This window comes from Pseudomonas sp. Leaf59 (genome assembly GCF_920984685.1).
Taxonomy (GTDB): domain Bacteria; phylum Pseudomonadota; class Gammaproteobacteria; order Pseudomonadales; family Pseudomonadaceae; genus Aquipseudomonas.
Genome location: NZ_CAKLBR010000001.1, coordinates 230,687 through 346,029 on the forward strand (window position 1 = coordinate 230,687; position 115,343 = coordinate 346,029).

Annotated in this window: 96 protein-coding genes, 1 tRNA gene and 5 pseudogenes (2 of these 102 running past the window's edge); 51 read left to right on the forward strand and 51 right to left on the reverse strand. The window is 61.3% G+C overall.

Features of this window, described 5'->3' with window-relative positions; genetic code table 11:
- Nucleotides 1-86, reverse strand: partial view of an alkyl hydroperoxide reductase subunit C gene (gene ahpC, locus LUB09_RS00845; protein WP_003191303.1) — the 5' portion only. 478 nt of this gene lie to the left of the window's left edge; 86 of the gene's 564 nt are visible here — the first part of the coding sequence; its start codon is at nucleotides 84-86; its stop codon lies beyond the left edge, outside the window.
- 133 nt (nucleotides 87-219) lie between these two features.
- Nucleotides 220-1,152 (reverse strand): site-specific integrase, encoded by a 933-nt coding sequence (locus LUB09_RS00850; RefSeq protein WP_231421301.1) that lies wholly within the window; start codon nucleotides 1,150-1,152, stop codon nucleotides 220-222.
- 170 nt (nucleotides 1,153-1,322) lie between these two features.
- On the opposite strand from LUB09_RS00850, the gene LUB09_RS00855 reads away from it, so the two are divergent.
- The gene (locus tag LUB09_RS00855; protein ID WP_231421302.1) at nucleotides 1,323-2,330 is read left to right on the forward strand and encodes a DNA-binding protein; all 1,008 of its coding nucleotides are present in this window, start codon (nucleotides 1,323-1,325) and stop codon (nucleotides 2,328-2,330) included.
- On the opposite strand, the gene gorA is transcribed toward LUB09_RS00855, so the two are convergent.
- The gene (gene gorA / locus LUB09_RS00860) at nucleotides 2,331-3,689 is read right to left on the reverse strand and encodes a glutathione-disulfide reductase (RefSeq protein WP_231421303.1); all 1,359 of its coding nucleotides are present in this window, start codon (nucleotides 3,687-3,689) and stop codon (nucleotides 2,331-2,333) included.
- Nucleotides 3,690-3,796: 107 nt separating this feature from the next.
- Nucleotides 3,797-4,636 (reverse strand): UTP--glucose-1-phosphate uridylyltransferase GalU, encoded by an 840-nt coding sequence (gene galU / locus LUB09_RS00865; protein WP_003230743.1) that lies wholly within the window; start codon nucleotides 4,634-4,636, stop codon nucleotides 3,797-3,799.
- Nucleotides 4,637-4,877: 241 nt separating this feature from the next.
- On the opposite strand from galU, the gene LUB09_RS00870 reads away from it, so the two are divergent.
- Both LUB09_RS00870 and LUB09_RS00875 read left to right on the forward strand, forming a co-directional pair.
- Entirely contained in the window at nucleotides 4,878-5,063 is a 186-nt protein-coding gene (locus tag LUB09_RS00870) for a hypothetical protein (protein WP_209982057.1), read from the forward strand.
- A gap of 146 nt (nucleotides 5,064-5,209) precedes the next feature.
- On the forward strand, nucleotides 5,210-5,491 hold the full coding sequence (locus LUB09_RS00875; protein ID WP_209982059.1) for a hypothetical protein: 282 nt from the start codon (nucleotides 5,210-5,212) through the stop codon (nucleotides 5,489-5,491).
- Between the two features lie 22 nt (nucleotides 5,492-5,513).
- On the opposite strand, the gene LUB09_RS00880 is transcribed toward LUB09_RS00875, so the two are convergent.
- Nucleotides 5,514-5,744, reverse strand: a complete 231-nt coding sequence (locus tag LUB09_RS00880) for a hypothetical protein (protein WP_209982060.1) — start codon at nucleotides 5,742-5,744, stop codon at nucleotides 5,514-5,516.
- A 91-nt stretch (nucleotides 5,745-5,835) separates the two neighbouring features.
- Entirely contained in the window at nucleotides 5,836-6,186 is a 351-nt protein-coding gene (locus LUB09_RS00885; RefSeq protein ID WP_209982062.1) for a hypothetical protein, read from the reverse strand.
- A gap of 212 nt (nucleotides 6,187-6,398) precedes the next feature.
- Here LUB09_RS00885 and LUB09_RS00890 point away from each other — a divergent pair, with 212 nt between their 5' ends.
- From LUB09_RS00890 to LUB09_RS00940, 11 genes are all read left to right on the forward strand, one after another.
- Nucleotides 6,399-6,701, forward strand: coding sequence for a DUF1883 domain-containing protein (locus tag LUB09_RS00890; RefSeq protein ID WP_003230751.1), 303 nt, complete (start codon nucleotides 6,399-6,401; stop codon nucleotides 6,699-6,701).
- Between the two features lie 25 nt (nucleotides 6,702-6,726).
- On the forward strand, nucleotides 6,727-6,894 hold the full coding sequence (locus LUB09_RS00895; RefSeq protein WP_209982064.1) for a hypothetical protein: 168 nt from the start codon (nucleotides 6,727-6,729) through the stop codon (nucleotides 6,892-6,894).
- Nucleotides 6,895-6,898: 4 nt separating this feature from the next.
- Entirely contained in the window at nucleotides 6,899-7,564 is a 666-nt protein-coding gene (gene alkB, locus LUB09_RS00900) for a DNA oxidative demethylase AlkB (protein WP_231421304.1), read from the forward strand.
- A 75-nt stretch (nucleotides 7,565-7,639) separates the two neighbouring features.
- Nucleotides 7,640-8,671 carry a bifunctional DNA-binding transcriptional regulator/O6-methylguanine-DNA methyltransferase Ada gene (ada, locus tag LUB09_RS00905; protein WP_231421305.1) on the forward strand — a complete coding sequence of 344 codons (1,032 nt, stop codon included), beginning with the start codon at nucleotides 7,640-7,642 and terminating at the stop codon, nucleotides 8,669-8,671.
- A gap of 70 nt (nucleotides 8,672-8,741) precedes the next feature.
- Nucleotides 8,742-9,800 (forward strand): NAD(P)H-dependent flavin oxidoreductase, encoded by a 1,059-nt coding sequence (locus LUB09_RS00910; RefSeq protein WP_231421306.1) that lies wholly within the window; start codon nucleotides 8,742-8,744, stop codon nucleotides 9,798-9,800.
- Between the two features lie 96 nt (nucleotides 9,801-9,896).
- Nucleotides 9,897-10,649, forward strand: a complete 753-nt coding sequence (gene modA / locus LUB09_RS00915; RefSeq protein ID WP_231421307.1) for a molybdate ABC transporter substrate-binding protein — start codon at nucleotides 9,897-9,899, stop codon at nucleotides 10,647-10,649.
- Nucleotides 10,650-11,330, forward strand: a complete 681-nt coding sequence (gene modB / locus LUB09_RS00920; RefSeq protein WP_209982075.1) for a molybdate ABC transporter permease subunit — start codon at nucleotides 10,650-10,652, stop codon at nucleotides 11,328-11,330.
- A gap of 5 nt (nucleotides 11,331-11,335) precedes the next feature.
- Nucleotides 11,336-12,415 carry a molybdenum ABC transporter ATP-binding protein gene (gene modC / locus LUB09_RS00925; RefSeq protein ID WP_231421308.1) on the forward strand — a complete coding sequence of 360 codons (1,080 nt, stop codon included), beginning with the start codon at nucleotides 11,336-11,338 and terminating at the stop codon, nucleotides 12,413-12,415.
- Nucleotides 12,416-12,488: 73 nt separating this feature from the next.
- The gene (locus LUB09_RS00930; protein ID WP_231421309.1) at nucleotides 12,489-13,505 is read left to right on the forward strand and encodes a DNA topoisomerase IB; all 1,017 of its coding nucleotides are present in this window, start codon (nucleotides 12,489-12,491) and stop codon (nucleotides 13,503-13,505) included.
- A 124-nt stretch (nucleotides 13,506-13,629) separates the two neighbouring features.
- A complete protein-coding gene (locus tag LUB09_RS00935; RefSeq protein ID WP_231421310.1) occupies nucleotides 13,630-15,264 on the forward strand; it encodes an ABC-F family ATP-binding cassette domain-containing protein in 1,635 nt (544 codons plus the stop codon).
- Nucleotides 15,265-15,518: 254 nt separating this feature from the next.
- Complete coding sequence (locus LUB09_RS00940; RefSeq protein ID WP_231421311.1) at nucleotides 15,519-16,223, forward strand: YoaK family protein; 705 nt, start codon at nucleotides 15,519-15,521, stop codon at nucleotides 16,221-16,223.
- Nucleotides 16,224-16,371: 148 nt separating this feature from the next.
- Here LUB09_RS00940 and LUB09_RS00945 read toward each other — a convergent pair whose 3' ends face one another.
- Together LUB09_RS00945 and LUB09_RS00950 are read right to left on the reverse strand one after the other, a co-directional pair.
- Nucleotides 16,372-16,725, reverse strand: coding sequence for a hypothetical protein (locus LUB09_RS00945; protein WP_209982084.1), 354 nt, complete (start codon nucleotides 16,723-16,725; stop codon nucleotides 16,372-16,374).
- Between the two features lie 86 nt (nucleotides 16,726-16,811).
- Complete coding sequence (locus LUB09_RS00950) at nucleotides 16,812-17,027, reverse strand: hypothetical protein (protein WP_209982087.1); 216 nt, start codon at nucleotides 17,025-17,027, stop codon at nucleotides 16,812-16,814.
- Between the two features lie 252 nt (nucleotides 17,028-17,279).
- On the opposite strand from LUB09_RS00950, the gene LUB09_RS00955 reads away from it, so the two are divergent.
- The 5 genes from LUB09_RS00955 (at nucleotide 17,280) to LUB09_RS00975 (ending at nucleotide 20,559) form a co-directional block, all read left to right on the forward strand.
- Entirely contained in the window at nucleotides 17,280-18,563 is a 1,284-nt protein-coding gene (locus tag LUB09_RS00955; RefSeq protein ID WP_209982090.1) for an arsenic transporter, read from the forward strand.
- A gap of 39 nt (nucleotides 18,564-18,602) precedes the next feature.
- A complete protein-coding gene (locus LUB09_RS00960; RefSeq protein ID WP_231421312.1) occupies nucleotides 18,603-19,214 on the forward strand; it encodes a LysE family transporter in 612 nt (203 codons plus the stop codon).
- A gap of 40 nt (nucleotides 19,215-19,254) precedes the next feature.
- Nucleotides 19,255-19,782, forward strand: coding sequence for a DinB family protein (locus LUB09_RS00965; protein WP_231421313.1), 528 nt, complete (start codon nucleotides 19,255-19,257; stop codon nucleotides 19,780-19,782).
- Between the two features lie 134 nt (nucleotides 19,783-19,916).
- Nucleotides 19,917-20,003 (forward strand) — tRNA-Leu (locus tag LUB09_RS00970).
- Nucleotides 20,004-20,112: 109 nt separating this feature from the next.
- Nucleotides 20,113-20,559 carry an NUDIX hydrolase gene (locus LUB09_RS00975; protein WP_231421314.1) on the forward strand — a complete coding sequence of 149 codons (447 nt, stop codon included), beginning with the start codon at nucleotides 20,113-20,115 and terminating at the stop codon, nucleotides 20,557-20,559.
- Nucleotides 20,560-20,757: 198 nt separating this feature from the next.
- On the opposite strand, the gene LUB09_RS00980 is transcribed toward LUB09_RS00975, so the two are convergent.
- On the reverse strand, nucleotides 20,758-20,916 hold the full coding sequence (locus LUB09_RS00980; protein ID WP_169793821.1) for a hypothetical protein: 159 nt from the start codon (nucleotides 20,914-20,916) through the stop codon (nucleotides 20,758-20,760).
- Nucleotides 20,917-21,357: 441 nt separating this feature from the next.
- Nucleotides 21,358-21,723 carry a histone-like nucleoid-structuring protein, MvaT/MvaU family gene (locus LUB09_RS00985; RefSeq protein ID WP_231421315.1) on the reverse strand — a complete coding sequence of 122 codons (366 nt, stop codon included), beginning with the start codon at nucleotides 21,721-21,723 and terminating at the stop codon, nucleotides 21,358-21,360.
- Between the two features lie 756 nt (nucleotides 21,724-22,479).
- On the opposite strand from LUB09_RS00985, the gene LUB09_RS00990 reads away from it, so the two are divergent.
- The 9 genes and pseudogenes from LUB09_RS00990 (at nucleotide 22,480) to LUB09_RS01030 (ending at nucleotide 30,813) form a co-directional block, all read left to right on the forward strand.
- Nucleotides 22,480-23,391, forward strand: a complete 912-nt coding sequence (locus LUB09_RS00990; protein ID WP_442964086.1) for a methyl-accepting chemotaxis protein — start codon at nucleotides 22,480-22,482, stop codon at nucleotides 23,389-23,391.
- Nucleotides 23,392-23,401: 10 nt separating this feature from the next.
- Nucleotides 23,402-23,770, forward strand: a complete 369-nt coding sequence (locus LUB09_RS00995; protein ID WP_024076566.1) for a response regulator — start codon at nucleotides 23,402-23,404, stop codon at nucleotides 23,768-23,770.
- A 25-nt stretch (nucleotides 23,771-23,795) separates the two neighbouring features.
- A complete protein-coding gene (locus LUB09_RS01000; RefSeq protein WP_231421317.1) occupies nucleotides 23,796-24,083 on the forward strand; it encodes an STAS domain-containing protein in 288 nt (95 codons plus the stop codon).
- A gap of 41 nt (nucleotides 24,084-24,124) precedes the next feature.
- Nucleotides 24,125-26,158, forward strand: coding sequence for a chemotaxis protein CheA (locus LUB09_RS01005; protein WP_231421318.1), 2,034 nt, complete (start codon nucleotides 24,125-24,127; stop codon nucleotides 26,156-26,158).
- Nucleotides 26,159-26,188: 30 nt separating this feature from the next.
- Nucleotides 26,189-27,844, forward strand: coding sequence for a methyl-accepting chemotaxis protein (locus LUB09_RS01010; protein WP_231421319.1), 1,656 nt, complete (start codon nucleotides 26,189-26,191; stop codon nucleotides 27,842-27,844).
- A gap of 36 nt (nucleotides 27,845-27,880) precedes the next feature.
- Nucleotides 27,881-28,420 carry a chemotaxis protein CheW gene (locus LUB09_RS01015; RefSeq protein ID WP_209982108.1) on the forward strand — a complete coding sequence of 180 codons (540 nt, stop codon included), beginning with the start codon at nucleotides 27,881-27,883 and terminating at the stop codon, nucleotides 28,418-28,420.
- Between the two features lie 9 nt (nucleotides 28,421-28,429).
- Nucleotides 28,430-29,239 carry a CheR family methyltransferase gene (locus tag LUB09_RS01020; RefSeq protein WP_209982110.1) on the forward strand — a complete coding sequence of 270 codons (810 nt, stop codon included), beginning with the start codon at nucleotides 28,430-28,432 and terminating at the stop codon, nucleotides 29,237-29,239.
- Nucleotides 29,236-29,768: pseudogene (cheD, locus tag LUB09_RS01025) on the forward strand (chemoreceptor glutamine deamidase CheD). Before LUB09_RS01020 ends, cheD begins: the two are co-directional and overlap by 4 nt.
- Nucleotides 29,731-30,813, forward strand: coding sequence for a protein-glutamate methylesterase/protein-glutamine glutaminase (locus LUB09_RS01030; RefSeq protein ID WP_209982114.1), 1,083 nt, complete (start codon nucleotides 29,731-29,733; stop codon nucleotides 30,811-30,813). The pseudogene cheD and the gene LUB09_RS01030 overlap by 38 nt, the downstream one beginning before the upstream one ends.
- On the opposite strand, the gene LUB09_RS01035 is transcribed toward LUB09_RS01030, so the two are convergent.
- From LUB09_RS01035 to pstS, 6 genes are all read right to left on the reverse strand, one after another.
- The gene (locus tag LUB09_RS01035) at nucleotides 30,802-31,350 is read right to left on the reverse strand and encodes a hypothetical protein (RefSeq protein WP_231421320.1); all 549 of its coding nucleotides are present in this window, start codon (nucleotides 31,348-31,350) and stop codon (nucleotides 30,802-30,804) included. The genes LUB09_RS01030 and LUB09_RS01035 overlap by 12 nt on opposite strands.
- Nucleotides 31,350-32,048 carry a hypothetical protein gene (locus tag LUB09_RS01040; RefSeq protein WP_209982118.1) on the reverse strand — a complete coding sequence of 233 codons (699 nt, stop codon included), beginning with the start codon at nucleotides 32,046-32,048 and terminating at the stop codon, nucleotides 31,350-31,352. Before LUB09_RS01040 ends, LUB09_RS01035 begins: the two co-directional genes overlap by 1 nt.
- A gap of 97 nt (nucleotides 32,049-32,145) precedes the next feature.
- Nucleotides 32,146-32,907 carry a phosphate ABC transporter ATP-binding protein PstB gene (gene pstB, locus LUB09_RS01045; RefSeq protein WP_057010279.1) on the reverse strand — a complete coding sequence of 254 codons (762 nt, stop codon included), beginning with the start codon at nucleotides 32,905-32,907 and terminating at the stop codon, nucleotides 32,146-32,148.
- 76 nt (nucleotides 32,908-32,983) lie between these two features.
- Entirely contained in the window at nucleotides 32,984-33,877 is an 894-nt protein-coding gene (gene pstA / locus LUB09_RS01050; RefSeq protein ID WP_057010278.1) for a phosphate ABC transporter permease PstA, read from the reverse strand.
- A complete protein-coding gene (gene pstC / locus LUB09_RS01055) occupies nucleotides 33,874-34,842 on the reverse strand; it encodes a phosphate ABC transporter permease subunit PstC (protein ID WP_209982120.1) in 969 nt (322 codons plus the stop codon). Before pstC ends, pstA begins: the two co-directional genes overlap by 4 nt.
- 74 nt (nucleotides 34,843-34,916) lie before the next feature.
- On the reverse strand, nucleotides 34,917-35,945 hold the full coding sequence (gene pstS, locus LUB09_RS01060) for a phosphate ABC transporter substrate-binding protein PstS (protein ID WP_209982122.1): 1,029 nt from the start codon (nucleotides 35,943-35,945) through the stop codon (nucleotides 34,917-34,919).
- 187 nt (nucleotides 35,946-36,132) lie between these two features.
- Here pstS and ppk2 point away from each other — a divergent pair, with 187 nt between their 5' ends.
- On the forward strand, nucleotides 36,133-37,050 hold the full coding sequence (gene ppk2, locus LUB09_RS01065) for a polyphosphate kinase 2 (RefSeq protein WP_209982124.1): 918 nt from the start codon (nucleotides 36,133-36,135) through the stop codon (nucleotides 37,048-37,050).
- A 69-nt stretch (nucleotides 37,051-37,119) separates the two neighbouring features.
- Here the strand turns inward: ppk2 and LUB09_RS01070 are convergent, their stop codons facing one another.
- Both LUB09_RS01070 and LUB09_RS01075 read right to left on the reverse strand, forming a co-directional pair.
- Nucleotides 37,120-38,973, reverse strand: a complete 1,854-nt coding sequence (locus LUB09_RS01070) for an ABC transporter ATP-binding protein (protein ID WP_231421321.1) — start codon at nucleotides 38,971-38,973, stop codon at nucleotides 37,120-37,122.
- Between the two features lie 84 nt (nucleotides 38,974-39,057).
- Entirely contained in the window at nucleotides 39,058-39,786 is a 729-nt protein-coding gene (locus LUB09_RS01075; protein ID WP_231421322.1) for a hypothetical protein, read from the reverse strand.
- 401 nt (nucleotides 39,787-40,187) lie between these two features.
- On the opposite strand from LUB09_RS01075, the gene LUB09_RS01080 reads away from it, so the two are divergent.
- The gene (locus LUB09_RS01080; RefSeq protein WP_231421323.1) at nucleotides 40,188-40,598 is read left to right on the forward strand and encodes a hypothetical protein; all 411 of its coding nucleotides are present in this window, start codon (nucleotides 40,188-40,190) and stop codon (nucleotides 40,596-40,598) included.
- 22 nt (nucleotides 40,599-40,620) lie between these two features.
- Here the strand turns inward: LUB09_RS01080 and LUB09_RS23845 are convergent, their stop codons facing one another.
- Entirely contained in the window at nucleotides 40,621-40,743 is a 123-nt protein-coding gene (locus tag LUB09_RS23845) for a hypothetical protein (RefSeq protein WP_003230191.1), read from the reverse strand.
- Between the two features lie 153 nt (nucleotides 40,744-40,896).
- Between LUB09_RS23845 and ligD the strand changes: the two genes are divergently transcribed.
- Nucleotides 40,897-44,265, forward strand: a complete 3,369-nt coding sequence (ligD, locus tag LUB09_RS01090; RefSeq protein WP_331282140.1) for a DNA ligase D — start codon at nucleotides 40,897-40,899, stop codon at nucleotides 44,263-44,265.
- A gap of 8 nt (nucleotides 44,266-44,273) precedes the next feature.
- The gene (locus tag LUB09_RS01095) at nucleotides 44,274-44,588 is read left to right on the forward strand and encodes a hypothetical protein (RefSeq protein ID WP_231421324.1); all 315 of its coding nucleotides are present in this window, start codon (nucleotides 44,274-44,276) and stop codon (nucleotides 44,586-44,588) included.
- A gap of 28 nt (nucleotides 44,589-44,616) precedes the next feature.
- Here the strand turns inward: LUB09_RS01095 and treS are convergent, their stop codons facing one another.
- The 3 genes from treS to LUB09_RS01110 all read right to left on the reverse strand — a co-directional run bounded on the left by treS (nucleotide 44,617) and on the right by LUB09_RS01110 (nucleotide 49,510).
- A complete protein-coding gene (gene treS / locus LUB09_RS01100) occupies nucleotides 44,617-46,683 on the reverse strand; it encodes a maltose alpha-D-glucosyltransferase (RefSeq protein WP_231421325.1) in 2,067 nt (688 codons plus the stop codon).
- Nucleotides 46,684-46,847: 164 nt separating this feature from the next.
- Nucleotides 46,848-48,122, reverse strand: coding sequence for a glucarate dehydratase family protein (locus LUB09_RS01105; protein WP_231421326.1), 1,275 nt, complete (start codon nucleotides 48,120-48,122; stop codon nucleotides 46,848-46,850).
- Nucleotides 48,119-49,510: an MFS transporter gene (locus LUB09_RS01110; protein ID WP_231421327.1), complete on the reverse strand. Its 1,392-nt coding sequence runs from the start codon at nucleotides 49,508-49,510 to the stop codon at nucleotides 48,119-48,121. The genes LUB09_RS01105 and LUB09_RS01110 overlap by 4 nt, the downstream gene beginning before the upstream one ends.
- Nucleotides 49,511-49,617: 107 nt before the next feature.
- Here LUB09_RS01110 and LUB09_RS01115 point away from each other — a divergent pair, with 107 nt between their 5' ends.
- A complete protein-coding gene (locus LUB09_RS01115; protein WP_003230182.1) occupies nucleotides 49,618-50,526 on the forward strand; it encodes a LysR family transcriptional regulator in 909 nt (302 codons plus the stop codon).
- A gap of 6 nt (nucleotides 50,527-50,532) precedes the next feature.
- Here LUB09_RS01115 and LUB09_RS01120 read toward each other — a convergent pair whose 3' ends face one another.
- The 3 genes from LUB09_RS01120 to LUB09_RS01130 form a co-directional block, all read right to left on the reverse strand.
- Nucleotides 50,533-50,976 (reverse strand): hypothetical protein, encoded by a 444-nt coding sequence (locus LUB09_RS01120; RefSeq protein ID WP_231421328.1) that lies wholly within the window; start codon nucleotides 50,974-50,976, stop codon nucleotides 50,533-50,535.
- A gap of 67 nt (nucleotides 50,977-51,043) precedes the next feature.
- Nucleotides 51,044-52,327 carry an ATP-binding protein gene (locus LUB09_RS01125; protein ID WP_231421329.1) on the reverse strand — a complete coding sequence of 428 codons (1,284 nt, stop codon included), beginning with the start codon at nucleotides 52,325-52,327 and terminating at the stop codon, nucleotides 51,044-51,046.
- Nucleotides 52,324-53,007, reverse strand: coding sequence for a response regulator transcription factor (locus LUB09_RS01130; protein ID WP_231421330.1), 684 nt, complete (start codon nucleotides 53,005-53,007; stop codon nucleotides 52,324-52,326). The genes LUB09_RS01125 and LUB09_RS01130 overlap by 4 nt, the downstream gene beginning before the upstream one ends.
- Nucleotides 53,008-53,161: 154 nt before the next feature.
- Here LUB09_RS01130 and bamA point away from each other — a divergent pair.
- Nucleotides 53,162-55,528 (forward strand): annotated as a pseudogene (bamA, locus tag LUB09_RS01135) (outer membrane protein assembly factor BamA).
- Nucleotides 55,529-55,548: 20 nt separating this feature from the next.
- On the opposite strand, the gene LUB09_RS01140 reads toward bamA, so the two are convergent.
- Nucleotides 55,549-56,313, reverse strand: coding sequence for an AraC family transcriptional regulator (locus LUB09_RS01140; protein WP_209982147.1), 765 nt, complete (start codon nucleotides 56,311-56,313; stop codon nucleotides 55,549-55,551).
- Nucleotides 56,314-56,516: 203 nt separating this feature from the next.
- On the opposite strand from LUB09_RS01140, the gene LUB09_RS01145 reads away from it, so the two are divergent.
- The 3 genes from LUB09_RS01145 to LUB09_RS01155 are packed head-to-tail and all read left to right on the forward strand — an operon-like array spanning nucleotide 56,517 to nucleotide 59,687.
- Nucleotides 56,517-57,464, forward strand: a complete 948-nt coding sequence (locus LUB09_RS01145) for a 4-hydroxyproline epimerase (protein WP_231421331.1) — start codon at nucleotides 56,517-56,519, stop codon at nucleotides 57,462-57,464.
- Nucleotides 57,465-57,481: 17 nt separating this feature from the next.
- Nucleotides 57,482-58,426 (forward strand): dihydrodipicolinate synthase family protein, encoded by a 945-nt coding sequence (locus LUB09_RS01150; protein WP_231421332.1) that lies wholly within the window; start codon nucleotides 57,482-57,484, stop codon nucleotides 58,424-58,426.
- 13 nt (nucleotides 58,427-58,439) lie between these two features.
- Nucleotides 58,440-59,687, forward strand: coding sequence for an NAD(P)/FAD-dependent oxidoreductase (locus tag LUB09_RS01155; protein ID WP_231421333.1), 1,248 nt, complete (start codon nucleotides 58,440-58,442; stop codon nucleotides 59,685-59,687).
- A gap of 598 nt (nucleotides 59,688-60,285) precedes the next feature.
- Here LUB09_RS01155 and LUB09_RS01160 read toward each other — a convergent pair.
- Nucleotides 60,286-61,269, reverse strand: a complete 984-nt coding sequence (locus tag LUB09_RS01160; protein WP_231421403.1) for a GlxA family transcriptional regulator — start codon at nucleotides 61,267-61,269, stop codon at nucleotides 60,286-60,288.
- A 602-nt stretch (nucleotides 61,270-61,871) separates the two neighbouring features.
- Between LUB09_RS01160 and LUB09_RS01165 the strand changes: the two genes are divergently transcribed.
- The 5 genes from LUB09_RS01165 (at nucleotide 61,872) to LUB09_RS01185 (ending at nucleotide 70,196) form a co-directional block, all read left to right on the forward strand.
- On the forward strand, nucleotides 61,872-63,212 hold the full coding sequence (locus LUB09_RS01165) for a sensor histidine kinase (RefSeq protein WP_231421334.1): 1,341 nt from the start codon (nucleotides 61,872-61,874) through the stop codon (nucleotides 63,210-63,212).
- Nucleotides 63,197-63,580, forward strand: coding sequence for a response regulator (locus tag LUB09_RS01170; protein ID WP_231421335.1), 384 nt, complete (start codon nucleotides 63,197-63,199; stop codon nucleotides 63,578-63,580). Before LUB09_RS01165 ends, LUB09_RS01170 begins: the two co-directional genes overlap by 16 nt.
- A 9-nt stretch (nucleotides 63,581-63,589) precedes the next feature.
- Complete coding sequence (locus tag LUB09_RS01175) at nucleotides 63,590-64,837, forward strand: two-component system response regulator (RefSeq protein WP_209982161.1); 1,248 nt, start codon at nucleotides 63,590-63,592, stop codon at nucleotides 64,835-64,837.
- A gap of 173 nt (nucleotides 64,838-65,010) precedes the next feature.
- Complete coding sequence (locus LUB09_RS01180; protein WP_231421336.1) at nucleotides 65,011-68,748, forward strand: hypothetical protein; 3,738 nt, start codon at nucleotides 65,011-65,013, stop codon at nucleotides 68,746-68,748.
- A 95-nt stretch (nucleotides 68,749-68,843) separates the two neighbouring features.
- On the forward strand, nucleotides 68,844-70,196 hold the full coding sequence (locus LUB09_RS01185) for a cation:proton antiporter (RefSeq protein WP_209982165.1): 1,353 nt from the start codon (nucleotides 68,844-68,846) through the stop codon (nucleotides 70,194-70,196).
- Here LUB09_RS01185 and LUB09_RS01190 read toward each other — a convergent pair.
- The 3 genes from LUB09_RS01190 to LUB09_RS01200 all read right to left on the reverse strand — a co-directional run bounded on the left by LUB09_RS01190 (nucleotide 70,187) and on the right by LUB09_RS01200 (nucleotide 71,206).
- Complete coding sequence (locus tag LUB09_RS01190; RefSeq protein ID WP_209982167.1) at nucleotides 70,187-70,351, reverse strand: hypothetical protein; 165 nt, start codon at nucleotides 70,349-70,351, stop codon at nucleotides 70,187-70,189. The genes LUB09_RS01185 and LUB09_RS01190 overlap by 10 nt on opposite strands.
- Nucleotides 70,352-70,362: 11 nt before the next feature.
- Entirely contained in the window at nucleotides 70,363-70,575 is a 213-nt protein-coding gene (locus tag LUB09_RS01195) for a hypothetical protein (protein WP_231421337.1), read from the reverse strand.
- An 85-nt stretch (nucleotides 70,576-70,660) separates the two neighbouring features.
- Nucleotides 70,661-71,206, reverse strand: a complete 546-nt coding sequence (locus LUB09_RS01200) for a hypothetical protein (protein ID WP_209982171.1) — start codon at nucleotides 71,204-71,206, stop codon at nucleotides 70,661-70,663.
- Between the two features lie 535 nt (nucleotides 71,207-71,741).
- Here LUB09_RS01200 and LUB09_RS01205 point away from each other — a divergent pair.
- Both LUB09_RS01205 and LUB09_RS01210 read left to right on the forward strand, forming a co-directional pair.
- Nucleotides 71,742-73,151 carry a circularly permuted type 2 ATP-grasp protein gene (locus LUB09_RS01205; protein WP_209982173.1) on the forward strand — a complete coding sequence of 470 codons (1,410 nt, stop codon included), beginning with the start codon at nucleotides 71,742-71,744 and terminating at the stop codon, nucleotides 73,149-73,151.
- A 2-nt stretch (nucleotides 73,152-73,153) separates the two neighbouring features.
- Entirely contained in the window at nucleotides 73,154-74,104 is a 951-nt protein-coding gene (locus LUB09_RS01210; RefSeq protein WP_209982174.1) for an alpha-E domain-containing protein, read from the forward strand.
- Between the two features lie 286 nt (nucleotides 74,105-74,390).
- Here LUB09_RS01210 and LUB09_RS01215 read toward each other — a convergent pair whose 3' ends face one another.
- Both LUB09_RS01215 and LUB09_RS01220 read right to left on the reverse strand, forming a co-directional pair.
- Nucleotides 74,391-76,658 carry an ATP-dependent DNA helicase gene (locus LUB09_RS01215; protein WP_231421338.1) on the reverse strand — a complete coding sequence of 756 codons (2,268 nt, stop codon included), beginning with the start codon at nucleotides 76,656-76,658 and terminating at the stop codon, nucleotides 74,391-74,393.
- Complete coding sequence (locus LUB09_RS01220; protein WP_269325474.1) at nucleotides 76,655-78,304, reverse strand: VRR-NUC domain-containing protein; 1,650 nt, start codon at nucleotides 78,302-78,304, stop codon at nucleotides 76,655-76,657. Before LUB09_RS01220 ends, LUB09_RS01215 begins: the two co-directional genes overlap by 4 nt.
- Nucleotides 78,305-78,490: 186 nt before the next feature.
- Between LUB09_RS01220 and LUB09_RS01225 the strand changes: the two genes are divergently transcribed.
- Complete coding sequence (locus LUB09_RS01225) at nucleotides 78,491-78,715, forward strand: YgdI/YgdR family lipoprotein (RefSeq protein WP_057008775.1); 225 nt, start codon at nucleotides 78,491-78,493, stop codon at nucleotides 78,713-78,715.
- Nucleotides 78,716-78,884: 169 nt separating this feature from the next.
- On the opposite strand, the gene LUB09_RS01230 is transcribed toward LUB09_RS01225, so the two are convergent.
- The 8 genes from LUB09_RS01230 to LUB09_RS01265 form a co-directional block, all read right to left on the reverse strand.
- Nucleotides 78,885-80,309, reverse strand: a complete 1,425-nt coding sequence (locus LUB09_RS01230; protein WP_231421340.1) for a polyurethane esterase — start codon at nucleotides 80,307-80,309, stop codon at nucleotides 78,885-78,887.
- Nucleotides 80,310-80,389: 80 nt separating this feature from the next.
- Entirely contained in the window at nucleotides 80,390-83,488 is a 3,099-nt protein-coding gene (locus LUB09_RS01235; RefSeq protein WP_231421341.1) for an autotransporter serine protease, read from the reverse strand.
- A 69-nt stretch (nucleotides 83,489-83,557) separates the two neighbouring features.
- The gene (eprS, locus tag LUB09_RS01240; RefSeq protein WP_231421342.1) at nucleotides 83,558-86,515 is read right to left on the reverse strand and encodes an autotransporter serine peptidase EprS; all 2,958 of its coding nucleotides are present in this window, start codon (nucleotides 86,513-86,515) and stop codon (nucleotides 83,558-83,560) included.
- 22 nt (nucleotides 86,516-86,537) lie between these two features.
- Nucleotides 86,538-87,881 (reverse strand): TolC family outer membrane protein, encoded by a 1,344-nt coding sequence (locus LUB09_RS01245; RefSeq protein WP_209982185.1) that lies wholly within the window; start codon nucleotides 87,879-87,881, stop codon nucleotides 86,538-86,540.
- Between the two features lie 2 nt (nucleotides 87,882-87,883).
- On the reverse strand, nucleotides 87,884-89,185 hold the full coding sequence (locus LUB09_RS01250) for an HlyD family type I secretion periplasmic adaptor subunit (RefSeq protein ID WP_209982187.1): 1,302 nt from the start codon (nucleotides 89,183-89,185) through the stop codon (nucleotides 87,884-87,886).
- A complete protein-coding gene (locus LUB09_RS01255) occupies nucleotides 89,182-90,933 on the reverse strand; it encodes a type I secretion system permease/ATPase (RefSeq protein ID WP_231421343.1) in 1,752 nt (583 codons plus the stop codon). Before LUB09_RS01255 ends, LUB09_RS01250 begins: the two co-directional genes overlap by 4 nt.
- A 101-nt stretch (nucleotides 90,934-91,034) precedes the next feature.
- The gene (locus tag LUB09_RS01260) at nucleotides 91,035-91,403 is read right to left on the reverse strand and encodes a protease inhibitor Inh/omp19 family protein (RefSeq protein WP_231421344.1); all 369 of its coding nucleotides are present in this window, start codon (nucleotides 91,401-91,403) and stop codon (nucleotides 91,035-91,037) included.
- Between the two features lie 49 nt (nucleotides 91,404-91,452).
- Nucleotides 91,453-92,886 carry a serralysin family metalloprotease gene (locus LUB09_RS01265; RefSeq protein ID WP_209982194.1) on the reverse strand — a complete coding sequence of 478 codons (1,434 nt, stop codon included), beginning with the start codon at nucleotides 92,884-92,886 and terminating at the stop codon, nucleotides 91,453-91,455.
- 596 nt (nucleotides 92,887-93,482) lie between these two features.
- Here LUB09_RS01265 and LUB09_RS01270 point away from each other — a divergent pair.
- Complete coding sequence (locus LUB09_RS01270; RefSeq protein ID WP_057008783.1) at nucleotides 93,483-93,755, forward strand: DUF1652 domain-containing protein; 273 nt, start codon at nucleotides 93,483-93,485, stop codon at nucleotides 93,753-93,755.
- Between the two features lie 47 nt (nucleotides 93,756-93,802).
- On the opposite strand, the gene LUB09_RS01275 is transcribed toward LUB09_RS01270, so the two are convergent.
- Nucleotides 93,803-96,250: a UvrD-helicase domain-containing protein gene (locus tag LUB09_RS01275; protein WP_231421345.1), complete on the reverse strand. Its 2,448-nt coding sequence runs from the start codon at nucleotides 96,248-96,250 to the stop codon at nucleotides 93,803-93,805.
- 219 nt (nucleotides 96,251-96,469) lie between these two features.
- On the opposite strand from LUB09_RS01275, the gene LUB09_RS01280 reads away from it, so the two are divergent.
- Nucleotides 96,470-97,165, forward strand: a complete 696-nt coding sequence (locus LUB09_RS01280; RefSeq protein WP_209982200.1) for a pirin family protein — start codon at nucleotides 96,470-96,472, stop codon at nucleotides 97,163-97,165.
- A 259-nt stretch (nucleotides 97,166-97,424) separates the two neighbouring features.
- Here the strand turns inward: LUB09_RS01280 and pgm are convergent, their stop codons facing one another.
- From pgm to LUB09_RS01300, 4 genes are all read right to left on the reverse strand, one after another.
- Nucleotides 97,425-99,068: a phosphoglucomutase (alpha-D-glucose-1,6-bisphosphate-dependent) gene (gene pgm, locus LUB09_RS01285; protein ID WP_209982202.1), complete on the reverse strand. Its 1,644-nt coding sequence runs from the start codon at nucleotides 99,066-99,068 to the stop codon at nucleotides 97,425-97,427.
- Between the two features lie 104 nt (nucleotides 99,069-99,172).
- Nucleotides 99,173-100,579, reverse strand: a complete 1,407-nt coding sequence (locus LUB09_RS01290) for an aminotransferase-like domain-containing protein (protein WP_231421346.1) — start codon at nucleotides 100,577-100,579, stop codon at nucleotides 99,173-99,175.
- A complete protein-coding gene (locus LUB09_RS01295) occupies nucleotides 100,576-102,009 on the reverse strand; it encodes a hypothetical protein (protein WP_231421347.1) in 1,434 nt (477 codons plus the stop codon). The genes LUB09_RS01290 and LUB09_RS01295 overlap by 4 nt, the downstream gene beginning before the upstream one ends.
- A 727-nt stretch (nucleotides 102,010-102,736) precedes the next feature.
- Entirely contained in the window at nucleotides 102,737-103,750 is a 1,014-nt protein-coding gene (locus tag LUB09_RS01300; protein WP_231421348.1) for a zinc-dependent alcohol dehydrogenase family protein, read from the reverse strand.
- Nucleotides 103,751-103,997: 247 nt separating this feature from the next.
- Here LUB09_RS01300 and LUB09_RS01305 point away from each other — a divergent pair, with 247 nt between their 5' ends.
- The 3 genes and pseudogenes from LUB09_RS01305 (at nucleotide 103,998) to LUB09_RS23985 (ending at nucleotide 107,282) form a co-directional block, all read left to right on the forward strand.
- Entirely contained in the window at nucleotides 103,998-104,912 is a 915-nt protein-coding gene (locus tag LUB09_RS01305) for a LysR family transcriptional regulator (protein WP_231421349.1), read from the forward strand.
- A 441-nt stretch (nucleotides 104,913-105,353) separates the two neighbouring features.
- Nucleotides 105,354-106,376, forward strand: a pseudogene (locus LUB09_RS23980) (methyl-accepting chemotaxis protein); the annotation flags it as partial.
- 201 nt (nucleotides 106,377-106,577) lie between these two features.
- Nucleotides 106,578-107,282 carry a methyl-accepting chemotaxis protein gene (locus LUB09_RS23985; RefSeq protein ID WP_416195178.1) on the forward strand — a complete coding sequence of 235 codons (705 nt, stop codon included), beginning with the start codon at nucleotides 106,578-106,580 and terminating at the stop codon, nucleotides 107,280-107,282.
- Nucleotides 107,283-108,804: 1,522 nt separating this feature from the next.
- Here the strand turns inward: LUB09_RS23985 and LUB09_RS01315 are convergent.
- Together LUB09_RS01315 and LUB09_RS01320 are read right to left on the reverse strand one after the other, a co-directional pair.
- Nucleotides 108,805-109,020: pseudogene (locus tag LUB09_RS01315) on the reverse strand (manganese efflux pump); the annotation flags it as partial.
- Between the two features lie 2 nt (nucleotides 109,021-109,022).
- Nucleotides 109,023-109,184 (reverse strand): annotated as a pseudogene (locus LUB09_RS01320) (NAD(P)/FAD-dependent oxidoreductase); the annotation flags it as partial.
- 364 nt (nucleotides 109,185-109,548) lie between these two features.
- On the opposite strand from LUB09_RS01320, the gene LUB09_RS01325 reads away from it, so the two are divergent.
- Nucleotides 109,549-111,834, forward strand: coding sequence for a TonB-dependent receptor domain-containing protein (locus LUB09_RS01325; RefSeq protein ID WP_442964084.1), 2,286 nt, complete (start codon nucleotides 109,549-109,551; stop codon nucleotides 111,832-111,834).
- A gap of 166 nt (nucleotides 111,835-112,000) precedes the next feature.
- Here the strand turns inward: LUB09_RS01325 and LUB09_RS01330 are convergent, their stop codons facing one another.
- From LUB09_RS01330 to LUB09_RS01345, 4 genes are all read right to left on the reverse strand, one after another.
- Nucleotides 112,001-113,125, reverse strand: a complete 1,125-nt coding sequence (locus LUB09_RS01330) for an ROK family transcriptional regulator (RefSeq protein WP_209982212.1) — start codon at nucleotides 113,123-113,125, stop codon at nucleotides 112,001-112,003.
- Nucleotides 113,126-113,215: 90 nt separating this feature from the next.
- Complete coding sequence (locus LUB09_RS01335) at nucleotides 113,216-114,040, reverse strand: hypothetical protein (RefSeq protein ID WP_231421351.1); 825 nt, start codon at nucleotides 114,038-114,040, stop codon at nucleotides 113,216-113,218.
- Between the two features lie 19 nt (nucleotides 114,041-114,059).
- A complete protein-coding gene (locus LUB09_RS01340; RefSeq protein WP_231421352.1) occupies nucleotides 114,060-114,812 on the reverse strand; it encodes an inositol monophosphatase family protein in 753 nt (250 codons plus the stop codon).
- Between the two features lie 17 nt (nucleotides 114,813-114,829).
- Nucleotides 114,830-115,343: the 3' portion of a glycerophosphodiester phosphodiesterase family protein gene (locus tag LUB09_RS01345; RefSeq protein WP_231421353.1), read on the reverse strand. The gene runs 248 nt beyond the window's last position; 514 of the gene's 762 nt are visible here — the last part of the coding sequence; its start codon lies off the right edge, out of view; it ends in the stop codon at nucleotides 114,830-114,832.

Genomic DNA, 115,343 nt, shown 5'->3' on the forward strand with positions numbered 1-115,343 from the left:
AGGTCAGCGTCGGTCACATCTACGAAGCTGCCGTTTTTGAATGCGGTGGCTTTGAACGGTTTTACTTGGCTGTTGATGATAGGCATCGTTGACTCTCCGTCAGGGGTTATGAAGTTGATGGGGTGAATCCTAACCACTCTTTGCGTCGATGGCTCATTGGCAAACCTGATGCTGGTGATTGGTTTTCCCTATCAGGTAGCTGTATTAATAGAAGAAATCTCACAGCAGCGGTTGGCTGGCCAGGGTCATGCCGGTAAAGGGGGTTGCCTCAACATAGCGCATGGCCGATTTCATGTCGCGCCAGCCGACGTAACTCATCAACGACTTCAAGTCCCAGCCGCTGCGGTGAGCCCAGGTCGCAAAGCCCCGGCGCAATGAGTGGCTGGTGTATTGCTCGGCGGCAATCCCCGCACGCTCCAGCGCCTGGCGCAGCAATGGAATCACGCTGTTGGGATGCAAGCCCGCCTCGCCCAGGTTGCCCCAACGGTCAATGCCGCGAAACACCGGGCCGCGCACCAGCGCCGAAGCGCTGAGCCATTCGCTGTAGGCCTGTACCGGGCACAGCCTCAAGAGTGCAGGCGTTTGGTAAGTCTTGCCGAGATTGTGCCGATCGCTTTTGCTGCGCGGCAGGTACAGGCTGATACCGGCGCCGGGCGTGGCCTGCACATGTTCGATCTGCAGGCGACACAGCTCATCACTGCGAAACCCGCGCCAGAACCCCAGCAGGATCAACGCAGTGTCGCGCCGGGCGCGCAGCAGTCGCGGCTGATCCTGTTGATCGCTCGCCTCCTGGGCCTCTGCCTGCAGAGAAGCCACCACCTGCTCCAAATGAATGAGTTGCAACGGCTCGGCCTGCTTCTCCTGAACCGGGTGCACGGCCCGAATGCCCTTGAGCACCTTGCGCACCACCGGCGTCCTGGTCGGATCGGGAAAACCCTGGCTGGTGTGCCACTGCGCCAACGCCGACAGGCGCAGCTTCAGCGTATTGACCGCCAGCACGCCTGCATGCGCCACCAGATAGCGCGCCACACTGTCGCTCGTCGCCGGCAGGAATCCGCCCCAATTCACTTCGAAATGCTCGATGGCCGCGCGATAGCTGCGGCGCGTGTTGTCGCGGGTGGCGGCGTTGAGATACCGCTCCAGATCGCTCATGGCAGGCCTATTCGTACTGATGGCAGGGGTTTTCGCGCTCACAACGCACATGACACGGGATAATACGCCAATATCCCATCTGTTAAATCATGATTTTAAAGACCTTTTTATTTATGATACGGTATGTAAATACATACTCTGTACCACAGTACGAAATCGACGGAGACCCCATGGCTCGTGGCGGCATTAATAAGGCAGTAGTGCAGACGGCGCGCACGGCGATCATCGCCCGCGGCGAAAACCCCAGCATCGACGCGGTACGCATCGAGATGGGCAATACCGGTTCGAAAACCACTATTCATCGGTATTTGAAGGAGCTGGACGAGAGCGAAACCCGGGCGACTATCACCCAGGCGCCCATCGACGACGAGCTGAGCGAGCTGGTGTCACGGCTGGCCCAGCGCCTCAAGGAGAAAGCCCAGGAGCCAATTGACCTGGCCCAGGCGCGGTTCGAACAGGACAAAGCCGCCCTGCTCGGCCAACTCGAAGAACTCGAGCTTGCCCACGGCCGGCTCAAGCAGCAGTTCGATATCCAGGCCGCAGCGCTTGCCGAAGAAAGTGCTGCACTGCAGACCGCCAACACCAGCCTGCAAACCGAGCAGACACGCAACGCCGGGCTCAGCCAGGCGTGCAGCGATTACGAATTGAGGATTAACGATAAAGACGAACAGATCCGCTCGCTGGAAGAAAAACACCTGCACGCCCGCGATGCACTGGAGCACTACCGCAACGCCATCAAGGAACAGCGCGAGCAGGAGCAGCGTCGTCACGAGGGCCAGGTGCAGCAGGTCCAGGCCGAGCTGCGCCAGGCGCAGCAAAGCGCGATGGTGCGTCAGGACGAGATCACCCAGTTGCACCGTGACAACGAGCGCCTGCTGATCGAGCACCGCGTCACGGCCAGGGAACTGAATGCACTGCAGGAACAGACCCGCGAAGACCAGGCCCGGCAACTCGCGCTGAGCGAACAGGTAAACCGGATTGAAAGCGAACGCGCCCTGCTGCAGGAGCGTCTGCGCGTGGCCATGTTGGACAGCCAGTCACGCCAGGACGCGTTGGCCGAGCATCAACAAAAGAACAAGACGCTGGAGCTGGACCTGATCAAGGCCCAGGCCAGCATCGAGGCGCTACGCCTGGCGGCCGTCGTTGCGACGACGCCAGAGGCAACGCCTGACGCCTGATCAGTCGGCTACAGGCGTGCGCATGGTGACGAACTCTTCAGCGGCCGTGGGGTGCACGCCGATGGTTTCGTCGAAATGCTGCTTGGTCGCGCCCGCCTTGAGCGCGATCGCCAGGCCCTGCACGATTTCGCCGGCATCGGGGCCGACTATGTGGCAACCCAGCACCTTGTCGGTGTCGGCGTCGACCACCAGTTTCATCAGGGTCTTTTCCTGACAATCGGTAAGCGTGAGCTTCATTGGCCGGAAGCGGCTTTCAAACACCTTCACCCTGTGGCCCTGCTCTTTCGCATCTTCTTCAGTCAGGCCAACGGTGCCGATGTTCGGCAAACTAAAGACTGCCGTCGGAATCATCGCGTAATCCACCGGGCGATATTGCTCGGGCTTGAACAGACGACGTGCCACCGCCATGCCTTCAGCCAGGGCCACCGGGGTCAGCTGCACACGACCGATCACATCGCCAATCGCCAGGATCGACGCTTCAGCGGTCTGGTACAGGTCATCCACTTCGACGAAGCCGCGCTTGTCCAGTTTGACGTCGGTATTTTCCAGGCCAAGGTTATCCAGCATCGGCCGGCGGCCCGTGGCGTAGAACACGCAATCGGCTTCCAGCACGCGACCATCCTTGAGCGTGGCCTTGAGGCTGCCATCGGCCTGCTTGTCGATACGCGCGATATCGGCATTGAACTGCAGGTCCAGGCCGCGCTTGGTCAGCTCTTCTTTCAGGTGGGTTCGCACCGAACCGTCGAAGCCGCGCAGAAACAGATCGCCGCGATACAGCAGCGATGTATTGGCGCCAAGGCCGTGGAAGATCCCGGCAAACTCGACCGCGATGTAGCCACCGCCCACCACCAATACGCGCTTGGGCAGCTCTTTGAGGAAGAAGGCTTCGTTGGAGCCAATTGCGTGTTCGCGCCCCGGAATCTCCGGAATCTGCGGCCAGCCACCGGTAGCGATCAGGATGTGTTTGGCGGTGAACCGCTCGCCATTGATTTCCACCTGATGGGGGTCAACCAGTCGCGCATGCCCTTCGTGCAGGGTCACGCCACTGTCGACCAGTAGCTTGCGGTAGATGCCATTGAGGCGGTTGATCTCGCGATCCTTGTTGGCGATCAACGTCGCCCAATCGAAGTTCGCTTCACCCAGGGACCAGCCAAAACCACTGGCCTGCTCGAAATCTTCGGCAAAATGTGCGCCGTACACCAACAGCTTTTTCGGCACGCAACCGACGTTGACGCAGGTACCGCCCAGGTAGCGGCTTTCGGCCACGGCCACTTTGGCACCAAAGCCTGCGGCAAAACGGGCCGCACGAACACCGCCGGAACCGGCGCCAATTACATACAGGTCAAAATCGTAGGCCATTTCATTCTCCTCGGCAGCACATCAGCATACCGACTTAGATGGGGCTGAAAAACGAAAAAGCCACCCGGGGGTGGCTTTCTCTTTAAACACAACGACGCAGGCGTGAATCAGTAAGCCTTGCCCGTCTTGTAGAAGTGCTCGTAGCAGAAGTTGGTGGCTTCGATGTAGCCTTCGGCGCCGCCGCAGTCAAAACGCTGGCCCTTGAATTTGTAGGCAATCACGCAACCGTCTTTGGCTTGCTTGAGCAGGGCGTCGGTGATCTGGATTTCACCGCCCTTGCCTGGCTCGGTTTCTTCGATCAACTTGAAGATGTCCGGGGTCAGGATGTAACGACCGATGATCGCCAGGTTCGATGGCGCGTCTTCCGGCGCTGGCTTCTCGACCATGTCGCGGACGCGGATCAGGCCATCACCAATGTCGTCGCCGGCGATAACGCCGTACTTGTTGGTCTCGGCCGGGTTGACCTCCATCACAGCCACGATGGTGCAACGGTATTTCTGGTAAAGCTTGACCATCTGGGTCAGCACGCCGTCGCCTTCCAGGTTGACGCACAGGTCATCAGCCAGGACCACGGCGAACGGTTCGTCACCGATCAGTGGGCGGCCGGTGAGGATGGCATGGCCAAGGCCTTTCATCTGGGTTTGACGGGTGTAGGAGAACGAGCACTCGTCGAGCAGCTTGCGAATACCGACCAGGTATTTTTCCTTGTCGGTGCCCTTGATCTGGTTTTCCAGCTCGTAGCTGATGTCGAAGTGATCTTCCAGCGCGCGCTTGCCGCGACCGGTGACGATGGAAATTTCATTCAGACCGGCATCCAGTGCCTCTTCGACGCCGTACTGGATCAGTGGCTTGTTTACCACCGGCAGCATCTCTTTGGGCATGGCCTTGGTCGCTGGCAAGAAGCGAGTGCCGTAACCGGCTGCTGGGAACAAGCATTTCTTGATCATATGAGTCCTTACAAAGGGCTGTGCGTACGGAATTCGGCGCAGTCTAATGACGCCGCAGTCACCTTACAATGGGTCCTGCTGGCGTTGCGATAGCAACATAGAGAAAAAATTTCTGCGTAAGTTCCGCATATCTTGTGACAAGTGCCCTCACCCACGCTATAGATATGCAATAACTTGGGCCGCAATACAACGTTTGGCGCTATCATTGCGGCCTTGAATCACATCATGAGACGGTTAATAGATGTCAGAACCCAAAGGCGTAAATGGCTACCTGATCACCCAGCGAGCGGACGGCTGGCACCTGATCAACTTCCACGGTGACAGCGTCGCAGGCGTATTCGCCAGCGAGAGCATGGCCATTGCCGTTGCCGAAGTGTTCGTGGATGAGGCAGGCCATGCGTCCAGCAAGCGGCCCAAGGGCAAATAAGCCTTAAAGCCCTGCACAAAAAGCCCCGATAATCGGGGCTTTTTTGTGTTTGTCTGTACCAAGATGGCAGATCGCTATAATCTTGCGCAAACGCCCCACGACAGTGTCAGCGCCCCCTCTATAACACCTTCGACGACGACCCCACCATGAACAAGATCCTGACACTGATTGCAGTACTGGCGCTGGCCGGTTGCACCACCACCTCTGACGTGGTCCTCAAAAATGGCGAACAAGGCCTGACCATCGATTGCTCAGGCGAAGTCAACTCCTGGGCCAGCTGTTACGAGAAGGCCGATGCCTCCTGCGCCGGCACCGGTTACCGCATCATCGGCACCGAAGGCACGCCTGCACTGAGCGAAGAAGACAAGACGCTCGGCAAGGATGTTGGCAATTTCAAGGGCCGCAGTGTAGTGGTCGTGTGCAAATAGGCGCTGCGCCCCTGCTGTACCCCTATAGTTGAATCTCGGCAAAGCGGATGCCCAGCCCTCGCAGCGTCTCGGTCAAATCATCCAGGCGCGCGAAGGACTCCACTTCATCCTGATCATCCACCAGGAAAAAACTGCGACCGCCGCTTTTTTTGAAGAAGACGATCCATTCACCCAGATCGGCAGGGTTCTGGATAATGTGAGTGGCAGAAATCAGGCCCTCGGCCTGACAGCTTGTGACGTGTTCACGTTTCATGACGGCGTTCCAAAAACACACAAATGCCGCTTGGCCTCAAGGGTCGAGCGGCATTTTTATCGGATTCAAAAGGTTGGACCTGTTACAGCACTCAGCCGGAGATGCAATCTTCCCCGGCTTTCTTCACGTCACCCGGGCGGATCGGCACATTGGACATGCTCTCGTACAGCTTGATGCTGCTGCCGCTGGAACGGTCTTCAATCTCGAAAATCGCCGAAGGGTCAGACGAGAATTTCTGTGGCACGATCACCTGTACCCCGTTCTTGTGCGGCTCTATCTGCGATGGCCGACGCGTGCTGGACAACTTCTGCACAATGCACGCCGCATAATCCTGCGGTTTCTTTCCGGAAATCACCGCCAGCGTGGGCGGGGTCTGCTTGATGTCTGCAACCGAAGCACACCCGCCGATCGCCAACGCCAGAACCAACACACTCCACTTCATACAAAAACCTCCGATAAAGATCCTACGACAGCGGGCATGGGAATTTTCTCCCGCAAAAGTAGGACTTTTCTCTGATAGCGGGTAGATAAACTGTTTTAAATTGTCGAAGTCGTCGACGACGGCCCGATAATAAACGCGCTGGGGCTGATAAACTCCATCTTAACCTACGTATCGTTCTGATTTTTCAGAAAAAGCCCTTCTGGAGACACCTCATGAAATTCATCCACCAGCGTGAGCACCTCAATGAGGGAGACATTGTCGTCATCGAATGCTCGCAAACTTGTAATATCCGTCTGATGAGCGATGCGAACTTTCGCAGCTTCAAGAACGGCGGCCGCCACACTTACCACGGTGGCGCCTTCGATCAGTTCCCAGCCAAAATCACCGCGCCGAGCACCGGTTTCTGGAACATCACCCTGGACGTGGTCACCCGTCGCGCCATCAGCGTTACCCGCAAACCGGCGCTGTCCCACAAGATTCGCATCGTCCGCCGTACCAGCAGCAAGCTGAGCTGACCCGCGCACTGACAGGAATAAAGCTGTGACCACTACCACCAAATACGTCATCAAGTACAAGCTCAACGGCCAACGCCGCTTTGAGTTCGCCCAGCTTGAGTCCAAAAGCATTGAAGAAGCCAGGCAAGCGCTGGCGAAAATTCACCATGCCGACGACGAAATCAGCGAAATCACCGTGAGCAAGGCGCTGTAAGCCCATGGCCGGCCCCACTGCCGATCTGTTTGCCGACGAGGCCTTGCAGCAACCGGCAAGCCGCGAGCAGATCGGCGAACAATCCTGGGTGCTCAGAGGCTTTGCCTTGCCATGGATTGATCGCCTGCTGCCCGAGCTGAGACGCGTACTGGCCCGCTCGCCCTTTCGCAGAATGGTCACACCCGGCGGCTTTACCATGTCGGCGGCGCTGAGCAGCTGTGGCGCATTGGGCTGGACCACCGACAGCAGCGGTTACCGCTACAGCCCGATTGATCCCCACAACCAACGGCCCTGGCCTGCCCTGCCCGATGCCTTGCGCCAACTGGCCGAGCAGGCGGCGGCGAGCGCAGGCTTCAGCGACTTCGCACCGGATGCCTGCCTGATCAACCGTTACGTGCCCGGCGCCAAAATGTCCTTGCACCAGGACAAGAACGAACGCCACTACCGTGCGCCGGTGGTGTCGGTGTCCCTCGGGCTCCCGGCGATCTTTCTGTTCGGCGGCCACGCGCGCAGTGACAAGCCGCAAAAAGTTTCCTTGTTCCATGGCGATGTGGTGGTCTGGGGCGGTGTCGATCGCTTGCGCTTTCATGGGGTGATGCCGATCAAGGACGGCGAGCACCCGGTCATGGGTGCGCAACGCATCAACCTCACCTTTCGTACTGCCGGCTGATTTGACCGCAAGCTTCAGAGTGCCACGGGCCATCCGTGCAGCTAATCTGCCGGTGAACCGTCAAGAGTCCAGGCCATGAACATTGAACAAGACCCACGCTGGGCCGCTGTCCTCGCCCGAGACCCCAAGGCCGACAACCTGTTTGTCTACGGCGTCAGAACCACCGGCGTCTATTGCCGGCCCAGCAGCAGCGCACGCCGGCCGCGCCCGGAGAACGTCGAGTTTTTTGACACCCCTCAACAAGCCGAGGCGGCCGGTTATCGGCCGAATAAACGCACCGAAGGCGCCACCCAGCATGCCCGACTGGTAGCCGACGCGTGTCGCCAGATCGAACAGGCCGACACCGAACCCAGCCTTGAAACCCTGGCCCTGCAGGCCGGGTTGAGCCCCTTCCATTTTCACCGGGTGTTCAAATCGGTCACCGGCCTCACGCCCAAGGGCTATGCGCGCGCCGAACGCTCACGCAGAGTGCGCGCCAGCCTCACGCAGCAAGGCAGCGTCACGGACGCGCTGTACGATGCAGGCTTCAACTCCAACAGCCGCTTTTATGAGTCGGCCGGGCAAATGCTGGGCATGAAACCCAGTGACTACAAGGCCGGCGGCACCAACAGCGAAATCCGTTTTGCCGTGGGTGAATGCTCGCTGGGCGCGATTCTGGTAGCGCAAAGCCTGCGAGGCGTGTGCGCGATTCTGCTGGGCGACGATCCGAATGCGCTGGTGCAAGACCTTCAGGACAAGTTCCCCAAGGCCGAACTGGTCGGCGCGGATCACGACTTCGAACAGCTGATCGCTCAGGTCGTGGGCTTTATCGAAGCGCCTGGCCTGGGCCTGAACCTGCCGCTGGACCTGCGCGGCACGGCGTTTCAGGAACGGGTGTGGCAGGCCTTGCGCGATATTCCGCCGGGCAGCACCGCCAGTTATGCGCAGATCGCCCAACGCATCGGCGCGCCCACGTCATTCCGTGCGGTGGCGCAAGCCTGCGGGGCCAACAGCCTGGCGGTGGCGATTCCCTGTCACCGCGTGGTGCGCAGCAACGGCGATTTGAGTGGTTATCGCTGGGGCGTGGAGCGCAAGCGGCAGCTATTGGAACGAGAACGCGAGGGTTGAACGGACTGGCCGGATGAGCATGGCCCTGTTAAAACAGCGAACCGTCTTACTTACGCTGGAGACCCATCCCATGAGCACCTGGCCAGACACCCGCATTCTCGACCTGCTGGGCATCGAAGTGCCCATTATCCAGGCGCCCATGGCCGGCGCCACCACCACCGCCATGGTCATCGCCGCCAACGAAGCCGGTGCGCTGGGCTCAATGCCTGCGGCGGCGCTGAGCATCGAGCAACTTCGTGAAGCGCTGACCACGATTCGTCAGGCAGGCAACCGGCCAATCAACGTCAATTTTTTCTGCCATCAACCGCCCGCGCCAGACGAAGCGCGGGATAACCACTGGAAAGCGTTGCTCGAACCCTACTACCGCGAACTCGGTGCCGACTTTGATGCGCCAACGCCCGTGTCCAACCGCGCACCGTTTAACGACGAAGCGTGTCGGGTGGTCGAAGCGTTTCGGCCCGAGGTGGTGAGCTTTCACTTTGGCTTGCCGGAAAAATCTCTGCTCGATCGGGTGAAAGATACCGGTGCCAAGGTGCTGTCGTCGGCCACCACCGTTGAGGAAGCCCTCTGGCTGGAGCAACATGGCTGCGACGCCATCATCGCCATGGGCATTGAGGCCGGCGGGCACCGTGGGATGTTTCTGAGTGACGACCTCGATAGCCAGATCGGCCTGTTTGCCTTGTTGCCGCAAGTTGTCGACGCCGTCAGCGTGCCGGTGATCGCCGCCGGTGGCATCGCTGACGCGCGCGGCATTGTCGCGGCCTTTGCCCTGGGCGCGTCAGCGGTGCAGATCGGCACGGCGTATCTGTTTACGCCGCAGGCCACCGTGACGGACTCCCACCACCATGCGCTGCGCCATGCCCAGGCCAGCGAGACTGCCCTCACCAACCTGTTCACGGGCCGCCCGGCGCGAGGCATCGTCAACCGGGTCATGCGTGAACTCGGCGCGATGAACCCCGCAGCACCTGCGTTTCCCAAGGCCGGCGGTGCCTTGATGCCGCTCAAGGCCAGGGACGAAGCGGGCTTCAGCAACTTGTGGGCCGGTCAGGCAGTGCGCCTGGGCAAAGACATTTCAACCTGCGCGCTGACCCGCGAACTGGCCGAACAAGCCCTGGCAAAACTGCAGTAGGTACTTCGCGCTGTACCGACAATGGCCAGGCGCTATATATTTGCCTACACAGCGATTGCGCCATGACGCGCCGCCCACCCTCTAAGGAGCTGCAGCATGAAGATTCACGCCCCTCGCCTGGCCGTCCTGGTCGCGGCCCTCGCCTTCGGGTCAGCCCAGGCCGATGAAGTCCAGGTGGCCGTGGCCGCCAACTTCACCGCGCCGATCCAGGCGATTGCCGCCGACTTCGAAAAAGACACCGGCCACAAGCTAGTTGCGTCCTACGGGGCAACGGGGCAGTTCTACACCCAGATCAAGAACGGCGCGCCGTTCGACGTGTTCCTGAGCGCCGACGACACCACCGCACAAAAACTCGAAAACGAAGGCGACACGGTCAAGGGCTCGCGCTTCACCTACGCCGTGGGCACCCTCGCGCTGTGGTCGGCCAAGGACGGTTATGTGGACGCCAAGGGCGAGGTACTCAAGGAAAATCAGTTCAGACACCTGTCCATCGCCAATCCGAAAGCTGCGCCTTACGGCCTGGCCGCCACCCAGGTGCTGGCCAAACAGGGCCTGACCGAGCAGGTCAAGGACAAGCTGGTTGAGGGCCAGAACATCACCCAGGCCTACCAGTTCGTGTCCACCGGCAACGCCGAACTGGGGTTTGTCGCCTTGTCGCAGATCTATAAGGACGGCAAGGTCACGCACGGTTCGGCTTGGATTGTTCCTGCTTCACTGCATGACCCGATCAAACAGGACGCCGTGATCCTCACCAGGGGCAAAGACAACGCCGCAGCCAAGGCCCTCGTTGACTACCTCAAGGGACCCAAAGCCGCAGCCGTCATCAAGTCCTACGGTTACGAGCTGTAAATGCCGCTGTCGAGCGCCGATTTTTCCGCGATCTGGTTGACCGTCAAACTGGCGTCACTCACCACCGTGATCCTGCTGTTGATCGGCACCCCGATTGCGCTGTGGCTGTCGCGCACCCGCTCGTGGTGGCGCGGGCCCATCGGTGCGGTTGTCGCCCTGCCGTTGGTGCTGCCGCCCACGGTAATCGGCTTTTACCTGCTGTTGACCATGGGGCCCCACGGCTACGTCGGCCAGTTCACCCAATGGCTGGGCCTGGGCACCCTCACCTTCAGTTTCGCCGGGCTGGTGATCGGCTCGGTCATCTATTCCATGCCCTTCGTGGTGCAGCCGTTGCAAAACGCGTTTTCTGCCATTGGCACGCGCCCACTGGAGGTCGCTGCCACCTTGCGCGCCAATCCCTGGGACACGTTTTTCACGGTGATCCTGCCCCTCGCACGCCCTGGATTCATCACCGCCTCTATCCTCGGTTTTGCCCATACCGTCGGGGAGTTCGGCGTGGTGCTGATGATCGGCGGCAATATCCCGGACAAGACCCGGGTGGTGTCGGTGCAGATCTACGATCATGTCGAAGCCATGGAATATGCCCAGGCTCATTGGCTGGCGGGCGCCATGGTGGTGTTTGCATTCGTCGTGCTGCTGGCGCTTTATTCCAGCCGTAAAACCCGCATGGGCTGGAGCTGATGTCGATGATCGAAGTACGTCTGCACAGGAAGTACCCAGGTTTTGCGCTGGATGTGGATTTGCACCTGCCCGGGCGCGGTGTGACGGCGCTGTACGGGCACTCCGGCTCCGGCAAGACCACTTGCCTGCGCTGCATCGCCGGGCTGGAGCGCGCCGAACACGGGTTTATCCAAGTCAACGACGAGGTCTGGCAGGACAGCCGCAACGGGCTGTTTGTGCCGCCGCATAAACGCGCGTTGGGCTACGTGTTTCAGGAAGCCAGCCTGTTTCCTCACCTGTCGGTGCGGGCCAATCTCGAATTCGGCCTCAAGCGCATCCCGCGCCAGGCGCGCCGTGTCGATATGGCCCAGGCCACCCAATTACTGGGCATCGGCCATCTGCTCGAGCGCAATCCAGAGCACCTGTCCGGCGGTGAACGTCAGCGCATCGGCATCGCCCGCGCCCTGCTCACCAGTCCCAGGCTGTTGCTGATGGACGAACCGCTGGCCGCCCTCGACAGCCAGCGCAAGGGCGAAATCCTGCCGTACCTGGAACGGTTGCACGACGAACTGGATATTCCGCTGCTCTACGTCAGCCACGCCCAGGATGAGGTCGCGCGCCTGGCCGATCACATCGTGTTGCTCAGCGACGGCAAGGCGCTGGCCAGCGGCCCGATCGGCGAAACCCTGGCGCGCCTGGACCTGCCTCTGGCGCGGGGCGACGATGCCGGCGTGGTGATCCACGGCACCGTCAGCGCCTATGACGCAGCCTACCAGTTGCTCACCCTGCAACTGCCCGACAGCGCCTTGCACATGCGCGTCGCCCACGCGCCGCTGGCACTGGGTCGGGCGCTGCGGGTGAAAGTGCAGGCGCGGGATGTGAGCCTGAGCCTGCAGGCCCAGGAGCACAGCAGCATCCTCAACCGCCTGCCGGTGACGGTCACCGAGGAAATCGCCGCGGACAACAGCGCCCACGTGCTGGTGCGCCTGGACGCCGGCGGCACACCGCTGCTGGCACGGATCACGCGGTACTCCCGCGACCAGTTGCAACTGCATCCCGGGCAGGCGCTGTGGGCACAGATCAAGGCAGTCGCGGTGCTGGCGTAACCATTTGGCACGACCGCACATCGCCGCGGTCAATCAGACATACCGGCCTGATCTGTTGCCAAGGAAGTTGCCCATGCCCGATTCCGACCTGCCCCGCGACCTGCACTACGTCGATGACACCCAACCTGGCATCACCCGCAAGCAGTTGCGCGGCAAATTCCAGTATTTCGATATCAACGGCAAGCGCATCATCGCTGCCGACGAAATCAAACGCCTGAACGCCCTGGCCGTGCCGCCGGCGTACACCGATGTATGGATCTGCGCCGACCCGCGCGGCCACTTGCAAGCCACCGGCCGCGACGCGCGCGGGCGCAAGCAGTACCGCTATCACGCGCGCTGGCGCGAAGTGCGCGACACCGACAAGTACTCACGCCTGCAGGCCTTCGGCAAGGCCCTGCCCAAGCTGCGCAAACAACTGGAAGCGCAATTGGCCGAGCCCGGTTTCACCCGTGAAAAGGTGCTCGCGACCGTGGTGATGTTGCTCGATGCCACCTTGATTCGCGTCGGCAATACCCAGTATGCGCGCGACAACAAATCCTACGGGCTGACGACGTTGCGCAACCGCCATGTCGACGTCAAGGGCAGCGAAATCCAGTTCCAGTTCCGTGGCAAAAGTGGCGTTGAGCACCAGATCAGCGTGAAGGACCGGCGCCTGGCTACCGTGGTCAAGCGCTGCATGGAATTACCGGGGCAAAACCTGTTCCAGTACCTGGACGAAGACGGTGAGCGCCATACCGTCAGCTCCCACGATGTGAACGCCTACCTGCACAGCCTCACTGGCGCGGACTTCACCGCCAAGGATTACCGCACCTGGGCCGGCACCGCCATGGCGCTGGCGGTGCTGCGCGAGCTGGAGTGGCAGCCCGAATCGGATGCCAAACGCCATGTGGTAACCATGGTCAAGGACGTGGCCAGGCAGTTGGGCAACACCCCGGCGGTGTGCCGCAAGTGCTACATCCACCCGGCCGTGCTCGAACATTTCAGCCTGGGCGAGCTGTCCAAACTGCCCCCGCCACGACTGCGCAAAGGGCTCAAGGCCGAGGAAGTGGCGCTGGCCATGTTCCTTGAACAACTGGCTGAGGCAAGCTAGGCTTCAGCTCCTTTATCGCTGACCGGACGACTGCCGACGTGAACAACTGAGCCTTTCAAAAATGTATCTGCAACAGGCCGCCTTACGTGCCTGTTGGCCTGTTCGACATTTTCTGGAGGTACCTGTGACTCACGTCAAGCGGCTACCCGTGTTGGTTTCCCTGCAACACCTGTGTTTCCAGTTCGCCAACGGCGAAACCCTGCTGGAAGACCTTAACCTGACCATCGATCACACCCCGACCGGCATCGTCGGCCGTAATGGCTGCGGCAAAAGCCTGCTGGCTCGGCTGCTCGCCGGTGTGCTGACGCCGTCTTCCGGCAGCGTGAAAGGCTCTGCCAGCGTGAAGTACGTGCCGCAGACGGTGGAGATTCAAACAGGCGACACCGTCGCCCATCTCAGCGCAACGGCCTCTGTCCTGGCTGCGCTTGAGCGCATGGCTGCAGGCACCGCCGAGGGCGCCGATGTGGCGTTGATCGATGATCGCTGGGACCTGGCCGAGCGCTTGCGCGCTGCACTCGATGCCGCCGGTCTGCCTGACGTTGACGCGCAGACGCCGGCTGAACATCTGAGCGGCGGTCAGTTGGCGCGGGTGGCGATTATCGGCGCGCTGTTGGCGGCGCCACAATTGCTGATTCTCGATGAGCCGAGCAACCACCTCGACAGCGCCGGACGCGCCTGGCTGCTGCAGGTACTGCACCTCTGGCGCGGGGGGCTGGTGGTGGTCAGTCATGATCGGCAGTTGCTCAATGCCATGGGCCGCATCATTGAGCTGTCACCCCTCGGGGCCCGGCTGTACGGCGGCAACTACGAGGACTATCGCCAACAGCGCGAGGCGCAGCAGCATGCGGCAGTCGCCGAACTGGCGCGCGCACGCCTTGAGCGCAGCCGCGAACGGCAGCGCCTGCAACACCAGAACGATGACCTGCAACGCCACGCCGCGCGCTCGCGCCAGCATGCGCAGAATGCCAACGTCGACCGGCTTACCCGGGCGCGCTGGAAAGGTGCCGCCACCGAAGTGGTCAGCAAGGTGCGCAGTGGGCAGCAGTCCCGCAAGGGCCAACTCGATGCCCAGGTGCGCCAGGCCTGCCAACATGTGGCACACGAGACACCCACCCTGCTCGCCTTGCCGGCCTCGACAGTGCCCAACGGTCGTCAGGTGATGAGCCTTGAGCGCGCGCAACTGCCTTGGCTTGATCCATTGGCAACCTCAACGTGGCTCACATTCAACCTGGCCGGGCCCGTGCGCATTGCCGTAAAGGGACCCAACGGCTGCGGCAAATCCACGTTGCTCAAGCTGCTGGCCGGTCACGTGCAGGCCGCCAGCGGGGTCTGTTCGGTGCATCTGCCGACGGCGTATATCGATCAGCATCTGGCGCTGCTGGATAACGGCCGTTCCGTGGTCGAACAGCTCAACCTGCTCGCCACGCCGCTGGCCGAAGCCGAACTGCGCACCCGCCTCGCGTTGCTGCAACTGGATGCGCTGCGTGTGACCCAACCGGCGGGGCAACTCAGCGGCGGCGAACGCCTGAAAGCCGCGATGGCGATCGCCCTGTGGCGCGGGACGCCGGCGCAATTGCTGCTGTTGGACGAGCCGACCAATCACCTGGACCTGGAGTCGGTCGTGGCGTTTGAGCAAGCCTTGAAGCACTTCACCGGGGCAATGGTGGTGATTTCCCATGACGACGCCTTCCTGCAGGCGATCCAGCCGACTCATCTGTTGATCTGGCAGGAAGAAGGTTGGCAACTGGTGCGCATCTGAGCCCCACACCGCCCTGTGGCGAGCAGGCTTGCCCTGCGTTGGGCTGCGCAGCAGCCCCATACCAGGCGCTGAGCGGTATCAGGTACACCGTGTTTTCCTTAATTGGGGGCGCTTCGCACACCAGCGCAGGGCAAGCCTGCTCGCCACAAGGGTGTGGTCGGCTGGGAGGGATCATGCCGGCCATCCATGCATTGCGCCGCCGTTCAAAGCGTTCTACGGTAATGGCCGATTAATCTCACCGAGGATCCGCGCGCATGCTGCCTTCATCCCGCAAACCGTACGCCAGCGCTGCGCTCGCCCATCGGCGACTCTGGCGCGGACGCGTGGGCCTGATGCTAGTGGCCGGGCTGTCGGTGCTGGCGGGGATGACCGATGCCATTGGTTTTATGGCCAGCGGCGATTTTGTGTCGTTCATGAGCGGTAATACCACGCGCCTGGCAGTGGCGATCAGCGCGGGTGACTTGGGTTTGACTGCGCGCCTGTTGCTGCTGGTCGCCACCTTTATTCTGGGTAACGCCCTGGGCGTGGTCGTCAGCCGACTGGGCAAACGCCGGGCACTGCCGTTGCTGCTGTGCATCGCCGCCCTGCTCTGCGCCGCCGCGCTCTGGCCGTTGGCCGATACGCTGCCCGCGCTGCTGGCAGCAATTGTGGCCATGGGCATGCTCAACGCGGCCGTCGAAGAAGTGAACGGACTGCCGGTGGGGCTCACCTATGTGACGGGGGCGCTCTCGCGATTTGGTCGTGGGCTGGGTCGCTGGGTGCTGGGGGAACGACGCAATGGCTGGCGCGTGCAATTGATCCCGTGGACGGGCATGTTTGTCGGTGCGGTGATCGGTGCGGTGCTGGAACAGCAGATGGGCATGCGCGCATTGTGGGTCAGCGGTGCGCTGGCGGGGGTGTTGGGGCTGGTGTCGCTGACGATTCCACGGCGCTGGCAGTTGAGTTTCATGCCCCGTTGAACAGACGTGAGCGCGAGGCCCGCTCGACGTTCAGGCCTCGACATCCCTGTACTGGTAAAGAGCCGTTACGCCGAGCGGGCGGCTGAATCATAGGCCAATGCCTCAGGGCTGTCCCGCAAGGCATTTCCGAAAATCGCTGAGGCACGGCTTACAGGCAGGTCGCCAATGCGGCCAGGCGACGCTTGGCAGGCATGCTGTCAGCAGCGGCGTAGTATTTCACGCTGGACCCTGCGCCCGCGCTCTGCACGTCCACAAAGTAATCGCCACCGGTGGTGTAGACCGTGAAACCGCCCGCCCCGACCGGCTCCTTGAAGCCGCCGGCGTCCACGCCGAACACGCTTTCATCCTGCCAGCCGTACTGGATGCATTCGGCAACCACCAGCGTGGCCTTGTCCGACGCCAGTGTCTTGTAAGGGCTGCCCGCGCGCGCCTCTTTCATCTTCGAACCGGCGCACCCCGTCAGGGCTGCCACTACCAATGCACCTAATACCACGTTGCGCATGCCATCGCTTCCTTGGAAAAAAGGCGACTCTATCACTGCAGCACTCTTTTTTCGCCTGATCGGGCCGTTGCCTGTGACGATCCTGCTCAAGCGAGCCTGACCGACGCCAGCTCCACCGAATCGCGCGCCACGCGCAAGTCGCAGGCGTCCTGATTAAGCCGGTGAATGGTGTTGAGCAGACGCTGACGCAGCACCTCATCGCCAAGCTGTTCGACGGCGCGCATCAGCTCGTACGCCGCCGTTTCGTTGTTATCGGCGACGGCATCGAGGGTCTTGCGCAGGTTGCGAGTGGCACGGGTCACGCGGATTTTTCCTTCTTCAGCAATGGGCAGGCACTGTAGGACATGGATGTTTCATTTTAATTTCAAACAGTTGTGGCCCATTCGCCGGTATTTGATCCAGATCAATCGCAACAAGTTTTTCCCGAAATATCTGGCAATATGCTGGCGGTTGACGGCGCTGGCGAACTTTATGTCGGTGAACTGATCCATGCTCTGCACGTCAGGCCGCCGCAGGCCTGCGCATTGGCTGTTGGTCCCCTGGAGCGTTCATACATGCTTGTCGCAATTGGCATTTTTATCTTCACCATCGTGCTGGTCATCTGGCAGCCCAAGGGCCTCGGGGTCGGCTGGAGCGCAACGATGGGCGCAATCCTCGCCCTGGCCTTTGGCGTGATCAGCCTGGCGGACATTCCGGTGGTGTGGCACATCATCTGGAATGCCACCGGCACCTTTGTTGCGTTGATCGTGATCAGCCTGCTGCTGGACGAGGCCGGGTTCTTCGCCTGGGCCGCGCTGCACGTGGCACGCTGGGGCCGTGGGCGCGGCCGGCGGTTGTTTGCCTACATGGTGCTGCTGGGTGCGCTGGTGTCGGCGCTGTTTGCCAACGATGGCGCGGCGTTGATCCTCACCCCCATCGTGATGTCGATGCTGCTGGCCCTGCGCTTCTCGCCGGCGGCGACCCTGGCGTTCGTGATGGGCGCCGGCTTTATCGCCGACACGGCGAGCCTGCCGCTGGTGGTGTCGAACCTGGTCAACATCGTCTCCGCCGACTACTTCAAGATCGGCTTCAATGAATATGCCGCCGTGATGGTGCCGGTGAACCTTGTCAGCGTGGCCGCAACCCTCGCGGTGCTGCTGTGGTTTTTCCGCCGCGACATCCCGCAGACCTACGACCCCGCCGACCTGGATGACCCGGCCAGCGCGATCCGTGACCGTGGCACGTTCCGCGCCGGCTGGTGGGTGCTGGGTATTCTGCTGGTCGGCTGTTTTGCCCTGGAACCGCTGGGCATCCCCATCAGTGCGATTTCCGCCGTGTGTGCTGTGCTCCTGCTGGTGATTGCCGCCAAGGGCCACACGATTTCCACGCGCAAGGTATTGAAGGACGCGCCGTGGCAGATCGTGATCTTTTCCCTGGGCATGTACCTGGTGGTCTACGGCCTGCGTAACGCCGGGTTGACCGACTACCTGGCGACCTGGCTCGACACCTTCGCCACCCACGGCGTGTGGGGCGCGGCCATGGGCACCGGCGTGCTCACGGCACTGCTGTCGTCGGTGATGAACAACCTGCCGACCGTGCTGATCGGTGCGTTGTCCATCGAGTCCAGCCATGCCGTGGGCGTGGTCAAGGACGCGATGATCTACGCCAACGTCATCGGCAGCGACCTCGGCCCGAAGATCACCCCCATCGGCAGCCTCGCCACCCTGCTGTGGCTGCATATCCTTGCGCGCAAAGGCATCACCATCAGTTGGGGCTACTACTTCAAGGTCGGCATCGTGCTGACCCTGCCGGTGCTGTTGATCACCCTCGCCGCCCTCGCCTTGCGCCTGAGTCTCTGACGGCTCTATGCTCTCGGCTTTTGTCAAAAGGACGTGGGCATGCTGTCGATCTTTGTATACGCACTGGTGTTCGGCTTCGTGTTTTGCCTCTCGCCCGGCGCCGTTCTGGCAGAAACCCTGCGCCGTGGCCTGCTCCACGGCTTCACCCCGGCGCTGCTGGTGCAGGTCGGCTCGCTGGTGGGCGACGCGGTATGGGCCGTTATCGGCCTGACCGGTATCGCGCTGTTGATCCAGCACGATGCCGTCCGCGTACCCCTGACCGTGGTTTGCGCGTTGTACCTGGCCTGGCTCGGCGTGCGCAGCTTAATCGATGCCTGGCACCTGCCGGCAGCCGATAACGTCCCTGCCAGCTCCCGGCAAAATGCGCTGGCGGTGGGCGCGGCGATTTCCCTCGCCAACCCAAAGAACATCGTTTACTGGGGCGCCCTGGGCAGCGCGTTGTCCGGCATCGTCGGCGCCACACCCAGCCACGGGCAAACCCTGATGTTTTTTGCAGGCTTCATGGTCGCGTCGGTGCTGTCGTGCTTTCTCGTTGCGGGACTGGTAAACCTGCTGCGCCAGAACGCTTCGCCCACCTGGCAGCGCGTCAGCTACGCAGTGTGCGGGCTGGTACTGATTTATCTGGCCGTGCTCGCGGCGCAGGGTATATGACGCGATGTATACCGATCGTTATCTGAATGGACGCTGACCCATGAACCGTATCGAACAGATTGCACTGATGGCGAACTACAACCAGTGGATGAACCGCAAGGTCTACCACGCGGCCGCCCAACTCACCGATGAAGCCCTGCGCAGGGACCGCCAGGCGTTCTTTGCCTCGATCTTCGGCACCTTGAACCACCTGGCCCTGGGCGACATAGTCTGGCTCAAACGCTTTGCCACGCATCCGGCCGGGTTCTCGGCGCTGACCCCCTTGAATACCCTCGCCACCCCCGCCAATCTTAAACAACTGGCATTCACCGACCTGCAGGAACTGACCGCCCAACGCGCGTGGATGGACCAGATGATCATCGACTGGGCTGTGACCTTGCACGACGACAACCTCGACCAGCAATTGAGCTACCACACCATGGCAGGTGACGCCGCCAGCAAGCCGTTCTTCAGCCTGCTGGTGCACTTCTTCAATCACCAGACTCACCACCGCGGCCAGGTCACAACGTTATTGAGCCAGGCCGGACAGGATGTGGGAGATACAGATCTGCTGGCGCTGATAGATTGAGTCGTCGGATTTTTCTGTAGATAACTGATCTACCAAGGTTTTTAGCCCGCGCGGAGGATCGATAAAAGCCCCCTTCGACCTTGCATCGAAACGCCCGGGACTATATATTCCCAACCCTGCTGCACCGCGCTACCGCCCGAATGGCGAAACTGGTAGACGCATGGGACTTAAAATCCCCCGCTCGTAAGGGCGTCCCGGTTCGATTCCGGGTTCGGGCACCATAGATATCAAAGGGCTTGCCAGGGAAACCTGAGCAGGCCCTTGTCTTTTTCGTTGCGCAATATCTCTCCAACCGCGTTCTGCCGAACGAACACTAAGGTAGTTGCTCTCATGTCAGAACCGCGTATTCGAGCGCTTGCTCTATGTGTCTTTCACCATCACGGAAAAATACTGGTCAATCAGTTCCACGACGCTGTTGAAGCACGAACTCTCTTTCGCCCCATTGGCGGAGGGATTGAGTTCGGCGAAAGAAGTATTGATGCCATCGCCCGTGAAGTAAAAGAAGAGCTGGGACTTTCGATCAGCGACATCCGATTGATTGGCACGCTGGAAAGTATTTTCACCTACGCAGGCAAGCCAGGACACGAAATAGTCTTCGTCTACGATGCGAGGTTCGACGACGCAGATGTCTATGAGAAACCCTGGCTGGAGGGCCATGAAAGCGATGGGGCAGCGTTTCAAGCCACATGGTGTTTTGGCTCAAGCTTCAATGCTGGATCTCAGTTAGTACCTGAGGGGCTCTCCGAGTTGCTCAAGAGAGCCTCGCTGTTAGGATGAATGCAGAATTAGAGCGCAGGCACACTGCTTCGATAACGATGCACGGCGTCGCGGATATTGATCCTGCAATACGCTTCAATATCAGCGATCTCAAAGGCCGCGTGGTGGCCCTCGCGACAATCTACAACTACAAATAGCTTATAAAAACGCGAAAGCCAGTCGCATGCGACTGGCTCGGATGCAAGGGCTGCCAGGCACTTACGTTGAGCGGCCCTCGCTGCGGTTTTGTTGTTTTTTAACGCCTTTCCCGTTCTTTCGCTCGTATTGATGGTGGATAAACCATACGACCAGCACCACACCGGCCAGACCAAAAATAAACAGCAACAGCTCTATCGCGGGACCTTCATGTGAAAACATCTTTCGTTCCTCGTCCTGAAGTATCGCGCCGCAAAAACGGGCGCCTCCGAAATTATTTGTAACAATTCATACATTTCCAGAGTAGACGCCAAAACTGTGCGTGACAACCCCGATGGCGCCAGAACCCTTGATCCAGACGTGTCAGTCGTCGAAAACCCTTGCTGCACCCGCATTGAAAAAAGTGCTGCGGTGCTCGTCTCAAGATGTTGCAAGCTCAGATGGGCAGCGACTCTATCGTCCACCTGCTGACGCTTCCGATGTTCAGGGAATACGCGCTGGTTTTCGGGATTTGGGTTTATAGCCTGCAGTTGCGCACTGCTGGCTACTTTTCGAACACGTGATGGACAGACGTGTGTTATTGCGCGGAGCCCTGCCGACGCAATAATAAAAATTGAAGCCGAAAAAAAGGGGCCGTTGCGGGCCCCTTTGCACATTCGAGTATTACTTGCTCAGCCATGACTCGACAGTGTCGGCGCCATGTTCGGCTTTCCACTCTTTCAAGCCTTTGTGATTGCCACCCTTGGTTTCAATCGTCTCCCCCGTGTGCGGATTCTTGTAGACCTTTACCTGGCGGGCTTTGCGCGTGCCCGCCTTGGGCGCAGCCACCGGAGCACGTCGGCCGCTTTGCGGATCCAGCAGGTTGATCACATCCTTGAGGCTGTAGCTGTACTTGGCGAGCAAATCGCGAAGCTTGGTTTCGAATTCAATTTCTTTCTTAAGGCCGGCATCGCCTTTTAAGTTCTCCAGCGCTTGAAGTTGTTCAGCGAGATGTTTTTCGAGTTGGCGGAATTCGGCGAGCTTGGACATGGGCATTTCCTGGAGAGTGGATAATTGTGCGGCACATTCAAATGGACACTTGAATAAGGCAGAAGTATCAATCGAATGTAGCGCGCAACAACAGCGTTTATTTGCGGCGAGCTGACTTATTGTGGCGAGCAGGTTTGTTGTGGCGAGCGGGCTTATGGTGGCGAGCGGGCTTGCCCCGCGTTGGGGTGCGAAGCGCCCCCAATCGGCAAAACGGGGTGTACCTGATACGGCTCAGCGCCTGGCTTTGGGGCTGCTGCGCAGCCCAACGCAGGACAAGCCTGCTCGCCACAGGGAATCTGCGCTTAACTGAACGGCATTAGGCTGCGATTTCGACACTGGCCGGTCACACGAGGTTCATAAACCAGACGGAAGGCACACGCCGACGTCTAAAGTTGTGACGCACCGCGCAGATAACCCCTATGTCGTTTACATCCGCAACACTGTTCAAGGATCGAACTCATGCCCCCGAGTCAACCCAGCCGTACTGCCCTTGCCGGTCATCCGCGTTTTCGTTGGTTCGCTTTCATCCCGGTCATCCCCGCTGTCATCTGGATACTGTCGCAGTCCACTGCCCCGGCCAACCTTGCGGCCTGCGCCGTGCTGGTGTTGATCGGCCTCGGCGCCTGCGCCTGGAGTGCCGGTGCCCAGCGCGACGCCGTGCAGCGCGCGGTCGCGCTGGCTGAGGATTCAGCGGCGCAGGCCGGCCTGCAGGGTGTGGATTCACGCACCCAGCTCGACGAGATCCTGCTCGGTGCCATGCCGATCTGGGCCAAACAGGTGGAAAGCTCGCGGCAACAGACCGAAGACGCGATCGTGAGCCTGGCCAATCGGTTCACCGGGATTTCCGCGCGTTTGCAGGACACCGTGCAAGCCTCGCAGCAGGCCGCCGGCGAGCTGGATGGGCAGGCCGCCGAGGGCGCGCTCAAAGAGCTGGCCAGCAGCGACAGCGAGCTGAGCCAGGTGATCGACTCGCTCAAGGCCACCCAAACCAGCCGTGACCAGACCCTGACCCAGGTGCGCAGCCTCACGGCCTATACCGGCGAGCTGCGCACCATGGCCGCCGACGTTGCGGCCATTGCCGCGCAGACCAACCTGCTGGCGCTCAACGCCGCCATCGAGGCCGCACGTGCCGGAGAAGCCGGTCGCGGCTTTGCGGTGGTGGCCGATGCGGTGCGCAGTCTGTCGAGCAAATCCAGCGAAACCGGCCAGCAGATGTCGGCCAAGGTCGACATCATCAACAACGCCATCACCCAACTGGTGCAGGCGGCATCCAGCAGCGCCGACCAGGACAGCCACTCCGTTGCAGCGTCCGAGCAGAGCATCCAGCAGGTGCTCGAGCGCTTCCAGAACATCACCGGGCGCCTGGCCGACTCCGCCGACCTGCTCAAGCAGGAAAGCTACGGCATTCGCGACGAGATGACCGAGGTGCTGGTCAACCTGCAGTTCCAGGACCGGGTCAGCCAGATCCTCAGCCACGTGCGCGACAACATGCACGCCCTGCACGAACACCTGTTGCAGGCCAGTCAGTCGCCGGACCAGGCGCTGGTCGTCGACGCGCGCCAATGGCTGGCGAGCATGGAGGCCACCTACGCCACCGACGAACAACGCCGCACCCACCATGGCGAAGCAGCCGCGTCACAGAATTCTCAAGACATCACCTTCTTTTAAGGAGCACACCATGGCGAAGAATGTATTAGTGGTCGACGACTCCAGCAGCGTGCGGCAAGTGGTCGGCATTGCCTTGAAAAGCGCCGGTTACGACGTGATCGAAGCCTGCGACGGCCGGGATGCGCTGGGCAAGCTCACCGGGCAGAAGGTCCACTTGATCATCAGTGACGTGAACATGCCAAACATGGACGGCATCACCTTCGTCAAGGAGGTCAAGAAGCTGGCCAACTACAAGTTCACGCCGATCATCATGCTGACCACCGAGTCCCAGGAGTCGAAAAAGGCCGAAGGCCAGGCGGCGGGTGCCAAGGCCTGGGTGGTCAAGCCGTTCCAGCCGGCGCAGATGCTGGCGGCGGTGTCCAAACTGATCCTGCCCTGACCACTGGCGCCATGGAGGGCCTCCCATGCCGATTACCTGCGAAACCGTTGACGGCACCACCTGCGTGGGCATCGACGGTGAACTGACGATCTACACCGTGGCCGAGCTGGCCGCCGCGCTGCTGCCGCAACTGGGCACGGCGCCGCGCCTGGCGCTTGACCTGTCCCAGGTCACCGAGATGGACGGCGCCGGCCTGCAATTGCTCGCGGTGATCCACCGCGAAGCCGAGCACCGCGGCGCGGTCCTGAGCCTGGCCGGCCAGAGCCCGGCGGTCGAGCAAACCTTCACCTTGTGTGGCGGCGTCGCCTTCTAGCGCCCACCGCCCCGTTCAAAGCACGACAAAGGAGTGTCCAGGTGAGTATCAACCTCGATCAGGCACAACAGACGTTCATCGTCGAGGCACGCGAACTGTTGCAGGCCATGGAGCAATCCCTGCTGCAACTGGAAAGCGAGCCCGGCGATCAGGATGCCATCGGCGCGGTATTCCGCGCCGCACACACCATCAAGGGCTCCGCCGGCCTGTTCGGCCTGGAGCCGATCGTGAGCTTTACGCATATCGTCGAAGACGTGCTCGACCGCCTGCGCGATGCCAGTGTGGCGGTGGACGCCGCGCTGATCGCAGTGCTGCTCAAGTCCGGCGATCACATGCTCGAGCTGATCGACGTGGTGGCCAGCCGAGGTGAAGCGCTGCAGGCACCTGCGCTGGAGCGCGAAGCGGTGCTGCGCCAGGCGCTGAGTGCCTATCAGGGCGCGGACCACGCGGTGGCCGGCGTGCCGATGACTGCCGTGGTCAACGACACCCAAGGCGACGTGCTGTGGCACATTTCCCTGCGTTTTGGCGTGGACGTGTTCCGCAACGGCATGGACCCGCTGTCCTTTCTGCGCTACCTCGACACCCTGGGCCAGATACTGCAGGTCACCACCCTGACCGACCGCCTTCCGCCGCTGGACGGTTGGGACGCGGAAAGCTGCTACCTGGGCTTTGAGATCGAGCTGCGCTCGGCGGCCAGCCACGCCACGCTCAATGAAGTCTTCGACTTCGTGCGCGACGACTGTGAAGTGCACATCAGCGCCATCGACGACACGCCGTTTGAGGAACCACCCAGCGGCATCGAACTGCTCGCGCAACCGGAACACTTGACGCCGGCGCCCCAGCGTGTGGCGACGAGCAGCGAAGCAAAACCCCGCGACGGCAACTATGTAAGGGTCAACGCCGACAAACTCGACGAACTGATCAACCTGGTCGGCGAACTGGTGATCGCCAGCGCCGGCGCCAGCCTGCTGGCGCGCTCGTGCAACAACGACCCGTTGCAGGAGGCCACGTCCACCGTGTCCGGGCTGGTGGAAGAGATCCTCGATGGCGCCCTGCACCTGCGCATGATCCCCATTGGCGACACCTTCAACCGCTTTCGCCGCGTGGTGCGCGACGTCAGCCAGGAACTGGGCAAGGACATCGACCTGCTCATCAGCGGCGCGGAAACCGAACTGGACAAAACGGTGGTGGAAAAGATCGGCGACCCGCTGATGCACCTGCTGCGCAATGCCATGGACCACGGCATCGAAAATGCCGCAGCGCGGCACGCGGCGGGCAAACCGAGCAAGGGCCACCTGAGCCTGAATGCCTACCACGACTCCGGCAGCATCGTCATCGAAATCGCCGACGACGGCGCCGGGCTCAACCGCGAGCGCATCCTCGAAAAAGCCCAGGAGCGCGGGCTGGTCGCCAGCGGCGCGCAACTCACCGATCAGGAGATTTACAACCTGATCTTCGAGGCCGGGTTCTCCACCGCCGAGGCGGTCACCAACCTGTCCGGGCGCGGCGTGGGCATGGACGTGGTCAAGCGCAACATCACTTTGCTGCGCGGCACCGTCGATCTCGACAGTCGCCCCGGCCAGGGCACGGTGGTGCGTATTCGCCTGCCGCTGACCCTGGCGATCATCAACGGTTTTCTGGTCGGCATCGATCAGTCCACCTACGTGATTCCGCTGGACATGGTGCAGGAATGCATCGAGCTGGACGAACACCAGCGCCAGTCGAGCCGCGACCAGGGTTATCTGGACCTGCGCGGCGAGGTGTTGCCGCTGGTGGACCTGCGTGAGCACTTCAGCCACGAAGGCCCGCCGGCGCGGCGCCAGAATGTGGTGGTGGTGCGTTACGCCGAGCACAAGGCCGGGCTCGTGGTGGATGACCTGCTCGGCGAGTTCCAGACCGTGATCAAACCCCTGGGCAAGCTGTTTGGCGCACTGCGCGGCATCAGCGGCTCAACCATCCTGGGCAGCGGTGCGGTGGCGTTGATTCTGGACGTGCCCGCCCTGCTCAGCCAAATCGTACAACTGGAAGCCCGTACGGCCCAGGCGCCTCAGTCGCCCTTGGTCGTCGTCCGCTGATGTATTTGCAACTCCATGGAGGTTCCCCCGATGAAATGGTTCTACGATCTTAAAATTTCCACCAAGCTGATCAGCTCGTTCCTGGTGGTGCTGGCGCTGACGGCGGTGATGGGCGGGTTCGCCATCCTCCAGCTGGGCTCTGTCAACCAGGCGGCCCAGGACATTCGGGGTAACTGGATGCCGTCGATGCGCGCGGCGGCCGGCATGCGATTTTTCGCCGCCAACTATCGCTTGAAGGAAAACCGCAACATCAGCACCGAAGTGCTCGAGGAAAAAGCCCAGGCCGAACGCGAAGCCGTCGAGGCGCGCCAGCAATTCGAAACCCGGCTGGGTACCTACGAGCAATTGCTGTCCAACGAAGAAGATCGTCAACTGCTGGCCGGTGTGAAGAGTGCCTGGGCCGCCTACCTTGCGGCCAGCCAGCAGCTGCTCGAGCTGTCCCGGCAGAATCAGGAAGTCCAGGCCCGTGCCCTGCTGCGTGGCGAATCCAAGACGCACTTCGATGAACTGACCACCCGCCTGCAGAAAATGATCGAACTCAACGACGCCGGCGCCACGGTCGCCGGGGACCACGGCACTGCGCTGTACGAGAATGCACGTCTGTCGATCATCGTCGTGCTGGTCGTGGCCCTGCTGATCGGCCTGGGCCTGGCGCTGTTCATCGCGCGAATCATCTCGCGTCCGTTGCGCCAGGCAGCGGCCGCCGCCGAGCAACTGGCCGAGGGCAACCTCAACGCGCATATCGACAGCGGCGCCAAGGACGAAACCGGCATGGTGCTCAATGCCATGCGCAACATGGTCGGCAAACTGGCGCACATCATCGGCGAAGTGCGCAATGCCGCCGACAACCTCGCCAGTGCCTCGGAACAGGTCAGCGCCACCGCGCAATCGATGAGCCAGGCCACCAGCGAGCAGGCTGCCAGCGTCGAGGAAACCAGCGCGTCGGTGGAGCAGATGAGCGCCAGCATCAACCAGAACACCGAGAACGCCAAGGTCACCGACGGCATGGCCAGCAAGGCTGCCAAGGAAGCCACCGAAGGCGGTGAATCGGTGCAGCAGACCGTGGTGGCGATGAAGAAGATCGCCCAGCGCATCAGCATCATCGATGACATCGCCTACCAGACCAACCTGTTGGCCCTTAACGCGGCCATCGAAGCGGCCCGGGCCGGCGAGCATGGCAAGGGCTTCGCAGTGGTGGCCGCCGAGGTGCGCAAGCTGGCGGAACGCAGCCAGGTGGCCGCGCAGGAAATCGGCGAGTTGTCGTCCAGCAGCGTGGAGATGGCCGAAACCGCCGGCAAGCTGCTCGGCGAAATGGTGCCGTCGATCAACAAGACTTCCGACCTGGTGCAGGAAATCAGCGCCGCCTCCGAGGAGCAGGCCGCCGGTGTCGCGCAGATCAACACGGCGATGACCCAGCTCAACCAGGTGACGCAGCAGAACGCCTCGAGCAGCGAGGAACTGGCCGCCACCGCCGAAGAAATGAGCAGCCAGGCCGAACAGCTGCAGCAGGCCATGAGCTTCTTCGTGCTCGATGCGTCGCCCAGGGCCACGGTGCACAGCAGCGCGGTGGACACCGGCAACAAGCCCAACCGCCAGCCGCCGCGTCCGGCTGCGCCGGCACCGCGCAAGGCATTTGCCTACAGCATGGCCAGCGCCCCCGACGAATCGGAATTCACCCGTTTCTGATCGCACGCGACGCTACGGGCTCACAGGGAGAATCACATGGGCGCAGTAACCCCTTCCCGTCATACCGCGGTTGCGGTCGACGAGGATGCGCAATACCTGACCTTCATGCTCGGCGGCGAGATGTTCGCCATCGGCATTCTGGGCATCAAGGAAATTATCGAATACGGCAGCTTGACGGTGGTGCCAATGATGCCCGCGTTCGTGCGTGGCGTGATCAACCTGCGCGGCGCCGTGGTGCCGGTGGTGGACCTGTCGGCGCGCTTTGGCCGGCAGAATTCGGCCATCACCCGGCGCTCCTGCGTGGTCATCATCGAAGCCCGTACCGAAGACGGTCAGCCCCAGGACATCGGGCTGCTGGTGGACACCGTGTCGGCGGTGCAGGAAATCCCGGCGGCGCAAATCGAGCCACCGCCCAGCTTCGGCGCGCGCATTCGCGCCGATTTCATCAGCGGCATGGCCAAGGTCGAAGGCAAGTTCGTGATCGTGCTGGAGGTGGACAAGGTGCTGTCCATCGACGAGATGTCCAGCCTCGCCGAGGCTGGCCAGGCGCCAGCACTCGATACCGACGCGCGTTGAGGCCCGGTCATGCCAGATACCTCGTCGCTTGATGACCGCGAGTTCGGTCAGTTCCAGTCCTGGCTGTACCGCGCGGCAGGCATCAATCTGTCGCCGGCAAAAAAGGCACTGGTGGCCGGACGCCTGTTCAAACGCCTCAAGCATTATGAGTTGGAGAGCTATGGGGAGTATTTCAAGCTGATCATGAGCGACCAGCGCAAGGGCGAACTGCAGGTCGCGCTGGATTTGCTCACCACCAACGAAACCTATTTTTTCCGCGAGCCCAAGCATTTCGATTTCCTGCGCCAGCAGGTGCTGCCCAAAGCGGCGCCGGGCAAGCTGTTTCGCGTGTGGAGCGCGGCCAGTTCCTCCGGTGAAGAGCCTTACAGCCTGGCGATGACCCTGGCCGAAGGCCTGGGCACCACGCCGTGGGAGGTGATCGGCTCGGACATCAGCACCCAGGTGCTGGCCAAGGCACGCAGCGGGCATTACGCCATGGAGCGCGCCGGCACCCTGCCCCAGCCGCTGTTGAGCAAATACTGCCTCAAGGGCATCGGACGCCAGGAGGGCACCTTCCTGATCGACAAGCGTTTGCGCAGCCGGGTCAATTTCGTGCAGGTCAACCTCAACGAGCCGCTGCCCGGCCTGGGCGAGTTCGACGTGATCTTCCTGCGCAACGTGATGATCTACTTCGATCAGCAGACCAAGAGCCAGGTGGTTGCGCGCCTGTTGCCGCTGCTCAGGCCCGGCGGGCATTTCATCATCAGCCACTCGGAAAGCCTCAACGGCGTCAACGACACGTTGAAGCTGGTGGCGCCGTCGATTTACTGCAAGCCATGAAAAAGCCCGCCGATGCGCCCGAAGTGGTGTTGGCGCCAGGCCAGGTGAGCTTTGCGACGCGGCCAATGCGCCTGCGCACCCTGCTCGGCTCCTGCGTGGCGTTCACCTTCTGGCACCCGCAACGGCGCATCGGCGGCATGTGCCATTTCATGCTGCCAGCGCGCTTGCGCAAGGGCCAGCCCCTGGACGGCAAGTACGGCGACGAGGCGCTTGAGCTGCTGCTGCGCCACGCCCACGTCAACGGCACGCGGGCGCAGGACTATCAGGTCAAGCTGTTCGGCGGCGGCGAAATGTTCCCCGAACAGCAGCGCCGCCTGCCGGACCAGGACGTGGCCAGCCTGAATATCCGCGCGGCGCTGGCCCTGACCGAGCGCCATCACCTGCACCTGGCCGCACAGGACATGGGCAGCACCGGCTATCGCACGATTGTGTTCGACCTGTGGAACGGCAACGTCTGGGTCCGGCACCAACCAATGGGAACACTCCAATAAATGCCTACCAAAAAAATCAGCGTGCTGCTGGTCGATGACTCGGCCGTGGTGCGCCAGGTGCTGTTGGCGATCCTCAACGACACGCCGGACATCCATGTGATGGGCGCGGCGTCCGACCCGATTTTCGCCATGGACAAGCTCGCCCGCGAATGGCCGGACGTGATCGTGCTGGACGTGGAAATGCCGCGCATGGACGGCATCACGTTTCTGCGCAAAATCATGAGCGAGCGCCCGACGCCCGTGGTGATCTGCTCCTCGCTGACCCAGAAAGGCGCGGAAACCTCGTTGCAGGCGCTGTCGGCCGGCGCCGTGGAAATCATCACCAAACCCACCACCGGGCTGAAGAACTTCCTGATCGACTCGGCCGCCGAACTGGTGGCGGCGATCCGCGCGGCGGCCAACTCCAACGTCAAGAACCTCGGCAAACGCGCCGTCAGGCCTGCCGCCGCGCCCGCCCCGGCCAGCAAGCTCAGCGCCGACGCGATCCTGCCCGCCGCCAACGGCCACGCCATGGCCCAGACCACCGAACGCATCGTCGCCATCGGCACCTCCACCGGCGGCACCCAGGCGCTGGAGGCCGTGCTGACAGCATTGCCGAGGGTGTGCCCGGGGATGGTGATCGTGCAGCACATGCCGGAAAAATTCACCGCGTCCTTTGCCGAACGCCTCAACAGCGTGTGCCAGATCGAAGTGCGCGAGGCGCGCAACAACGACCGCATCCTGCCGGGCCTGGCGCTGATCGCCCCCGGTGGCAAGCACCTGATGGTCACTCGCAGCGGCGCCTACTACCACGCGCAGGTGATCGACGGCCCGCTGGTCAACCGCCATCGTCCGTCAGTGGATGTGCTGTTTCGCTCGGTGGCGCGTTTTGCCGGCAAGAACGCCACCGGCATCATCATGACCGGCATGGGCGACGACGGCGCACGGGGCTTGAAGGAAATGCTCGACGCCGGCGCCGCCACGGTGGCTCAGGACGAGGCCAGTTGCGTGGTGTTCGGCATGCCGAAGGAGGCGATCAAGCTCAATGCCGCGCAGCGCATCATGGCGCTGCAGGACATTCATCAGGCGATTTTATACAAGTGAGCGAGTGCGCTGGCGGGCGGGCCGCGGGCGTCTGATCAGTTGCTGCCAGACAAGCTGCCCCTGCACCAGGGCAGCGGCGTGCAGAACCTTGTGCGTCCAGCGGGCATCCTGCGGGTCAACCACGACCACGCGAAACCCGTGATCCTCCCCTTCGATGCGCACGCCCTCGGAATCATCGACGTGCAGGTCGATGTCGAACGCCGGCGGGTACTTCGACGGCGCGTTGGACAGGCCGTGTACCGTCAGGGCGCGATTATGCAGCACGCTGTTGACCACACCGTCGACGCGGATGCCGTAGAGCAACAGCCAGCGGCGGATGTAGGACGGCGTGCGGCCGGACGAGGTATAAACCCAGACACTGCAGCCCTGGCGGCGCAACTCGTGGATCAGCGCGCGGGTACCCACCCGCAGCGGCTCGCCCAGCCATCGATGCACGCAGGCCGGCAGCCGGCTGGTTTCCGCCGCGCAGTGATGCTGCTGGCAGGCCAGGGTGTCGTCGATATCGAAGGAAATACGCATGCGTGGAAAGGCGCGCATCAATGGCCTCCCTGATGCAGCGGCCGCGGGCCGTCGCCCAGGAAAAACTTGCCTGGGGCGGGTGCCTGATGTTCCAGAAAGGCCGCGTATTTCTTCTTGATCTTGGGCAATTCGTACAACGCCTTGACTCCATGTTTTGCAGAGTTGCGGATCACCGAGGACGGATTGAAATAGCCCTCGGCGTTCTCCAGCGTCAGCACGAAGGGTGGTAAACCTGCGCGCATGAGCAAATAGCTGACAATCAGCGAACCGCTGCGGTTGTTGCCTTCAATGAACAGCTGCGGCTTGCTGAGAATGCGTACATAGACGCCGGCCGCACGCTTCCAGACCGACTCGCTGCGATACGCACAGTACCAATTGAACAGGTCCTTGATCCCGCCTTCAACGTTGTTGAAGAAGTGTTCCTCAGTCGCTGCCAGGTGCTGCGCGTATTCCAGCCGGCGCGCCGGGTCTGTACCGCACAGTACCACGGCGTTGATCTCCAGCATCAGGTTCAGTTGGTGTAGATCGAACAGGTCGACGCCGCGTGCGACATAGTCGTCAATCAACGCGTAGCCTTCAAGCACATTGTGCAGCACTTCGTCAGTCAGGGGGTCGCGCGGCTCGGTGAAGTGCCGGCTTAGCTCGGCGAAGCGATCCTGCACTTCACGCAGTGCGCGCTCAATGGCCGGCAAATCCAGGCGATGCGTTACAGACATTGAAACTCCTTGGAAAACCGAGGCAGGAAAATCTACCGGATGCCCGCCAATTCCATTTGGCGTTTGCAGGTAGGCGGGGCCGATGAGGCGGTGATGCTCAGCTAAACTTGCCGCTGATGTAGTCTTCGGTCATTTGCTCACGGGGTGTGCCGAAGATCTGCGCAGTGGCGCCCATCTCCACCAGATAGCCGGTGCGCGTGCCCTGGGAAATGTCCACCGAGAAAAACGCGGTGGTGTCCGCAACACGGATTGCCTGCTGCATGTTGTGAGTCACCAGCGCGATGGTGTAGTCCTTCTTCAACTCGACCATCAGCTCTTCGACCCGGCGGGTGGCAATCGGGTCGAGGGCCGAGCACGGTTCGTCCAGCAACAGCACTTCAGGCTCGGTGGCGATGGCGCGCGCGATGCACAGCCGTTGCTGCTGGCCGCCGGAGAGCGACAGGCCGCTGACCTTGAGCTTGTCCTTGACCTCGTCCCACAGCGCTGCGCCCTGCAGCGCGTGCTTCACGCGGTCGCCCAGGTCGCCCTTGTAGCGGTTCAGGCGCAGGCCGAAGGCGACGTTGTCGAAGATGCTCATCGAGAACGGGTTCGGCTGCTGGAACACCATGCCGATGTAACGACGCACCACCACCGGGTCGACGCCCTTGCCGTACACGTCCTGGCCGAGAAAATGCACATGGCCCTCGAAGCGGAAGCCCTTGACCAGGTCGTTCATGCGGTTGAGGCTGCGCAGCACAGTGCTCTTGCCGCAGCCGGACGGCCCGATGAAGCCGGTGATCTTGTTTTTTTCGATCGGCACGTGGCTGTCACGCACCGCCATGAAGTTGCCGTAGAAAATCTTGTCCAGCTTGCAGTCCATGACCACAGGCGAGTCGGTCACAAACGGAGCAGCAATTTGCGCAGTTGATACGTTCAAAATTCAGGTGCTCCCGCTCTTAATACTTGGGTTTGCCGAAAATACGGCTCACGATATTCACCACCAGCACGATCATCACCAGCACCAGCGAGGCCGCCCAGGCGAGTTCGAGCTGGTTGTCGAACGGCATGCCGGAGAAGTTGTAGATCAGCACGGCCAACGAGGCTGTCGGGTTCATGACGGCGAGGTTGCCGTCGTGGTAGATCCAGTAATTGCTGAACAGCGCGGTAAACAACAGGGGCGCGGTTTCGCCTGCGGCGCGCGCCACGGCCAGCATCACACCGGTGAGGATCGCCGGCATGCCGGTGGGCAGAACGATTTTCCAGATCACCTGGGAACGGGTGCAGCCCATGCCGTACGCGGCGTCCTTCATGATCTTGGGCACCATTCTCATCGACTCTTCGGCCGTCAGCACCACGATCGGCAACATCAGCACGGCCAGCGCCACGCCCCCTGCAGGAGCCGAATAAGTGCCGGTGGTCATCACCACCAGGGCGTAGGCAAACACGCCGGCCAGGATCGACGGCAGGCCGGTGAGCATTTTCGCGGCAAAGCGCGCCGCGCTCGCCAGCTTGCTGTCGGGGCCCAGCTCGGCGAGGAACACCGCCGCGAGGATGCCGACCGGCACGGCGATGGCCGCCGCGATACCGACCATCACCAGGGTGCCGGCCATGGCGTTGCCGAAACCGCCGCCGGTCTCGAAACCGGTGGGCGGCAGCTCGGTGAACAGTTCAAGACTCAGGCGCGCCCCGCCCCGGGTAATCAGCATATACAGCACGGAGATCAGCGGTACGCTGGCCAGCAGCGCCCCCAGCCAGACCAGCGTGGTCAACACCAGGCTGCGCAGGGCGCGGCCTTCGAAGCGGCGCTGCAGGCTGGGCAGCGCGATGTCGGGCGTGGTGAGGTTGGTCATTGCTTGGTCCCCCGCTGGGCGTAAAGCATGAGCATCGAGCCCGCCACGTTGACCAGCAGCGTGATGAACATCAGCACCAGCGCTGCATACATCAACACCTCGATCTCGTTCGGCCCGGCTTCGGGAAAGTTCAGCGCCAGCAAGGCCGCCAGGGTATTGGCCGGGGCGAACAGCGACAGCGAAATATTGTTCGCGTTGCCGACCAGCATCGCCAGGGCCATGGTTTCACCCAGGGCGCGGCCCAGGCCCAGCACCAGGGAGCCGAAGATACCGGTGGCCGCCGACGGCACCATCACCTTGAGAATCGCTTCCCAGTGGGTGGTGCCCATGCCGTAAGCCGCCTGTTTGGTTTTCATCGGCACGCCGGTGAGCGCGTCCTGGGACACGGCGGCAATGGTCGGCAGGATCATGATGGCCAGCACCAGCGCGGCCGGGAGCAATCCGGGGCCGCTCAAGGACGTGCCGAAAAACGGGATCCAGCCAAGCTCCGTGTTCAACCACGCGGTCAGCGGCCGGATGGCCGGGATGACCACGTAGATGCCCCACAGGCCGTACACCACGCTGGGGATGGCCGCGAGCAGTTCGACGATGGTACGAAACACCGCAGCCAGCTTGGCCGGGAGGAAATCCTGGGTGAGAAAAATGGCCATGCTGACGCCGAACACACCGGCGATCAGCAATGCGATAAAGGCGCTGTACAGCGTGCCCCAGATCGCCGGCAGAATGCCGTATTTGCCTTGATTGACATCCCAGACGCTGCCCAGCAGCACGTCAAAGCCGTGCTTTTCCATGCCGGGAAGCGCCTTGCGCCCTACTTCGAACACCAGCGCGAAAACCAGCGCCAGCACCAGCACCACGCCGATGCGTGCAAGCGCGCGGAAGGTGCGGTCAACCACAAAATCCTTGGTGGACGGTGGCTGACACGCAGAGTCCGGGTTAACCGGTACGACAAAAGGTGAGTTCATGGGTTGCTTCCGAAACAGGGAGGACGCGCTCCCGGCGAGGCGGAGTGCCTGCGCCGGGAGTGAGCTGGCAAGCCTTACTGGATGTTGGCTGAAGCTTTGCGAACCTGTTCAACCACCGAAGCCGGCAGCGGGATGTAGCCCATCGAATCAGCGATTTTCTGACCTTCGGTGAGGCTGTATTCAACCATTTCGCGCATGGCCTTGGCCTTGGCCGGGTTGCCGTTGTCCTTGCGGAAGATCATCCAGGTGTAGGACGTGATCGGGTAGGACTTGGCGCCATCCGGGTCCGGCAGCCAGGCCACCAGGCTTTCAGGCATTTTTACCGCTGCCAGTGCTTCTGCACCGCTTTCGGCGTTCGGCACCACGTAGTGGCCGGCCTTGTTCTGCAACTGGGCGAAGTCGACCTTGGCCAGTTTGGCGAAGCCGTATTCGATATAACCAATCGCGCCCGGGGTCTGGCGTACGGTGGCGGTCACGCCATCGTTCTTGGGCGACTTGATGAACTTGTCGGTGGCCGGCCAGTTGACGGTGTTGCCTTCACCCATCGCGTCCTTGAACGCAGGGTTGATGGCCGCCAGGTGCTTGGTGAATACGGCGGTGGTGCCGCTGGAGTCCGCACGCACCACCACGGTGATCGGCGTATCGCTGAGTTTCAGGTCCGGGTTGGCGGCAACGATCTTGGGATCGTTCCACTTGGTGATCTTGCCCAGGAAGATGTCGGAATACACATCGCGCGGCAGCTTCAGCCCTTTGGGGTTGCCCGGCAGGTTATAGGCCAGCACGATTTCGCCGGCGGTCATCGGCAGCAATTGCACACCTTCGGCGACCTTGGCGATGTCTTCGTCTTTCATGGCCGAGTCGCTGGCGGCGAAGTCCACGGTCTTGTTGAGGAAATCCTGTACGCCCGCCCCACTCCCTTTGGACTGGTAGTCCACCGTCACGCCCGCGCTTTTCTTGCTGAAATCCTTGAACCAGGTGAGATAGATCGGCGCCGGGAAACTGGCACCGGAGCCGGTCAGGCGGATGCTTTCGGCAGCAAACACCGAAGTGGCACTTAGTGAGACCGCGACGGCGAGTGCAGCTGACTTCATCAAGCTTTTCATTCAAGGAACTCCGTGTTGTATTTTCGGGCTCCCGGGACTTTGCAGCAGCTTTGTTACGTTTTTATGAAAAATGAATGGCAGGCAGGTTTTTGTCCCGTTTTACAGCGTCAAACGCTTATTTACGTGTCATTACGTCGTAACAAGATGCGACTAACACTCGATCATCCTCCCCACGCGAGTGTCTCCCATGTCTGCAACAGACGACGCCCTGATCCAGCGCATCCGCCGTGAGCTGCTCGATCACAGTGACGAAGAGCTGGAACTGGAATTGACCGAAGACGGCCATGACCTCAATGCGCTGCTGGATGAGCACATGGAGGAAAGCCCCGAAAAGGCCGAACGCAGGGTTTATTTCAGCGAATTGTTCCGCCTGCAGGGCGAACTGGTGAAGCTGCAAAGCTGGGTGGTCAAGACCGGGGCCAAGGTGGTGATCCTGTTCGAAGGCCGCGATGCCGCCGGCAAGGGTGGGGTCATCAAGCGCATCACTCAGCGGCTCAACCCCAGGGTGTGCCGAGTCGCCGCCCTGCCCGCGCCGAACGACCGCGAACGCACGCAGTGGTACTTCCAGCGCTACGTCTCACACCTGCCGGCGGCGGGCGAAATCGTGCTGTTCGACCGCAGCTGGTACAACCGCGCCGGCGTCGAACAGGTCATGGGATTTTGCAACGAGGCGCAATACGAAGAGTTCTTTCGCACCGTGCCGGAGTTCGAACGCATGCTCGCGCGCTCCGGGATCCAGTTGATCAAATACTGGTTCTCGATTTCCGATCAGGAACAGCACCTGCGCTTTCTCAGCCGCATTCATGATCCGCTCAAACAATGGAAACTGAGCCCCATGGACCTGGAATCCCGTCGCCGCTGGGAGGCCTACACCAAGGCCAAGGAAATCATGCTGGAACGCACTCATATCCCCGAAGCGCCCTGGTGGGTGGTACAGGCGGACAACAAGAAGAAGGCCAGGCTCAACTGCATCCACCATTTGCTCAAGCAGATGCCCTATGAAGAAGTCGAGGTGCCGATGATCGAACTGCCCGAACGCGTCAGGCAGGAGGATTACCTGCGCAGCCCCACGCCGCCGGAAATCGTTATCCCGCTGGTTTACTGACAGCGTTCGGGTGCCCGCCATTGCGTGATCCCGACTCGCCCGCAGCGAGTCGGCTTGCCCTTCCCGGCTTTAGTCCATTACCTCCGCCACGCCGCGATCCTCACCCAAAAAACCACCACTCTGGTGGTGCCACAACCGCGCATAGATGCCGTTCTTGGCGAGCAGTTCGGTGTGGGTGCCCTGTTCGAGAATGCGGCCGTCATCCATGACGATCAGTCGGTCCATGGCAGCAATCGTCGACAGTCGATGGGCAATGGCGATCACGGTCTTGCCCTGCATCATTTCATCGAGGCTTTCCTGGATGGCCACTTCGACTTCCGAGTCCAGCGCGCTGGTCGCCTCGTCAAGCAGCAGGATCGGCGCGTTCTTGAGCATTACCCGGGCAATCGCGACACGCTGGCGCTGGCCGCCGGACAACTTGATGCCACGCTCGCCAACGAGCGTGTCGTAGCCGGTGTGGCCCTGGCGGTCACTCAATCGGCTGATGAACTCATCGGCCTGGGCGTTGGCCGCCGCCATGCGGATTTGCGCGTCGCTCGCATCGGGACGACCGTAGGCGATGTTGTCGCGAATGGAGCGGTGCAACAGCGACGTATCCTGAGTGACCATGCCGATGGCGCTGCGCAGGCTGTCCTGGGTCACCTGCGCGATGTCTTGCCCGTCAATGCGGATCGTGCCGCTGTCGACGTCATAAAAGCGCAGCAGCAGGTTGATCAGCGTGGACTTGCCGGCGCCGGAGCGCCCGACCAGACCGATTTTTTCGCCCGGGCGAATGTCCAGGCTCAGGCCATCGAGCACCTGGCGCTCGCCGTTGTAGTTGAAACTCACGTTGTCGAAGGTGACGGCGCCACCGGAGGTGACCAGCTCACCCGCGTCCGGCGCGTCCTGCACCTTGGCGCCGCGAGTCAGGGTGCCCATGCCATCCTGCACGGTGCCGATGCTCTCGAACAGCGAGGTCATCTGCCACATGATCCAGTGGGACATGCCATTGATGCGCAACGCCATGGCGGTGATCGCGGCCACGGCGCCCGCACCGATCTCGCCCTGGTGCCAGAGCCACAGCGCATAACCTCCAGCGGCCATGATCAAGGCCACCACCAGAGCCTGGTTGACGACTTCGAACTGGCTGACCAGGCGCATCTGGCGAAAGCCGGTCTGCTTGAAATCTTCCATGGCCGCGCGGGCAAAATGCGCTTCGCGGTTGGAATGGGAGAACAGCTTCACGGTGGTGATGTTGGTGTAGGCGTCGGAAATACGGCCGGTCATCGACGAGCGTGCGTTGGCCTGCTCCTGCCCCACTTTGCCCAGACGGGGCACGAAGTACAGCATGGCCAGCCCGAACAACAGGATCCAGGCAATAAACGGCAGCATCAGTTTGAGCGCGAAGCCGCCGGCCAGCGCGATGATCGCGATGAAGTACACGCCTATGCCGGGCAGGATTTCGATCAGGGTGAACAGCACGTCGCGCACTGCCAGCGCCGTCTGCATCACCTTGGTGGTGACCCGCCCGGAAAACTCATCGGAAAAGAACGAAAGGCTTTGCCGCAGCATCAGCCGGTGGAAGTCCCAACGCAGCCGCAACGGCAGGTTGATCGCCAATATCTGGTGCTGCACCATCGTGCGCAACGCCACCAGGCCGACACTCAGCACCATCACGATGCCCATACCCCACAACACACGGCTTTCCTGCGCGGCCGCATCACCGCCGGCCTGCCAGGTCGACAGCAAGTCGACGACCTGACCCAGGAAGGAAAACAGCCAGGCTTCGTAAATCGACACCGCGGCGCTCAGCAGCGCAAACGCCAGGATGTAGCCACGCGCGCCGCGGGTGCAGGCCCACAAAAAGCGCGCCAGGCCCTCCGGCGGCGGAGGGACTTCGTCAGGGGGGAACGGGTCGAGTCTTCGTTCAAACGCACGAAGCATGGTGGTCTCCAAAGCAATCAAGTTGGAAGGGATTCTGCCAGTTAACGATTGCTTTGGGGGGATCAGTGTGCGGGCTCGCGGGGATCAGACCTGCACGCTGAACCGCTGCGCCGCGCGCCGCTCGTACATTGCATCCTCAGTCTCGGCCGTCGCCCGCTCGCCTCTGTAGGACAGCTGGGTGATAAAAAGCCGGTCCTTGGCCCCCTTCAAATCCGACGGGTCGAATTCCCTTAACAGCGGCGCCAGATCAATGGTCCTGGCGAAGTTTTCGTTGGTCAGGCTATAAAAGCCCAGCCCCGACTGCACCGAATCGGCGTCCACCGTATCGATGGAGGCGTTGCGGTAGGCCACGGCTGCGGTTTTCAAGGCAACGGATTGATTGAGCAGATCCGTCAGCCGCCGAGTATCCGAACTGCTGAGCTGACTGGCCTTATCGCGCACTTTCAGGCTGCCGTCCGCCTCCACGGTGAAGCCATACTCTTTCGCGGCCAGGTCGGGAGCGGTGACCGCCAGCGTCGACTCGAACACCTTGAAGGACGCCTTCAGCGTGCTCAGCGCCCCGGAGGCGACCTCAACGAGTCGAGGAAAGTCTGGCGATTGGGAGCGACCGATCCAGGTATCGAAAACCTCAGGAGGCTTCACCGTGGCATCTGCTGGTCCACTCGGACTGGGATGGTAGACGGCCGCCGGGGAGGCGTTCGCCAGCGCTTCTTTTGCAGCGTCTGTCAGTGGCTGCACCACGAGCGTCTGACCGGAAGGCATGAGGCTGGTGTTGGCTGGCGGGGTATAGGCAGCGCTAACGGGAAGAGTCATTTCATCAGTCCTTGATTGGTGGGGCTCATAGCGTTTATCGACAGCGATGGGCCAGGCTTTAGCGTCTGCTGACGTGAACCGGTTGCAAAAAACGCGAGGATGATGTCGACTTTGGTGTCGAACATCCGCCGCCAGGGCTTTTGTGGCGAGCGGGCTTGCCCCGCGTTGGGCTGCGCAGCAGCCCCGATAAAGATGAATGCGCTGTCTCAGGCACTCCGCGGTGACGGGTTTTGGGGCTGCTACGCAGCCCAACGCGGGGCAAGCCCGCTCGCCACAGGGGGCACTCGGTGGTTGTCTAAAAGGTGTGGATACTCAGGCCAGCGATGAAGTCTCGATAGCTGTGCAAGCTGCACCTTAATCGGTCCATGATTGGCGGGCTCATAGCTTTTTTGGTGCCGACCATGGGTTACTCCTTTTGCGCAGAGAATGCTTTTGTGGCGAGCGGGCTTGCCCCGCGTTGGGCTGCGCAGCAGCCCCAAAACCAGACGCTGAGCCGTATCAGGTACACCGCGTTTTGCTCGATGGGGGGCGCTACGCAGCCCAACGCGGGGCAAGCCCGCTCGCCACAAGGGGCACTCGTGATGGAGAGCTACCGGTTTATCGAGCAGCGCCTTGCAGCGCGCGCTGACGGCGCGGCTTACAACATTGTTCATCCAGTGCTGCTGGTTTTCTGGATGTGGGGGAAGTGGATCGATATAGACATGAGCCTGCATTTCCCCCACTGGACTCAACGTATTCAGTCAATTATCGAAAGGCCTGCCGTGCAACGGGCGTTGGCCACCGAGGGTATCGATATCAATACCTTCAGATAAACACTGATAGCACACGCACAGGTCAGCAGGCGCCTGGCGGAATGCCGTCCTTGTTGAAGTCCTTCAAACGCTCACGCTCTTGTTCGGTTGAATGCGCGGGGGTCTGCTGTTCCTGTTCCGGTTGCTTCTTCTTTTCTTCAGTCATCGCGGTGTCCTCTGGGTGGTCTGTGTTTCGGCAGTCCAAGCCGCTGGCAGTTCAACCGGGATGCAGGTGCCGCGCCCGGCAACAAATTTAGAACTCGCTCCGTTCTTCAGCACTCGGATGAGAAAGCACCGAAAACATTGAAGGATCGAGGCCATGCAGAACCTCAGGATCGCCACATTCAACGTCAACGGCATCGGCGCGCGGTTGCCCAACCTGTTGCAGTGGCTGGAGAAAGAGCGGCCGCACATTGTCTGCCTGCAGGAACTCAAGGCTCAGGACAAAGCCTTCCCGGCTGCCGAGCTTGAGGCGGCAGGCTATGGTTGTCTGCACCATGGGCAGGCCGCGTGGAATGGCGTGGCGATTCTTGCCCACGACTCCGAACCCCTGTTGATCCACAAAGGCTTGCCCGGCGCGGAAGACGACTCGCAGTCGCGCTACCTCGAAGCCGCCGTGCATGGCGTGGTGGTCGGTTGCCTCTACCTGCCCAACGGCAACCCGCAACCGGGGCCCAAGTTCGAATACAAGCTCAAGTGGTTCGAGCACCTGATCAAGCATGCCCGCACGTTGCAATCGAGCGAACACCCGGTGGTGCTGGCCGGGGACTTCAATGTGGTGCCCACCGACGCCGATATTTACAGCACCCGTTCATGGCTCAAGGATGCCCTGCTGCAGCCGGAGAGTCGCGAGTGCTATCAACGGTTGCTGGACCAGGGCTGGATCGACTCGGTGCGTCACCTGTATCCCGAGGAGCGGGTCTATACGTTCTGGGATTACTTCCGGCAACACTGGCAGAAGAATTCCGGCCTGCGTATCGACCATCTCCTGCTCAACCCGGTACTCGCCCCGCATCTCAAAAACGCCGGTGTGGATGCCTGGGTGCGCGGCGAGGAACACGCCAGCGATCATGCGCCCACCTGGATCGAGCTGTCGTCGCGCAAAACGCGCGCCAAGAAAAAGCCGCAGGCGAACAACGCCCTGGAGGAGTACCACCACAAACGTGATTTCGATGCGACCTCGGAACCCGCAGGCGGCACGTCCAGGGGCAGGACACGCACAGAGCCGAACGCCCTGCAGTTCTGCATTCAAAAGCATGACGCCAGCCGCCTGCACTACGATTTTCGCCTCGAACTCGACGGCACCCTCAAAAGCTGGGCCGTGCCCAAGGGGCCTTCTCTGGACCCGAAAAACAAGCGCCTGGCCGTGCACGTCGAAGACCACCCGCTGGACTATGCGACCTTTGAAGGCAGCATCCCCGAGGGCCATTACGGTGCTGGCGACGTCATCGTGTGGGACCGCGGCCTCTGGAAACCGCTGTCGGATCCGGTGCAAGCCTACGCCAAAGGCCGCCTCAAATTCGAGCTGCAGGGCGAAAAGCTGGGGGGCGTGTGGAACCTGGTCAAGACGCATATGCCGGGCAAGCAGGAGCAATGGTTTCTGATCAAGCATCAGGACGAATTCGCCCGCGCCGACAGCGATTACGACGTGGTCGAGGCCGAGCCCCACAGTGTGCTGAGCGATCGCACCATCGTGCAGAAAAAGCGCAAGGCGGCGCAGGCCAAACCCGTCGACCAGGCCCCCGCCAAGCGCGCCAGGCCCACACGCGCAAAAAAGCTGGAGAATGCCCGGCCGGCGGCGCTGCCGCAAAGCCTCAAGCCTGAGCTGGCCACGCTGGTGGATTCCCCACCCGAGGGTGATTGGCGCTATGAAATCAAGTTCGACGGCTACCGCATCCTGGCCCGGGTGGAAGACGCCAAGGTGCAGTTATTCACGCGCAACGGCAACGACTGGACGCATAAGCTGCCGCGCCAGGCCGAGGCAATTGCCAGCCTGGGCCTCACATCTGCCTGGCTGGATGGCGAAGTGGTGGTTGCCAACGAACACGGCGTGCCGGATTTCCAGGCCTTGCAAAATGCGTTCGAGCAGGCGCGCAGCGGCAACATCGTTTACTACCTTTTCGACCTGCCCTTTCTCAACGGCATGGACCTGCGTGAGGTGCCGGTGGAGCAACGCCGAGGCGCCCTGGCCAAGGTGCTGGAGCGCAGCGAAGGCGATCTGCTCAAGTATTCGGCGGACTTCGCTGAAACGCCCGAGGCACTGCTCAACAGCGCCTGCGACATGCACATGGAAGGTCTGATCGGCAAGCGCGTGGGCAGCGCGTACCAGTCACGGCGCAGCGGCGACTGGATCAAACTCAAATGCAAGCGGCGCCAGGAGTTCGTCATCGTCGGTTATACCGAACCCAAGGGCTCGCGCAGCAAGTTCGGCGCGCTGTTGCTGGGGTTGCATGATGACGACAGCGGCGAACTGCGGTACGCGGGCAAGGTCGGTACCGGCTTCAACCAGGCCACACTGGCGACGATCTTCGCGCAACTGACCCCGCTTGAGGTCAAGAAACCCGCGGTGGTCAACCCGCCAACGGGGTTCGAGGCCAAGGGCGTGCACTGGCTCAAGCCCGCGCTGCTCGCGGAAGTGGCGTTCGCCGAAATCACCCAGGACGGCTCCGTCAGGCAGGCGGTGTTTCACGGGCTGCGCAACGACAAACCCGCCAAGTCGATTAGCGAAGAGCGCCCTGCCCTTGCCGTCAAACCTAAAACCGCCAGGAAGACCAAGGCGATGACCAAGACTGCATCCGACAAAAACGGCTCGACCACGCTCAGGCTCACCCATCCTCAACGCGTGATCGACTCCGGCAGCGGCGCGACCAAGCGTGACCTGGCGGACTATTACATCGGCGTCAGCGACTGGATCCTGCCGCAGTTGCGCAACCGGCCTGCTGCCCTTGTGCGTGCGCCGGATGGCATCGGTGGCGAGTTGTTTTTTCAGAAAAACGCAGAACACCTGGCGATTCCCGGCATCGAGATCATCGGCAAGCAAGAGACCGGTCACCCGGTGATGCTGATCAACAACATCGAGGCACTGGTCGGCGCGGTGCAGATGAACACCATCGAGCTGCATACCTGGAATGCTGTGTCCAAAAACCTGCAAAAACCCGACCGCTTCATTCTCGACCTGGACCCGGACCCGGCGCTGCCCTGGAAAAGCATGATCGAGGCCACCCAACTGACCTTGACGGTACTGGACGAACTGGGGCTCAAATCCTTTCTCAAGACCAGCGGCGGCAAGGGTATTCACATCGTCGTGCCGCTGACCCCGAAGGCGGACTGGGACGCGGTCAAAAGCTTCAGCCACGCGGTGGTCAAACATATCGCCAACCTGCTGCCGGACCGGTTCTCGGCGGTTTCCGGGCCAAAAAACCGGGTGGGGCGGATTTTCATCGACTACCTGCGCAATGGCCTGGGCGCCACCACCATCTGCGCCTATGCAGCGCGCAGCCGCGAGGGCTTGCCGGTGTCGGTGCCGATCTTCAAGGACGAGTTGAAAGACCTCAAGGGCGCCAACCAATGGACCGTGCGTAATCTGCATGAGCGCCTGGGCGAGCTGGACGCCGACCCGTGGGCCGATCTGCCTGGAATCCGGCAAACCATCACGGCCCAGATGCGTAAACGCATCGGCCTGAAGTGAGCGCATAGGTGTATCCGAGCACACCGGACGGTCGCTATTTTGTGGTCAAGGGCACGTTGTGGCGGTGCAGCAACCCGTCGCTGCCTGACGACGTCAGGCAACAGCTGGTCAATCAATTGATGGCCGCACGGCGCGCGGTGAAGGCCGCCAATGCCTCGGGCGATCCCCATGAGCTGAAGGCCGCGAGGGCCAGGGTTCACGAGGCCAAGGTCGCGCTCGGCGAACGCGGCCCGGTGTGGTGGGATGACGGAGCGCCGGACTTCAACCGGCACAAGGTCGGCAACACGCCCTATGCACCGTGGTATGCATCGCTGAATGCCTGAGGTGCCACCGGCCCCCCAGGCAACCTCATCACAGCATCGGTGTGCTGCTCACCACCCGCAACGCCAGCCCTTCATAGGCATCCAGCGTGATGGTGAACTCACCCTCGGCGGTCAAGTCACCCTCGACCCGCTCATTGATGATGTCCACCACCGGCCCCGGCGCAATATTGGGCAGGTGCAGGGTTTCCGTGATCGGCGTGGCGCCGAAGTTCAGCGCGGTGATCTGCGTGCCCTTGCCGGCCGGCAGTTCGTGGACCATCACCAGCAAGCCCGGGTGTTCGACGTCCGGCACCAGGATCTGGCGGCTCGCGGCAATATCATAGGCGCGGCGCACGCCGAGGATTTTTTGCAGTTGGGAGGCGAACGATTCCGGGTCCTGCAACTGGCTGTTCAAACTGCCGTACAGGGATTTGGAGCGCGGCATCTGCCCAGCCGACAGCTCGGCCTCGGGGTTCAGGTCCACCAGGTCGTAGGCGCCACGATGGATCCAGCGGGTGTCGCCGTCCTGCATCAGGTGGGCCACCTCATCGGCGGCCAACGGCAGCGCGCCCACCAGGTCCCAGCCGGACAACGCAAACACCCCGGGCTGCATGGCGTTGTACATCACCAGCAGCAAATGGATCTGGCGGATCTGCTGGACATCGGCCGGCGTGATCGCATCCAGGTCGCGAATGCCCAGCGCTGCCGTGATGATGCTGGCCGTGGTGCACGACACCCCATTGGTAACGAACTTGAGGTTGTACGGCGCATGCTCGCCGGTCAGACGCTCATACATCTGCTCGCGGATGTGCTCGCGCAGGATGTTGCCGGGAAAGGTCTGGCCCTGATACAGGAAGCTGTCGTGCGCGTGCAGGGTCCAGAAGTGCACCAGTTCCAGGGTCAGTTCATCGTGGTTTTGCAGCGCGTGAATCAGCGAGCCTGGGTCGATGCCCAGGCTGTGCATCTGGCGCAGCATCAGGCGCAGGAATTCCGCATCGCCCATCAGCAAGGCGTGCTGGTAGGCCGGTCGGGTGATGAAGTCGTAGGACAGGTCCGCACCGCCGTGGGACATTGACGCGATGTCGTCCACCGTGAGGTTCAATTCCTGGAAGCTGAAGCCGCCGGCCTTGCGAATCGCGCCGCCGAGCAACTGGTTGCCGGTGATCGACAGCGGATGGCTTTCCGACCAGGCGGTGCCGTCCAGCTTGCGCTCGACACCGAGGAAGCCGTTGGCATCCAGGCGCAGGATCTTCGCGCCCATCACGTCGATCGCGTGCAGGGCGTCGCCGATGATCATCTGCTGCGCGGCGAATGATGGGTCAAGCCAGTTGAGCGACGGCTGGCCTTCCTTGAAGTAATGCAGGTACACCCAGCGCCGGGGTTTGCCGTCGACGCCCAATACTACCGGCGTGGCGCTCCAGTCGGTTTCCTTGACACCGGGCTCGAAGAAGATCACCCGTTGCAGTTGGCCAACGATGTAGTGCTTGTCGCGCAGGGCATCCACCTGCAGCGGGCTGAGGTTTTGCGCATCACGCCCTTCGGCGACATCGGGCAGCAGGGGCCAGTCTTCTTCGCGGATTTCCACCATGTGGTAGAGCCCCGGATAATCCTCGTAGGCCATCTCGGCCAGGCGAAAATCCGCGCCCTTGCCGGTGTGCGACGGGATCACGTCGTCGATGATCACTGCGTTGTGCGCGGCGGCCATGCGCGTCAGCGCCTGTAACTGCGCCTCGGTGCCCAGCTGCGGGTCGATGTCGAAGCTGATGCGGTCGAAGTTGCCATCGATAGTCGGCGTATGGCGGGTACCGGACAAACCACCGGACTTTTTCAGCGGGCCGTTGTGAATGCCCTGGATGCCGATTTTCGACAGCGCATGCCACAGCGCTTCATCGCCCAGGGCTTCCAGCACGGTGCCGTCTTCGCGGGTGACGATCGAGGCCGGGTACGCGGTGAACCACACCGACGACAAGGCGGAAGCATCACGCGGCCGCGTCTGCGCGTAAGGCTGCTGCCACAACCGGCCCTGCCCCGAATACAGCCGGGCGCGCTGGCGCGCCGCATGCAGCATCGATTGTTCTACCAGCCAGTTCACATGATCCTTGTCTGCCGCCGTCATAAGCCCACTACCTGTCTCGTGAAAGGTTATTCGTAAACATAGGAGGGGCAACGGCGCCTATTCGTTGCATCGCGATACCCAACACCCGGGATTCTGCGCACAGGCGCGCAAAAAAAAGCCCGGCGGCACCGTAACGGTGCGACCGGGCAAAGCAAGCGACCCTTTTAAAACCGTGGTTTCACGCTTGTCCACTCAGGCTGATAGCGCTGCATCTGTTTCACGTCGTCGCGCTGGCGAATGCCGCAACTCAAGTACTGGTCATGGAGCTTGCCCAGTTGATCGTGGTCCAGTTCGAGCCCCAGCCCAGGTGCGCGGGTGATTGTCACGCAGCCGTCGACAATCGGCACCTTGCCACCCTTGATCACCTCCTCGTCCGGTTCCTGCCACGGGTAATGGGTGTCGCAGGCGTAATCGAGATTGGGCACTGCAGCGGCAACATGGGCCATGGCCATCAGGCTGATGCCCAGGTGCGAGTTGGAGTGCATCGACACGCCCAGGCCAAAGGTGTCACACATCTTGGCCAGCACCTGGGTATCGCGCAGCCCACCCCAATAGTGGTGGTCGGCCAGCACGATCTGCACGCTGTCTTGCGCTACGCTGCGGCGAAATTCGTCGAAGTCGGTGACCACCATATTGGTGGCCAGGGGCAGTCCGGTGCGGGCGTGCAGCTCGGCCATGCCGTCCAGGCCTGGCGTCGGGTCTTCGTAATATTGCAGGTCATCGCCGAGCAGCTGTGCCATACGCACCGAGGTTGCCAGGGACCAGTTGCCATTCGGGTCGATGCGCAGCGGAACCCCCGGGAACGCCTCCTTCAGGGCTTTAATGCAGGCCACTTCGTGTTCGGGGTCCAGGGCGCCGGCCTTGAGCTTGATGCTTTTGAAACCGTGGCTTTCGATCATCCGCCGCGCCTGGGCGACGATCTGTGGCGCGCTCAGCGCCTCGCCCCAGCTGTCTGGCTTGTAGGGCGAATCGACGTGCCGGGCGTATTTGAAAAACAGGTAGGCGCTGAAGGGGATGCGGTCGCGGATCGCCCCGCCGAGCAAGTCAACCAGCGGCACATTCAGCGCGTGGGCCTGCACGTCGAGGAAGGCCACCTCAAAGGCCGAGTAGGCATTGCTCACCGCCTTGCTGGCATGGGAGCCCGGCGCCAGCTCGGCGCCGGGCAGGCTGGTGGTCTTTTGCGCAGCCACGGTGGTCTGCACGATGGCGCGCAGCTGGTTGAGCTGGAACGGATCAAGGCCGATGAGCTGTGGCGCGACCTGCTGCTGAATCGCCAGCGCCGGTGCATCGCCATAGCTTTCACCCAGCCCGATATAGCCAGTGTCGCTCTCGATTTCGATGATCGAGCGCAACGCGAAGGGTTCATGAATACCGCTGGCGTTCAGCAGTGGTGGATCGCGGAAGGCAATCGGGGTGACGCTGACACGGATGATTTTCAAGAGATAGCTCCCTGTTGGCCTGAACGCAAGGTGTGATGAGAATCGCGAGGTTGGCTGACGACCGGTTCGACGGGTGCCGTGCTGGCGGGTACGCCGCTGCGTGGCGCAGTGCGGGCAAAAAACACCACCACTGCCGCTATCAGCGAGGTTGCCGCCAGGCCATACAGCCCGCCCTGGATGGAGCCGGTGGTCTGCTCGAGAAAGCCAAAGGTGGTCGGCGCGACGAATCCGCCCAGGTTGCCGACCGAGTTGATCAACGCGATCACCGCCGCAGCGATGCGTGCATCCAGGTAGCCCTGGGGAATCGGCCAGAACAACGCCGAGGCCGCCTTGAAACCAATCGCGGCAAAACAGATGGCGACAAATGCAAACACCGGCCCGCCCGTGGTGGACATGAACATGCCGAACGCGGCGATCACCAGCATCAGCGATACCCAGGCCTGCTGGTGTTTCCACTTGCTGGCCAGAGCAGCAAAGCCGTACATGGCGACGATGGAAATCAACCACGGAATCGAGTTGAACAGGCCGACCTGAAAGTCGCCGAGGCTGCCCATCTGTTTGATCATGCTCGGCAGCCAGAAGGTCGCGCCGTAAATGGTCAGGGCAATGGAGAAGTAGATAAAGCAGAACAACGCGATCTGTTTATCGGCCAGCAATTTGAACATCGACGGCCGGCTGACCTGCGCCGCCTCACGCGCCAATTGCTCAAGCGCAATGGCGCCGACCAGCGCCTGCTTTTCTTCGTCGCTGAGCCACGTGGCCTGACGGGGATGGGATTGCAGCCAGAACCACACAAACCCGCAGAGCACGATGGAGGCAAAACCTTCAATAAGGAACATCCACTGCCAGCCATGCAGGCTAAAGCCGCTCACACTCAGCAGCGCGCCTGACACCGGACCGGAAATCACTGAGGCGATGGCCGAACCGCTGAGGAAGATCGCCATGGCCTTGCCGCGCTCGCTGGCTGGCAACCACTGAGTGAAATAATAAATGATGCCCGGGAAAAACCCGGCTTCGGCGGCGCCGAGGACAAAGCGCAGCACATAGAAACTGGTCTCGCCCTGCACAAAGGCCATGGCCATGGCAGCCGCGCCCCAGGTGAACATGATGCGAGTCAGCCAGGCACGGGCCCCGTAGCGCTGCAACAGCAGATTGGACGGTACTTCGAACAGCGCGTAGCCGATGAAGAACAAACCCGCGCCCAGGCCATAGGCCGCGGCGCCAATGCCCAGATCGGTTTCCAGATGGCTGCGCACAAAGCCGATATTGACCCGGTCGATGTAGTTGACGATGAACATCACCACAAACAGCGGCAGGACATGGCGCTTGACCTTGGCCGCCGCACGGGCGAGCACAGTTGGGTCGGGCGAACTCTGGACGGTATTCAAGGGCGACTCCCGTTGATTTATTTTTTTAGGGACGTCGGGATGATGGACGCTGGGCATTGATCCCGTCTAATCTAACTTGGCATTCGATTGATACCTGGATTAGATCAATGTTCGAACTGACTCAGTTGCGCTGCTTTACCACGGTGGCTACCGAACTCAATTTCCGGCGTGCTGCGGAGCGGTTGAACATGACCCAGCCGCCGCTGAGCCGGCAGATCCAGTTGCTGGAGCATCACCTCGGAGTGGAACTGTTCACCCGAACCACCCGCAGCGTTACGCTCACCGCCGCAGGCCGGGCTTTTTTCGTCGAGGCGCAGAACCTGCTCGAGCGGGCCCAGCAAGCTGCCGTGACCGCACGGCGCTTTGCCGAAGGGGATATCGGCACGGTGAACATCAGTTTCGTGGGCAGCGCGGTGTATGAGTTTCTGCCCAAGGTCATCGCCGAAGCGCGGCTCAAGCAGCCCCATGTGCGCATTGATCTGGCCGAGATGAACACCTATCAACAGCACGAAGCCCTGCGCGCCCGCCGCATTGACCTGGGTATCGTGCGCGCGCCCCTGCTCGAGCCCGGCTACGCCACCGAATGCCTGGTGCGCGAACCCTTCGTGCTGGCTGTGCATTGCAGGCATCCACTGGCCCAGGCCGAGCACGTCTCGGTGCAGGACCTGGATGCGCAGCCCTTCCTGATGTACGCCCACTCGGCCTATCCGCCATTCAACGAGCTGCTTACGGGCATGCTGCGCTCAGCCCGCGTGGCGCCGGAATACGTGCAATGGCTGGGTTCTTCCCTGACCATTCTGGCGCTGGTCAACGCCGGCATGGGCCTGGCCCTGGTGCCCCGTTGTGCCAGCAGTGTGGTGTTCAAGAACGTGGTCTTTCGCGAAATCGATCTTGGCGAAGGTGTGCAGAGCGAACTGCACCTGATCTGGCGCGAACACAATGACAATCCGGCGTTTGCCATGCTGCTTGAGGCTATTCGCAAGGCGGTGCATGGCGGTTGGGAAAGTGGTCATTGATCGTGCTCACGCAGCATAAATGACGGTTTGCGCAAGGTCGGCCGACAGGGGTTGCCGGGTAAAGTAGATATCGCCGTCATCGGTATGAATTTCGTAATCCACTTTGCGCGCCGAAGGCACTGCCGGGCCGGCATGCTTGATGATTTTGCGCACGCGCTGGAATTTCACCCCCAGGGTGCCGTTCTGGACAGGGCCGGTGAGCACGTTGACACTTTGAAACCAGCCATCGTCGCGTTTGCTGGCCAACAGCGCATTGGCCATCGCCTCAAACCGCTCCAGGCGGGTGAACCCCCACAGTGTCGGCGCTTCGATGGCTTCGCCTTGACCGGCCGCACCGGTAAACACGAATAGATTGATCGTCGGATTGTCTTCGCAGAAGAAGTCATAAGGCAGCAGCCCGTCGATCATTTTCCGCCCTGAAACAAACCCCTTTTTATGCACCTGAAACATCGCTGCCTCTACTCAATCAATGGCTTTGCCGAGCGCAGAGTCTAAAGAGGTGGCAGGTTCAGAGCCGTCAAGCGAGTGTAATTTCGCGTAAAGACCGCGCCCTCGGCAAACTGATTTCCACGGTCAATCCGCCCTCCTGCTCATTGCGCGCCACGATACTGCCCTGGTGCATTTCCAGGGCACTGTGGGCAATCGCAAAACCCAGGCCAAAGCCGACGCTGGTGTCGCCACCGCCGCGTTCAAACGGCTGAAAGATGCTCTGCAGCCGGGTCTCGTCAACCCCCGGCCCCTGATCGGTGATGCGTACCCACAGATACGCCCCATCGTCACTGAGCCGGGTAGATACCTGCACCGTAGTATTCGGCCGGGTATAGCGCACGGCGTTGCGTATCACGTTCTCGAAACAGCGGTACATCAGCTCGCCATTCACGCAGGCGATAAAAGGCGGCCCGCCCTGCAACTGCACCTGACAGCCTTTGATGTCCGCCTCGAATTGCGCATCCTCAACGATCATCGCCAGCAATTCGCTGATGTCGAACGGTTCGCGCTCGATGCTCTCGGGCCGCCCTTGCAGGCGCGCCAGCGTCAGCAACGCTTCGATCAGGGCATCCATGCGCTCGGATTCGCGCTCGATGCGCTCAAGCATGTCCACACGCTCGCTGTCCTGACGCAACAGCCCGATGGCCGCGCGCATGCGCGTCAGCGGTGAACGCAGCTCATGGGAAATATCGTGAAGCAATCTGTGCTGGGCTTGCACCAGCAACTTGAGCTGGTTGGCCATGCGGTCGCATTCGCCAGCCAGGTCGGCGATTTCGTCGCGACGCTTGCCCATCATCGGTTTGACGCGAACATCGAAACGCCCCTGGGCCACCTCGCCCATCGCACGACGCAAACTGGCCAGGGGCCACGCCAGGTAGTAGGCCAGAAACCCGCTGAACAGTGCGCTCATCAAGGTGCCGATGATCAGCGGCACCTGCAGGCGGGGGCCGCCGTGCTCATAGCTGATCGGGTGGGTGGAGCGCAGCGACAGAATGAGACCTTCCTTGCTGATCACCGTCTGCTCATAGGCCGGCGACAGCACTGCGGAGCCGGCCAGCAGTTGCCCGGCATTGTCATACACGCCGATTGCCTGATCGGGCGGACGTCGCCAGGTCGCCAGCAGCTCGGCTCCAGACTCAACGCCGAACTGGCGCAGCAGCGCGGCCTCGCTGGCCAGGATAACTTTCAAATTGGGGTCGTCCGGCTCGAATGTTTCTACCTCATGCACCCCGACCCCGGCAAAAAAGGTCAGGCTCGTCGCCAGCCAGAACGCCAGGAACAGCTTCCAGAACAGCCGGCTGGGTTTCATCATTCGGCAATCAACTGATAGCCAAGACCGCGTACGCTCTGGATCCATGCCTTGCCGTCGCTGCGCGGCCCCAGCTTCTGGCGAATGCTGCTGATGTGCACGTCGATACGCCGGTCATAGCGTTTGAGCGGCCCCCCCAGGGCATTGAGCGACAGATCGGTCTTGTTCACCACCTGACCCGCGCATTTGGCCAGTTCCTCCAGCAGGCTGAACTCGGTGCTGGTCACACCCAGCTCACGGCCACGCCACCGGGCTTCGCGCTTGGCCGGCCACAACACCAGCTCACCGGTGCGGATGACGTCTGCCGTCGGACGATCCGCCGGCTGCACCCGCCGCATGATGGCACGCAGACGCGCCACCAGCTCTCCGGGAGAGCTGGGCTTGGGCACGTAGTCGTCCGCGCCCAGCTCAAGGCCGGCAATACGGTCGATATTGTCGCCACGGGCGGTGAGCAGCACGATCGGCACCTGGCTGACGGCGCGGATACGCCGCAGCACCTCTATCCCGGACACCTGCGGCAACATCACGTCCAGCACCACGATGCTATAGCGGCCCGACAGCGCCTGCTCCTCACCCTCCTCGCCGGTAGGCACGGCGGTCGCGTCGAAACCTTCACGCGCCAGGTACTGCCTGAGCATTTCGGTGAGGTCTTCATCGTCATCAACCAACAGTACTGAAATCATCGCCAGCTCCCCGGTCAGGGTGCGCACATTATCGGTTTTCGCTGACCAGCGTCATGACGTCATTCCAACCTTTACCTAACTTGACACTGGGTTAACCGCACCATACCCACCGCGCTCTTATGCTGCCGCGTCGATGTGTTCTGGAAAGATTTTGATGATTTCTTCGCGCTTGCTCTGCACGGTTGCGCTATTGCTTGATATTTCATTGCTACAGGCCCAAACCCTGACGATTGCGGATATCCGTATCAACGGCCTGCAAAGGGTCTCGGCTGGCAGCGTTTTCGGTGCACTGCCACTAAACATAGGTGAGGAAGCGGACGCCCGCCAACTGGCGCAGGCCACCCGCGCGCTGTTCAAGACCGGATTGTTTCAGGACATCCAGCTGGCACGGGAAAACGATGTGCTGATCATCAATGTGGTGGAGCGCCCGACGGTTTCCAGCATCACGATTGAAGGTAACAAAGCCATCGCAACCGACGATCTGTTGAAAGGCATGAAACAGGCCGGGCTGGGCGAAGGCGAGATTTTCCAGCGTGCCACCCTCGAAGGCCTGCGCAACGAGCTGGCGCGCCAGTACGTTGCCCAGGGCCGCTACTCGGCGTCGGTCGATGCCCAGGTAATCACCCTGCCACGCAACCGGGTCGAGCTCAAAGTCACGATAGATGAAGGCGCCGTCGCCGCCATCAGTCATATCAACGTGGTCGGCAACACGGTATTCAGCGACGAAGAACTCGCCGATCAATTCACCCTGAAAACCAGCAACTGGCTGTCGTTCTTCAGGAACGATGACAAATACGCCCGCGAGAAGCTCTCCGGCGACCTTGAACGGCTTCGCTCCTACTATCTGGACCGTGGCTATATCAACATGGATATCAGCTCGACGCAGGTCTCCCTCACGCCAGACAAAAAGCATGTCTACATTACCGTCAACATTCAGGAGGGCCGCCGCTACCGGGTGCGCGACGTCACACTCAGCGGTGACCTGAAAATCCCGGAAGACCAGGTACAGTCACTGCTGCTGGTGCGCAGGGGCCAGGTATTTTCACGACAACTGATGACCACAACGGTTGAGCTGATCACACGCCGCCTCGGCAATGACGGCTACACATTCGCCAACGTCAATGGCGTACCCCAGGTGCACGAGGACGATCACACGGTGAGCCTGGTGTTTGTTATCGACCCCGGCAAGCGTGCCTACGTGAATCGCATCAATTTTCGCGGCAATACCAAGACCCAGGATCAGGTGCTGCGCCGCGAAATGCGCCAGATGGAAGGAGGATGGGCATCCACTTTCCTCATCGACCAGTCCAAGGTACGTCTTGAGCGCCTGGGCTTCTTCAAGGAGGTCAATGTCGAGACGCCGCCAGTGCCGGGCACCGATGACCAGCTGGATGTGAACTACAGTGTGGAGGAGCAATCGTCCGGTTCAATCACCGCCAGTGTCGGCTTCGCCCAGAGCGCCGGGCTGATCCTGAGCGGGTCGATCAGCCAGCGCAACTTCCTCGGCAGCGGGAATTACGCCAGCCTGGGCTTGACCCGCTCCACCTACCAGAGCAAATACAACCTGGGCTTTACAGATCCGTACTTCACCAAGGACGGGGTCAGCCTGGGTTACAACGGTTTTTACAGCAAGACCGATTACAACAATTACTACGACAACGGACGCTCCTATTACGCGCTCAACAGTTTTGGCCTGGGCGCGAAAATCGGCTACCCGATCAGCGAAACTTCACGTTTGAGTTTCGGCCTTACGGCACAACGTGACAGTATCGAGCCGGGCACCTACAGCGCCGATGAAATCTATGAGTTCATTGGCCGAGAGGGCAAGGCGTTCACCAACTTCAAGGCTGAACTTGGCTGGTAGGAATCGACCCTGAACAAAGGCATCCTCGCCACACGCGGGCACTCGCAGAGCCTGAACATGACGGTGACAGTGCCCGGCAGCGACCTCAGCTTCTACAAGCTCGACTATACCGGCCAGACGTTCGTGCCGCTGAGCACTGACACCGCCCTGCGCCTGCATACCAAGCTCGGCTACGCCAATGGCTACGGTTCCACCGATGGCCTGCCCTTCTATGAAAACTACACCGCCGGCGGCGAAGGCTCAGTGCGCGGCTTCAAAAGCGGTACGCTAGGGCCCCGCAACACGCCCGCGACCGGAGCCTATTCCCGCCAGGGGCAGGCGTACTACACCGACCGTGACCGCGATGCGCTGGGCGGCAACGTCCTGATCACGGGCGGCATGGAATACCTGTTCCCCATACCCTTCGTCAAAGACACCAAATCCTTGCGCACTTCCGTGTTCTGGGACGTGGGCAGCGTCTACGCGGATAAATGCTACGTCAGCACCACCCAGGGATGCGGCACTATCGGGCTGGGTCAACTGGCCAGCTCGGTAGGTGTCGGCGTGACCTGGTACAGCCCGTTGGGCCCATTGAGCGTCAATCTGGCCTATCCGATTCGCACCCCTGAAAATGCAGATACACAGATATTCCAGTTCTCCCTGGGCCAGAGTTTCTGAGTGCACGCACACCTGAAATTTCACTCCGAGGCCTGTCGATACTGCCTCGGGGTGAAGCCGGTGGAGGATTTGAACTGGCGGGTAAATGCACTGTGATCGGTGTACCCACACTGCAACGCCACCTCGGTAATCGGCAGCTCGGAATGCAGCAACAGTCGATGAGCATGCTCCAGGCGCACCTTCTGGATCATCTGCCGGGGCGTAAGCTGGAACACGCGCTTGCAGTAGCGCTCCAGCTGCGCCACGGAAATTCCGGCGATGCGCGTCAGTTCCACAAGGGTTACACGGCGGTGAAAATGTGCGCGAATGTATTCGTCGACCGCCGCCAACCGCTGGTAGGCCGGGTGGGATTCGCTCGCCGACTGCAGATCGACCGAAATACCCGCCAGGCCAATGATCTGGCCGACATCGTTGTACAGCGGCCATTTGTGAGTGAGGCACCAGCCGGGCTCGCGAGTGCCGTAGAGGTGCAATTCGAGCTGGTCTTCAAGCACAACGCCGGCTTGCAATACGCGCCGATCCTGCTCGGTATAGCCGGGGCCCAGTTGCGCGGGAAACACTTCTGCGCTGGTCTTGCCCAACAGCGGCTGCAGCTGCCTGAGGCCGCAACGCTGCACCAGCGTGCGGTTGGCGAGCACGTAGCGGGCATCGCTGTCCTTGATGAAGATCGTCGCATTGGGGATCACATCCAGCAGCGGTAACAGTTGCGCCACGCCAGCCAGCAAGTGCTCGATGCTCTGGGGGCGACAGCCCTGGATAAGGTTCGCAAACGCGCTGTGCATCATGAATCTGACCGCCCCTTCATACGTCGAAGTCCAGCAGATTGCCCCATGCCTAAGGCGCTGTCGAGCACGGCCATTGTGCCGAAATCGTCATCCACAGTTGCGCAAAACATCAATCAGCATGCGGCCGACCCGTTCAGGCTAGGCCAGTCACAAGAAGACGCGGCCATGACTTCTCCCGGCAACGTGCACTGACGGAGCGCTCCATGAAACGATTGCATGTCATCGACTCCCACACCGGCGGCGAACCCACGCGCCTGGTCCTCAACGGCTTTCCTGCACTGGCCGGTACCACCATGGCCGCCCAGCTCGAAAACCTGCGCGCACACCATGATCAATGGCGCCGCGCCTGCCTGCTGGAGCCGCGCGGCAACGATGTGCTGGTGGGCGCGCTGTATTGCCAGCCGGTAACGCCAGGTGCCACCTGCGGGGTGATCTTCTTCAACAATGCCGGTTACCTCGGCATGTGCGGCCACGGCACGATCGGCCTGGTAGCCTCTTTGCATTTTCTCGGCCATATCGGCCCGGGCGACCACCTCATCGACACGCCGGTCGGGAGCGTAACCGCCACGCTGCACACCAACGGCGCCGTTACTCTGCGCAATGTGCCCGCCTGGCGCTACCGCAAACAGGTTGCGGTGCAGGTACCTGGCCATGGCGTGGTACATGGCGATATCGCCTGGGGCGGCAACTGGTTTTTCCTGGTCTCGGACCACGGCCAGGCGTTGCACATGAGCCATGTCGACGCGCTCAGCGACTACACCTGGACGCTGCTCAAGGCTCTCCAGGATCAGGGCATTCACGGCGCGGAAGGTGCGCTGATCGACCATGTCGAATTGTTCGCCGATGACGCCCAGGCTGACAGCCGCAACTTCGTCATGTGCCCAGGCAAAGCCTACGACCGCTCGCCCTGCGGCACCGGCACCAGCGCCAAGCTCGCCTGCCTGGCCGCCGACGGGAAACTCGCCGAAGGCGACATCTGGTTACAGGCCGGTATTACCGGCAGCCAATTCAAAGGCCGTTATGAATGGGATGGTGAACAGGTGCGGCCCTTCATCACCGGCCGCGCCTACGTGACCGCCGACAGCGTACTGCTGATCGACGAGCAGGACCCTTTTGCCTGGGGCATCTGCGCCCCGACCCTATTCGTCTGACACAAGGAGTTGCGACAATGACCCAGAACATCTTCAGCGGCTGCATCCCTGCCCTCATGACGCCCTGCACCCCCGCGCGCACGCCCGACTTCGACGCGCTGGTCGCCAAAGGCCGCGAGCTGATCGATATCGGCATGAGCGCCGTGGTGTACTGCGGCTCGATGGGCGACTGGCCGCTGCTCACCGACGCCCAGCGTCAGGAAGGCGTGGCGCGCCTGGTGGCCGCGGGGGTGCCAACCATTGTCGGCACTGGCGCGGTGAACAGTCGTGAGGCCGTGGCCCATGCAGCGCATGCCGCCAAGGTCGGCGCCCAGGGCCTGATGGTGATTCCCCGCGTACTCTCCCGAGGCGGATCCGCTACCGCGCAAAAGGCCCACTTCGCAGCGATCCTCAATGCAGCGCCGAACCTGCCGGCGGTGATCTACAACAGCCCCTATTACGGTTTCGCAACGCGTGCCGAGCTGTTCTTCGAGCTGCGCCGCCAGCACCCGAACCTGATCGGCTTCAAGGAATTCGGCGGCGCCGCCGACCTGCGCTACGCCGCCGAGAACATCACGTCCCAGGACGACGACGTGACCCTGATGGTCGGCGTCGACACCCAAGTGGTGCATGGCTTCGTCAATTGCAACGCCACCGGGGCCATCACCGGCGTCGGCAACGCGTTGCCACGGGAAGTGCTGCAACTGGTGGCGCTGAGCCAGAAGGCCGCCCTGGGCGACGCCAAGGCCGCTCGCCTGGCCCGCGAGCTGGAAACAGCGCTGGCGGTGCTGTCTTCCTTCGATGAAGGCTGCGACCTGGTGCTGTATTACAAGCACCTGATGGTGCTCAACGGGGACCAGGGTTACGCGCTGCACTTCAACGAGACCGATGAGCTCAGCGATGCCCAGCGGCGCTATGCCGAGCAGCAATACACATTGTTCCGCAACTGGTATGCCAATTGGACGGCCGAGGTGTTGGTGTAGGAGCGAACAGGCCATGTGCGATCACCCCCCGCCAGACATCACTGTCGTCGGCGCCGGCATCATCGGTGTTGCCTGTGCTCTGCAACTCTCGCGGCAAGGACGCCAGGTGCTGGTGATCGACGCGCAGGAACCGGGCATGGGCGCCTCGTACGGCAACGCCGGCCATCTTGCGACCGAGCAGGTATTTCCGATCGCCGACCTGGCGATCCTCAAACGCCTGCCCGCGATGCTGCTGGACCCCACGGGCCCGCTGCGCCTGGACTGGAAATACCTGCCCCGCGCCCTGCCCTGGTTCGCCCGGCTGCTGCTCAACCTGCGGCCGGACGCCTATCGACGCACAGTGGCAGGTCTTCGGGCCCTGAATGAAGGCAGCCTGGACGCCTGGCGCCGCCTGCTTGAGTCCATCGGACAGCCACAACTGCTGCGCAACGACGGCTCGTTGCTGGTATTCGAGCGAGCCGATTCGCGAAACGCCATCGATGCCTTGCAACAGCGCATGCAGCAACACGGCGTACCGGTGACCTTCTGGCCGGGCGATGCGGTCCGGGCGGGTGCGCCGCAGTTGAGTGAGCGCATCCAGGGCGGTTTGTTTTTTCCGGGCACCGGGCACTTTATCGATCCCTACACGGTGGTGCATGCTCTGGTTAATGCTGCCAAGGCCAACGGTGTACGTTTTATCCAGCGCAAGGTACTCGATGGACGGATTGAAGGCGATGGCGTCACGCTGGCGACCGACCAGGGAACCCTCACCGCACGGCAGGTCCTGATTGCCTGCGGCGCCCACTCCGCCAAACTGACGGAGGCCCTGACCGGCAAGAAAGTCCCGCTGGACACGGAACGCGGCTACCACCTGATGCTGCCCCACGAGCACGGCAGGCTGCCGTTGGCGGTCACCTCGCTGGAGCGCAAGTTCATCATGACCCCCATGAGCGGCGGCCTGCGCCTGGCCGGCACGGTGGAATTCGCCGGACTGGACCGCCCCGCCAACATGGAACGCGCATGGCAACTGTACCGTCTGAGCCAGGGCCTGTTCCGCAAAGACTTGAACCGCCACAACGCGACCCCCTGGATGGGGTTTCGGCCGTCCCTGCCGGACTCGCTGCCGATCATTGATCAAGTCTGTGGGGGCAAGGTGCTGCTCGCGTTCGGTCACCAGCATCTGGGGCTGACCCAGGCCGCGGTGACAGCACAGATGATTGGGCAAATGCTGTCTCATCAAAACGTCCCGCAATGGGCGTCGTATCGTCTTTCACGGTTCTGAGGGATTAAAAATCAGGATCAAATCCTGGAAGCGGGTCTTTCTGTGGCAAGCCCCAATGCCGTTCAGTCAAACGCAGATTCCCTGTAGGAGCGTCGGTGCGACTTACCCGCGAAAGCGGTGGGTCAGTCAACATCAATGTTTTCTGGGCCGACGCCTTCGCAGGCAGGTCGAATCGGCGCACCGCAGCTCCCACATTTGATCGCGTCCCCCCCATACCGGTCGGCTCTCAGGCCGCCGCGCTCTTGATCTGGGGCGCCCCGTCAACCACGCTGGCCGAATGCAGGCTTGAATCCGTGGGTAACCCGGCAGGACGCCGGGTTAGCCGCCCCGCGCCATGGATGGCGCGTGGCGGCGGCCCACGGATTCAAGCCTGTATTCGGGCACACCGAGCCTAGGCGAGGTGCCGAGTGGTGGGGCGGAGGCTTTTTGGTTACTTTTGTGCCTTTACAAAAGTGACCCGCCGTAAGGGCGGAACCCTAGGCCGCCGTTACCGCAGGAACGGATATGTACACCGTCACACAGCTATCGGGAGCAAGCCCCCTCCCACATTTGGACCCAGTGAAATTCGCAACCAGAGTCCTTCTACAGTAGGCCTGCCCTACTTCACCAACCGCTTCTCCTTGGAGGGGCGATATCCGAAATACGCGCTGTAACACTTGCTGAAATGACTCGGCGATACAAACCCGCACGCCACCAGCACATCCACCTGTGACAACTCGGTGTGCTGCAACAAGCGTCGCGCCTCGGTGACGCGCAGTTCCATGTAATAGCGATGCGGCGTGGTGCCCAATTGCTCCTTGAACAGCCGTTCGAGCTGACGCCGGGAACGCCCGGCGTAAACGGCCAGTTGGTCGAGTTCGAGGGGTTCCTCAAGGTTGGCGTCCATCAACTTCACCACTTCGCGCAGGGGCGCGCTGACGCAGACGTTTTCGGTCGGTTTGATGCGCCGATAGCGTGACTCCTCGAACGCCAGAATATCTTCGATACCTTCAACCAGCGCCTTGCCATGCAGGCTCTTGATCCAGTCCAGCGCCATATGGAAGGCGCCCGAAGGGCTGGAGGCGGTGAGCCGGTCGCGGTCGATCACGAAGGGTTCGCTGGTGACCTGGGCCGCCTTGGACACTTCCGCAAGTGCCGGCCGGTGCTCCGGGTGGATTGCGCAGCGATAACCCTGCAACAACCCGGCGCGTCCCAGAAACCAGGAGCCATTCCACAACCCGGCGAGACTGATGCCTTGTTCGGCGGCGCTGCGCAGCAGATGGGTGAAGTCTTCGCTGGCCTTGAGCTCGGTGCGAAAGCCGCCGCAGATCACCAGCAGGTCCAGGTCATGCAACGCCGCCGCATCAAGCACAGCGTCGGGGCGAATCACCAGGCCCAGGTCACTGATGACTTCGCCCTCACCCCAGCCGAAGGTGCGCGAGGCGAACAACTCGGGGCGCAGCAGGTTGGCGGTGACCAGGGTATCGAGGGTCTGGGTGAATGCCGGCAGGGAAAAGTGTTCAAGCAACAGAAAGCCGACGCGAGCGACCGAGGCCAACTGCCCGGGATTTTCGTTGAGGTAACGCAGGTTCTTGCCTTTCATGCCGCCGCTGAATTGACGTCTTTCCATCGCAGGGTTGGCCCACTTTTATTGTTGATTGCGTGGGCGCCATCTTAGGGGCAAATCGGCTGGCTGTCTCAACCGGTGGGTAAACAGTCACCTCTTGCAAGCCCTTGCCTCATTCGACAAATCGCAATCTGATACGGTTTTATATTCGCCAGCTGCCTCTGTACCGAAAACGCCTGCAGAGGGACAATGGCGCCAACCCGACATTTCTGTCGCCCAACTTCTCGGAGGCTTCATGACCAAGATGGCACTTTTTCTGTTCGGTTTTCTGGTACTGACCATTGGTATCGGCCTACTGGCGACGATATCGCCGGTCTAAGGTTCATCGACCTCTGCCCCATGCGTGTCTTCGCTGTGCAAAAGTACGGCGCACAAAGCAGCTCCCCAAGCGTCATTCCATTCGATTGAGGGCGAAAGATTTCCAGCAAAGCGCTTTCGGCCATCAAAACGCCATAATCTCTGCTATTGTCCAAAGACCTCATCTCCTCATCATCGCCCCCAAGCGATCTTCCGTGGAGCATGCTCTGCGACATCGGCGTTTTCGGTGTCGGCCCTCAATAGCATGGAACGCCCAAGCGATGGATACACCGCCACCCACACCGTCGCAATCGCGCGCCGAAAAGATCGTCGAATTCAAACGTCAGAAAACCCTGCTCAAGACCGGCGCGCTGCAGGATGCCATTTTCAACAGCGCGTATTTCTCCAGTATCGCCACCGATGAAAAAGGCGTGATCCAGATCTTCAACGTCGGTGCCGAACGCATGCTCGGCTATGCCGCCGCCGACGTGGTCAACCGCATCACCCCTGCCGACATCTCTGACCCGGCCGAGCTGATCACTCGCGCCGCCGCGCTCAGCCTGGAGCTCGACACACCCATCACACCAGGGTTCGAGGCGCTGGTGTTCAAGGCCTCGCGGGGTATCGAAGACATTTACGAGCTGACGTATATCCGCAAGGATGGCAGTCGCTTGTCAGCCATGGTCTCGGTGACAGCGTTACGCAACCGCAATGACATGATCATCGGCTACCTGTTGATCGGCACCGACAACACCGCGCGCAAGCAGGAAGAAGCCGAGCGCAAAGGCTTCGAACGCGCCCTCGAAGAAAAGAACCTGGAGCTGGAACACGCCAGCCACATGAAGTCCGAATTCCTCGCCACCATGTCCCATGAGTTGCGCACGCCGTTGAACGCGGTGATCGGCTTTTCCGAAGCCCTCAAGGATGGGCTGGTGGGCGACATGAGCGACACCCAGCGTGAATACATCGGCGACATTTTTACCAGCGGCCAGCACTTGCTGTCGCTGATCAATGACATTCTCGACCTGTCCAAAGTCGAGGCCGGGATGATGGACCTGGAGCTGGAAGCCGTTGAACTGTCGGGCTTGCTCGCCAACAGTCTGTTGATCGTGCGCGAAAAAGCCGCGCTGCAGCGTATCCAGTTGAAACTCGACAGCCCGGACGACTTCGGCTGGCTCGAGCTGGACCTGCGCAAGACCAAACAGATCGTCTACAACCTGCTGGCCAACGCGGTCAAATTCAGCGAGCACGGCAGCTCGGTGACCCTGGCCGTGCGCGAAGTCAGCCGCGATCAGGTCGGTCTGGTGCCCGGCGACTGGCCAGTGCACAACTTTGCGTTGCCGCCCGGCTCGCACACACAGTTTCTCGAACTGAGCGTCAGCGATACCGGCATCGGTATCGCCAGGGACGACATGGGCAAGCTGTTCAAGGCCTTCAGCCAGATCGACAGCAGCCTGGCGCGCAAATTCGAAGGCACAGGTCTTGGCCTGGCGATGGTCAAGCAGTTGACCGACCTGCATGGCGGCAGCGTCGCCGTGGCCAGCCGCGAAGGCCTCGGTGCGCGCTTTGTGGTGTGGCTGCCGCTGCACCGAACTCTGGAGGCCACATGGCCGCAATCCTGATCGTCGAAGACAACGAAGCCAACATGCGCCTGGCTCGTCTGCTGCTGGTGAATGCCGGCCACAGCGTGTTGTGGGCCGCCGACGCCGAAAGCGGCCTGACCATGGCGCGCGAGCTACAACCGGTGCTGATTCTGATGGACATTCAACTGCCTGGCATGGACGGCCTGGCGGCAACACGCTTGCTCAAGCAAGACCCACATACCGCGCACATCCCGGTGATCGCCCTCACCGCCATGGCCATGAAAGAGGACCGGGAAAAAACCCGCCTGGCCGGCTGCGACGCCTATGTGATCAAACCCCTGCGCTACAAGGAGCTGTACCAGGTGATCGACACCCTGCTGAACCCGTCCATTACACCTCTAGCATGAGTCCTCTCCATGGCCAGCTCACCTGCAACGCTGTTGATCGTTGATGACGACGCTCATATACGCAAACTCCTGGAAACCCTGCTGCACCACGAGGGCTACCTGACCCTGAGCGCCGCCAGCGGTGAAGAGGCCTTGCACCTGATAGCCAGCACCCCGCCCGACCTGGTGTTGCTGGACGTCATGATGCCCGGCATGGACGGCTACGAAGTGGCCAGCCAGCTCAAGGGCAATCCCGTCACCGCGAATATCCCGATCATCATGCTCTCGGCGCTCAGCGAATCCGAGGCACGGGTCAACGGCCTGCAAAGCGGTGCCGAGGAGTTCATCACCAAGCCGGTGGAGCGCCTGGAGCTGTGGCTGCGGGTGCGCAATCTGCTGCGACTGAAGGCCCACAGCGATCAGCTCAGACAGCACAATCTGATGCTCGAACAGCAGTTGCTGAAACACACCAGTCCAAACGCGCAGATGAACGTGCATGACCTGGCCCGCCAGGACCTGGAATACGCCCTGCGTGCAGCGGTTGAACGCAATGAGTTCGCCCTGCACTACCAGCCCAAGGTCGAGCTGGCCAACGGCGAAGTCTGTGCCCTGGAGGCCTTGCTGCGCTGGGATCGGCCTGGCTATGGCCCGGTCTCACCTGCCGTGTTTGTTCCTGTACTGGAAGACCTTGGCCTGATCGTGCCGGTGGGCCGCTGGGTGATCGAGCGCGTCTGCCAACAGATCGCCACGTGGCAGTTCAACGGCATAGGCGCGGTGGAGGTGTCGGTCAACGTGTCCGGTCATCAATTGATTGAGGGTGACCTGATCGCCGATATCGAGCGCACCCTGGTCACCACCGGAGTGGAGGCACACTGGCTGGAGGTGGAGCTCACCGAGAGCTCACTGATGGAAAACACCGAGCACACCATCGCCGCCCTGCAACGCTTGCGCGCCATGGGGGTGAAAATCTCCATCGACGACTTCGGCACGGGCTACTCAAGCCTGGCGTACCTGCGACGGTTTCCCATCGATACGTTGAAGATCGATATCGCGTTCATCCGTGAGGTCACCACCAACCCGCAGGATGCGGCAATCACGCGCACCATCATCGAACTGGCCCACAGCCTGAACCTGCGGGTGGTCGCCGAGGGCGTCGAGACCCAGGCGCAGTTGACGTTCCTGAAAGAGGCCGGCTGCGACCAGATTCAGGGGTATCTGTTCAGCCGACCGTTGCCGGTGGAGACGCTGGAGCGGTTATTGCTGGATAGAATGAAGTAAGCCTACGCAGCCCGATCAGGTGAGCGGCCTCGTCACAGGAATGAGCTCGCCTGAAACCACGCATGGCTGAATCGAAACACAATGTCATCTAATGCACGATAGCGCGAGGGAATCAATAACGTGACCGGGGCAACAGAAGGTTAGTAGCCTCTCAGCCCAAAAAAGGCCTCTTCATGCAACGTGTCTCCACTCTCACCCCAGCGTTCAATCAGCCATTACCTGCCCTGCCAACCGCCTCCGGGCAACCACTTTCCAGACAACAGCGCGACGCCCAGGCGCCACCCGAATCTGGCACTTCCCGCGCCGACGGCGACCGCGAACTGGCCATGCAATACCGCAACGCGCTCCTTGTTGCCGCCCAAAGCAGCACCACGCCCACCATCAATCACGTGCCGCCCCACTCCACCTTCGGCCAGTGGTGGGGCCAACTACGTGACGCGTTCCAGTCCACCGCTGTGCGCCAGTGGATTCAAGACCACGGTATCAACCGCAGCTCGATCACGCTCGACCCACAGACGGGCGAAATCGCCTTCATGGTCAAGGGAAAACCGCACAAGGCAGGGCAAGACGATGCTCATTGGCGCGCAGTCAGCGGGCCCATTATCGAAGCTGCGCGTTTACTCGAAGTGGGAACCGCCTTCAAGCCACCTGTCACCCAGGTCGATGAACCGGTTCCGTGGTGGATCGTCGGACGTTTTTATCAAGAGCCCAACGGGTCGACACCGTTCGAAAGGCGTCAACGCGCGCAGACCATCGAGCGCGATCAGAACTTCAGGCCACTCGACCCGAACACACGCCGAGCGTTGATCAGCGCGCGTAGTGAAGATGCACTCTTCGAGCAGAAAGCAGCGCTGGCCGATATCCATACCCGCCACGTTGCCGCCTCCACGCTGCAATACGTGGCGAACACCGTGAAAAATGGCATCGACTATCACGGGCAGATTGAAAACGAGTTAAAGAAGCACGTTTATCTCTCTGAACACGCCTCCTACTATCCGGATAGAACCGGCAAAACGAACCGGGTCAGCCTTGTGAAATTGCTCAAGGACCACGGCTGGGACATTCCAACGAATCACCAGCAGTTAGAGAACCTGGCGACCGCACTGGCAACGCCTGCCCTCACCTCACCCATCCATGGCAACCTGGGGGGCGCACTGGCCTGGCCCGAACCCCTTGAGCAGGACAGACAGCGTCAACTCAAGCAGGTTATCCACTCAGCTCGACTCGGCACTGTGAGGGTATTTCACGATGACACCGTTCTCACTCATTTGCTGCGCGACAGGCCTGTTTCCCCGCAAGAGCTGCGCGATCCGCGGCGGCTGCTCAATGACTTGCTCAGGTCCCCCAAGGGCAAGGCATTGGGCGAAGCGCTTCAAGCCTTTTTTGAGCAGCTCGCCATCAAGGGCAGCCCCAGCGACTGGCTGCTGGCAGCCCTGAACCTGGAGAGCAGCAGCGACATCGAAGGCGTGACGACTCACTCCCCGCAGCCCCATATCGAGGGCTTCCCACTGGTCACCGCGCAAAACGCCGACAAGACACCCTCAATCATCGTCAAGGAGCTGGCTGAATACCTGCTCGCCAACGGCAAAGCCGAATCCGCCGAGACGGCAACCATCAGGGCTCACCTGCAACTGGCCAGACTAGCGCCACAGTTTCTGGTCAACGACATCCCCAAACAAGTGAAAGTAGGTGCTCATAGCTGGGTCAGCTTCACCACAGCGGTTGCCCGTATCGAAGCGAAAGCACCTGGAACAACGGCAGGGATGAGCTATGCGCAGATCATGCTGCATGCCAGCGCTGCGCCGATTAACGATCACGAGCGTCAGGTCGAGTACGCCGCCCAGCAAGACGCGATCAAGGACTGGGCTGTTGCAAATGGCTTGGGCTATCCGGTAACCGAAAGCGCGCTGACCGAAGTGTGTAACGCATTCAACAACCAGATTGGCGAACTGCGCGAAGCCGCAGAAACGCAAGTCCCGCAAATGCCGACAGCCAGCGCCCTTGCCTTGGAGCAATTGAAAAAAGCGCTGCCGGACATGGACCCGAAACTGTTCGAAGCGAAATGCATTGAGCTCGAACCCTCCAACAAGGACTTCCCAGGCCCTTACTCGATACTGGATCTGTTTATCGATGGCCGCTTCCTGCGACAAGCGCCGGATGGAAATTTAACGGTTGGGCTGTTTTGGCTGAAATTCATACCCGGGGTGATATCAATACCGATTGGCGACGACTTTACTCGCGGCACCTGGAACGCGTTGTCAAAAGGAATCGACATCAAGGCGGTACTGGAAAAAATCAAGGATTTGCCCTCCCCGCGGCAGCTTTTCGAAACGGCATTTACCGATTACGCCAACGCGGTGAAGAAGACGACTGCGGCGCAAATAAAAACCCTGGTTTCAAACCTGCCACTGGAAGACCGGCAGAATCTTGAGTTTGGAAAAATAACCGTCCGTACGGAAATCGACTACTGGCGAAACGATCATCCCCTACCCGTTGAAAAAGGCACTGTACTGGTCGAAACCGTGCGCAACGGTACATCTGTTACTTATGCAATCAATCGACTGAAGGGCACCATCACCCAACTACCAGGCAAGGTCTACAAGGAGCGCCAGCCCACCGACAGTTGGCATCCTTCCAAAGGAAAAAGATACGACGTCATAACGCCCGGTGGTGAGTATCCCTCCAGATTGACGGATGAAAAAAAAGGTGAACACGGCACACCCTACAGCTACGCCAGTGACAGAACCCGCTACCTTGCCGAGGCTGTCATCGCAGACATGGAACTGCCTGCGATAAAGCGCTACGCCAAAGGTGCGACAACCTTTGAAACGCAAGTGCCCACTTACCGCATCATCGAAGAGATTGCGCTCAACCTGATCCCGTTCCGGTCGGCGATCAAGCATTTCATCGAGGGCAAAACGCTCGAAGGTTTCGTTGACCTGGCGTTCGATATCTTTGGCTTCGCGGTCGGCCTTGGCGCCGCGGCCAAGGTCACGAAAGCCCTGTCAGTTGGAGCCTCGGCACTGTCCAAAATCGCCCGTGCGGGCAAGATCCTCGGCCGTGCAGCGGTAGGCACGCTCAATCCTCTGAGCGGTCTGGATGACCTGGCCCGGGGGGCTATCAACCTCGCTCGCCGGGGCGTTTCCCGCGCGGAAAAGCTACTGGCAGGGTTGACGAAAGTTGATGTGGCCGCACTGGCGAAAAAACCCAATATCGCCCAAGGCACACTCAAGGGGGTCAATGGCGCAAGTGATGTCGGGGCACTGGCGAAATTGGACGAAGCGACCGGTCAATGGCATGCCATCAACCCAGCCACGCAAAAACCCTTCGGGCCGCCGCTAGAGAACTTTCAGGCCAAGGTGATTTCCAGCGGTGAACTCTGCGAAAACATGAAGACGTTGTATAAAAAACTGGATAAGAGCACCCAACTGGACATTTGTTATGCGACTGCGTTACGCGCCGCCCAGGCCGACAGAAAGATCACTGACACGGCGTTCAAGGTGATCGTTCCCGAAGTACTCAATGGCGGATCACAGACCTATAACCGCATGATGCAAATCCGTCCGGACACTCTGAAAAGCAGCTTTAATGCAGCCGACATTACCGAATCAGGCATCGTTACCTTTGTCAGCCGGCGCGGCTATAACAAGGACAAAATCGTGCACGCCGCCTATATTCAAAAAGCCCCCGACGGCCAATTGTACCTCTACCACTCCAACTCTCTGTCGCTGGACCACGCCTTAGGTGGCACCAGGCTGCAGCCTGCCACCGCAGGCACGGCTAACGTCTATACGTTGGGTCGGGAACAGCAGGCCGGCATTCAACGTTTCATGGATGACGGCGGCGGCTACGACATGGTGTTCACGCCTTCCAGCACCCTGGAGTCCAGCATCAGGCGTCGCGCCGCCTGAGCCTGCCTCATCCCTCAAAGTGAATGGAATCACTTTGAACCCGCACCCGGGCGCAGCCCTCCAACCTGCATACACCACGGCCCGGAACGCGCTCGATGACATTCATTCTATGGTTGGCCGTACTCGGCGCCGTATTGCTCACCCTCGCCCTCACCTCCTCCTACCTGCGCTGGATGCCGGTGACCACCTCGGCGGTGTGCCTGTTGCTGGGCGTCGCGATTGGTCCGCTGGGGGTTGACCTGTTGCACCTGGACATCAAGGGTTCCGCGCGCTGGATGGAACACCTGACCGAAGTCGCCGTGCTGTTTTCGCTGTTTGTCAGCGGCCTCAAGCTGCGCCTTCCGCTCAGCCATCGCCTCTGGCGCACTGCGTTCGGCATGGCCGGGCCGGTGATGCTGCTGACCATCCTCGGCACCTGCCTGGCGCTGCATTACCTGCTGCAATTGTCGTGGGGTGTGTCATTGCTGGTGGGGGCAATCCTGGCACCCACCGACCCGGTGCTGGCCGGCCTGGTACAGGTCAACAATGCCCAGGACTACGACGCGCTGCGCTTTGGCCTCTCGGGCGAGGCCGGTTTGAACGACGGCACGGCCTTCCCCTTCGTGATCTTCAGCCTGCTGTTCATGCAGCATGGCGGCTTTGACGGCGACTGGCTCGGCGGCTGGGTCCTGAAGAATCTGATCTGGGCAGTGCCAGCCGGGTTGCTGGTGGGTTACTGGATGGGCCGGGGCATCGGCCGCGTCACCTTGTGGCTGCGCATCACCCACGACGACAGCACCCTGTCGCCCAATGACTACCTGACCCTGGCGCTGATCGCACTGGCCTACGTGGTCGCCGAAGCGATCGGTGGCTACGGTTTTCTGTCGGTGTTCGCTGCCGGGCTCGGCCTGCGCCAAGCCGAACTCAAATCCACCGGCAACGCCAGGACACCCGCCGAGCACCTGGCACTGCCCGTGGTCGGTCACCTGGAAGTGGAGCCGGAGCGTGCCCTGCAAGGCGACGTCAGTGAACTGGCCGATACGCAGATTGCGGCAGGCGTGATGATGGGCGACATGCTCTCGTTCGGCAGCCTGGTGGAACGCTCGATGGAAGTGTTTCTGGTGACCGTCTTGGGCATCGTGCTGGTCAGCCATTGGGACTGGCGCGCGCTGTTGGTGGCGGCATTGCTGTTTTGCGTGATTCGCCCGGTCAGCGTATTCGCCATGCCCTGGGGCAGCCTGGTCGACCGCCAGCAACGCGGCCTGATGGGTTGGTTCGGGATTCGCGGCATCGGCAGCATCTACTACCTGTTCTACGCCCTCAACCATGGGCTGATCGGCACCAGCAGCGCCGTGGCGGTGAACCTTACCGTGTCGGTGATTGCCCTGAGCATCGTCGTGCATGGCCTGAGTACCCAGCCAATGCTGGCATGGTATGAACGACGAGCCAGGGCGAAGGGTCAGTCCTGACGCTCAGTATTGCCGACGTCTGCCGCGTCATCCAGATCGTTGAGAGGCACAGTGGCATCCTCCTTGAGCGGCGCGGTGGCATCGTCCATCAACGAGCCCGGGTCTTCGTTGCCCGGATCGTTGGGGTCGTCTTCCAGGTCGAGTTCTTTTGACATGACGTTCTCCTCTAGCCGCCCTGAGTATCGATATCGGCATCGGTTTCAGGTTTGTGCTCGGGCTCGGGTTCGAAATCCGGGCTGAACTCGTTCTCCTTTGCCTTGGGGTCGCTGGCAGCCGCTGGATCCTTGGGTGCATTGACAGCGCTGCCTGTGGCCGGCGCGCCGCCATCGATGGCCGGGTCGTTACGGTTGCTGGTTTGCGGGTCGTCGCTGGTGTTCATGGGGCACCTCTTCGCAGGTCTGAGGGAAATCTGTACTGCGTAAAACTAAGGCGCCGCGCCGACGAGCGAAGTTCCTTCCGAGTGCTCAGCGGATCGGATTGTCGACCTGGATATAGAACGCATAAATGCCCAGCACCAACCAGAACACCATGAACAGCCAGGGTGCACGCATGGAGAACAACAGCGACTTGCGATAGCCCTTGTGGGAGGACTCCATTTCGGAAAACAGCGGCGACTCATCGTAGGCCATGCCCATCACCGGTTCGCTGCGCAGCAGTTCGCTCTGTTTGTAGTGCCAGTGGTCGATGATTTCATACGCCGCGCGAATACCGGGCCAGGCATTCAGCGAACTCAAAATACCCAGCGCCACCAGGAACACCGGCACCACCAGGGTAAACAGCTTGCCCCACTCCGGATTGAGGTTGCCCATGCCGGAGACGAAGGCGATCACCAGGAATGACTGCGCGGTGAGGTAGGCATCGGTGCGGTTGGCGAGGATGGTGGTTTCGTACTGGATTTCTCGGCGGTAGAAGTCCAGCCGGTCCTTGGGCGAACCGAAGATCTTGGCGTTGTGCTCGCTGTGGTCGGTCAGGGCCGATTCCGGGGTATCGGGCGAGATGATGGTTGGCACGACGGTACTCCGCAGATTGTCGAATGCCAATTAGAAGAATCGAGCGTGGGCGAAGTTCAAGTTAGTTACGCACCATTAAAGAGCACTGCGCGAGCGATCTGAGGTGGAACGCCCTATCGTGGCGAACGGGGCACCGTGGCGAGCGGGCTTGCCCCGCGTTGGGGTGCGAAGCGCCCCCAATCGAGCAAAACGCGGTGTCCCTGATACGGCTCAGCGCCTGGTTTTGGGGCTGCTGCGCAGCCCAACGCAGGACAAGCCTGCTCGCCACAGGGAATCTGCGCTTAACTGAACGGCATTAGGGCAAGCCCGCTCGCCACAAGTAATCGGCGCCTGAACGCCATTTCGGCACATGCATTGCTTAACCCTTTCATCTGCCCGTAAACAGGAGCAAGCGTTACCCCCCGACCCAGAGCCCCCCCACCAGAAAGAAAGGACCAGGCCTGTTGGCACCCTGCGCCACGGGCTCATATAAAAAATGCGTTTTTAAAAGCGGCAGTGCCACCCATGCACCCCTGGGCACTGACAAGGTATCGGAATGGCTCGATCTTTCTTTGACGAAATGAATGACGCGAACGGCGAGTGCCGTGCGCACTACCAGGATTTCTCGCGCTGGCTGGCCAATACGCCGCCGGAACTGCTGGCCCAGCGTCGCCGCGAGGCAGATTTGCTGTTTCACCGCGCCGGGATCACGTTCACCCTGTACGGCGATGAACAGGACACCGAGCGCCTGATCCCCTTCGACATCATCCCGCGCAGCATTCCCGCCAGCGAGTGGAGCGTGATCGAGCGCGGCTGTATCCAGCGCGTCAATGCGCTGAACATGTTCCTCGCCGACATCTACCACGACCAGCGCATCATCAAGGCCGGCATCATTCCGGCGGAACAGGTGCTGGGCAACGAAGGCTATCAAAAGGCAATGGTCGGGCTAGACCTGCACCGCGGCATCTACTCGCACATCTCCGGCGTCGACCTGGTGCGCGACGGCGACGGCACCTACTACGTGCTCGAAGACAACCTGCGCACCCCCAGCGGCGTGAGCTACATGCTCGAAGACCGCAAGATGATGATGCGCCTGTTCCCCGAAGTGTTCGCCAGACAGCGCATCGCGCCGGTGGACCACTACCCCAACCTGCTGCTCAAGACACTCAAGAGTTCCAGCCGCCTCGACAACCCGAATGTGGTGGTGCTGACCCCTGGCCGCTTCAACAGTGCGTTTTTCGAGCATGCCTTTCTGGCGCGGGAAATGGGCGTGGAACTGGTGGAAGGCGCCGACCTGTTCGTGCACGACCTCAAGGTATTCATGCGCACCACCGACGGGCCCAAGGCCGTCGACGTGATTTACCGCCGCATCGACGACGCGTTCCTCGACCCGCAGGCGTTCAACGCCGAATCCATGCTCGGCGTGCCCGGCCTGGTGGCCGCCTATTGCGCGGGCAACGTGGTGCTGGCCAACGCCATCGGTACCGGCGTGGCCGACGACAAGTCGATCTACCCCTACGTGCCGGCGATGATCAAGTTTTACCTGGACGAAGAACCGATCCTGCAGAACGTGCCGACCTTCCAGTGCCGCAAGCCTGATGAACTGTCCCACGTGCTGGCCAACCTCGGCGAGCTGGTGGTCAAGGAAACCCAGGGTTCCGGCGGCTACGGCATGCTGGTGGGCCCCGCGTCCACGGCCGCCGAGATCGAGGACTTCCGCCAACGCATCAAGGCGCGCCCCCATGCCTACATCGCCCAGCCGACCCTGAGCCTGTCCACCTGCCCCACGTTCGTCGAAAACGGCATTGCGCCCAGGCATATCGACTTGCGCCCCTTTGTCCTCTCGGGCAAGGAAACCCGTCTGGTGCCCGGTGGTCTCACGCGGGTGGCGCTGCGTGAAGGCTCGCTGATCGTCAACTCGTCGCAGGGCGGCGGAACCAAGGACACCTGGGTGGTGGAGGACTGAATATGCTGAGTAGAACCGCCGCAGATCTGTACTGGATGTCACGTTACCTGGAGCGCGCCGAAAACCTGGCACGCATGCTCGAAGTCAGTTACTCGTTGTCGCTGATGCCCCAGGCCGGGCGCAGTGACGGGCTGGACGAACTGGCCATGTCGCTGCTCAGCAGCGGCACCCTGGAAAATTACCTGGAGCGCCACCAGACCCTGGACGCCGAACGCATGCTGCACTTCTTCGCCCTCGACGAAGAAAACCCGGCCAGCATCTACAACTGCCTGCGCGCCGCACGTGGCAATGCCCACGCGGTACGCGGGCGCATCACCGCCGACATGTGGGAAAACCTCAACGCCACCTGGCTGGAAATGCGCAGCATCGCCGCCGGCGGCCTCGCACGACATGGCATCAGCCACTTCTGCGACTGGGTCAAGCAGCGCTCGCACCTGTTTCGCGGCGCCACCTCGGGCACCATCATGCGCAATGACGCCTACCGCTTCATCCGCCTGGGCACCTTTGTCGAACGCGCCGACAACACCCTGCGCCTGCTGGATGCGCGCTACGAGATGTTCGGCGAAGAGTCCGAAGAAGTCAGCGACCTGTCGGCACGCGGCTACTACCAGTGGAGCGCCCTGCTGCGCGCATTGTCGTCCTTCGAGGCGTATACCGAGCTGTACCCGAATGCCCTCAACGCGCGCTCGGTGTCCGAACTGCTGCTGTTGCGCAGCGACGTTCCGCGCTCGTTGCACGCCTGTATCGAGGAACTGAGCCAGATCCTCGCTGACCTGCCCGGCAGCTACGGCCGCACCGCGCAACGCCTGGCGGCGGAGTTCGAGGCGCGGCTGCGCTACACCGGCATCGACGAGATTCTGGAGGACGGCCTGCATATGCGCTTGATCGAGTTCATCGACACCGTGCGCGAACTGGCCCGATCCATCCAAAGTTCCTACCTGGAAGTGGTCTGAAAGGGAGCCTGCGCAACGCTCTGTGGCAAGCGGGCTGTTGTGTCGAGCGGGCTTATTGTGGCGAGCGGGCTTGCCCCGCGTTGGGGTGCGCAGCGCCCCCATCGAGCAAAACGCGGTGTACCTGATACGGCTCAGCGCCTGGCTTTGGGGCTGCTGCGCAGCCCAACGCAGAACGCAGGACAAGCCTGCTCGCCACAGGGAATCTGCGCTTAACTGAACGGCATTAGGGCAAGCCCGCTCGCCACAATAAGCCCGCTCACCAGAGGAATGTGGCTGCCTGAAACCATCAGACCCCGTTGGCGTGCACGGCCCACCACCTGGGCAACAACTGCCGCACCCGCGCCTCGCCAAAGCGGTCGTCGATCAGCATCACCACGCCCCGGTCCTGCTGGCTGCGAATCACCCTGCCCGCCGCCTGCACCACCTTCTGAATGCCGGGATACAAATAGGTGTAGTCATACCCGGCGCCGAAGATCGCGCCCATGCGCAGCTTCATCTGCTCATTGACCGGATTCAACTGGGGCAGGCCCAGGGTCGCCACAAACGCGCCGATCAAGCGCGCGCCGGGCAGGTCGATGCCTTCGCCGAATGCGCCGCCCAGCACGGCAAAGCCAATGCCCTGGCTGTGATGGGTGAACTGGTCGAGAAACCCCTGGCGCTCGGCCTCGGCCATGCCGCGCGATTGCAGCCACAGGGCAATCTGCGGGTGCCGTTCGGCCATCAGTTGGGCGACCTGTTGCAGGTAATCGAAGCTTGAAAAAAACGCCAGATAGTTACCCGGTTGCGCGGTGAACTGCCGCGCAATCAACTCGACGATGGGCGCCAGCGACGCCTGGCGATGCACGAAGCGCGTGGAGATACGCTCGACAATGTGCACCTGCAACTGCTCCGCCTTGAACGGCGACTCGACATCCACCCAGGCCGTGTCCGCCGGCAGGCCCAACAGGTCGGCGTAGTAATGCCGTGGGCTCAGGGTCGCGGAAAACAGCACGCTGCTGCGCGCGGCGGTAAGCCTGGGGCCAATGAATTGGGCGGGCACCACATTGCGCAGGCACAAGGTTGAGCTGCTGCGCTTGCCGCTGAGCTGACGTTTGCTGATATCGAAGATGAAGTGTTCGTTGAACAGCTCCGCCACCTTGGCAAATTGCAGCGCCTCGAAATAGAAGGCCTGCAGGTCACCGCTGAGGGCCTCGGGACGCTCGTTGAAGTAGTCGCCCATCGCGCCGACGCACAGGCTCAGTGCCTGCAACAGTTTTTCCGGCCGAGCGCCGTAGGCCTGATACGGCGCGACCTGGTCCTTGTGCAGCGCATTCCATTCACGGTTGAGGCGCTGCAAGGGTTTCTTCAAGGACTCCGGCGCCGTGTCGCGCAAGGTCTTGAGTGTGTACTGGTCGAGGCTCGCGCTGTACATCGCGCGCGCCCGTTCGACCAGGTTGTGGGCTTCGTCGACCAGCACGGCGGCCCGCCATTGGTTGAGCTGGCCCAGGCCGAACAACATGGCGGCAAAGTCGAAATAGTAGTTGTAGTCGGCGACGACCAGGTCGCTCCAGCGCGCCATTTCCTGGCTCAGGTAATAAGGACAAACGTCATGGGCCAGGGCCACTTCGCGCAGGCTGCGTTGATCGAGCAGGCGCACGCTGGACGCGGCGGCGCGGGCGGCGGGCAGGCGATCATAAAAGCCTTTGGCCAACGGGCACGATTCGCCGTGGCAGGCCTTGTCCAGGTGCTCGCAGGCCTTGTCTCGCGCCACCAGCTCCAGCACCCGCAGCGGTAACTCCGGGTGGCTGTCGTACAAGACCTGCGCGGCATCCAGAGCCAGCTTGCGCCCGGGCGTCTTGGCGGTAAGGAAGAACAGCGTGTCCAGTTGCTGGGGCCCCAGGGCCTTGAGCAGCGGGAAAATCGTGCCCACGGTCTTGCCGATGCCGGTCGGCGCCTGGGCCATCAGGCAGCGGCCGGTGCTCACCGCCTTGTACACCGTCTCGGCCAGCACGCGCTGGCCGGGGCGAAACGCGGCATGGGGGAAGGCCAGGGTTTGCGCCGCCTGGTTACGGGCTTCGCGGTGCTGCATTTGCAGGCGCGCCCAGTCGAGGAACAGCGCACAGTGCTGATTGAAGAACGCTTCGAGTTGCGCCGCCTGGAAGGGCTGGCTAAGCAGGGTCTCGCCCTCGCCGACGATATCGAAATACACCAGCGCCAGGTTGATCTCGCTCAGCCCCAGCTTCTGGCACATCAACCAGCCGTACACCTTGACCTGCGCCCAATGCAGCAGCCGGTGATTGGCAGGCTGGGCATCGAGGTCGCCACGGTAGGTCTTCACCTCTTCCAGGCGATTGCTGTCGGGGTCGTAGCCGTCCGCCCTGCCCCGCACCTTAAGCTGCTGGTACTCGCCCTCAAGGGCCACTTCGTTCTGGTAGTGCGCGCTGCGCCGGGACGCCACCGTGCGATGGCCGATGATGCCTTCCTGGGCGCTGGGCGATGGGGTAAAACGCAGGTCGAGGTCGCCGACCTTGGCGGTGAACTCACACAGCGCCCGCACAGCCACGCTGTAGCTCAAGCGGGCTGCTCCGCCCAGCGCACGTAGCAGACGGTAACCGGCATCTGGTACTCGCCGCAGAATTCCAGCCAGCGCAATTGATTGTCCTGCAAGCGGTCGCCGGGGCCCTTGACCTCGATCATGCGGTAGGTCTTCTGCGCCGGCCAGAACTGGATCAGGTCCGGCATCCCGGCACGGTTGGCGCGAATATCCAGCAGCAGACGTTCGAACCAGTAGCGCAGGTGCTCGGCGGGCAGGCAGGTCAGCGCCTGTTCGAGCAACTCGTCGCTGAGCAGGTTCCAGAACACGAACGGTGACTGGATGCCCCATTTCTCCACGTAGCGCTGGCGGATACTGGTTTTGTAGCGCTCATCCTGCAATTGCTCGAAACACGCGGCGAACAGCGGCGCACGGCGCTGATGGAAGTCTTCGCTGTGCAAGTCCGCAGGCCCGCGCTGGAACGGGTGAAAAAACGACCCCGGCAGCGGCGCGAAAATCACCTCCCAACACAACAGGCCGAACAGTGAGTTGATCAGCCCGTTTTCCACGTAATGCACCGGTGCGTCAGGCTCACTGAGGTGCGCCTGCACGCAGTACTCCACCGACATCACCGGCGTCGGCACCGCCAGCGCCAGGTCCAGGCGCGTGACTGGCCGCGGCCGGGCCTTGGGCAGCGCCGGCTCGCCCAGCTTGCGGCGCAGGCGCGGCAGCACCCGCAGCAGGTGTTGCTGCTCGGCCGCGCTGTGCGGTGCCTGCTGCGCCAGACACGCCAGGGCCATGGCCTGGGCGTAGGCCTCCTGGCGTTCCAGCACGCGGATCAGCCGCGCGCGGGCGCCGGAGTGGCTGCATGCCCGGTAAATCTGCTCGGCCAGCGCCAGTTCGGCGCTGCGCTCGCACAGCTGGCCGATCTGCAACAGCAGCTTGGCGCGGCGCTTTTCCAGCCAGGGGTTGTCGGTTTTCAGCGTGGCAATCTGCTCCAGCACCTCATCCACGGCTTCGCCCGCCTCGAAAGCCTGCTGACACTGGTGCAAAAACAAGTAGCCGTGCACGTCATCGCGGCTGCGCAGGCCCCGGGATTCAGTGCAGAAGGCAACTTTTTCATAGGTATGAATGCCCAGGTCGGCGAGCACGAACTCGGACCAGTCCTGGTGCAGGTTGCCGAAGAACATCAGGCGCAGGCGGTCGCACAACTGCATCACGGTGAGGCTGTAGAGCGTGTCGGGCAGCGCCGGGCACCACTGGGCGAAACTGCGGCTGTCGGGGAACTGCGCGGTCAGGTGTTCCAGCCAGTCGGCCTTGTTGCCTCTGGGGTGTTCGATCCAGGGTTTGAACGCCGCGAGCAGTTCGCTTTTTTGCAGCACGCTGAACAGCACCTCAAACTCCAGCGGGCTCTGATCCTCCACCCAGCCCAGCCCGAGCAACGGCGCCGCCGCCGCATGGGGGCAACCGATCTCCAGATAATTGAGCTTGCCCGCGCGGAAATGCACGCCCTTGCGCATCACCATGCGCACCAGCAACGCCTGGGACGGCTGCGGCAACCTGTCAAATTGCTGAATGAAATGCTCTTCGTCGGCGTCGAGCAAATCGGCATAGCGTTGCCCCAGCCAATGCAGCACTTGGCGGAAGTTGTGCAGGTAATACAGGGGATCGTCGAGGGGATTGGCCATGGCGCAAGCAATCAAATACTGGTTATGCATACAGAGTGCCGTTGCCCAGGCCTTGTTGCAATCGGTAATAGATAAATGGCGCACGCAACTTTTTGTATAAAAGTGATCAGATAGGGGAATCGATGGCGTACCATTTATGGCCCGCAGCCAGCAGCTGCGGGACTTTTCAGAGTGAAGGTAAGGGTTATGAACATGAAGAATTTGGGTCTGCCGCTGGTTGCACTCACTTTTCTGCTGCTGGCCGGTTGCGCCACGCAAACGGTCGTCACGCTGCAAAACGGCACGCAATACCTGACCAAGGACGCCCCCAACGCCAAGACGGCCGACGGCTTCTATGAGTTCACCGATATTGCCGGCAAGCGCATCCGCATCAAGGCCGATGACGTGGCCACGGTGCGCAAGGAAGACTAGCGTCTAAGCGATCCTGTGGGAGGGGGCTTGCTCCCGATAGCGGTGTATCAGTCAGCCCATCTGTTGCTGACCCGCCGCTATCGGGAGCAAGCCCCCTCCCACCTTTGGTCTTCATTGTTTCAAGCAGTGCGTTCAAAGCCCCTCACACCGTTTCGAACGCATTCAGTCCTTAGCTGATGACTATTCCCTCCCCCGACAAACTAGCCACCCCCACCAGCGTCACCGAATCCCCACCAAAGCTGAGCACCGTATCCGCGCCAACCACCCTCGCGTGATCGCGGTAATCCGTGCTGCCCTGCACGCCGCTGAACACCAGCGTGTCGGTAGGCTGATAGCCGATCACGCGGTCATGGCCGAACTGCCCGCTGAACAGAAAGGTGTTGTGCCCGCTGTGGTCGCGGAGGGTGTCGTTGCCTTTGCCCCCCTCGATAAAGTCGGCGCCCGTGCCGCCCTGGATGAGGTCATTGCCGTCGCTGCCAAGGATGAACGTGTTGCCCTTGTGCGGCTCGGCATTGCGGTTGAGGTCCTGCACCCAGGTGCTGGCCCGCGCCGGGTCCGACAGGTTGGCGACGATCACCGTGGCGTCGCGCGTCATCTGCTCGTAGAAGCCGGACTCCAGGATGCGTGTCATGCCGTCGCCATAACCGCTGGGCAAATGAGCGAACCAGGTGGGCAGGTTGGCGATGGAAAACGGCAGTACGTTCCACAGCGTCGAGGCGTAGTGGTCATTGAAGTTGACGATATTGTCGGTGGTCGACTCATGGGGCTTATCGTGCACGCCCAGGGACGCGAAGTTGACCGATGAACCGTCCAGCGCACGGAACACCGGGTCGTTCTCAAAGCCGACATTGAGCACCTTGTCGCCGGCGCTCTGGGTCGGCGAAGCGTAGGCCACGTAGTGGGCGTCCTTGTAGAAGCCTGACCATTTATTGCCACTCAGGTCGGCCATACTGTTGACCGCCAGCCCGCCCAGGCTGTGCCCGCTGACCAGCACGTCGTTACCGCTCAGGCCGTGGGCGCCGGCATAGTCAGCGACGTTCTTGAGCAAGCCGCCAAAGGCTTCGCCCGCGTAATTTTTTGCATAATCCCTGGGGCCCAGCGCGGCCAGCAGGTCGCTGACCAGATCGCCGATGGAGTCGCTGATCAGGTTTTCCCGTGGGCCGGAGGTGCCGCGAAAACCGATGCCAATTTCCAGCAATTTGCCGGCATCGTCGTACTTGCCCAGCACCTCGACCTGCGCCGTGGTGTAGCCGGCCTTTTCGCCAAAGAACGTGCCCCGGGCGTCGACCTTGCCGGCGTAGCCCAGGGCGGCGGCGCTGATCGGCGTCCAGCCAGCTTTTTGCACCGCGTCCAGGGCCGCTTTTTCCGAGTCCGGATTCCACGGGATACCCGGAATCACCCCCTGCGAATCAGTGCTGCCAAGCAAGGCGCCCACCAGCGTGGCGGGCAAGCCGAGGCCCAGCCCATTGTGCTGATAGCCCACGGCAAAGCCGTCGTCCAGGTTGTGATAGGTGTACAGCGTGATCGCCATGGCATCGGCGAACAATGCTTTGGAGCCCTCGGTGCCGAGGTTTTTATAGTCAAAGATACCCATCGCTCGTGCCTCTCTTTTGTTGATGTTGTCGAGAAAGCCAATCGATCGTTCCCGCGTCGCGCACGGGAACGCTTCATGCGTCAGAACGCCCAGTCGAGGCTCAACCCCACCCCGTGGACCTTCTCCTTGCTGGCCAACAGGCCGTTGTAGTCGAAGTTCACCCGCGCATCCTTGCTCAACGCCAGGCTCACCCGCGCGCCAACCAGTGCCGCATCACGCACCATCGGCGCACTCTGCACCGCAAACGACGGGCCGCCCGACGCAAACGCCAGGTGCTGCTCGGAATCGGTGCTGCTGAGGTTGTGCTGCCAGCCCAGGGTGCCGGACAGCTCCAGTTGCTGGTGGTCATTCACATTGAAGGTCTTCAACGCACGCAGGCCCAGGGTGCTCAGCACCAGGTCGCGGGTGTCGTCACGGCTTTTCAACGCGGCGGCATCGCCCTTCTCGGTAAAACCATCGCTGTCCAGGTGCACGTAGGCCAGGTTGGCGAAGGGTTCCAGCGCCAGCGCCGGCAGATTTACGCGGTAGGCTGCCTCGGTGAACACTTGCGTGCTGCGGGCATCGACCTTGGCTTTCTGCTTGCCGGCGACGTCGCCGTATTGCAGGTCGCGCTTCACGTCGGCGCGGTGCCAGCTGTAGGTCGCCCCGCCGCTCAGGCGCCAGGCACCGATCTCATGCCCGGCATAGGCACCGAAGTGGTAGCTGTCGACCGACGCGCGCGAATGGGTGTCGCTGCCCATGTTCAGTGAAGTGTCGCTGTAGCCCGCCACCAGGCCGATACGGGTGGACTCATCCAATGCCCCGTCAACCCCGGCGAGCATGCCGCCAATCGACGTGGTGTAGCCCGCCGTGTCGCTGCGGCTGTCGGTCTTGCCCCAGGCGCCGAGGGCCTTGATCCAGACGTTGCCGCGGCTGTCGACGGTGTCGCTGGAGGCACCCATTTCACCATTGCGCAAGCGCTCGCCCACGGCCTCGCGCACGTAGCGGCTGTCGTTGACCAGCGCGGTCTCCAGCGCCGGATAGATTTCCCCCGACAGTTGCTGGAACGCGCTGCGGGCCGACGCGGCTGTGGGCGCCAGCAGCAGGCTTTCGTACACCGCATTGCCCGCGCCCAACTGCTCGGCGGCTGCGGCCACGGCGCGCTGGTTATCAGTGACGCCCACGCTGGCAAAGCTGTTGGCGTTGCGCGCCACATCCAGTTGCACGCCGTTGGCGGCGTAGTTCAGGTTGCCGCCGATGAACACGTAGTCGGGCAGCACCGCCGCAAAACTGCCGTTGATGCCGCCGGCCGCTTGCAGGATGTTGTACTGGCGCCCGATCAGGCTTTGCGCCTGCGCCGTGCTGAGCAACGTCGGGCTGTTTTCCAGGGCCAGGGTCACGGTGCCGCCGTTGAGCGTGGCGGTGCCGCCGGCCACGATGCGGTCGCTGCGGGTGGGCGACAGTTCCACGGCGTAGGTGGAACCTGCGTCGAACGTCACATCCCCGGCCACGTTCAGCGTGCCGATGGAGTTGCCCGGCGCCACGGTGCCGCCGCTTTTGGCCAACAGTGAACCGATGCGCCCGGAGCCGCCGACCACGCCGCTCTGGCTGACGGTGACGTCCGAGGTCAGCGAGCCGTTGATTGCCAGCCGGCCCTGATTGACCAGGGTCGGGCCGCTGTAGGTGTTGGTGCCGCTCAGCACCAGGGTGCCGATGCCCAGCTTGGTCAGGCCGCCATGCCCGGCAATGTCATTGCTCCACACGTCCAGCCCGCAATGCACATCGGTGCACACCCGCTGCGTCGGTTTGCCGGCATCCACCACCGCGCCGATGCCCGGCAGGTCGGCGACGAACTGGCCGCTGCCGTAGGCACCGTCGATGCGGAACTCGGCCGGAATATCCTCGGCAGTCACCAGCATCCCCGGCCCGTTGATGGCCTTGCCCAGGTTGATCATGCCCCAGCCGTACAGCGAATCGATGCCCGGCGCGCCGAGGTCGGTGGCGGTGGTCTTGAGCAGCGTGGAGATCTGCTCGCCGCTCATGTACGGGAAACGCTCCATCAACACCGCCGCACTCCCCGCCACATGGGGCGCGGCCATGGAGGTGCCGTTGAAGTTGGCGTAGTCGGTGGTGAGGTTGTCCAGGTTGGTGCCGTTGATGACCGAGCTGAAGATCTTCGTACCGGGGGCCGACACGCAGAAACTCGCCGCATACCCGCAGCGCGAGGAAAAGGTGCTGATCACATAGGGCGTGGCGCTCGCGGTGTCCGGGTTCTGCTGCAAGGCGGCCACGGACAGCCAGTTGGGCGCAATCTCCGGGACGAAGTACGCCAGGCCCGAAATTGCATCCGGGTTATTGCGGTTGTAGTCGTTGCCAGCGGCGAAGATGGTCAGCACGCCGCTGCGCGCGGCGTCGATTGCGCCCTGGTAGGCGCCGCCGGCAAGGGTGCCGAGGATCGGGCGGATGTTATTGAACTGGGCCTGCGCTTCATTCACGGTGAAATTGGGGAACGCCGGATCGCGGCCGCCCTTGGCATATGGGTCACCGATGCCGATGCCCCAACTGTTGTTGATGATGCGCGCGCCGCTGGCCACCAGGGCGTCCCAACCGGCCTTGTACACCGCGCCATCGTTGCCGAGGATGATGCCGTCTTCGGGGCCGGGGTCGCCGTTCTCGGCGCTGATGATCTGCGCACCGTAGGCCACGCCGTGCATCGGCCCGCCATCGCGGTTGCCTGCGGCGATCCCGCCGACGTGGGTGCCGTGGTTGCCCAGCTTGCCGTTGGAACCCAGGGACGGCGTGCCGTCATAGCGAAACGCATCGCCGGCCTTTACCGGAATATAGGGGTCGGTGTACTGGCGGATGCCCTCGGTGACAATCGTCACCACTTTGCCGGGGCTGGCGAACTCCGGGTGCGCGGCGTACACCGGCTGATCGAAGATGCCCAGTTTTACGCCCTTGCCGGTGTAGCCGGCGGCGTACGCGGTGTCGGCATGCACGGCGCCCAGGCCCCATTCGGCGTTGAACTCAGCGCTGCGCCAACTGGCGGCGTCGCCCAGCTTGCCGGTTTCCACATAGGGGGCCGCGTGGGCGGTGCCCAGGCTGGCCAGGCAGCACAGCAATGCGCCACAGGGCGCGCTGCGCGGGTGGCGCAAAGCCTTGTGGATGGCGGTTGTTAACCCTGACTTGCGTGTGTTCACGGTGACCTTCCTTAGTTTTTTATTACGGATATAGAGATCCCTGTGGGAGGGGGCTTGCTCCCTCCCACCTTAGAACTGCCAGTTCAGGCTCAGGCCTACGCCCTGGGTTTTTGCCCTGCCACCCAACTGCCCGTTGTAATCGAGGTTGACCCGCGTCGCCTGGCTCAGCGCCAGGCTGGCCTGCACGCCCAGCAGCGCCGCATCGCGCAGCAACGGCGCGCTGCGCACGGCAAACGACGGGCCACCGGCCACAAACGCCAGATGTTCTTCGGATTCGACGGCGGTCAGGCTGTGTTGCCAGCCCAGCGACCCGGACAGCGCGAGCTGCTGGTGATCGTTGAGCGCGAGGGTTTTCAGCGCGCGCAGCCCGAGGGTGCCCAGCACGGCGTCACGTCGATCACTGCCGCGTTCCAGCGCGGCTGCGTCGCCTTTTTCGTGAAACGAATCGCTGTCCAGATGCACGTAGGCCAGGTTGGCGAACGGTTCCAGTGCCAGCGGTTGCAGCTGCAGGCGATACGCCGCTTCGCTGAACAGTTGCGCACTGCGCGCGTCCAGGCTGGCCTTCTGCTTGCCGCTGACGTCGCCGTATTGCAGGTCGCGCTTCACATCGCCGCGGTGCCAGCTGTAGGCACCGCCGAGGCTCAGCCGCCAGTTGCCCAGCTCGCGCCCGGCATAGGCACCCACGTGGTAGCTGTCGACCGAGGCCGAGGCATGGCTGCCGCCGCCCATGTTCAGCGAGCTGTCGCTGTAGCCGGCGACCACGCCGACGCGGGTCTGCTCATCCAGCGCGCCGTCCACGCCCAACAGCAGGCCGCCGAGGGAGGTGGTGGCGCCTGCGGTTTCGCTGCGGTTGTCGCTCTTGCCCCAGGCGCCCAGGGCCTTGAGCCACAGGTTGCGCTCGCCGGCAATCGGCACATGGCGCAAGCGCTCACCCACGGCATCGCGCACCTGGCGGCTGTCGTTGATCAGCATGGCGCCCACTGCCGGGTAGATCTCGCCGGACAACTGCTGCAAGCCTTGTTGCGCGCCTGCCAGGGAGTCGGAACGCAGCACGCTTTCATACACCGGGTTGCCCGCGCCGAGCTGCTCGGCGGCCGTGGCCACGGCGCGCTGGTTGCGGTTGGCGGCGACGCTGGCGAAGGTGGCGTCATTGCGCGCCACGTTCAGTTGCACGCCCGTGGCGGCATAATCGAGACGCCCGCCGAGGAACAGATAGTCGGGCAGCACCTGGCCAAACTGCCCCTGAATCCCGCCGGCCGCTTGCAGGATGGTGTATTGGCGGCCAATCAGGCTGTGTGCCTGCGCCGCGCTGAGCAGGGTTGGGCTGTTTTCCAGGACCAGGGTCACGTTGCCACCGCCAAGGATCGCCCGGCCGCCGGCGACGATGCGGTCGCTGCTGCTGGGTGTCAGTTCCACTGCATAAGTGGAGCCCGCCGCCAGGTTGACGTCGCCCGCCACCTGCAAGGTGCCCACGGAATTACCCGGCGCCACGCGCCCGCCGCTGTTCACCGACAGCGCGGCGATACGCCCGGAGCCGCCGAGGGTGCCGCTGTCGTTGACGGTGACCGCCGAGGTGAGCGAGCCATTGACCGCCAGCAGCCCGCCGTTAACGGTGGTTGCGCCGCGATAGGTGCTGTCGCCGCTGAGTACCAGCGTGCCCGCGCCGGACTTGATCAGGCTGCCTTCATACACCCGCCGCGCGGCGGCCTGATCGCGTGCCGTACCCACCGCGTAATCGGTCTGGTCCTGCTGGCTGGCGTTCGCGCCGACGCCGTTTTGCCAGCCCTTATCGAGCAGGGTTTGCTGCCAGGCGGCCTGTTCGGCGCGGTCCTCGGCCTGGCGCTGGATCAGCGCCTGGTCGGAAATACCATTGCTCCACACATCGCCCTGCCCGGCCGCGAGGGTCACGTTCATCGCCCCGAGCAACTGCCCCGGCCCGTGCATCGCCCGGCCCAGGTCGGGCACCCCCCAACCCACCGTGGTGTTGGGCGCCTGGGTGAGCGAACCGTCGAGTTGGGTGGCGGTGGTCAGCAGCACCTGCAGGGCCTGCTCGTTGCTCATGTAGGGGTAGCGCTGCATCACCAGCGCGAGCGCGCCGGTGGCATGGGGCGCCGACATCGAGGTGCCGGATTTCACCCCGTAACCGCCACCGGGGACGGTGCTGTTGATCAGTGCACCGGGGGTGGAAATACACCAGTACTTGGCGATTCCGCATGTGTTGTACTTCTGGTTATTGCCGATATCCAGGCCCGAGACCGCCAGCCAGTGCCCTTCCAGTTCCGGCTGGAAGTACGGCAGCGCGGCCCGCACGCTGGCATTCGCGTAGCCGCTGTTGCCGGCGCTGAACACGTTGATTACCCCGGCTTTGGCCACATCGGCCGCCGCGTCCAGCCAGGTGCCACGGTTGTAGTGCTGGGCGTAGGCGGCGTGCAGGTCGCCGAGGGTCTGGTAGCTGACGTCCTTGGGCTGGCTGCCCCAACTGTTGTTGATGGCGCGCACGCCGGAATCCACCAGGGCGCTGTACACGGCCTTGAAGTACCTGGGGTCGGGCGTGGGGCCGAACAGAAAGCTGTCGTTGGCGTTGGTGTTGCCCACATAGACCTGCGCGTTGTAGGCCACGCCGTGCATGCCGACGCCATCACGGGCGGCGCCCATAGTGCCGGTGACGTGGGTGCCATGGGAATCGTTGTTGGGGTTGAGCGCGCCGGTGGTGCTGAAGGCGCTGCCGTCCAGGTAAGTGCCCGTGGCGGTGACCGGGTGAAAACGATCGGTGGAAGCCTCTGGATGACCGGCATCGAAGCCCGAATCCAGCGCGCCGATCTTCACCCCGCTGCCATTGATGCCGGCGGCGTAGGCTTCATCGGCCTTCATGCGCCCCAGGCCCCAGTCACTCTGGAACTCGGCGGAGCGCCAACTGGCGGGATTGCCCGGCTGGCCGGTCTCGGTGTATTGCGCCTGCGCCGCCACGGACAACAGCAGCAAGGAGCCTGCGGTAAAGGGTTTGAAACGCGACGAATCGGTGATCATCAGAGCCATCCTGTGGGTGTTGTTATGGGCGTTGGTTCACAGGGCCGAAGGCCTCATCCACTTTCGCAAGGTCGGTGTCGCGCAGATTGCCCGCGTAGTAATGCAATTTGGTCCAGGCCATCAGGTAGTCGTAACGCGCCTGGGCCAGGTCGCGGCGGGTGCTGTAGAGCTGCTGCTCGGCGTTGAGCGCATCGAGGTTGACCCGCTCGCCGCCGAGGATGCTGTGTTTGGTCGAGACCACCAGCGCCTCGGCCGACGCCAGGGCCTTTTGATAGGCGCGCAGCTTGCTCACCCCCGACAAACACGCACTGAACTGGCGACGCAGTTCGATCAGGGTTTCGCGGGTCTTGCCTTCCAGCTCGTATTCGGCCTGCTCCATGGCACGGCTGGCCTGGCGGGTTGAGGCCGATACGCCGCCGCCGGCATACAGCGGCACGCTGATTTCGACGCCGATGGTGTTGGTGTCGTAGCGCTGGTTGTAGGTGTTGCCGCTGTCGGACTCCTGCTGGCGCGAGCTGGCATACGCGGTAACCTTGGGCAGATGCCCGGCGCGGTTGCGCTCCACCTCGTAGCGCGCCACTTCCAGGGACTGGCGCTGGGACGCGAGCGTGGGGTTGTTGCTCAGGGCCAGTGCGTGCCAGGTGTCGTAGTTGGCGGGCGTGAGGGTGAAGGCGCCGAAACGCTGGTTCAACGGCGCCAGATCATCGATGTTGACGCTCTGCACGCCAATCAGCGCGCCCAGCTCGCGCAGGGACGCGTCCTGTTCGTCCAGCGCCTGGATCTCTTCGGCGGTGGCCAGTTCGTAACGGGATTCGGCTTCGAGAATATCGGTACGGGTGCCCTCGCCCTGCTGGAACAGGTGCTGGTTCTGCTGGAACTGCTGCTCGAAGGCTTTTTTCTTGGCTCGGGCGATGTCGATCTGGTCCTGGGCAAACAGCGCCTGGGTGTAATAACTCAGCACACGCACCAACAGTGCCTGGCTCTTTTCGCGAAAGCTCTCGTCGGCAAACAGCGCCTGGGCCACGCCCTTGCGGTAGTTGGCATAGGCTTCGTAGTCGAACAGCGGCTGTTGCAGGCTGAAGGTGGAGCCGTAACTGTTGTAGTTGCGGTCGTCGCGATAACTGCCGCCACGGCCGTCCGGCAGATGGGCTTCGGAGTTGTTGCGGCCCTTGTTGTAGGTATAGGACAGCCGTGGCAGCAGGCCGGCGCGGCCAATGGTGCGGTTTTCCAGGCCGGCATCGCGCTCCTTGATCGCGCCGAGGAATACCGGATCGTTACGCAGCGCCTGCTCGTACACATCGAACGGGCCCATCGCGGCCTGGGCACTGGCGCAGCTCAACAGCAAGGCGAGGCATACGGGCTTCATGCTCATTCCTCGGTCAACGCGGAGCCGGCGCGATCCAGCAGCGGCTTGAACAGGTAGTTGAGCAACGAACGCTCGCCGGTGCGCACGAACATCTCGGCGGGCATGCCGGGCTTGATCACCAGGCCGTGGAGTTTTTCCAGCGCAGCCTCACTGACGGTGGTGCGCAGCACGTAATACGGCGCGCCGGTCTTTTCATCGAGCATCTGGTCGGCGGAAATCAGGCTCACCTCCCCCGGTACGCGCGGGGTGCGGCTCTGGTTGAAGGCGGTGAACAGAATATCCACCGGCAGGTGGGTGCCGACCTTGTCCACCAGGTGCACCGGCAAGTGCCCTTCCACTTCCAGACGCGTGCCCTGGGGCACGATTTCCAGCAGGGTTTCGCCGGCCCGCACCACGGCGCCTTCGGTGTGGACGCCGAGGTTGACCGCGATGCCATCGGCCGGCGCGTTGATCTCGCTGTGTTGCAGGTCGAAACCGGCGGAGGTCAGTTGCTGTTCCAGAGTGAGGCTGCGCAATTGCGCATCGGCCAGTTGGCTGCGCACCTCCTTCTGGTATTCCTCGCTGTGCTGCTGCAGTTTGAGCCTGGATTCGAGGATGCCCTGCGCCACCCGGCCGCTTTCGCCACTGTTCTGCGCCAGGTCCTGTTGCACCTGGGACAACTGGCGCTGGTAGTCCATCAGCCGGTTGCGCGGGATGTAGCCGTTGTCGGCAAGCGGTTGCAGGTTGGCCAGTTGGTCGCGCAGGGACTGGGCCTGGGCGGTCAGGTCGGTGCGGGCGCGGCGCATGCCGTTCAACTGCGCACTGGCACCCTCGATATTGGCGCGAATGCCCGCCTGTTCACGGGCGAAGGCTTCGCGGCGGCTGCTGAACAGTTGGCGCTGGCCTTCCAGCACCAGGGCCAGCGCCGGGTCTGGGTCGGCGCTCAGATCAGCGGGAAAGGTGACCGCCGCTTGATTGTCGCGCTCGCTCTGCCAGCGTGCCACGCTGGCCCAGGCCATGCGGTACTGGGCCTGCAGCGACTGCACGTCGGCCTGGTTGCGGGTCTGGTCGAGCCGAAACAGCGGCTGGCCCTGTTTGACCGTCTCACCTTCGCGCACCAGGATCCGGCTGACCACACCGGGGCTGACGCTTTGTACCGCCTTACGCTTGCCGGACACCACCACGGTGCCCTGCACCGGAATGCCTTGATCGAGTGGCGCCAGGCTCGCCCAGAGGAAGAAACCGCCGGCACCGACCACGGTGAGCAGCCAGCCCATGCGAGTGAAGAAGCGGGCGTCGCGTTGTTCAAACGTCATACTGCTCATGCGCCTGGATTCCTTCCGGCTTGATACTGGCGGCTGAAACTGACGCCGGGTTTTTCCTTCGGCGCTTCCTGCTGGCCGGACAACGCGCGCAGCACGTCCTGACTCGGCCCGAATGCCTGCAGGCGTCCTTCGTTGAGCACCAGCAGCTTGTCGGCCTGGGCCAAAACAGAAGAACGGTGCGTCACCAGAATCACGCTGCTGCCCTGGGCCTTCATTTGCACGATGGCGCTGGCGAGCGCCGCTTCACCGACGGTGTCGAGGTTGGAGTTGGGCTCATCCAGCACGATCAGCCGCGGCCCGCCGTACAGCGCGCGCGCCAGGGCGACCCGCTGTTTCTGGCCGCCGGACAGGCCACCGCCGTTATCGCCCAGCAATGTGTCGTAGCCCTGGGGCAGGCGCAGGATCAGCTCATGCACGCCGGCCTGTTGCGCCGCCTTCACCACCCACGCCGGGTCGGCTTGGCGAAAACGCGCGATGTTGTCGGCGATGCTGCCGCTGAACAGCTCGATGTCCTGAGGCAGGTAGCCGATGTGCGGGCCGAGGTCGTCACGGTCCCAGCGGTGAATGTCCGCGCCATCCAGACGCACCGTGCCGGCCAGGGTCGGCCACACGCCCACCAGCACCCGCGCCAGGGTGGACTTGCCGGAACCCGAGGCGCCAAGCACGCCCAGCACTTCACCGGCACCGAGGTTGAAGCTGACATGGTGCAGCGTCGCCAGGCGCAGCCCCGGCGGGCCGGCGCTGACGTCTTCGAAACTCACCTGGCCGTGGGGCGCCGGCAAGGCCATCTGCTCGCCCCCCGGCGGGAAGGCGCGCAGCAGCTCATCCAGGCGCTGATAGGCGAGCTTGGCCGAGCTCCATTGCTTCCACACCGCGATCAACTGGTCGATGGGGCTGAGCACACGGCCCATCAGGATGGAACCGGCGATCATCATCCCGGCGGTCATGTCGCCCTTGATCACCAGCAGCGCGCCCAGGCCCAGCACCAGCGATTGCAGGCACAGGCGCAGGGATTTGCTCAAAGAGGTGATCACCGAACCGGTGTCGCTGGCCTGGTTCTGCAGGCCGAGAAACTGCGAATGCACGGCAAACCAGCGGGTGCGCAACGCACCGAGCATGCCCATGGCCTGGATGGTCTCGGCATTGTGCAAGTGGCTGGTGGCCAGTTGGGTCGACTGCTGGGAGTAGCCACTGGCCTCGCCCAGCGGCTTTTTGGTCAGGTATTCGTTGAGGCAGGCCAGGCCGATCAGCAGCACCGCGCCGGCCGTGGCCAGCACCCCCAGCCACACGTTGAACAGGAAAATCACGAACAGGTAGATGGGAAACCACGGCGCATCGAAAAACGCGAACAATGCAGGCCCGGTGATGAATTGGCGCAGATGGGTCAGATCCCCCAGGGATTGCCCGGCATGGCCCTGGCCGCTGTGCAGGTTGCGCTCAAAGGCGGCCTTGTAGACGCGCAAGTTGAAGCGCCGCTCCAGATGACTGCCGATGCGGATCACGATAAAACTGCGAATGACTTCGAGCAGGCCAATAAACGCAAAGAAGCCGACCACCATCAGCGTCAACATCACCAGGGTGGTTTCATTCTGGGAGGACAGCACACGGTCGTAGACTTGCAGCATGTAAATCGACGGCACCAGCATCAACAGGTTAATCAAGGCGGTGAAACAACCGATACTGATCAAGATGCTTTTGTATTCACCCAGCGCCTTGAACAAGGGTGCAACGGTAGGGGGCCTGGCCATATCTTCTTATCGTCCTTGAAGCAAACTACGCGCACTAGTTGGCGCAACCCTTGATCAGGGCCGGTCAACTAATCAATCAAGTTATATGTTTATAACGGCAACTAAGGTTTTCGTTGCAATACCACAACACCGCCGGATCGAGTGCGGCCCTCGTACTCGCCTTCGTGTTGGCGATTCAAGTGGGTAATACCGCTGCCTTCAGCGTTCATCAGCCAGATTCCGTCCGGAGTGGGTGACCAGCTCAAGGGCTGGTCGCCCAGCCACTGCGCCACACACGCCACATCGCCGCCCAGGGCGTTGGCCTGCTCCAGTAATTCCAGGTTGCACACCTGACCCTGCTGTTTCAATTCCCAATGCCCCGCCAACTGCGCGGGGGTGGGTAAAACCAGACTGCTCGCCATTGCGTGGGCTCCTGCCGACACGAACATCACCTGCACAACACAGGCGATCATTTTGGATAACCACTGCATCTTCACGCTCCCGCCTGCAAGCGCGGCGCCGAAGCGCCGCGCCCGTGCATCACGCCACGATGTCGCTGACGGCTGCCTGGCCAACGGTGGTGACGAGGAAATCCGCCACACCCTTGCCGGCAAAGTCGACGGCCAACGTGCCCAGGTTGGTGCCTGAGGCATAGGTCAGCACCGCGTCGCCGGCATGCCCGGAAAAGGCACTGACGAAGCTCAGGCCCGCGCCTTTGGTAATGCCGGACAGGTCGATCTTGTCTGCACCACTGGTGAAGTCGAAGATCTTGTCCGCAGCCCCGGGTCGGGAGTCGGAACTGGCGCCGAACACGAAGGTGTCATTGCCTGCACCGCCCCACAGCTGGTCTGCACCGCCACCGCCGTAGATGAGGTCGTTGCCGGCCCCGCCCTTGATCAGGTTGGCCGCATTGTTGCCGATGATCAGGTCGTTACCCGCCCCACCGAACGCGTTCTCGATGGTCACGCCCTTGGCAATGGACACATTGCCCACCAGGCCGCCCACGTCGGAGAACGAGGTTTCATTGAGGTTGATTTTCTGGTTCTGGGTGAACCCGGAGAAGTCCAGGGTATCGTTGCCGCCACCGTCCCACACCGAGAACACCAGCTTGTCGGCGTTGGAGGTCGCGCTGAGGAAATCACGCCCGGTGTTGGAGTTGAAGCCGTAGGTAGTGTCGGTGGCGCGGGTGGCGAAGTTCGCACCGTAGAGCTTCTGGATCGCGGCAATGTCGTCGATCAGCGGGCCGGAGGCATAGGCTTCAACCCCGCCTTTGCTGAAGTTCTGATTGGTGTTGCTCTCGCTCCAGTAGCTCATCAGGCTGTAGCCACGCGTGTCCTGTCCGTAGGTCGCGTCTTTGTAGGATGGGTTGCCGTTCCCGGCGTTGTAGTCGCCAGGGTGCGCCAGGCCCAGGGTGTGGCCGATCTCGTGGGTCAGGGTCTGCCGTCCGTAATTGTTCAGGTCCGGCGTCTTGTTCTGCGTGTAGCTGTTGTTGGTCAGGTACCACGAGGTGCCGTCGTAGCCTGCGCCGGTGCCGGGCAGGTAGGCGAAGGCCGCTGCGCCGTCCTGGCCGCCGCTGTAGTTGCCGAAGGTCATGTGGCCGTCACCGCCGCTGGCCTTCTCGGTGAAGGTGACCTTGGCCACGTCCGCCCAGGATTGCATGGCGAGCGCTGCCTGTGCTTTCTGCTGGGCGCTGAACTGGCTGAAGCCCGAGATCCCGTGTTTATTCAGGGTGCTCGTGGTGGCCGAGGTCAGGAAGGTGTAGGTGAGGTCGATCTTGCCGTTGCCATCGGCGTCGCGGTACGCCGCGCCGTCCCGCAGCAGCTGGGTCGCTGCCTGGTCCACGGTGTAGGACGGTTTGCCATTGACCGTGAGGTTGCCGCCACGGTCATACAAGTGGCTGAAGCTATCGATTTGCGAGTAGGCGGTGCTGGCCTGAGCGGCAGATACAATAGCTTTGTCTTTTACTTTTGACATAAACGTACTTCCTTGTTTGCAAGTGCATCAGTCTTGGGTCGATAGGAACCTCGCGGGCGAGATCGTCCTATCACTCGCCTCTTTTGAAGGCGTAAGAAAACTGACACAACTTGAAATCTTTCGTCTACCTCTATTTCTGCAATCAAAATGTGATGGGCTTTGCAGGTTGGCAAGTCGTCGGCAATGTTTATTGGGGGCGGTGGTTGTTGTCCTACAAAATAACGGGCGCTGTTATTTAAATATTAAATAGCTGCAAGGACATTCAACTTGCGTTGCTCAGTTGAATAATGGATCCAATTATTGTCACGGTGTCATTGGCAACATTAAAGAGCCACTACTTATTATTTGTCTTGAATATTGGCCCCTATTACCGGGACAAATAGCTTATCCCGTTGCTTGTGTCGGTTTTGAGGCGCGCAGCCGCCTTGAGACCTCGTCCGAGGCAAGCTTCATGACCCAGGTCAATGTAAGGGGAATGAACCGCCGAACGTAGCGAAAAATTTAACCTCACCTGGGCGAGCGGATGCTATTTTTAAGCTCCGGACGCCATGACCACAGACGGTTCTGGCCCCTGCCGCGAGCTAAAGGAAGTGCTCATGAACAAGGTGGGCAACATGAACAAAGTGACGTTCCCGAATGCCTGCCAGCTGATGCGCTGGCATTTTCATCCGACCGGCTTCGAGGGCAGCATGGACGCGCCCGGCAGCATGGTTGCGCGCCTGTTCGACCGCACGAGCGGCGAGACGCTGATTGCGATTGCCGGCATTCCCTGCGCCTCGGTGATGAACGCTGCCGATGTGGAGCGCATCATCGAAGCAATTGAGGATGAACTGGCGTCGTTCGTGCCGCCGCAGTCATTACGGGCCTGAACATGTGGGAGGGGGCTTGCTCCCTCCCACATTGACCAACTTTACTTTCAAATCCGCTGATCATCGAAAAACGCCTTTTTGCCATCTACCCGCTCGGATGCCCTTGGCACATTGACCGCTGCGCCTTCAGGCTTTTCCACATACCAATAGCAATGGCTGGAGGCCCGGGTAATGCCGACATACGCCAGGCGCAGCACTTCGTCTTTTTGCGCCGTGTCATAGGGCTCGCTGTCGCCAGCCTTGCCCAGGCCCGCCATGCGGTACACCTGGTTCTTGTACGGCGAGCTGGTGACGTGCTGGCAATCGCCCAATAGAAATACCGCATCCGCCTGCAGGCCCTTGGCGCTGTGGTATGTCAGCTGTTTCAATCTGCGCGCTGGCGCCGGCAGGCTCGAATCAGCATTAACTACAGCCTGAATATGCTCCTGAATCAATAGCTTATCACTGCTTTTTCGATACAGCATCAATACCGAATCTCCCTGCTGATAGTGCGCCTGCAACTGCCGCCCCAAGGCAGCATCGTCGCGCGCCAGCACTTGAACGGGCACCAGTGCCTTGGGCACGCCGCTGGCTTTGGCCTTCTTGCCGGGAATTGCTGGCGCGGCGCGCACGATATGCTCGGCGGCATCGATGATGTGCTGATGGCTGCGGTAGTTCTCACCCAGCATCACGCGGGTGGTGCCAGGCGACGGGAACTCGGTGTTGAATTCCATGAAGTACTTGGGCGAACTGCCGCGCCAGCCATAGATCGACTGCCAGTCATCACCCACGCACAGCAACGAAGAACGCTGGGCACCGCGCCCCACGTGCATGGCTGGGCCACGGCTGCGGATTTCACGCAGGCTGGCGCGGATCCACGAGACGATCTGCGGCGAGACGTCCTGGAATTCGTCGATCATCAGGTGCGACATCGGCCGCAGCAGCGGATCGCTGAGCAACGTGAGGTTTTCCGGCATGTTCTCGCCAAACAGCGAGAACATGCGGTTATAGGTCATGATCGGCGGCGATTGTTCGAGCAGATGCTCTTCCAGGGCTTTCCAGAAGATGCTCAGTGCCTCAAAGAACAAGCGGTCGGCATCGTCCCTGGCGAACGTCATCTGGCCGACGGCAGTGGGCACGTCCAGGCCGAGGTTCTCGATAAAGCCCGCCGCGGTGACGAAACAGTCCAGCAATGGTGCCGAGGCCAGCTCGCCCTTGACCTTATAGTCAAAGCCGGGCCCAGCGGTGGCGTCGCCCGCCAGGCTGCTTATAAGACGCTTTGATGATTCATAACTGTCGAGCCATATCAAAGGCTTGCGACAGAAAGCTTGAAACAGGGTGCGCTTCACCGCCCACTCGGCGCGTACCGACAGCTTGGCGTTGGGGCGGCTGATCTGCGGGTTTTCCCGCGCATCGAAGCCCAGCACCACCCAGGCGTCCAGTTCGGGAATATAGCCGTGACAATGGAAGGTGGCGCCGTTGATTTCAAACGTCTGGCGGCTGGGCTCGATGCCCTTGATCGGCCAGGCACCCGCGCGAAACCACAGGTCTTCGATCAGATCGCACAGCTCTTCATCACGCTTGGCCGCCAGCTCTGTCACCGCGATGCGCTTCTGCACGTCCGGGTGGTCGCGCTCCAGCTCCTTGAGCTGCAGGCCATGGCGGGCCAGCGGCGCAATCAGCTCGCGAAACCGCGCATTGCGACTGTGCAGCCGGTGGTAGCAGGCGTTCATCTGCTGGCGCTGGGCGTCGTTGATGCGCAGGTCGAAGGGGTTGCTGTCAGCGTCATCGGTGCCGGCACTGAGGTTTTCGAACGCCTGCAGGCGCTCGAACCCCGGCAGGCTGCGCACCATCGGCAGAATGCGTGAGTGAAAGGTGCGCACCACGGCCTGAGCCTCTTTCACGCTGAGGGGCTGGCCCCACAGCGCGAGGATGTCCATCAGCTTGTTGACGAAGTCCTTGCGCGACTCACGGGTGAAGGTCACCACCGTCATCGAACTGAGTTCAAAGCCCAGGTAATGGGTGAGCAGCAGGATGCGCAGCACCAGCGAGGTGGATTTGCCGGCACCGGCACCGGCAATCACCGAGGTGGACGGCGTATCGCTGAAGATCATCTTCCACTGCGCGGTGCTGGGCTGGGCATGGGCCGGCAACAGGCGCGCCACATCGGCCTTGATACGCTTTTTGATCTCGGCGGTGAGCGGCAGGCGCCAATCGTCGAACAGGCTGTCGTCCACGCCCGGCGCGCGGTGCTCATCCGGGCGGAAATCGCGAATCAGCAAAACTTGCCGGCCTTGCTCGATACCCTCGGCCATGCCCTCACGGTAGCCGTATTCCACGCCCGCTTCATGCCCGCTGCGAAAACCATCGGCCTGGCCGTGTAACCACGAAAACCGGTGCTGGGCACGCAGTCGTGTGAGGCCATGGCCAAACAGACGCGCGGCGAGGCGTTTGAACAAGGGCATTTCTGCCAGCGGAAGCAGATCAGGGGGCAAATCGGGCTTTTGCTGCGGCACGCGAACTCCAGCGAGGACGTTGATTCTGGCGAATGCGCCATGGTCGCCGGAATCGCTGCTCAGTGCCAGCCAATTGCTTTGCCGTCATGCAGTTAGACGACGAAGTGAAAGTCAAAACCGCGTTAATCCATCTAATCGGCTGATAGGAATCAGGCAGTTTTTACGCTTTTTAACGATCAATGACTCAAGGATGATAGCGCCCATTCAGAGGAGACGATCATGCTGGAACTTCGACCTTTCACTTCCCTGGGCGGCGCTCACCACGGCTGGCTTGACGCCCATCATCACTTTTCGTTTGCCGAGTATCACGACCCCAAACGCATGCACTGGGGCAACCTGCGCGTATGGAACGACGACATCATCGCGCCGGGCAGCGGTTTTCCGCAGCATTCGCACCGGGACATGGAAATCATCACGTATGTGCGCGAAGGCGCCATCAGCCATGCCGATAACCTCGGCAACAAGGGCCGCACCGAAGCCGGTGACGTGCAGGTGATGAGTGCGGGCACCGGGATTGCCCACAGTGAATACAACCTGGAAGCCACGCCGACGAAGATTTTCCAGATCTGGATTATTCCCAATGAAGCCGGGCTGCCACCGTCGTGGGGCGCCAAGCCGTTTCCGCAGGACGGTCGTGAGGGCTTCGTGACCCTGGCCAGCGGCAAGAGCGGCGACAGCGAAAGCCTGCGCATACGCGCCGACGCCCGCCTGGTGGCCGCCAACCTGAAAGCCGGAGAAAGTGCCGAGTACCAACTGGACGGCGGACGCCGCGCCTATCTGGTGCCGGCCACGGGGGTAATTGAGGTCAATGGCGTGCGTGCGCAGGCGCGAGACGGTGTGGCGGTGGAAGATGAGCCAGTGTTACGGGTAACCGCGATTGAAGACAGCGAGATTGTGCTGGTCGACCTGGCCTGATTCACATGGAAGGCTCCGCCAAGTCTTCGACTTAGCGCTGTCGCGCAGCAAACTGGGGTCTCTGTGGCGAGCGGGCTTGCCCCGCGTTGGGGTGCGAAGCGCCCCCAATCAACGAAAACGCGGAGTACCTGATACTGCGCAGAGTCTGCTTTTGGGGCTGCTGCGCAGCCCAACGCGGGGCAAGCCCGCTCGCCACAACAAGCACGCTCGCCACAGGATGTAGAGAGGGCGTGCCCCCTCTGACATGGGTGTTGCGGGGTTATTGAGAAATAGCGCCATCAACCAGCACTTGCGCTTCCTCCACCAGCTGCTTGAGGTGATCTTCGCCGATAAAGCTCTCGGCGTAGATCTTGTAGATATCCTCGGTGCCTGATGGCCGCGCGGCGAACCAGCCGTTTTCGGTCATCACTTTCAAGCCGCCAATGGCCTGGTTGTTGCCCGGCGCGTGGCTGAGAATCTGCTGGATGCTCTCCCCGGCCAATTGGGTGGACGTGACCTGCTCCGGCGACAACTTGCCCAGCAGGGCTTTCTGCGCCGGGGTGGCCTTGGCGTCGACGCGAATGGCAAACGGCTCGCCCAGCGCATCGGTGAGGCCACGGTAGATCTGGCTCGGGTCCTGGCCTTTGCGCGAAGTCATTTCGGCCGCCAGCAAAGCCGGGATCAGGCCGTCCTTGTCGGTGCTCCACACCGTGCCGTCCTTGCGCAGGAACGACGCACCGGCACTTTCTTCACCGCCAAAGCCCAGCGAGCCTTCGAACAGACCATCGGCAAACCACTTGAAGCCCACCGGCACTTCATACAGGCGACGGCCGATTTTCGCCGCCACCCGGTCAATCAAGCCGCTGCTGACCACGGTCTTGCCCACGGCCGCATCGGCACGCCAGTGGGGACGGTTCTGGAACAGGTAGTCAATCGACACCGCCAGGTAATTGTTCGGTGCCAGCAACCCGCCGGACGGCGTCACGATGCCGTGGCGGTCGTGGTCCGGGTCGCAGGCGAACGCTACGTCAAAGCGTTCCTTGAGCCCGATCAGGCCTTGCATGGCGTAGCTGGAGGACGGGTCCATGCGGATCTGGCCGTCCCAGTCGACACTCATGAAGCGGAAGGTCGAATCGACTTCGGTGTTCACCACGTCCAGATTCAGCCGGTAATGCTCGGCAATCGCCGACCAGTAGCGCACCCCTGCTCCACCCAGCGGGTCGACGCCCAGGCGCAGGTCGGCGCTGCGGATGGCATCCATGTCGATCACATTGATAAGGTCCGCCACGTAGGTGTTGAGGTAGTCATGGCGGTGGGTGGTGTCCGCCTTAAGCGCCTGGGCGTGGGTAATACGCTTGACCCCGGCCAATTGGTTGGCCAGCAGCTCGTTTGCCTTGGCTTCGATCCACTTGGTGACGTGGGTATCGGCCGGCCCGCCATTGGGCGGGTTGTATTTGTAGCCGCCGCTCTGCGGTGGATTGTGGGACGGCGTGATGACGATGCCGTCCGCCAGGCCACGGGTACGGCCGCGGTTGTAGCAGATGATGGCGTGGGAAATCGCCGGCGTCGGGGTGTATTCATCGCCCTCGGCGAGCATCACGTGCACGCCATTGGCGGCAAGCACTTCCAGCGCGCTGGCGCCGGCCGGGGTCGACAGTGCGTGGGTATCCAGGCCGACAAACAACGGGCCGTTGATGCCCTGGGCTTCGCGGTACAGGCAGATCGCCTGGCTGATGGCGAGCACATGCCATTCGTTGAAGCTCAGCTCGAAGGAGCTGCCACGGTGCCCGGACGTACCAAAAGCCACGCGCTGGGTGGAGATCGCTGCATCAGGCTGGCCGGTGTAATAGGCCGTGACCAGTCGCGGGATATCCACCAGCAACTGAGCCGGCGCCGGTTTGCCCGCAAAAGGACTGATTGTCATGCATGAACCTCGAAAAGAAGACGTCGGAAAAAAGGCAGTTTACTGGCACTTGGACTACTGCGCGACGGTATCGATCCTACATCATGACGAGAAATTTCATGCAGCTAGCCCTGGTGTGCCTCGCGCAGTCCCTCGCCCAGCGCAGCCAGGGCTGTGTCCAGGTTGGGCAGGCCGTGGAACGTATGGCTCAGACGCAGGTGCTGATGGTGCAGGCCACTGATACTGAACAGCTCACCGGGCGCGACAACGACGGCGTGGGCCAGCAGATACTGGAATACCTGGCGCATATCCACTGTCCTGGCTGACTCCAGCCAGAATGTTGCGCCGCCGACCGGCATGCGGTACGTCACCAGGCTTCCCAGATGCTGGTCAAGAAGCTCACTCATGGCGCTGGCCTGCTCGCGTAATAATGCGCGCAAATTGCGCAGGTGCAGGTCAATGCGCCCGCTGTGATACAGCCGCGCAATCGCACGCTGACGGATCGCCGACAGCCGAAACGAGCGCAGCAGAAACTGGCGCTGCAATTGGCGGCTCATGTGCCGCGATAGCAGATAACCGTAGGACGCTTCCAGCCCGAGGATTTTCTCGAACGAGGAGAACACGATCAGCCGCTCGGGGTTGACCAGGTCACGCAATGCGGCCTGGGTCGGCACGAAACTCAATTCGCCGTACAGGTCGTTTTCCAGCAGCCAGCAACCGTAGTGGTCCAGCAGCTGCGCCAGTTCGAGGCGGTCCTGAGGTTGCACGGCCACCCCCGCCGGCAGGCTCACCGACGATGACATCAACAGCAGTTGCACGGACTCCTCGCGCAGTGCCCGTTCGAGCAACACCAGGTTCAGACGACCCGCGTGCAGCCAGGGCAATTCGATCACACGCACGCCGGCATCCTGCAGCAGGCGCAGGATCAACCAGTCACAGGGCGACTCGACCAGCACCGTGGAGCCGCGCAACCCCAGCACCTCGATGAGGATGGAGAGCACGCCGCGCAGGTCGGCCCCCACGTACACGTCATCCGCGTGCCAGCAGCGCGTGGGCGATGAGGTGTAGCGCGCCGCCAGCGCCGCGCGCAACTCCCACACCCCGCACGACTGGGAGCTGTGCTGCGACTGACGGGGATACTGGCGCACCAGCTCGCGCTCCAGGCGCAGCAAGGTGTCGTCCAGATTCGCCAGCAAGGCCGGTTCATCACCGCTGAGCACCGCCATGGCCGGGCTGCGGGCCGCCACGTAAAGGCGTTCGAGCAAGTCGCCGCTGGCAAATGTCGCGGCGCTGTTGGCAAGGGGCCAGGCGTAGTACCCCGATTTGGCCACCGAATACACGCGGCCCTCTTTCTCCAGCAGCGAATACGCATACTGGATGGTGGAGATCGAGACATTCAGGCGCTGGGACAGCTCGCGCAGCGACGGCAGCTTCACTCGCGTATCGGTACTCACCTCGTTGATCAGGTTGATCATGTAGCGATACACCGCCTGGTAAGCGAAGTCCGCTTGTCGCGCGCCACGCAGTGTCATCGAGCGGACAGCTGCCGAGCCATGTCGTGACCGCTCAGGTTGCCTTCAAGGTCGTGCTCGCGCACACTGCTACCGGGCAGCAGGGTCATTGGCCGCTGACGATACAGATGCTGGAGCAAGGGCAACGGCAACCCGCTGGCAACGGTCACCCACTGTTGCAGCATCTCGGCGGCCGGCTTGCCCTGCAGCACCTTGTGCAGTTCGGGCAGCGCCACGAGCATGCCTGGATGGCACTGGCGCAGGTAGCTTTCGAGCCGTTCGCCGTGATGGATAAACGGCGAAAACAGCAGGCAGATCAGCTGACTTTCATCCTGCCCGAAAAACTGCCGGGCGTAGTCGGTGGACGCGGCGCGCCCTTCACTGCTGCCGGCCTGGGCCAGCAGTTCCGGCGGAATCTGCACATGATCGAGCTGCTCCTGCGCCAGCAGCAGGAACTCTTCAACACCTTCCCCATACGGCAATTCGCGCAGGCATTCGGCCTTCAGGCCGCGCAGGTGCGCCATCAACACGGGATTGGCAAACGCCGGATGGCTGAAATGAAACCCCAGGGGGTCTGGGGTATAGGCCATGAAATCGGTGAGCAAAGGTGCACTGGCAGGGTCTATGCCTTCAAGCAAGTCGGCAAAGCCGATATACGCCAGGGGACGGTACCCGCCGATGCTGATGTCAGCCCTGGGCTGATAGTGCTCGCCATACAGATCGCGATAGAAGTCTTCGCTCCATTGGTCCATTCGCGCAAACAGCCGGTCGAGGGACAGGGGCCTGGCTGCCCGGGCCTTGTCCGAACCGGCCTGAGCCGCCTTTTTCAGCCAGGCCAGCAGTTGGCTCTGTTTACGCCCGGAGTCGCCGCTGACCAGCACATGCACACCGCCGTCCCACGCGGTGACACGCTGGTAGAAATCCCCCAGGGCGAGGTAGGTATCGTTGCACAGCGTTGCACAGATATCGCCGCAGCTCAGGTGCCCGACCATCAACCGGTTGCGTTGCGCCGCTTCACAACCCTGGGTCGATACCGGGCGCTGATGATTGAATGGCAGCACCTCATGGTTTTCCACCATCAGCAGTTCCACGCGGTCATCGTCATGGAAAAACAGACGGCTGTAACCGTTGTGGATGGTATCGAGTGTGCGCTGGGTCATGCCGGCATGGCGCAGCGTGGCGACCCGCAGCTGGAACGTCGTCGGTGATCGCCCGGCGATGCTCAATTGCGCCGCGCGCAGCATCGCCAACGTGTAACTGCTGACCTCACCGCCGCCGTGGGCGACCAGCACCTTGTAGGCGCCGATATATTCCATGCCCCCGGCCGCCACGACAATACGCTGGATCAATAATTGAAGCGCCGTACGTTCCGCGCGACTGAAGTACCCGATCAATCGTTGCTGAACTTGCTGGTAAACATACGTCATGGCCTGTTCGTGAATAGCGCTCATCGCTCTACTACCTGAGTTGAAATATAAGTTTCAAACAACTACCAACGCGAGTTGCTTGATGTATTGAATTGCCAGGAACGTCGCTTTAGGTACCGTATTGACAGTGAATCAACACTAGCACCTTGCAAAAAATCGACATCGACTGTGCAGAGCGTCCACCCGGGCCTCCATGGCCTCGAGCGCCGACACACATGCCACCCACGCAGGGATTGACGACCTTCCTAGGAGTATTCAGACAATCTCCTACATTCCTTTAACCCCGAATTAAAAGATCCATCCGACAAATAAAATTTGTCAGGCAGTGTTCCATGAATGTCACTTGATCGAGCGTCAGCATAAAACTGTCTGCCCCCTGAGCCCGCCGCAAATGTTCCATTATTAACGGCAGCAGAAAATACCCGCTGCCGTATCAGTGCATCAATCATCACTCGGTCCTTGAGTTGAAAGTAAGAACACAATTATCAAGGCTGGAATAATGATTAACAGATACAGAAGCTGGCCAAAAACCAGTTCAGTTCAGGTTCAAGCACAAGGTGGATCACCCGGACACGACGACGCCGCGCTGGAATTCAGGGCGGCGTTCGGGGCAAAGGTATCGTTTACGGGACTGAGGGGCGATTACACGCAGTGGAAAACGCGCAGGGTAAGCCCTGTCAAATGGCGCTTTTGTCCCATACGCCAAGGGCGAGGAACAGCCGATTACGAATGTTCCTACACACGAAACAGCTTAAACTTGCAGCGCCACCCGCTCACGGCACGGGCATTCGTCCATATAACGGTGCGCTTCAACGAACTGGTCGAAGGCAAACACTGTGGTTTTCAGCGGCACCAGCACACGGTCGGCGGTCAACTGGTTGATATCACGCAATGCCCGCTGCATGGCGACCTGGTCCTGGATAATGCCCAGCTCCGGTTTGCCGGTGAAATTGCCGATGCAGTGCACAAAGAACTGAATGTTCTTCTGGAACGCCGCACAGGCCGGAAACGGTGTCTGATTGCCGCCCTGCAGGCCATAGAGCACCAGACTGCCGCGCGGGGCCAGTACGTCGCCAAGCAACGACATCTGCGGGCCGCCCAAGCCATCGAACACCACGTCGACGCCACGATTGTCGGTGAACTTGTTGATTTGCATCAGCAAGTCCTGCTCCTCGGTGACGATCACCTTTTCCGCCCCGAGGGACAGCAGGTAGTCACGCTCGGCGCTGTCCTTGGTCGCCGCAATCACACGCACACCCAGCGCCTTGCCCAGTTGCACGAAAGACGGGCCGGCGCAGTGGCTGGCGTCGGTCACCAGGGCAAACTGGCCGGGTTTGACCCGTGCCAGGTCCATGTAAGCGAAGTAGGCGATCAACAGCGGCGTGTAATGCACGCTGGCTTCAATCGGGCTCAGCACATCCGGGTAACGGGTCAGGGCCGAACGGGGCAGGACGATCTGTTCGCCATACACCGGGTAATCATTGGGGCTCTCGGCCGGAAAACTGGCCACTTTATCGCCCACCGCCAGGTCATCCACGCCGTCGCCGAGGGCGACCACCACGCCGGCCATTTCATGACCAAGGCCGGACGGCAAACGTGCATGGGAGGACGCCAGGTTCTGGCGCCACAGGATGTCGTACCAGCTGATGCCAATCGCCTCGACACGCACCTGCACTTCGCCCGGTGCGGGCTGCGCGGCTGCATGCTCTTCGCATTTGAGCACCTCGGCCGGACCAAACTTGTGAAAACGGATCGTGCGGGACATCGCAAACCTCGTCAAAGTAACCTCTAATGCCATGAACTTTATCTGGGCTTTGCGGGTAAGGCCAACGGTCGCCATTAATAGTCGACATGCTTGTCATTGATTCCGCGACTAAGCTACAGACCTCAGCTTTCGTAGGAAAACTCAATTATCTTGTGCAGAGTATCAGCCTTTCCCCGTAAGATTCATGCCGGTCGTTGTTTACACATGGCCGCTCTCGTCAAGTTTGCAGACTCTTCCAGGACACAAGATGAACCGTAACGACCTGCGTCGTGTCGACCTTAACCTCTTGATCGTATTCGAAACCTTGATGCATGAGCGCAGCGTGACCCGCGCTGCCGAAAAACTGTTCCTCGGCCAGCCGGCCATCAGCGCCGCCCTGTCGCGCCTGCGCGGGCTGTTTGACGACCCGCTGTTCGTACGCACCGGCCGCAGCATGGAGCCCTCGGCTCGCGCGGTCGAGATCTTCGCCCTGCTCTCCCCGGCCCTGGACTCGATCTCCACCGCCGTCAGCCGCGCCGCCGAATTCAACCCGGCCACCAGCACCGCCGTGTTCCGTATCGGCCTGTCCGACGACGTCGAATTCGCCCTGCTGCCCCAACTGCTCAAACGCCTGCGCGCCGAAGCCCCCGGCATCGTGCTGGTGGTGCGCCGCGTCAACTACATCCTGATGCCAGGCCTGCTGGCCTCGGGCGAAATCTCCATCGGCGTCAGCTACACCGCCGACCTGCCCGCCAACGCCAAGCGCAAGGTCCTGCGCCGCAGCCTGCCCAAACTGCTGCGCGCCGACAGCGTGCCCGGCTCCCTGAGCCTGGACGACTTCTGCAGCCGCCCCCACGCACTGGTGTCGTTTGCCGGCGACCTGAGCGGTTTTATCGATGAAGAACTGGAAAAGCTCGGTCGCAAGCGCCATGTGGTGCTGGCCGTGCCGCAGTTCAACGGCCTGGGCACCTTGCTGGCGGGCACCGACATACTCGCCACCGTGCCCGACTACGCCGCCGAGGCCCTCACCTCGGCCGGCGGCTTGCGAGCCGAAGATCCACCGCTGCCGGTGCGCAGCTTTGAACTGCACATGGCGTGGCGCGGGTCACAGGATAATGATCCAGGGGAGCGGTGGTTGAGGTCGCGGATTCAGATGTTTTTCGGGGATCCTGACAGCCTGTAATGGAATTCCATTAAATCCCATAAACCCTTTTATAACAAAAACTTACTGGTCACTTAAGTCCATCGCAGTCTGTCTAAATCCAATGGATTCCACGACCCATTGGGGGCAAATTTCGGTTCCTTGAAAAGTATGCCCCCACCGATGCCCACAGATAATGCAGTTGTTTTCAAACGAAAACTCAGCGATGCCCTGAATAGCCCCGCATACAAACGGCCCTCATCATCTCAGCAGCCCACCACTGATTGTTGGCGCATCATGCGGCCGGGGATGCGGTTAGCTCTTTATTAAATAAATATTCATAAATGGCTGAAGGCCACAAATCACGGGGCTCCTGTGGCCTCCCTCATTAGCTTGCGAGCTAACTTTTGTCACGTTAACTATCAAGTTACCTGACTCAGCGCCGATTCACGGGCATTCCGAAAAATCAAAGGCACACCCGTAATGAGCGCAAAGTGGTTGGACAACTTGAAAGTCGGCAAGAAGCTCGGACTGGGCTTCGGCGCCATTTTGCTGGGCGTGCTGGCCGTCGCCGCAATCGGTTACTCCAGCACCAACCTGCTGATCGAGCGACTTGGCAAGAGTGGCAAGGTCTCCGAGATCAAGGCTGATGTCCTGAACGCCCGCATCGCCGCACAAGGCTACGCCACTGCACCGAGTGCTGCGGGCGTGCAAGCCTACAGCGGTGCGCTGGATACGCTGAGCCGCAGTGTCGATGAGGGCATTGGTCTGCTCGCCGCGCCGAGTAATCTGGCTAAGCTGCGCTCCATCAAGGAGCAAGTCGGCGGCCTGAAGCAGACGTTCGATCAATTGGTCAGCATCAATCATAAAGTCGATGATGCCTTGAAACCCTTGATCAAGGTCTCGGACGACGTCAGTGCCACTTTCGAAAACCTGCTGGAAAAGACCATTGACGACACAGTGCGTGCTCCGGATGAAACCGGCATAAAACAAGTCAAAATCGCTGGTGACTTGCGTAACGGAATGACCAACTTCCGGCTGGTGTTTCGCCGCTATCTGAGTGTCCCGTCAACCGATAACCGTCAAGCGACCTACAATTCGGCCGACGCGCTGATCGCGCAGGTATCGGCTGCTCGCAGCGAATTGCCAAACCAGGCGAACGCCGCTGTAGACACCGCGCTGAATGCGCTTAAACAGTACAAGGTGCTGATGTCGTCGATCTCGGAAATGCTTCAGCAGGCCGATCAGGTTCGCGGCAATCTGCAACAGCAATCCGTCGCAATAGCTGTTGTGGCCGATGATGTAGCAGCACAGCAAATTATCAGCGCCCAAAAAGAAAAGAACAGCGCTGTCGTTCAGTTGTTGAGTGTCGCGCTGGTGGTCTTGCTGATTGGTATCGTTGCTGCGCTCCTTATCACCCGCCAGATAACCTTTCCGTTGAACGATACGGTCATTGCCGCGCGCCGTATTGCTGATGGTGACCTGACCCGGGACACCAGCACGACCCGTCAGGACGAGCTGGGCTTGTTACAGAACACCATGCAGCACATGACCGTTTCCCTGCGCGGCCTGATCGGGGGCATCGGCAACGGTGTCACGCAGATCGCTACAGCGGCCGAGCAGTTGTCTGCTGTCAGCGCGCAGACAAGTACAGGCGTCACCCTGCAAAAAAACGAAGTTGACCAGGTCGCCACCGCCATGAATGAAATGGCCTCGGCCGTACAGGAAGTAGCGCGGAACACCGAAGACGCTTCGCGGGCCGCCAAACAGGCAAGCGAACGTTCTGCGCACGGCAGTAATGTGGTGCAACATGCAGCAAGCGAAATTGGCCAACTGGCCGATGAAGTGAAGCATCTGGGCGAAGCCATGCAGCGCCTAACCGAAGACAGCAGCAAGATCGGCAACGTCATCGACGTGATCAAGGCTGTCGCCGAGCAGACCAACCTGCTCGCGCTCAACGCCGCCATCGAGGCCGCACGCGCCGGTGAGCAAGGTCGTGGTTTTGCTGTAGTGGCCGATGAAGTGCGCTCGCTGGCCCAACGTACCCAGAACTCCACAAGTGAAATCGAACTGCTGATCAACACTCTACAACAGCGCACGAGCGCAGCATCAGGTCTGATGGACGCAAGCCTGCAACGTACCGAGGGCACCGTAGTTCTGGCTCGTCAGGCTGAACAGGCATTGATTGATATCAATCAGTCCATCGGCACGATTGAACAGATGAGCCAGCAGATTTCCGCCGCTGCCGAACAACAGAGCGCAGTGACCGATGAAATCAACCGAAGCGTGCTCAGCGTGCGTGACATTGCTGAGCAGTCTGCATCCGCAACCGAGCAGAGCGTCGCATCGACTGCAGAACTGGCGCGCCTGGGCAGTGATTTGCAGAGCTTGGTTGCGCGTTTCAAAATTTAGGTATCCAGAGTCAGACGCCTCGTGAAGCGCTCACCTGGCGATCTGCCGCTTCTGCGCGCGCATGAACATCCATCTGCCGGAACGCTTGCCCTTGCATCACTTAACACTGGCATACACCGTCGGGCCTTTTGAGCCACCTCCCTTCCAACTATTTATTGCGAGTCGTTAGGTGCTTGATTTTTTATCAGGCGGATCTCTGGGAACCCGTGCACCATCAGCGCCCGGGGCGCCGTCGGCACCTGGTGTCCCGCCAGGGCCAGCCGCACCACCCTTGCCGCCAGAGCCTCCCTTGCCGGGTTGAGACCCGCTGCCTCCAGCACCACCGGCTCCGCCCGCCCCGCCCTGGCCGCTGTTACTTCCTCCAGCGCCACCATTACCGCCCGATCCACCATTGCCCGCTAGTTGCAGTAGCGGTGGTGAACCGGTGATTACGTGAGTATTGAACTCTTGGGCAATAGGGACTTTGATTTGCGAAGCATAAACTGATGAGCACGCTGCGAACGCTACGCTTATAGCAATTACGCCGGTTACAATTTTCATTGTTGCTCTCCTATTAGACGGGCCAAAACACTGCCTGGATAAGTTAATGTCGCAACGCCACTCTTGGCATTATTGCAACAGGGGCTAGGTGGCCCGTATTTCAAGCTAGCGAAGAAATATTTTGTTGCAACGGTAAATACTGTCTATTCGCTGAACATAAATCTATTCGTGGGCTCGAAGCGCTGATCCTTAACAGAGTCGACTACGGTTACCACTGCGGACCTTTGGCAAGGCATTGATGAGCCATGCGCTTGGTGTATCTGGCACTTTCTCAGCGGTTGTATGTCAATCATGTATCAACGCCACGTTAGTACGTCATCATGCATTGCTGGAAAAAAATTTCGCTGACTGAGGACCTGGAACGGAGCCTGCCAGGTCACCAGGTAGATTGCATTCTGATCAATGGATGGACGGCTACCGTCTTCGTCAGGCAACCCGAGTACGGCTCAATGTTTTGCACGACCGGCATAGACCTGGCCAAGCTTGCAAACAGCGCGAGCGTTCATCAGCTTGCCGAAGAGCTTGTGTTTGAGATCGATATGTCCAAGGGAGGGAAAGCTGGATAGTTCTCCCTTTAAAGTCCTACCTGCCCCCCGAAATCCGCGTCCGACCGCCCTCCTTGGGGAGAGCTTTCTTCGACTGCTATTCGTCTGAAAAGGATGCGCCTGGCTGGTCTACACCCAATGAATGCGCGACCATACGCTAGCGAGTATTCAGCCCCCTGCATGCCGAAAAGAATCTAAAAGAACCAGCCCGACCAATTCCTAAATATATAAATTGCCAGAAAAACAATCCAAGAAATCGCCAGAAGCACAGTGGCTGCAACCCATCGAAGACCCATTACTAAATCCTATTTTTGACTCTTCTTCACTATAAATTCAGCGAGAGCAAGCAAGACGAAAAACAACTTCACGCGGGTACAGAGAGGCCTTAAACCCGCACTGTAAGGCCTTTATTTTCGGCGAGATAAGTCCAAACTAAATCATGCCACGGACAAATGTTCATAGAGGATAGTAGAGCCAACTAGCATCAACACCAACCCACCGATTATTTCAGCGCGCTTACCAACCATTGTTCCAAGTACACGACCCAACATCACGCCTGTGGTCACCATTACCGTGGTGGCAATGCCAATTGCCGACGCAGCAACCAGGATATTCACGTTGACGAAGGCAAGCCCGACTCCCACGGCTAACGCGTGTTGGCCAGGTACAGCGAGTCTTCCACGGCGGTGTTGCCACCACCGACCACGGCGACCGGCTTGTTGCGATAGAAGAAACCGTCGCAGGTCGCGCAGGCGGACACGCCTTTGCCCATGAACGTTTCTTCCGATGGCAGGCCCAGGTAGCGAGCGCCGGCGCCGATAGTGTCATTCTTCGTCCAAGTTCTGCACCAGAAAACCGCCAGTTCAAGCGGACTTCGGCTATCGCCTACAAGTCATTCATTTCAATTCAGCCTAACCAACATCACGTCCGTTCAGCCGAGCCAATGCGCTCATCAGCCAACGTTACCCATTAGCCAGGCCTGATCGTTCGGGTTCGCAACGTTGGTAATAATTACTACACAATAAGTGTACTAATATGCCCTCCCAGCGGACATTGGGCTTCGCAGGATGCGTCAGGTTGTGCAGTAGACGCGACTGCTTGCCCTGCAGAACCGAGCAACGCCCGCAAACACCGCCCAAGGCAAACGCGTTGGTACTCCTATTTTCTGAGGAAGGCTGTCGATGAGGACAAAATACAATTCCTGCAAGCCAGTTCGCTTGCAGGTAGGCGTCAAACATTGGGTGCCCTTTTGTGCGCTTGGTCTTGTCAGTGCGATGGCTCAGGCGGCAGATACTCCTGACGCCTCCGCCTCGACAGCAACCACCACCCTGGGCACCGTGTCAGTGATTGGCCAGGGAGAAACGCGCCAGGTTCAGCGTGTCGATGAAACAACCGTTAAACGTTACTCCGCCGGCACCAACCCGCTGAAAACCTTGCAGAGCATGTCTGGCGTTAACTTCCAGTCCGGTGATCCTCTTGGCCGTGAAGAGGGTAGCCAGCGCATCAGCTTGCGCGGGTTTGATATGCATCACTTGGGCTACACCCTGGATGGGGTAACGCTGGGGAATATGAGCTTCGGCAACTTCAACGGGCTGAGCATCACGCGCGCCGTAATCCCGGAAAACGTGGGTTCGACCGTTGTCGCCGCAGGCATTGGTTCGTTGGGAACCGCCTCCAACAGCGATCTGGGCGGTACCATCCAGTTGACGACTTCCGACCCGGATAAAGAGTTCGGTGGCCGGTTGTCGCAGACCATGGGCAGCTACGACACCAGCCGCACCTACATGCGTGTCGACACCGGGGAGTACAACGGCCTGTCGGCGTATGTCTCGGGTGAGAAATACGACGCCAACGCCTGGAAGGGCAATGACAACCCGCAGAAATCAGACGCGATCAACGCCAAGGTTCTGTATAAATTCGGCGACAACCGCATCAGCTTCTTCCACAGCAAGTCGGACCATGAAGAAGCCAACCTGATGTCGCTGTCCAAAAGCATGATCGACCGACTGGGCTACAACTACACCTATTACACGCCCGATTGGACCCGTGCGGTGAATGCCGCTAACGGTATCTTCAGTGGTGGCGTCAAAAGCGCCGCGGAGGGTGTCTACAACGCCAGCAGCTTGCGCTATGACGAACTGGATATCCTGAAGGGCAATTTCAGCCTCTCGGATAACCTGGTGCTGGATACCACCGTTTACCATCACCATAACTCTGGGTTTGGTAACTCGTATTATCCGTTCACCTACAATACCGGCACCTCAGTAATCCCCGCGAACGCATTGCGCAGTACCCAATACGGCATTGATCGAAACGGCTTTCAGACCTCCCTCACCGCGTTCCTGGGCCAGCATGAGGTCGAGGGTGGATTCTGGATCCAGTCCAACAAGAACAATGTCGGTCGCTATCTCTACGACACCACCGGACACGAGCCCCAGAACCATATCGTCACGACCAATGGTTATGGATTATCGGCCACCATATTCGATCAGTCTTACAACGACCTGACGCGTCAGTTCTACTTGCGCGATACGTACACGCTGCTGGACGACCGTTTAAAACTTGAATTCGGTGCGAAAAGCACGGTGACGACCACGACTGCTGAAGGAAAAGTCGGATACGCAAGCGGGTCACTGGAAGCCAGCGATCACTTCCTTCCTCAGTTTGGTGCGACCTACAAGCTTAATGACGAAGATGAGGTGTTCGCCTCTTATTCGCAGAATATGGCTGCCTTCCCTTCCGGGGCCTACAGCCCATTCAGCAATACTCAGGCAGCGGTCGACGCACTCAACGGCTTCAAAGGCCTCAAGCCGGAAACCTCCACGACGATTGAAGCCGGTGTTCGGCGCACGTCCAAGCACTACATTGCTTCGGCCACCGTCTATAACACCCAGTTCGACAATCGCCTGATCGCTATCGCCAACTGCACCGGGATCTTCATCTGCGCCAATGGCGTGGCCAACGTAGGCTCGGTGACCAGCCGAGGTGCTGAGTTCGCCTTTGCTTTGATGCCTGATGAACATTGGCGTTGGTCCAACTCGCTTTCGTATAACCACAGCACCTACGATGACAACTACACCAGCAATGCGCAGACGGTGAACGTCAAAGGCAAAACGGTCGTCGATACCCCCAGGATCATGTACTCAAGCGGCCTGGACTGGAACTGGAACCACTGGAGCGCGGGCCTGCAAGGTACTTACATGACCAAACGTTACTTTACCTACACCAATGACCAGAGCGTGCCCGGTTACTGGTTGGCCAACGCGAACATGGCGTATGACCTGGGTGCATTCGCGGGCCTGAAGGACACGTCCGTTGCATTGAACATGGTCAACTTGTTCGATAAACGCTACATCTCTACGCTGAATACCGATGGCAGTGCGGCCTCCGACCCGAATGGTGACCTGCAACTGTTGCAGGTGGGAACGCCGCGCAGCGCTTTCGTTACGCTCTCAACGCGTTTCTGATTCAGCAAGACGTTTGATGAAGCATGGGTTCACATAAATAACAGTGCAAAAAAGACCCCGTCGCCTTCAAGCGCCGGGGTCTTTTTTTGGTTGGTCAGTCCAGAATCACCACAGCCTTCACCGCCTGGAGCAATCAGCGGCCAAGCACCAGCGTATGCCTGGCTGGCTACAGGAAGAAACGCTCTTTCAGAGGGATCAATGCAGCACCAATGGCGGCGGCATCGCCGTTGCTTTCGGTGAGTAACAACTTGGGCCTGGGGGCGGGCGTTCCATAGCGCGGTGAGCCCCAGAAACTGACATTGTCGATCAGTCGACGCCCGAGTTCGGCAGGCACCTGCCCACCGAATACGATGGCCTGCGGATCGAACAATCCGGTGAGGGTATTGATCAAGCGATCCAGGCCCGGACGCACATGCTCGACCCACTCTTCGACACCCGGCCAGTTGGCGTCGAACCGATTGCGCAGGTCTTCGATGGAATCAATCTGGATATCCTGCTTGTGCAACGCATCGATCAAGTAGCGCAGCGCCGGGCGGCGCTCGACTTCATCGTGGGTGTACAGCATGATTTCACCAGCATTGCCATGGCTGCCGAAGTACGGCTTGCCGTCAATGACGATGCCGGTACCGAAGCCATAGTTGAACGACAGGTAAATGAAGTTGCTCGCCCAGGCGCCGACGCCGATGAGACTTTCACCGATGGCCCCGGTGGTGGCGTTGTTCTTCAACCAGACCGGCATATCGAGGGCCTGCTCCAGGAGCGGACGCAAGTCGATCAGCGACCAGTCCTGAAGGGGTTCCGGTGCGTTCACTCGCCCTTCGTCGACAAAGTAGCCGGCAATCGCCACCCCGACACCCAGCAGATGATCGCGGCTCAGCGCGTTGCGCTGGAGCATGCGATCAATGACTTTGCTCAGCGCATCCAGGGTCGAATTCAAGCTCAGCGGCGGGGTACGCAGCGTGACCTCTTCGAGGACATTGCACGCAAAATCGGCGATGCAGACGACCGCCGAATCAGTATTAATGGAGATGCCCAGTACATAAACCGCCTCGTTGGCGAGTTCCAGGCGCAAGCTGGGCTGACCGCGGCCGTTTTTGATGGCCTGACCCGTGCGGATGAAGCCCCGGCTGATCAGGTCTTCGATGATCCGGTGCACGGATTGCTGTGCGAGATCCATTTCCGCCGACACGGCGGCTCGGGTGATTCCTCCACTGCGCCGCAAGATATCGAGAATTTTGCGCTCGTTCAGACTGGGGTGGTAATCGCGCTTCAGGCGTTGTTCTGCGTCCATGAGTCAACTATGCAATAAGTAGATTTTCCGGTAGCAGAGCAGTCTAAAGCCTCTTCTGGCCGATGGGGTTGAATTCATAAAATTTTAACGTTACACCCTCGGGACGAACGCGGAGGCGCTATTGCCTAGGGGGCGAGCCAGGGCAGGCACCCTCACAGTGCATTTTGCGGCGTTGACGCTTTTATCCACAACACTGCCAATCAGCACACACCGATCGAGCGGCAGTTCGAGCGATTGCGCCGCCGCCTCATATAAGGTCATTTCCGGCTTGCCGATAATGCGCGGGTTCCAGTCTTCAGGGGCCATGCACGCTTGCAGCGTAGACAGAAAGGCACCGATATCCAGGACTCGATTGCCATACCTGGTCGAATGAAGTGTCTCGGCGCTCGCCGCCACCAAACGGGCACCTTCGAGGAGTGAATCCAGCGCCGTATTGAGCTTGGTATAGGTGATGCGTACGTCGCTCAGCAAGATAACGAGGTCGGCATCCTTGCGAACCAGCTGCAAACCAATCGAGCGCGCGTAGCTTTTCATCCGATTGGAGCCCACGACCAGCACATCACCCACTTCCATCGCCAAGGCATCATGCAGAGAATGGGTGCCTGCCAGGATGATGCGGTGAGTCGGCAGCCTGACCCCCTCTGCCGCCAGTACGGCGGCAATTTCATGAGGGAACAGCGTCGAGTTGTTGGACACGAGCGAAACGCTGGACGCTACAGTTTGAAGGAATCTGATGACCGCAGCCTTGGGCTTTCCGTTGTTCGCCAAGCATCGGTCCCAGTCCAGGACAATGCCTTCGCAGGGAGACGCGCACTCTGCCGGATGCGGTGGGGCAGCCCAACGGTTTTCAGCGTGTTGGTACAAAGCCGCTTCGATCGTCTTGGCAAACGATCTGATGGTGGGGATAGCGTTCATGGCGTGTTTATTCTAATAGCTATGTCAGACAGGCTGACAAGACAGGGTGAGCTAGATCACAGAGCTCTTGGGTGCCCGCAACGATAGTGAGTCCGGCTGGCACGGCCAGGCCCTGGGTAGAAATCGCCAGGCCCGCTTCGCTGCACAGCAAACGGCCGGCAGCGACATCCCACAGGCTGGTGTAGCGCTCCACGTAGCCGCTTGTGCAACCCAGCGCCGCGAACCCCAGGCCGATGGTCGCGCATCGGTAACCCGCCACGCCCCAGCCGGCCTGGCGGAACTGCAACTCCAGCGCGCCGATGTGTTCTGGACGCCAGTGCAGGTTTTCGCCGATCGCCGCCACTTTCAGCCCCGCCCACTGAGCAAGTCTCGTAGCATGTATGCCGTTCTTTCTCAGCCCGTAACCTTTGCCGGCGCTCAGCGTGTAACCCAAAGCGGGATAGGCCACTACGCCCACCAGCGACTCGTCGCCCTCCACATAGGCAATGGAAATGCCCCACAAAGGCGAGCCGCTGACGAAGTTGGCGGTGCCATCAATCGGGTCGATCACCCAGCCGCGCCCCGGCAGGTCACCGCCCATTTCTTCGCCCAGGATCGCTTCGCCAGGAAATTCGAGTGCGAGTTGGGCGCGCAGATACTGCTCCACTTCCAGGTCGGCCGCTGAGACCAGATCTTGCGGACGCTTGACGGTGACCGCCAGCGAAGAGAGGTTCTGGAAGTGGCCCAGCGCAATCTTCGCAGCCCTGGCAGCCAGGCGTTCAGTCTCGTGCAACCGATGCTCCAGCTCCATCACATACCCGCCTGACGGGCGTTGATATCGAGCAAGTTGGGGTAATCGGTGATCACTGACTGCGCGCCCCGGCTTAACAGATAGCGTGCGCGATGTGGGTCATTGACCGTCGCCACTGCAAACTCGACCGCGCTGTCGCGCAGGCGGCTCAGATGGCATTCATTCAGAAAGGGGTCGACCACATGCAGAATCTGGCAGTCATATTCCGCCAGCAGCTTGGCCGGATCGGCCGGTGCGACCAGGCTGGCCAGGCACAGCGGAACCTCTTCCCACAGCGCTCGCGCCTTGCCGAGCGCACGGGTCGAAAAGCTCGAGACGAACAGCTTGTGATGGTCTCGCGGCCACTTCTGACGCAGTAAAGGGATGGCCGCTTCGGCGGTCTCCAGGTCATCACCGGTGGTCGGCTTGAGCTCGACCTGCAGGCCCAGTCCCAGACGAATGACGGTGTCGACCACTTCTTCAAAGGTGGGCACGGCAACGCCCGCGTAGGTGCTGGAGAACCATCGGCCAGCA

What these genes read in the sequence shown, in the direction of transcription:
- LUB09_RS00850 (WP_231421301.1), bottom strand. Translation starts at nt 1,152, where the DNA reads ATGAGCGATCTGGAGCGGTATCTCAACGCCGCCACCCGCGACAACACG.
- LUB09_RS00855 (WP_231421302.1), top strand. Translation starts at nt 1,323, where the DNA reads ATGGCTCGTGGCGGCATTAATAAGGCAGTAGTGCAGACGGCGCGCACG.
- gorA (WP_231421303.1), bottom strand. Translation starts at nt 3,689, where the DNA reads ATGGCCTACGATTTTGACCTGTATGTAATTGGCGCCGGTTCCGGCGGT.
- galU (WP_003230743.1), bottom strand. Translation starts at nt 4,636, where the DNA reads ATGATCAAGAAATGCTTGTTCCCAGCAGCCGGTTACGGCACTCGCTTC.
- LUB09_RS00870 (WP_209982057.1), top strand. Translation starts at nt 4,878, where the DNA reads ATGTCAGAACCCAAAGGCGTAAATGGCTACCTGATCACCCAGCGAGCG.
- LUB09_RS00875 (WP_209982059.1), top strand. Translation starts at nt 5,210, where the DNA reads ATGAACAAGATCCTGACACTGATTGCAGTACTGGCGCTGGCCGGTTGC.
- LUB09_RS00880 (WP_209982060.1), bottom strand. Translation starts at nt 5,744, where the DNA reads ATGAAACGTGAACACGTCACAAGCTGTCAGGCCGAGGGCCTGATTTCT.
- LUB09_RS00885 (WP_209982062.1), bottom strand. Translation starts at nt 6,186, where the DNA reads ATGAAGTGGAGTGTGTTGGTTCTGGCGTTGGCGATCGGCGGGTGTGCT.
- LUB09_RS00890 (WP_003230751.1), top strand. Translation starts at nt 6,399, where the DNA reads ATGAAATTCATCCACCAGCGTGAGCACCTCAATGAGGGAGACATTGTC.
- alkB (WP_231421304.1), top strand. Translation starts at nt 6,899, where the DNA reads ATGGCCGGCCCCACTGCCGATCTGTTTGCCGACGAGGCCTTGCAGCAA.
- ada (WP_231421305.1), top strand. Translation starts at nt 7,640, where the DNA reads ATGAACATTGAACAAGACCCACGCTGGGCCGCTGTCCTCGCCCGAGAC.
- LUB09_RS00910 (WP_231421306.1), top strand. Translation starts at nt 8,742, where the DNA reads ATGAGCACCTGGCCAGACACCCGCATTCTCGACCTGCTGGGCATCGAA.
- modA (WP_231421307.1), top strand. Translation starts at nt 9,897, where the DNA reads ATGAAGATTCACGCCCCTCGCCTGGCCGTCCTGGTCGCGGCCCTCGCC.
- modB (WP_209982075.1), top strand. Translation starts at nt 10,650, where the DNA reads ATGCCGCTGTCGAGCGCCGATTTTTCCGCGATCTGGTTGACCGTCAAA.
- modC (WP_231421308.1), top strand. Translation starts at nt 11,336, where the DNA reads ATGATCGAAGTACGTCTGCACAGGAAGTACCCAGGTTTTGCGCTGGAT.
- LUB09_RS00930 (WP_231421309.1), top strand. Translation starts at nt 12,489, where the DNA reads ATGCCCGATTCCGACCTGCCCCGCGACCTGCACTACGTCGATGACACC.
- LUB09_RS00940 (WP_231421311.1), top strand. Translation starts at nt 15,519, where the DNA reads ATGCTGCCTTCATCCCGCAAACCGTACGCCAGCGCTGCGCTCGCCCAT.
- LUB09_RS00945 (WP_209982084.1), bottom strand. Translation starts at nt 16,725, where the DNA reads ATGCGCAACGTGGTATTAGGTGCATTGGTAGTGGCAGCCCTGACGGGG.
- LUB09_RS00955 (WP_209982090.1), top strand. Translation starts at nt 17,280, where the DNA reads ATGCTTGTCGCAATTGGCATTTTTATCTTCACCATCGTGCTGGTCATC.
- LUB09_RS00960 (WP_231421312.1), top strand. Translation starts at nt 18,603, where the DNA reads ATGCTGTCGATCTTTGTATACGCACTGGTGTTCGGCTTCGTGTTTTGC.
- LUB09_RS00965 (WP_231421313.1), top strand. Translation starts at nt 19,255, where the DNA reads ATGAACCGTATCGAACAGATTGCACTGATGGCGAACTACAACCAGTGG.
- LUB09_RS00975 (WP_231421314.1), top strand. Translation starts at nt 20,113, where the DNA reads ATGTCAGAACCGCGTATTCGAGCGCTTGCTCTATGTGTCTTTCACCAT.
- LUB09_RS00980 (WP_169793821.1), bottom strand. Translation starts at nt 20,916, where the DNA reads ATGTTTTCACATGAAGGTCCCGCGATAGAGCTGTTGCTGTTTATTTTT.
- LUB09_RS00985 (WP_231421315.1), bottom strand. Translation starts at nt 21,723, where the DNA reads ATGTCCAAGCTCGCCGAATTCCGCCAACTCGAAAAACATCTCGCTGAA.
- LUB09_RS00990 (WP_442964086.1), top strand. Translation starts at nt 22,480, where the DNA reads ATGCCGATCTGGGCCAAACAGGTGGAAAGCTCGCGGCAACAGACCGAA.
- LUB09_RS00995 (WP_024076566.1), top strand. Translation starts at nt 23,402, where the DNA reads ATGGCGAAGAATGTATTAGTGGTCGACGACTCCAGCAGCGTGCGGCAA.
- LUB09_RS01000 (WP_231421317.1), top strand. Translation starts at nt 23,796, where the DNA reads ATGCCGATTACCTGCGAAACCGTTGACGGCACCACCTGCGTGGGCATC.
- LUB09_RS01010 (WP_231421319.1), top strand. Translation starts at nt 26,189, where the DNA reads ATGAAATGGTTCTACGATCTTAAAATTTCCACCAAGCTGATCAGCTCG.
- LUB09_RS01015 (WP_209982108.1), top strand. Translation starts at nt 27,881, where the DNA reads ATGGGCGCAGTAACCCCTTCCCGTCATACCGCGGTTGCGGTCGACGAG.
- LUB09_RS01020 (WP_209982110.1), top strand. Translation starts at nt 28,430, where the DNA reads ATGCCAGATACCTCGTCGCTTGATGACCGCGAGTTCGGTCAGTTCCAG.
- LUB09_RS01030 (WP_209982114.1), top strand. Translation starts at nt 29,731, where the DNA reads ATGCCTACCAAAAAAATCAGCGTGCTGCTGGTCGATGACTCGGCCGTG.
- LUB09_RS01035 (WP_231421320.1), bottom strand. Translation starts at nt 31,350, where the DNA reads ATGCGCGCCTTTCCACGCATGCGTATTTCCTTCGATATCGACGACACC.
- LUB09_RS01040 (WP_209982118.1), bottom strand. Translation starts at nt 32,048, where the DNA reads ATGTCTGTAACGCATCGCCTGGATTTGCCGGCCATTGAGCGCGCACTG.
- pstB (WP_057010279.1), bottom strand. Translation starts at nt 32,907, where the DNA reads ATGGACTGCAAGCTGGACAAGATTTTCTACGGCAACTTCATGGCGGTG.
- pstA (WP_057010278.1), bottom strand. Translation starts at nt 33,877, where the DNA reads ATGACCAACCTCACCACGCCCGACATCGCGCTGCCCAGCCTGCAGCGC.
- pstC (WP_209982120.1), bottom strand. Translation starts at nt 34,842, where the DNA reads ATGAACTCACCTTTTGTCGTACCGGTTAACCCGGACTCTGCGTGTCAG.
- pstS (WP_209982122.1), bottom strand. Translation starts at nt 35,945, where the DNA reads ATGAAAAGCTTGATGAAGTCAGCTGCACTCGCCGTCGCGGTCTCACTA.
- ppk2 (WP_209982124.1), top strand. Translation starts at nt 36,133, where the DNA reads ATGTCTGCAACAGACGACGCCCTGATCCAGCGCATCCGCCGTGAGCTG.
- LUB09_RS01070 (WP_231421321.1), bottom strand. Translation starts at nt 38,973, where the DNA reads ATGCTTCGTGCGTTTGAACGAAGACTCGACCCGTTCCCCCCTGACGAA.
- LUB09_RS01075 (WP_231421322.1), bottom strand. Translation starts at nt 39,786, where the DNA reads ATGACTCTTCCCGTTAGCGCTGCCTATACCCCGCCAGCCAACACCAGC.
- LUB09_RS01080 (WP_231421323.1), top strand. Translation starts at nt 40,188, where the DNA reads ATGGGTTACTCCTTTTGCGCAGAGAATGCTTTTGTGGCGAGCGGGCTT.
- LUB09_RS23845 (WP_003230191.1), bottom strand. Translation starts at nt 40,743, where the DNA reads ATGACTGAAGAAAAGAAGAAGCAACCGGAACAGGAACAGCAGACCCCC.
- ligD (WP_331282140.1), top strand. Translation starts at nt 40,897, where the DNA reads ATGCAGAACCTCAGGATCGCCACATTCAACGTCAACGGCATCGGCGCG.
- treS (WP_231421325.1), bottom strand. Translation starts at nt 46,683, where the DNA reads ATGACGGCGGCAGACAAGGATCATGTGAACTGGCTGGTAGAACAATCG.
- LUB09_RS01115 (WP_003230182.1), top strand. Translation starts at nt 49,618, where the DNA reads ATGTTCGAACTGACTCAGTTGCGCTGCTTTACCACGGTGGCTACCGAA.
- LUB09_RS01120 (WP_231421328.1), bottom strand. Translation starts at nt 50,976, where the DNA reads ATGTTTCAGGTGCATAAAAAGGGGTTTGTTTCAGGGCGGAAAATGATC.
- LUB09_RS01125 (WP_231421329.1), bottom strand. Translation starts at nt 52,327, where the DNA reads ATGATGAAACCCAGCCGGCTGTTCTGGAAGCTGTTCCTGGCGTTCTGG.
- LUB09_RS01130 (WP_231421330.1), bottom strand. Translation starts at nt 53,007, where the DNA reads ATGATTTCAGTACTGTTGGTTGATGACGATGAAGACCTCACCGAAATG.
- LUB09_RS01140 (WP_209982147.1), bottom strand. Translation starts at nt 56,313, where the DNA reads ATGATGCACAGCGCGTTTGCGAACCTTATCCAGGGCTGTCGCCCCCAG.
- LUB09_RS01145 (WP_231421331.1), top strand. Translation starts at nt 56,517, where the DNA reads ATGAAACGATTGCATGTCATCGACTCCCACACCGGCGGCGAACCCACG.
- LUB09_RS01150 (WP_231421332.1), top strand. Translation starts at nt 57,482, where the DNA reads ATGACCCAGAACATCTTCAGCGGCTGCATCCCTGCCCTCATGACGCCC.
- LUB09_RS01155 (WP_231421333.1), top strand. Translation starts at nt 58,440, where the DNA reads ATGTGCGATCACCCCCCGCCAGACATCACTGTCGTCGGCGCCGGCATC.
- LUB09_RS01160 (WP_231421403.1), bottom strand. Translation starts at nt 61,269, where the DNA reads ATGAAAGGCAAGAACCTGCGTTACCTCAACGAAAATCCCGGGCAGTTG.
- LUB09_RS01165 (WP_231421334.1), top strand. Translation starts at nt 61,872, where the DNA reads ATGGATACACCGCCACCCACACCGTCGCAATCGCGCGCCGAAAAGATC.
- LUB09_RS01170 (WP_231421335.1), top strand. Translation starts at nt 63,197, where the DNA reads ATGGCCGCAATCCTGATCGTCGAAGACAACGAAGCCAACATGCGCCTG.
- LUB09_RS01175 (WP_209982161.1), top strand. Translation starts at nt 63,590, where the DNA reads ATGGCCAGCTCACCTGCAACGCTGTTGATCGTTGATGACGACGCTCAT.
- LUB09_RS01180 (WP_231421336.1), top strand. Translation starts at nt 65,011, where the DNA reads ATGCAACGTGTCTCCACTCTCACCCCAGCGTTCAATCAGCCATTACCT.
- LUB09_RS01185 (WP_209982165.1), top strand. Translation starts at nt 68,844, where the DNA reads ATGACATTCATTCTATGGTTGGCCGTACTCGGCGCCGTATTGCTCACC.
- LUB09_RS01190 (WP_209982167.1), bottom strand. Translation starts at nt 70,351, where the DNA reads ATGTCAAAAGAACTCGACCTGGAAGACGACCCCAACGATCCGGGCAAC.
- LUB09_RS01195 (WP_231421337.1), bottom strand. Translation starts at nt 70,575, where the DNA reads ATGAACACCAGCGACGACCCGCAAACCAGCAACCGTAACGACCCGGCC.
- LUB09_RS01205 (WP_209982173.1), top strand. Translation starts at nt 71,742, where the DNA reads ATGGCTCGATCTTTCTTTGACGAAATGAATGACGCGAACGGCGAGTGC.
- LUB09_RS01210 (WP_209982174.1), top strand. Translation starts at nt 73,154, where the DNA reads ATGCTGAGTAGAACCGCCGCAGATCTGTACTGGATGTCACGTTACCTG.
- LUB09_RS01220 (WP_269325474.1), bottom strand. Translation starts at nt 78,304, where the DNA reads ATGGCCAATCCCCTCGACGATCCCCTGTATTACCTGCACAACTTCCGC.
- LUB09_RS01225 (WP_057008775.1), top strand. Translation starts at nt 78,491, where the DNA reads ATGAACATGAAGAATTTGGGTCTGCCGCTGGTTGCACTCACTTTTCTG.
- LUB09_RS01230 (WP_231421340.1), bottom strand. Translation starts at nt 80,309, where the DNA reads ATGGGTATCTTTGACTATAAAAACCTCGGCACCGAGGGCTCCAAAGCA.
- eprS (WP_231421342.1), bottom strand. Translation starts at nt 86,515, where the DNA reads ATGATCACCGATTCGTCGCGTTTCAAACCCTTTACCGCAGGCTCCTTG.
- LUB09_RS01245 (WP_209982185.1), bottom strand. Translation starts at nt 87,881, where the DNA reads ATGAAGCCCGTATGCCTCGCCTTGCTGTTGAGCTGCGCCAGTGCCCAG.
- LUB09_RS01250 (WP_209982187.1), bottom strand. Translation starts at nt 89,185, where the DNA reads ATGAGCAGTATGACGTTTGAACAACGCGACGCCCGCTTCTTCACTCGC.
- LUB09_RS01255 (WP_231421343.1), bottom strand. Translation starts at nt 90,933, where the DNA reads ATGGCCAGGCCCCCTACCGTTGCACCCTTGTTCAAGGCGCTGGGTGAA.
- LUB09_RS01260 (WP_231421344.1), bottom strand. Translation starts at nt 91,403, where the DNA reads ATGCAGTGGTTATCCAAAATGATCGCCTGTGTTGTGCAGGTGATGTTC.
- LUB09_RS01265 (WP_209982194.1), bottom strand. Translation starts at nt 92,886, where the DNA reads ATGTCAAAAGTAAAAGACAAAGCTATTGTATCTGCCGCTCAGGCCAGC.
- LUB09_RS01270 (WP_057008783.1), top strand. Translation starts at nt 93,483, where the DNA reads ATGAACAAGGTGGGCAACATGAACAAAGTGACGTTCCCGAATGCCTGC.
- LUB09_RS01280 (WP_209982200.1), top strand. Translation starts at nt 96,470, where the DNA reads ATGCTGGAACTTCGACCTTTCACTTCCCTGGGCGGCGCTCACCACGGC.
- pgm (WP_209982202.1), bottom strand. Translation starts at nt 99,068, where the DNA reads ATGACAATCAGTCCTTTTGCGGGCAAACCGGCGCCGGCTCAGTTGCTG.
- LUB09_RS01290 (WP_231421346.1), bottom strand. Translation starts at nt 100,579, where the DNA reads ATGACACTGCGTGGCGCGCGACAAGCGGACTTCGCTTACCAGGCGGTG.
- LUB09_RS01295 (WP_231421347.1), bottom strand. Translation starts at nt 102,009, where the DNA reads ATGAGCGCTATTCACGAACAGGCCATGACGTATGTTTACCAGCAAGTT.
- LUB09_RS01300 (WP_231421348.1), bottom strand. Translation starts at nt 103,750, where the DNA reads ATGTCCCGCACGATCCGTTTTCACAAGTTTGGTCCGGCCGAGGTGCTC.
- LUB09_RS01305 (WP_231421349.1), top strand. Translation starts at nt 103,998, where the DNA reads ATGAACCGTAACGACCTGCGTCGTGTCGACCTTAACCTCTTGATCGTA.
- LUB09_RS23985 (WP_416195178.1), top strand. Translation starts at nt 106,578, where the DNA reads ATGGCCTCGGCCGTACAGGAAGTAGCGCGGAACACCGAAGACGCTTCG.
- LUB09_RS01325 (WP_442964084.1), top strand. Translation starts at nt 109,549, where the DNA reads ATGAGGACAAAATACAATTCCTGCAAGCCAGTTCGCTTGCAGGTAGGC.
- LUB09_RS01330 (WP_209982212.1), bottom strand. Translation starts at nt 113,125, where the DNA reads ATGGACGCAGAACAACGCCTGAAGCGCGATTACCACCCCAGTCTGAAC.
- LUB09_RS01335 (WP_231421351.1), bottom strand. Translation starts at nt 114,040, where the DNA reads ATGAACGCTATCCCCACCATCAGATCGTTTGCCAAGACGATCGAAGCG.